General features: G+C 45.8%; 92 protein-coding genes and 1 riboswitch (2 of these 93 running past the window's edge). Of the genes, 27 read left to right on the top strand and 65 right to left on the bottom strand.

The genetic code is table 11. The features are described 5' to 3' along the window. A protein-coding gene (locus MH144_RS17490) for an AraC family transcriptional regulator (RefSeq protein WP_239302560.1) crosses the window boundary here: on the bottom strand, nucleotides 1-493 show its start. The gene continues 518 nt to the left of window position 1, outside the view; only the first 493 of its 1,011 coding nucleotides appear in the window; the start codon lies at nucleotides 491-493; the stop codon falls past the left edge of the window. A 179-nt stretch (nucleotides 494-672) separates the two neighbouring features. On the opposite strand from MH144_RS17490, the gene MH144_RS17485 reads away from it, so the two are divergent. Further along, nucleotides 673-1,281, top strand: coding sequence for a histidine phosphatase family protein (locus tag MH144_RS17485; protein WP_239302559.1), 609 nt, complete (start codon nucleotides 673-675; stop codon nucleotides 1,279-1,281). 178 nt (nucleotides 1,282-1,459) lie between these two features. Here the strand turns inward: MH144_RS17485 and MH144_RS17480 are convergent, their stop codons facing one another. Beyond that, nucleotides 1,460-3,802 (bottom strand): rhamnogalacturonan lyase, encoded by a 2,343-nt coding sequence (locus tag MH144_RS17480; RefSeq protein ID WP_239302731.1) that lies wholly within the window; start codon nucleotides 3,800-3,802, stop codon nucleotides 1,460-1,462. Nucleotides 3,803-4,382: 580 nt separating this feature from the next. Between MH144_RS17480 and MH144_RS17475 the strand changes: the two genes are divergently transcribed. Beyond that, on the top strand, nucleotides 4,383-4,859 hold the full coding sequence (locus MH144_RS17475; protein WP_239302558.1) for an RNA polymerase sigma factor: 477 nt from the start codon (nucleotides 4,383-4,385) through the stop codon (nucleotides 4,857-4,859). Nucleotides 4,860-5,064: 205 nt separating this feature from the next. Next, on the top strand, nucleotides 5,065-7,869 hold the full coding sequence (locus tag MH144_RS17470; protein ID WP_481857370.1) for a chitinase N-terminal domain-containing protein: 2,805 nt from the start codon (nucleotides 5,065-5,067) through the stop codon (nucleotides 7,867-7,869). 101 nt (nucleotides 7,870-7,970) lie between these two features. Here the strand turns inward: MH144_RS17470 and MH144_RS17465 are convergent, their stop codons facing one another. From MH144_RS17465 to MH144_RS17445, 5 genes are all read right to left on the bottom strand, one after another. Further along, nucleotides 7,971-8,387, bottom strand: a complete 417-nt coding sequence (locus MH144_RS17465; RefSeq protein WP_239302557.1) for a hypothetical protein — start codon at nucleotides 8,385-8,387, stop codon at nucleotides 7,971-7,973. 171 nt (nucleotides 8,388-8,558) lie between these two features. Further along, the gene (phnE, locus tag MH144_RS17460) at nucleotides 8,559-9,365 is read right to left on the bottom strand and encodes a phosphonate ABC transporter, permease protein PhnE (protein ID WP_183522458.1); all 807 of its coding nucleotides are present in this window, start codon (nucleotides 9,363-9,365) and stop codon (nucleotides 8,559-8,561) included. After that, complete coding sequence (phnE, locus tag MH144_RS17455) at nucleotides 9,362-10,216, bottom strand: phosphonate ABC transporter, permease protein PhnE (RefSeq protein ID WP_239302556.1); 855 nt, start codon at nucleotides 10,214-10,216, stop codon at nucleotides 9,362-9,364. The genes phnE (MH144_RS17460) and phnE (MH144_RS17455) overlap by 4 nt, the downstream gene beginning before the upstream one ends. Next, complete coding sequence (phnC, locus tag MH144_RS17450) at nucleotides 10,213-11,010, bottom strand: phosphonate ABC transporter ATP-binding protein (RefSeq protein WP_239302555.1); 798 nt, start codon at nucleotides 11,008-11,010, stop codon at nucleotides 10,213-10,215. The genes phnE (MH144_RS17455) and phnC overlap by 4 nt, the downstream gene beginning before the upstream one ends. A 177-nt stretch (nucleotides 11,011-11,187) precedes the next feature. Beyond that, nucleotides 11,188-12,174, bottom strand: a complete 987-nt coding sequence (locus MH144_RS17445; RefSeq protein ID WP_183522456.1) for a phosphate/phosphite/phosphonate ABC transporter substrate-binding protein — start codon at nucleotides 12,172-12,174, stop codon at nucleotides 11,188-11,190. 252 nt (nucleotides 12,175-12,426) lie between these two features. Between MH144_RS17445 and MH144_RS17440 the strand changes: the two genes are divergently transcribed. Then, entirely contained in the window at nucleotides 12,427-14,031 is a 1,605-nt protein-coding gene (locus tag MH144_RS17440; protein WP_239302554.1) for a bifunctional metallophosphatase/5'-nucleotidase, read from the top strand. Between the two features lie 52 nt (nucleotides 14,032-14,083). On the opposite strand, the gene MH144_RS17435 is transcribed toward MH144_RS17440, so the two are convergent. From MH144_RS17435 to MH144_RS17375, 13 genes are all read right to left on the bottom strand, one after another. Further along, nucleotides 14,084-14,395 (bottom strand): hypothetical protein, encoded by a 312-nt coding sequence (locus tag MH144_RS17435; RefSeq protein ID WP_239302553.1) that lies wholly within the window; start codon nucleotides 14,393-14,395, stop codon nucleotides 14,084-14,086. Between the two features lie 53 nt (nucleotides 14,396-14,448). Continuing rightward, nucleotides 14,449-14,763, bottom strand: a complete 315-nt coding sequence (locus MH144_RS17430; protein ID WP_239302552.1) for a hypothetical protein — start codon at nucleotides 14,761-14,763, stop codon at nucleotides 14,449-14,451. Between the two features lie 261 nt (nucleotides 14,764-15,024). After that, nucleotides 15,025-16,866 (bottom strand): ABC transporter ATP-binding protein, encoded by a 1,842-nt coding sequence (locus MH144_RS17425; RefSeq protein ID WP_239302551.1) that lies wholly within the window; start codon nucleotides 16,864-16,866, stop codon nucleotides 15,025-15,027. Continuing rightward, on the bottom strand, nucleotides 16,847-18,616 hold the full coding sequence (locus MH144_RS17420; RefSeq protein ID WP_239302550.1) for an ABC transporter ATP-binding protein: 1,770 nt from the start codon (nucleotides 18,614-18,616) through the stop codon (nucleotides 16,847-16,849). The genes MH144_RS17425 and MH144_RS17420 overlap by 20 nt, the downstream gene beginning before the upstream one ends. A 248-nt stretch (nucleotides 18,617-18,864) precedes the next feature. After that, nucleotides 18,865-19,674: a transglutaminase-like domain-containing protein gene (locus MH144_RS17415; protein WP_239302549.1), complete on the bottom strand. Its 810-nt coding sequence runs from the start codon at nucleotides 19,672-19,674 to the stop codon at nucleotides 18,865-18,867. Nucleotides 19,675-19,689: 15 nt separating this feature from the next. Further along, nucleotides 19,690-19,773: riboswitch (cyclic di-GMP riboswitch) on the bottom strand. A gap of 181 nt (nucleotides 19,774-19,954) precedes the next feature. After that, nucleotides 19,955-20,650: a class D sortase gene (locus tag MH144_RS17410; RefSeq protein WP_239302548.1), complete on the bottom strand. Its 696-nt coding sequence runs from the start codon at nucleotides 20,648-20,650 to the stop codon at nucleotides 19,955-19,957. 3 nt (nucleotides 20,651-20,653) lie between these two features. After that, the gene (locus MH144_RS17405) at nucleotides 20,654-24,532 is read right to left on the bottom strand and encodes a collagen binding domain-containing protein (protein ID WP_239302547.1); all 3,879 of its coding nucleotides are present in this window, start codon (nucleotides 24,530-24,532) and stop codon (nucleotides 20,654-20,656) included. A gap of 215 nt (nucleotides 24,533-24,747) precedes the next feature. Then, a complete protein-coding gene (locus MH144_RS17400; RefSeq protein ID WP_239302542.1) occupies nucleotides 24,748-26,403 on the bottom strand; it encodes an extracellular solute-binding protein in 1,656 nt (551 codons plus the stop codon). Between the two features lie 69 nt (nucleotides 26,404-26,472). Continuing rightward, entirely contained in the window at nucleotides 26,473-27,342 is an 870-nt protein-coding gene (locus tag MH144_RS17395) for a carbohydrate ABC transporter permease (RefSeq protein WP_095288726.1), read from the bottom strand. Nucleotides 27,343-27,356: 14 nt separating this feature from the next. Further along, on the bottom strand, nucleotides 27,357-28,274 hold the full coding sequence (locus MH144_RS17390) for an ABC transporter permease (RefSeq protein WP_239302729.1): 918 nt from the start codon (nucleotides 28,272-28,274) through the stop codon (nucleotides 27,357-27,359). Between the two features lie 260 nt (nucleotides 28,275-28,534). After that, a complete protein-coding gene (locus MH144_RS17385) occupies nucleotides 28,535-29,611 on the bottom strand; it encodes a response regulator transcription factor (RefSeq protein ID WP_239302532.1) in 1,077 nt (358 codons plus the stop codon). Continuing rightward, nucleotides 29,608-31,383, bottom strand: coding sequence for a cache domain-containing sensor histidine kinase (locus tag MH144_RS17380; RefSeq protein ID WP_239302530.1), 1,776 nt, complete (start codon nucleotides 31,381-31,383; stop codon nucleotides 29,608-29,610). Before MH144_RS17380 ends, MH144_RS17385 begins: the two co-directional genes overlap by 4 nt. A gap of 193 nt (nucleotides 31,384-31,576) precedes the next feature. Further along, complete coding sequence (locus tag MH144_RS17375; RefSeq protein WP_239302521.1) at nucleotides 31,577-32,629, bottom strand: CotH kinase family protein; 1,053 nt, start codon at nucleotides 32,627-32,629, stop codon at nucleotides 31,577-31,579. A 343-nt stretch (nucleotides 32,630-32,972) separates the two neighbouring features. Between MH144_RS17375 and MH144_RS17370 the strand changes: the two genes are divergently transcribed. From MH144_RS17370 to MH144_RS17355, 4 genes are read left to right on the top strand one after another with little or no spacing between them, the layout of a single operon-like run. Further along, nucleotides 32,973-33,737, top strand: a complete 765-nt coding sequence (locus MH144_RS17370) for a hypothetical protein (RefSeq protein WP_239302519.1) — start codon at nucleotides 32,973-32,975, stop codon at nucleotides 33,735-33,737. Between the two features lie 50 nt (nucleotides 33,738-33,787). Continuing rightward, a complete protein-coding gene (locus MH144_RS17365; protein WP_193723223.1) occupies nucleotides 33,788-33,925 on the top strand; it encodes a hypothetical protein in 138 nt (45 codons plus the stop codon). Continuing rightward, nucleotides 33,926-35,293: an arsenic transporter gene (locus tag MH144_RS17360; protein ID WP_239302517.1), complete on the top strand. Its 1,368-nt coding sequence runs from the start codon at nucleotides 33,926-33,928 to the stop codon at nucleotides 35,291-35,293. A gap of 13 nt (nucleotides 35,294-35,306) precedes the next feature. After that, complete coding sequence (locus MH144_RS17355) at nucleotides 35,307-35,975, top strand: DUF2642 domain-containing protein (RefSeq protein ID WP_239302515.1); 669 nt, start codon at nucleotides 35,307-35,309, stop codon at nucleotides 35,973-35,975. 102 nt (nucleotides 35,976-36,077) lie between these two features. Here MH144_RS17355 and MH144_RS17350 read toward each other — a convergent pair whose 3' ends face one another. From MH144_RS17350 to MH144_RS17310, 9 genes are all read right to left on the bottom strand, one after another. After that, complete coding sequence (locus MH144_RS17350; RefSeq protein WP_239302513.1) at nucleotides 36,078-36,932, bottom strand: hypothetical protein; 855 nt, start codon at nucleotides 36,930-36,932, stop codon at nucleotides 36,078-36,080. 274 nt (nucleotides 36,933-37,206) lie between these two features. After that, on the bottom strand, nucleotides 37,207-37,950 hold the full coding sequence (locus MH144_RS17345; protein WP_239302512.1) for a nuclease-related domain-containing protein: 744 nt from the start codon (nucleotides 37,948-37,950) through the stop codon (nucleotides 37,207-37,209). A gap of 294 nt (nucleotides 37,951-38,244) precedes the next feature. Then, entirely contained in the window at nucleotides 38,245-39,138 is an 894-nt protein-coding gene (locus MH144_RS17340) for an NAD(P)-dependent oxidoreductase (RefSeq protein WP_239302510.1), read from the bottom strand. A gap of 108 nt (nucleotides 39,139-39,246) precedes the next feature. Then, nucleotides 39,247-41,580, bottom strand: coding sequence for a helix-turn-helix domain-containing protein (locus MH144_RS17335; RefSeq protein ID WP_239302508.1), 2,334 nt, complete (start codon nucleotides 41,578-41,580; stop codon nucleotides 39,247-39,249). A gap of 56 nt (nucleotides 41,581-41,636) precedes the next feature. Next, complete coding sequence (locus tag MH144_RS17330) at nucleotides 41,637-43,715, bottom strand: alpha-amylase family protein (protein WP_239302498.1); 2,079 nt, start codon at nucleotides 43,713-43,715, stop codon at nucleotides 41,637-41,639. 18 nt (nucleotides 43,716-43,733) lie between these two features. Continuing rightward, nucleotides 43,734-45,266 (bottom strand): extracellular solute-binding protein, encoded by a 1,533-nt coding sequence (locus MH144_RS17325; protein ID WP_239302497.1) that lies wholly within the window; start codon nucleotides 45,264-45,266, stop codon nucleotides 43,734-43,736. A 79-nt stretch (nucleotides 45,267-45,345) separates the two neighbouring features. Further along, nucleotides 45,346-46,227, bottom strand: coding sequence for a carbohydrate ABC transporter permease (locus MH144_RS17320; protein ID WP_239302496.1), 882 nt, complete (start codon nucleotides 46,225-46,227; stop codon nucleotides 45,346-45,348). A 40-nt stretch (nucleotides 46,228-46,267) separates the two neighbouring features. After that, nucleotides 46,268-47,221 carry an ABC transporter permease gene (locus tag MH144_RS17315; RefSeq protein WP_239302495.1) on the bottom strand — a complete coding sequence of 318 codons (954 nt, stop codon included), beginning with the start codon at nucleotides 47,219-47,221 and terminating at the stop codon, nucleotides 46,268-46,270. After that, entirely contained in the window at nucleotides 47,218-49,242 is a 2,025-nt protein-coding gene (locus tag MH144_RS17310; protein ID WP_239302494.1) for an alpha-amylase family protein, read from the bottom strand. Before MH144_RS17310 ends, MH144_RS17315 begins: the two co-directional genes overlap by 4 nt. A 277-nt stretch (nucleotides 49,243-49,519) precedes the next feature. Between MH144_RS17310 and MH144_RS17305 the strand changes: the two genes are divergently transcribed. Genes MH144_RS17305 through MH144_RS17295 form a run of 3 tightly spaced genes read left to right on the top strand, consistent with a single transcriptional unit; the run spans nucleotide 49,520 to nucleotide 53,275 of the window. Beyond that, on the top strand, nucleotides 49,520-50,656 hold the full coding sequence (locus tag MH144_RS17305) for a GerAB/ArcD/ProY family transporter (RefSeq protein ID WP_239302493.1): 1,137 nt from the start codon (nucleotides 49,520-49,522) through the stop codon (nucleotides 50,654-50,656). After that, nucleotides 50,613-52,115, top strand: coding sequence for a spore germination protein (locus MH144_RS17300; protein ID WP_239302492.1), 1,503 nt, complete (start codon nucleotides 50,613-50,615; stop codon nucleotides 52,113-52,115). Before MH144_RS17305 ends, MH144_RS17300 begins: the two co-directional genes overlap by 44 nt. Beyond that, nucleotides 52,112-53,275 (top strand): Ger(x)C family spore germination protein, encoded by a 1,164-nt coding sequence (locus MH144_RS17295; protein ID WP_239302491.1) that lies wholly within the window; start codon nucleotides 52,112-52,114, stop codon nucleotides 53,273-53,275. The genes MH144_RS17300 and MH144_RS17295 overlap by 4 nt, the downstream gene beginning before the upstream one ends. Before the next feature lie 109 nt (nucleotides 53,276-53,384). Here MH144_RS17295 and MH144_RS17290 read toward each other — a convergent pair whose 3' ends face one another. From MH144_RS17290 to MH144_RS17280, 3 genes are all read right to left on the bottom strand, one after another. Then, nucleotides 53,385-53,885, bottom strand: coding sequence for a hypothetical protein (locus MH144_RS17290; RefSeq protein ID WP_239302490.1), 501 nt, complete (start codon nucleotides 53,883-53,885; stop codon nucleotides 53,385-53,387). Nucleotides 53,886-53,896: 11 nt separating this feature from the next. Continuing rightward, the gene (locus MH144_RS17285) at nucleotides 53,897-54,142 is read right to left on the bottom strand and encodes a hypothetical protein (protein WP_239302489.1); all 246 of its coding nucleotides are present in this window, start codon (nucleotides 54,140-54,142) and stop codon (nucleotides 53,897-53,899) included. A 157-nt stretch (nucleotides 54,143-54,299) separates the two neighbouring features. Beyond that, the gene (locus MH144_RS17280) at nucleotides 54,300-54,656 is read right to left on the bottom strand and encodes a hypothetical protein (RefSeq protein WP_239302488.1); all 357 of its coding nucleotides are present in this window, start codon (nucleotides 54,654-54,656) and stop codon (nucleotides 54,300-54,302) included. 167 nt (nucleotides 54,657-54,823) lie between these two features. On the opposite strand from MH144_RS17280, the gene MH144_RS17275 reads away from it, so the two are divergent. Next, nucleotides 54,824-55,366 (top strand): hypothetical protein, encoded by a 543-nt coding sequence (locus MH144_RS17275; RefSeq protein ID WP_239302487.1) that lies wholly within the window; start codon nucleotides 54,824-54,826, stop codon nucleotides 55,364-55,366. Between the two features lie 75 nt (nucleotides 55,367-55,441). Here MH144_RS17275 and MH144_RS17270 read toward each other — a convergent pair whose 3' ends face one another. Continuing rightward, nucleotides 55,442-55,738 (bottom strand): WXG100 family type VII secretion target, encoded by a 297-nt coding sequence (locus MH144_RS17270; RefSeq protein ID WP_239302486.1) that lies wholly within the window; start codon nucleotides 55,736-55,738, stop codon nucleotides 55,442-55,444. 36 nt (nucleotides 55,739-55,774) lie between these two features. After that, nucleotides 55,775-57,136, bottom strand: coding sequence for a lipase family protein (locus MH144_RS17265; protein ID WP_239302485.1), 1,362 nt, complete (start codon nucleotides 57,134-57,136; stop codon nucleotides 55,775-55,777). Nucleotides 57,137-57,290: 154 nt separating this feature from the next. Between MH144_RS17265 and MH144_RS17260 the strand changes: the two genes are divergently transcribed. Then, a complete protein-coding gene (locus MH144_RS17260) occupies nucleotides 57,291-57,542 on the top strand; it encodes a hypothetical protein (RefSeq protein WP_239302484.1) in 252 nt (83 codons plus the stop codon). Between the two features lie 337 nt (nucleotides 57,543-57,879). On the opposite strand, the gene MH144_RS17255 is transcribed toward MH144_RS17260, so the two are convergent. The 7 genes from MH144_RS17255 to MH144_RS17225 form a co-directional block, all read right to left on the bottom strand. After that, a complete protein-coding gene (locus MH144_RS17255; RefSeq protein ID WP_239302483.1) occupies nucleotides 57,880-58,161 on the bottom strand; it encodes a hypothetical protein in 282 nt (93 codons plus the stop codon). A 190-nt stretch (nucleotides 58,162-58,351) separates the two neighbouring features. Then, entirely contained in the window at nucleotides 58,352-59,392 is a 1,041-nt protein-coding gene (locus tag MH144_RS17250; protein WP_239302482.1) for an ABC transporter substrate-binding protein, read from the bottom strand. An 80-nt stretch (nucleotides 59,393-59,472) separates the two neighbouring features. Beyond that, nucleotides 59,473-61,113: a helix-turn-helix domain-containing protein gene (locus MH144_RS17245; RefSeq protein WP_239302481.1), complete on the bottom strand. Its 1,641-nt coding sequence runs from the start codon at nucleotides 61,111-61,113 to the stop codon at nucleotides 59,473-59,475. Nucleotides 61,114-61,319: 206 nt separating this feature from the next. After that, nucleotides 61,320-62,609: a galactokinase gene (locus tag MH144_RS17240; protein WP_239302480.1), complete on the bottom strand. Its 1,290-nt coding sequence runs from the start codon at nucleotides 62,607-62,609 to the stop codon at nucleotides 61,320-61,322. Nucleotides 62,610-62,787: 178 nt separating this feature from the next. After that, complete coding sequence (locus MH144_RS17235) at nucleotides 62,788-63,564, bottom strand: hypothetical protein (protein WP_239302479.1); 777 nt, start codon at nucleotides 63,562-63,564, stop codon at nucleotides 62,788-62,790. A 352-nt stretch (nucleotides 63,565-63,916) separates the two neighbouring features. Continuing rightward, complete coding sequence (locus MH144_RS17230) at nucleotides 63,917-64,795, bottom strand: hypothetical protein (RefSeq protein ID WP_239302478.1); 879 nt, start codon at nucleotides 64,793-64,795, stop codon at nucleotides 63,917-63,919. Nucleotides 64,796-64,833: 38 nt separating this feature from the next. Beyond that, entirely contained in the window at nucleotides 64,834-65,103 is a 270-nt protein-coding gene (locus MH144_RS17225) for a hypothetical protein (RefSeq protein ID WP_239302477.1), read from the bottom strand. A gap of 668 nt (nucleotides 65,104-65,771) precedes the next feature. Here MH144_RS17225 and dndB point away from each other — a divergent pair. The 5 genes from dndB to MH144_RS17200 are packed head-to-tail and all read left to right on the top strand — an operon-like array spanning nucleotide 65,772 to nucleotide 71,916. Continuing rightward, nucleotides 65,772-66,872, top strand: a complete 1,101-nt coding sequence (gene dndB, locus MH144_RS17220; protein ID WP_239302476.1) for a DNA sulfur modification protein DndB — start codon at nucleotides 65,772-65,774, stop codon at nucleotides 66,870-66,872. Further along, nucleotides 66,865-68,367, top strand: coding sequence for a DNA phosphorothioation system sulfurtransferase DndC (gene dndC, locus MH144_RS17215; protein ID WP_239302475.1), 1,503 nt, complete (start codon nucleotides 66,865-66,867; stop codon nucleotides 68,365-68,367). The genes dndB and dndC overlap by 8 nt, the downstream gene beginning before the upstream one ends. Before the next feature lie 17 nt (nucleotides 68,368-68,384). Beyond that, nucleotides 68,385-70,391, top strand: coding sequence for a DNA sulfur modification protein DndD (gene dndD / locus MH144_RS17210; RefSeq protein ID WP_239302474.1), 2,007 nt, complete (start codon nucleotides 68,385-68,387; stop codon nucleotides 70,389-70,391). After that, the gene (locus tag MH144_RS17205) at nucleotides 70,388-70,765 is read left to right on the top strand and encodes a DndE family protein (RefSeq protein ID WP_154892858.1); all 378 of its coding nucleotides are present in this window, start codon (nucleotides 70,388-70,390) and stop codon (nucleotides 70,763-70,765) included. Before dndD ends, MH144_RS17205 begins: the two co-directional genes overlap by 4 nt. A 17-nt stretch (nucleotides 70,766-70,782) precedes the next feature. After that, nucleotides 70,783-71,916: a cysteine desulfurase family protein gene (locus MH144_RS17200; protein WP_239302473.1), complete on the top strand. Its 1,134-nt coding sequence runs from the start codon at nucleotides 70,783-70,785 to the stop codon at nucleotides 71,914-71,916. Between the two features lie 67 nt (nucleotides 71,917-71,983). Here the strand turns inward: MH144_RS17200 and MH144_RS17195 are convergent, their stop codons facing one another. The 11 genes from MH144_RS17195 to MH144_RS17145 form a co-directional block, all read right to left on the bottom strand. Then, entirely contained in the window at nucleotides 71,984-72,928 is a 945-nt protein-coding gene (locus MH144_RS17195) for an O-methyltransferase (RefSeq protein WP_239302472.1), read from the bottom strand. Then, the gene (locus tag MH144_RS17190; RefSeq protein ID WP_239302471.1) at nucleotides 72,928-74,247 is read right to left on the bottom strand and encodes an ATP-binding protein; all 1,320 of its coding nucleotides are present in this window, start codon (nucleotides 74,245-74,247) and stop codon (nucleotides 72,928-72,930) included. Before MH144_RS17190 ends, MH144_RS17195 begins: the two co-directional genes overlap by 1 nt. Before the next feature lie 58 nt (nucleotides 74,248-74,305). Then, nucleotides 74,306-79,522: a DNA phosphorothioation-dependent restriction protein DptH gene (dptH, locus tag MH144_RS17185; RefSeq protein ID WP_239302470.1), complete on the bottom strand. Its 5,217-nt coding sequence runs from the start codon at nucleotides 79,520-79,522 to the stop codon at nucleotides 74,306-74,308. Then, on the bottom strand, nucleotides 79,503-80,891 hold the full coding sequence (dptG, locus tag MH144_RS17180; RefSeq protein WP_239302469.1) for a DNA phosphorothioation-dependent restriction protein DptG: 1,389 nt from the start codon (nucleotides 80,889-80,891) through the stop codon (nucleotides 79,503-79,505). The genes dptH and dptG overlap by 20 nt, the downstream gene beginning before the upstream one ends. Nucleotides 80,892-80,895: 4 nt before the next feature. Continuing rightward, complete coding sequence (dptF, locus tag MH144_RS17175) at nucleotides 80,896-82,677, bottom strand: DNA phosphorothioation-dependent restriction protein DptF (RefSeq protein WP_239302468.1); 1,782 nt, start codon at nucleotides 82,675-82,677, stop codon at nucleotides 80,896-80,898. A 624-nt stretch (nucleotides 82,678-83,301) separates the two neighbouring features. Beyond that, a complete protein-coding gene (locus MH144_RS17170) occupies nucleotides 83,302-83,784 on the bottom strand; it encodes a hypothetical protein (protein ID WP_239302467.1) in 483 nt (160 codons plus the stop codon). 16 nt (nucleotides 83,785-83,800) lie between these two features. After that, entirely contained in the window at nucleotides 83,801-84,268 is a 468-nt protein-coding gene (locus MH144_RS17165) for a SitI3 family protein (protein ID WP_239302466.1), read from the bottom strand. Between the two features lie 419 nt (nucleotides 84,269-84,687). Then, nucleotides 84,688-85,167 carry a hypothetical protein gene (locus MH144_RS17160; RefSeq protein ID WP_239302465.1) on the bottom strand — a complete coding sequence of 160 codons (480 nt, stop codon included), beginning with the start codon at nucleotides 85,165-85,167 and terminating at the stop codon, nucleotides 84,688-84,690. A gap of 15 nt (nucleotides 85,168-85,182) precedes the next feature. Next, on the bottom strand, nucleotides 85,183-86,367 hold the full coding sequence (locus tag MH144_RS17155; RefSeq protein ID WP_239302464.1) for a WXG100 family type VII secretion target: 1,185 nt from the start codon (nucleotides 86,365-86,367) through the stop codon (nucleotides 85,183-85,185). A gap of 306 nt (nucleotides 86,368-86,673) precedes the next feature. Next, entirely contained in the window at nucleotides 86,674-87,234 is a 561-nt protein-coding gene (locus tag MH144_RS17150) for a hypothetical protein (protein WP_239302463.1), read from the bottom strand. Nucleotides 87,235-87,301: 67 nt separating this feature from the next. Continuing rightward, nucleotides 87,302-87,517, bottom strand: coding sequence for a hypothetical protein (locus MH144_RS17145; RefSeq protein WP_239302462.1), 216 nt, complete (start codon nucleotides 87,515-87,517; stop codon nucleotides 87,302-87,304). Nucleotides 87,518-87,682: 165 nt separating this feature from the next. Between MH144_RS17145 and MH144_RS17140 the strand changes: the two genes are divergently transcribed. Further along, the gene (locus tag MH144_RS17140; protein ID WP_239302461.1) at nucleotides 87,683-87,838 is read left to right on the top strand and encodes a hypothetical protein; all 156 of its coding nucleotides are present in this window, start codon (nucleotides 87,683-87,685) and stop codon (nucleotides 87,836-87,838) included. 90 nt (nucleotides 87,839-87,928) lie between these two features. Here the strand turns inward: MH144_RS17140 and MH144_RS17135 are convergent, their stop codons facing one another. Further along, nucleotides 87,929-88,399 carry a DinB family protein gene (locus MH144_RS17135; RefSeq protein WP_239302460.1) on the bottom strand — a complete coding sequence of 157 codons (471 nt, stop codon included), beginning with the start codon at nucleotides 88,397-88,399 and terminating at the stop codon, nucleotides 87,929-87,931. Between the two features lie 176 nt (nucleotides 88,400-88,575). On the opposite strand from MH144_RS17135, the gene MH144_RS17130 reads away from it, so the two are divergent. Both MH144_RS17130 and MH144_RS17125 read left to right on the top strand, forming a co-directional pair. Continuing rightward, a complete protein-coding gene (locus MH144_RS17130; RefSeq protein WP_239302459.1) occupies nucleotides 88,576-90,117 on the top strand; it encodes a stalk domain-containing protein in 1,542 nt (513 codons plus the stop codon). 38 nt (nucleotides 90,118-90,155) lie between these two features. After that, on the top strand, nucleotides 90,156-90,602 hold the full coding sequence (locus tag MH144_RS17125; RefSeq protein ID WP_239302458.1) for a hypothetical protein: 447 nt from the start codon (nucleotides 90,156-90,158) through the stop codon (nucleotides 90,600-90,602). A 160-nt stretch (nucleotides 90,603-90,762) separates the two neighbouring features. Here the strand turns inward: MH144_RS17125 and MH144_RS17120 are convergent, their stop codons facing one another. Then, nucleotides 90,763-94,221, bottom strand: a complete 3,459-nt coding sequence (locus MH144_RS17120; protein ID WP_239302457.1) for a glycoside hydrolase family 2 TIM barrel-domain containing protein — start codon at nucleotides 94,219-94,221, stop codon at nucleotides 90,763-90,765. A gap of 412 nt (nucleotides 94,222-94,633) precedes the next feature. Here MH144_RS17120 and MH144_RS17115 point away from each other — a divergent pair, with 412 nt between their 5' ends. Next, entirely contained in the window at nucleotides 94,634-95,212 is a 579-nt protein-coding gene (locus MH144_RS17115) for a hypothetical protein (protein WP_239302456.1), read from the top strand. A 246-nt stretch (nucleotides 95,213-95,458) separates the two neighbouring features. Continuing rightward, a complete protein-coding gene (locus MH144_RS17110) occupies nucleotides 95,459-97,231 on the top strand; it encodes an alpha-glycosidase (RefSeq protein WP_239302455.1) in 1,773 nt (590 codons plus the stop codon). Nucleotides 97,232-97,509: 278 nt separating this feature from the next. Here MH144_RS17110 and MH144_RS17105 read toward each other — a convergent pair whose 3' ends face one another. From MH144_RS17105 to MH144_RS17095, 3 genes are read right to left on the bottom strand one after another with little or no spacing between them, the layout of a single operon-like run. Continuing rightward, entirely contained in the window at nucleotides 97,510-98,925 is a 1,416-nt protein-coding gene (locus MH144_RS17105; RefSeq protein WP_239302454.1) for a class I adenylate-forming enzyme family protein, read from the bottom strand. Further along, entirely contained in the window at nucleotides 98,922-100,334 is a 1,413-nt protein-coding gene (locus tag MH144_RS17100; RefSeq protein ID WP_239302453.1) for a cysteine peptidase family C39 domain-containing protein, read from the bottom strand. Before MH144_RS17100 ends, MH144_RS17105 begins: the two co-directional genes overlap by 4 nt. Before the next feature lie 2 nt (nucleotides 100,335-100,336). Then, nucleotides 100,337-101,713: an alpha/beta hydrolase gene (locus MH144_RS17095; protein ID WP_239302452.1), complete on the bottom strand. Its 1,377-nt coding sequence runs from the start codon at nucleotides 101,711-101,713 to the stop codon at nucleotides 100,337-100,339. A 499-nt stretch (nucleotides 101,714-102,212) separates the two neighbouring features. On the opposite strand from MH144_RS17095, the gene MH144_RS17090 reads away from it, so the two are divergent. Then, nucleotides 102,213-104,369 (top strand): alpha-amylase family glycosyl hydrolase, encoded by a 2,157-nt coding sequence (locus MH144_RS17090; protein WP_239302451.1) that lies wholly within the window; start codon nucleotides 102,213-102,215, stop codon nucleotides 104,367-104,369. 82 nt (nucleotides 104,370-104,451) lie between these two features. Here MH144_RS17090 and MH144_RS17085 read toward each other — a convergent pair whose 3' ends face one another. From MH144_RS17085 to MH144_RS17065, 5 genes are all read right to left on the bottom strand, one after another. Next, nucleotides 104,452-105,741 (bottom strand): MFS transporter, encoded by a 1,290-nt coding sequence (locus MH144_RS17085; protein WP_239302450.1) that lies wholly within the window; start codon nucleotides 105,739-105,741, stop codon nucleotides 104,452-104,454. Between the two features lie 149 nt (nucleotides 105,742-105,890). Further along, nucleotides 105,891-106,727, bottom strand: a complete 837-nt coding sequence (locus MH144_RS17080; RefSeq protein WP_127538467.1) for a sugar ABC transporter permease — start codon at nucleotides 106,725-106,727, stop codon at nucleotides 105,891-105,893. After that, nucleotides 106,724-108,079, bottom strand: a complete 1,356-nt coding sequence (locus tag MH144_RS17075) for a sugar ABC transporter permease (protein WP_110755789.1) — start codon at nucleotides 108,077-108,079, stop codon at nucleotides 106,724-106,726. Before MH144_RS17075 ends, MH144_RS17080 begins: the two co-directional genes overlap by 4 nt. A gap of 45 nt (nucleotides 108,080-108,124) precedes the next feature. Then, the gene (locus tag MH144_RS17070; RefSeq protein WP_239302449.1) at nucleotides 108,125-109,414 is read right to left on the bottom strand and encodes a sugar ABC transporter substrate-binding protein; all 1,290 of its coding nucleotides are present in this window, start codon (nucleotides 109,412-109,414) and stop codon (nucleotides 108,125-108,127) included. A gap of 184 nt (nucleotides 109,415-109,598) precedes the next feature. After that, the gene (locus MH144_RS17065; protein WP_239302448.1) at nucleotides 109,599-109,775 is read right to left on the bottom strand and encodes a hypothetical protein; all 177 of its coding nucleotides are present in this window, start codon (nucleotides 109,773-109,775) and stop codon (nucleotides 109,599-109,601) included. Nucleotides 109,776-109,858: 83 nt separating this feature from the next. On the opposite strand from MH144_RS17065, the gene MH144_RS17060 reads away from it, so the two are divergent. After that, nucleotides 109,859-110,893 carry a LacI family DNA-binding transcriptional regulator gene (locus tag MH144_RS17060; RefSeq protein ID WP_239302447.1) on the top strand — a complete coding sequence of 345 codons (1,035 nt, stop codon included), beginning with the start codon at nucleotides 109,859-109,861 and terminating at the stop codon, nucleotides 110,891-110,893. A gap of 150 nt (nucleotides 110,894-111,043) precedes the next feature. Here the strand turns inward: MH144_RS17060 and MH144_RS17055 are convergent, their stop codons facing one another. Then, nucleotides 111,044-111,802: an SDR family oxidoreductase gene (locus tag MH144_RS17055; protein WP_239302446.1), complete on the bottom strand. Its 759-nt coding sequence runs from the start codon at nucleotides 111,800-111,802 to the stop codon at nucleotides 111,044-111,046. Between the two features lie 192 nt (nucleotides 111,803-111,994). Here MH144_RS17055 and MH144_RS17050 point away from each other — a divergent pair, with 192 nt between their 5' ends. Next, nucleotides 111,995-112,588 (top strand): TetR/AcrR family transcriptional regulator, encoded by a 594-nt coding sequence (locus tag MH144_RS17050; protein ID WP_239302445.1) that lies wholly within the window; start codon nucleotides 111,995-111,997, stop codon nucleotides 112,586-112,588. Between the two features lie 180 nt (nucleotides 112,589-112,768). Then, nucleotides 112,769-113,278 carry a hypothetical protein gene (locus tag MH144_RS17045; protein WP_239302444.1) on the top strand — a complete coding sequence of 170 codons (510 nt, stop codon included), beginning with the start codon at nucleotides 112,769-112,771 and terminating at the stop codon, nucleotides 113,276-113,278. Nucleotides 113,279-113,397: 119 nt separating this feature from the next. On the opposite strand, the gene MH144_RS17040 is transcribed toward MH144_RS17045, so the two are convergent. Beyond that, nucleotides 113,398-114,537, bottom strand: a complete 1,140-nt coding sequence (locus MH144_RS17040) for a toxic anion resistance protein (protein WP_095288665.1) — start codon at nucleotides 114,535-114,537, stop codon at nucleotides 113,398-113,400. 224 nt (nucleotides 114,538-114,761) lie between these two features. Continuing rightward, a protein-coding gene (locus MH144_RS17035) for a vWA domain-containing protein (protein ID WP_239302443.1) crosses the window boundary here: on the bottom strand, nucleotides 114,762-115,343 show its end. 1,107 nt of this gene lie beyond the right edge of the window; the window shows 582 of its 1,689 coding nt (coding positions 1,108-1,689); its start codon lies beyond the right edge, outside the window — the gene reads right to left on this strand; its stop codon occupies nucleotides 114,762-114,764.

Raw genomic sequence — 115,343 nt, 5'->3', positions numbered from 1 at the left:
ACCCGCCGTGATCCATGAGGCCACGTTGATCCAGCTCCAGTACGAGGCTTTTCATAATGTGGTATACCTCTTCCGGGTCAGGCAGTACCATGTAAGGCGAACTCTGCGTTAAAAAGGTCTCGACTTCCTCTTCTTCGTGAGCCAGCTGGCGTATGGAGGGTTGTCCCGGCGCCGAGCCGGCAAATCCAAACTCCACATTTAACATCCGGCAAGGAACACCATCCTCAACCAGCAAACGGTGCGGCACATTGGCATCCAGCAGAATAAACTGTCCCTTTTTCAATACAGCCTGCTCCGAACCCCCATCCGGCTTCTGCACATCCACCCTGCACATCCCCGAAATGATATACATAATCTCAGTCGAATCATGATTGTGGTAGGCCATGCTGTAGTTGTCCCATTGCTTATAATAGTACGCATAGAATCGCGGCCCACAGTCCTCCGTTCGCAGCTCCTCCTGAAACAGGCTTCCCGTAAAGCGTTTCGTGCTCATGTCCATACCTCCATTGATGCAGCGATCCTCACTTTTCCCCATTGTAGCAATTCTGCAAGGTGGTTTTAAACTCCATTACTTCAAATAGATTTGCTTATTGTGATTAGATAATTATATAATTAGCTAACCATCTAATTGATTACACACCTATTTCCCATCATATAAGGAGGTCGAGTATGATGAGTACCATCTTCTATCTCGTGAGACACGGTTTAAAAGAAAGGCGTAGCGGTGATGTCTCCCTTACTCCTGAAGGGATCATACAAGCCGAGTCCACAGCAAGGCATATGGCCCGGGCTGCCTTTCCCATCTCCAAAATCGTTACCAGTCCCCTTCAAAGAGCAAAAGAAACCGCCGAAAGGATTGCCTTGTACACTCGTTGTCCTATAACCGAAGATTCCCGCTTGCGAGAGCGTGCCAATTGGGGCGATTGCCCTGATCAGACCTTTGAAGAATTTATTGCGATGTGGGAGCAATGTACGTCTGATCCGGATTACATCCCGCCTGTGGGTGACTCGGCCAAAAAAGCGGGTCAACGTCTGGCCTCCCTACTGGCCGAATTGCACAATGAAGAGCCGGCAAACCGTAACATCATCGTGGTTACCCATGGCGGACTTATTACTGATTTCCTGGTTCAAACGTTCAATGAGCGGGAGCTTGACGTCTGGCATCCTGATTTTAAATCTGTACAAAACCGTCTTATTCCCGAATGTTCCATAACCAAGCTAATCTTTGATAAAGGAAACTGCAGGATTGAAGCATTCGCGTCCATAGAACATTTGACATGAAGATAATGATATAGCGCTGCTATAGCGCCCCTCGATTGGATGAGTTTTCGATCCAGTTCTCATTCTTACTCTTATTCTTGCGTAAAAAAGCTCTGGAACCCTGCATGTGTTGAAACACATTGGGATATTCCAGAGCTATTTTATAATTAGAAACCTTTTTTCATTATCCTGAGCCTAATCATTTTCCACCCTTACCTGATTGGGGAGTAGAGAACTTGGGCAGCGTTACCTTCGACCAGTCGATATCCGATGCCATGTAGAAGGACGGGTAGGAAGGCTGGTTGTAACCGCTGTTCTGTCCGGCAATACCCAAGCGGTACATGGCGTCATGCATCAGCGTGTACAGCTTCCGGTCTGTCTTCTCCGTACTCAGATAGATGCGGATGGCCGAGCTGTCCTCAGTTCTCACCAACATCTCTTCCCGCCAATCCCCGAAGATATCGGCCACCAGAGAAGGCGTGCCTTTGGTGTAATTGTTGGTTAATGTGCCTGTAGCTGTCAGCAGTGTACCGCGATTCCAATCCTTGATGGTTGGGGTAACATCAATCGCCCCGTCCACGATCTGAGTCGTCATATCTGCTGCCCAGCGAATATTCATATTGGTGCCCGGCGCCTTATCACTTATTTTCTCCCCACTGGCTGTCCACAATCCTACAGCCCATGTCTCCAAGCCTCTACGAGTTGGATCTACATCTCCAACCATCCCGCGTCCGGTATCTTTCCCTGTATAGCCGCCATAGATCACTTCTCCCGTTTTGGCATCCCGCAAGGAATATCCATATGGAGCCCACGGACCGCCTTCATGTACCATGAAGATTTCAAGTCCTGGACGATCCGGATCAATATCTGCCACATGCAGTGCATCCCCATGACCCAGGCGGGCAATCGTTCCCGGTGCGGCACTTTCAGCAGGCATCAGATCCGTTGAGCTGTACAGCACACTGCCGTCATGATCAATCGTAGCTGAACCGTAGATAATCTCCTGCTTACCATCTCCATCAACATCAGCCACACTGAAATAATGAGCACCTTGAGTTGTAATGGAGCCGTACTCCGGATCTGTGCCATCTACACCGTGTGGTCCATCGTTGAACGGATTTTTCATCGGAGTCCAGCCACTGTCCACTTTCCATTCGCGTTTGAGCTTTTTGCCGTCCCAGTTATAAGCAACCATCGTCGAGCGTGTATAGTACCCACGTGCAAAGACAGCAGATGGCTTCTTGCCATCCAGATACGCCACTCCTGCCAGGAAACGATCCACCCGGTTACCCGGCTCGATCCGTGCCATGGCATAATCGCCCCACATCAGACCATCATCATGGCGCTCCGGCTCGTAAGGAATGGTCTCGAGCTCTTTGCCAGATTCTCCTTCAAACACGGTCACATACTCAGGTCCATCTACGATAAAACCTTCGAATTTGCGCAGCTCGTTCTTGTCACTGCGGCTTGGCGCATAGACATCGATGAAGTAATCAGCCAGGCTCTCGGCATCCTGCTGGGACAATGGATAGGCATACTTCTTCTCTATGCCAAAAGCCTCCTCCAGCGTAGCAGGCCAGTTCCCCTTCACAACTTCCTCGTGTTTGTGCCAGTTTTTGAACATGTCGACCACATGATCATAATAACCGTCAGCACTTAAACGATAGTCATCTTCGTTGGAGTACCCTGCTTTGCGGTCTTCTTTCGGCAGAGTGATGTACTTCTCAGACGTCACTTTTCCTTTTTTGTTATATTTGATAATCTTGGTTCCCGGAGCGGTCTTGAACATCAATTCTGCCTTGCCATCTCCATCAAAATCATAAACCAGCATCTGTGTATAGTGAGCACCCGCACGGATGTTGACCCCGAGATCAATCCGGTACAACAACTGGCCGTCCAAGGTGTAGCAATCGACGTACGTTTTACCGGTGTAGCCTTTTTGAGATACATCCTTGGCGTTGGAAGGGTCCCATTTGACGAAAAACTCATATTGGCCGTCTCCGTCCACATCACCTACGCTCATGTCATTCGCGGAGTACGTGTAGGCTTCGCCAGCAGGTGTAACCCCATCAGCGGGTTTTTGCAGTGGAATATCCATATAGCCATTCGCCCACGGCTTAACGGAGCTGCTGCGCTTGCTTTCCTTTCCCTTGCTGTTAACAGCGGCCACTTCATAGCGGGAAGACGATTTTCCTGCGGGATCGATATAGTTCGTACTGTCCGTAACGGTAGCAATCTTCTTGCCGTCGCGGTATACGTTGAAGTTCGTGCCTGTCAGCCCTTTGTCGCTGTACCCCGTTGCCTCATCCCCAAGTAACCTCCAGCTTAGAAAAACACCTTCGGACGTGGATGCTGCCACCAGCCCCCGATCCAAATATTCGAGCTGAATCTCTTTCAATGAACCGCCCCCCTTGTGTGATTGAAGGCTAGCCTCTGCTGCACTGCTGCCATTGGAAGCCGCTGCTCCGCTTGTCCCCGCGGTTCCCGCAATAAGCAAGGCTACGCTGAGTGCCGAGGATAACACCTTGGCCGCAAGCGGCATACGTACCTTCCGGCGATTGGTCTGTACACGTGGAAACTCTTCCTTATGTACCCTTACTGTTGTTTTGGAATTCATCAACCTTCACTCTCCTTGAGACAGAATAGGTGATGCTTATCTTAATTTTGAACAGAACAGGTCGCCACAACATAATGATTGCGCTTACATAAATAAAGTCGAACAACCACTTAATCGACTTCCAGAGCACTGTCCTCCTTCCATTCCTCATTCAATTCAGAGCAAGCATTCCCGCCCAACGGGTACTATTATAGACATCCTTTCCACTATGACATAGGCAAATATCCGTTCAAAACGATCAATATTCAGTGTTTTATTGAGACTCATTTCAAAAAAGTCCAGAATCGACTTCGTCTCCTCCACTACCTTTCACATGTCCATCGAAGTCTCATTTTAAGATTGGTGGTCTCAATCTTGATGCGGGCAGCGTAGGTCGCTAAGCTCCAATTGTTACAAGTTAGATACAAGTTTAGCGCGTTTGGAAACATCCTCTCGCTATACTGACAATCGAATAGCACAAACCGGAACGGATATGCAGACGGTAACCAAAGGAGACCCCCATCACATGAACAGCACAACCATTAACAACGCATATGTTAACTATAAATCGGATATCACTCGGTACTTATCCCATATCGTTAGACAGCCTCAAGATGCGGAAGATCTGACGCAGGAATGTTTCATTCGGCTCATGAACGTTCACGCAGACATCCCTGAAGATCGACTGCTCTACTATCTCAAAAAGATTGCATACAACCTCGCTCTGGACACCTTCCGCAAACGAACGAGAACCATGAAGCGGGATAGCAGGCTTGACGTGCCAACGTACCACTGTGACATATCCGAACTGGAGATCACCGAGAGTGTCAACGATCTCTTCTCTGTCGTCAGTAATCCAGAACATCGCAGAATTCTGGAGCTGCGCGTCGTTCATGGATACAGCATCAAGGAAACCGCTCAGCTCGTCAATCGCAGTGAAGGCATGATCAAATCTTCGGTATTCCATGCCGTGAATCGCATACGTGCCAAAGTCATCTCCTAAGAGATGGCTTTTTTCAGATTATGCAAGAGCAAAAATAAACAGAGGATGTAAGCTTTTATCGTATATTCTCATTTTGACGTATGACTTATGGATCAATTTTACAAAACTCGAGGAATTTTTTACAAATTGTTATGACTATGTGAGATTTTGGTGTGATAGAATATGGACGAACTTATGAATCAACTAATATTTGGGAGGGATTTGGTTGGGTAAATTGACAAGCATGCGTGGAGTATGGTTAAAATCACTCCTTGCATTGTCTATGGCTTTACCGCTTCAGGTCGGATTATGGAATGGGAATGCTGCTGTTCACGCAGAGGGACCAACGGATCCGGCACCGTTCATCCAGGCAAAAGTTGTGAACGAAAATGCCGGCAAAAAGGTATTGTTCGACAACTCGCATGGTCAGACAGCTGGAGCTGCAGACTGGGTTATTGATGGCGGATTCTCGGACTTCGGTAATGCACTCGCAAATGACGGGTACTACGTGAAGGAACTTCGAAAAACAACTCCATTTACCTATGATGATCTCAAGGAGTATAACGTATTTGTTATTGCAGAACCCCAAATTCCTTTCAAAACATCAGAACAAGCTGCGCTGAAGCAGTATGTTGAATCTGGCGGCAGTATCTTCTTCGTCGGAGATCACTATAATGCCGACCGCAACAAAAACCGCTGGGATGGCTCTGAAGTCATTAACGGCTACCGTCGTGGAGCATACGAAGACCCAGCTAAAGGTATGAGCACAGAGGAACGTAACTCTGCAGCCATGCAAAATGTAACCAGTACGGACTGGTTGTCCGATAACTTTGGCGTACGATTCCGCTATAACGCACTTGGCGATATCGATGCCAATATCATTGTACCGGCAGATCAAGCCTTCGGGATCACTGAAGGGGTATCGGCTGTAGCCATGCATGCCGGTTCCACCCTCGCTATTACCGATCCGGAAAAAGCAAAAGGTATCGTCTACCTGCCAAAAACCAATGCAAAATGGAATAATGCAGTCGATCAAGGCGTCTACAACGGCGGCGGAATCGAAGAAGGTCCTTACGTAGCTGTATCCAAGCTGGGTGCGGGTAAAGCAGCCTTCATCGGAGACTCCTCCCCAGTAGAAGATGCGTCACCTAAATATTTGCGTGAAGAGACGGGTGCACGCAAAACAACCTATGATGGTTTCAAAGAAGCCGATGATGCTGCGCTGCTCGTCAACACAGTAAACTGGCTCGCTACGCAAGAAAACTATACCGATTTTACCCAGGTAAACGGTTTGGAACTCGATAATCCAACTGCATTGCTGGCATTCGAAGAACCAGCCGCTTCCACCGAGCCACAGGCTGAACCTTGGGCTGCACCAGCTGCAGGATACAAATGGTATGACAGCTCCACCTTCAAACCAGGTTCTTATGGCGGACCTGCTTCCAGCGCTAATGCTTCCTACAGCTTCGTAAAACAGGATACACTGCCTAACGCAGAGGACTTCCAGGTCCGCGTTGTCGTGGAAAACATGCCTGCCAACACGACTGTATCCGGGTACAGTGCAGGAATTTATCTGACTGGCGGAACTCAAGTAGCGATGATTCAGAATGAGAACGGCACTTGGCCGACTTCCTATGGCTACAGCTCCACGTTCAGCGTAACTTCCGATAGCAAAGGCCGGGCAATCAAGGATCTGAACGTTCGCATCAAGCCAGGAACTTCCGGTGCCGCGAACTTGCGTCTTCGCCTGAACGGCAGCAACCTGATCACGAGTGCTGTCACGATCAGCAATGTTCCAGCCGAGCAGCTTCCGGAGGAAGAAGGACCGATTCCTGCAGCAATCACCATTGCTGAAGCACGTGCCAAAACAGCCGGAACAACGGTAACCGTTGAAGGCGTTGTGACTACAGAGCCAGGCGCATTTGGCGGACAATCCTTCTACTTGCAGGATGAAACAGGCGGACTGTATGTTTTCCAAAGCACAAGCGGTTTCCATGCCGGAGACATGGTTAAGGTTACAGCAGCTACGGCGCTGTATAACTCCGAGTTCGAACTGACTGATATTGTTGCCATCGAGAAAACAGGAACAGCTGATATCCCGGCTCCTGTTGAAGCATCGACAGTAACGGATAACAATCAGGGACAATTGATCCAACTGAAAGACGTAACGGTTGAAAACATTGTCAGCGCAACACCTGTTGGATCGTTTGAATTCGACGCAGTTGCAGCTGACGGGACAAGCACTCATGTACGTGTCGATACACGGACAGGGGTAACTGAATCGAGCTTCCCTTACGCAGCAGGTGACAAGATCAATGTTACCGGTGTGGCTGCCATCTTCAAGGATGTATATCAATTGAAACCAAGAAACCTGAATGATTTTGCTGCTGCCGAGGAAGAAGGCGGCGGTGAAGAGCCTTCGATTCCTTCGGCGGGTGCACCGGGTAAACCCGTGCTTTCCTCCAATAATGGCCATACCAATGGTCTCCTTGAAGGATCCTATACTGTTAGCATGAACCTCTGGTGGGGTGAAAACGCAACAAGCTACAAATTGTACGAAGACGGCGTGTTGATCGATTCGCAAACGCTGACCAGTGCTTCTCCGCAAGCACAATCGGCCAAAACCACGATTACTGGCAAAGCCAACGGTACTTATACGTATGTGGCTGAGTTGACGAACTCCAGCGGTTCCACTCGCAGTGAAGTATTGACGGTTCAAGTTGCCAATGCTGCTCCAGGCAAAGCAGTCCTCTCCCAGGACAACTGGGATGGAGATGGCAACTACAAAGTAACGATGAACCTCTGGTGGGGTACAAATGCAACAGAGTATCGCCTCTATGAAAATGATGTATTGATTGATACTCAAGCCTTGAAAGCTGCAACACCTTCTGCTCAAAGCGCGGCAACAGACCTGTCCGGTCGTGCCAACGGAACATACACGTACCGTGCTGAGCTGGTGAATTCAGCTGGTGTGACAAGCACCGAAACGATTACGGTTCAAGTTACCAAAGCACTGCCTTTGGCTAGCTAAGAGATTACAAAATAAACCGAAACCAACCGCTGCCTCAATGCCGGGCAACATGGTTTCGGTTTTTTATTTTATTTATGCATGTTGTGCTGACTTTTACTGAGCTAATCTGTATTTATCGCTTCATGAATATGAGAATCATACTTCCCCAAATTACCATCCAGTGCATAGTGAATAACGATTACATTATTTTTTTGGTATTTACCGATCTTTGTTAAAGAGGTTATTGTGAAGCTTGCTTGTTCAAGTGCCTGCTTCGTCTGATTGACCGAATTCAAGAAATAAACAAATACAGTATCACGATCCTCTCCGTTCTGAGAAATGCTCATCTGAAATGGAACTTTGCCCTGCATGTCTATACTCGTTGAAGGCTCCATCGGCTCAACTTTTAATCCCTGTTCTTCAAGTGAAGTTATAAAATGTTCCAGAAAATCATCCTCAACAATAAGCCTTTCATGCCCTCTACAGCCTATACATATGGCCAGCAAGACAACAACGCCTACGAAGATGGCCGATCTCATAGTTTCACCACTTTTTAAATATAGAAACGAGAATGAACTCCAAATGTTGCAAACCTAAAGGGATCATTGGAATCAAAGATTTAGTTAAAACAAAAAAAGACTACCCGTGCATTTATATTTCAACACGTGATAGCCTCTTATAGACCAATAAATCAAGAATTCTACGATTAGCTACACCAGCTTCTTCCGGATATACCCCGAGATCAGGTCAATGATTGTGATCATCACGATGATCCCCAGCAGGATAATCCCTACTCGCGGCCAGTTCCGCGTGCCGAGTGCGAAGATCAGCGGTGTACCAATTCCCCCTGCCCCAATGACACCCAGAATGGTCGCAGAACGAACGTTAATCTCGAAGCGATACAACGTATAGTTGAGGAATCCAGGCAATACTTGCGGCAGCACGGCAAACCACAGCTGCTGCATACGAGTTGCTCCCGAAGCGAGCAACGCTTCTGAAGGACCATAATCGATATTTTCCACTTCATCCGCGAACAGTTTACCCAGCATCCCGATGGAATGCAGTCCAAGTGCAAGTACACCCGCGAAGGAACCCGGTCCTACAGCCTTGATAAACAGCAATGCCATAATGATCTCGGGGAAGGTACGGATGAAGCTCAGCACCATTTTCCCTGCACCCGATATGCCGCGGAAGCGGCTCATGTTTCTGGCAGACCAGAAAGCAAACGGAATACACAGTACAGCCGAGATAACGGTTCCCAGGATCGAGATCGCTAGCGTATCCAACAATCCTCGCAGCAAATCTTCACCTTCCGGCAAATAGACAAAGTCCCAGTCAGGTGAGAAAATCCCGGCAATAATCGCCTTCATAATCTGTCCAGCTGTTTCCTTGAGGCCAGTAAACGGTACGCCTGCCAGTGCCCAGGCATACACCAGGATGAGCAGTAACACAATGACCCAGCGAAGCGGGTTCTTCCGAGGTTTGCGCCGGATGACGCTCGTTTCATTTTTCATCATAACAATTTCTCCCGCAGCTTAGTACTTACATAATCAATGATCAGAACAATAACAAGGGTAAAGAGAATGATCACGCTCGTTTTGTCGTACTCCAGGAATCCAAGTGTTGCTTCATAGTACAGACCAATACCGCCTGCACCTACCAATCCAAGGATAGCAGCCGCACGTACATTGATTTCAAAGGCATACAGAACATAGGACGTAAACTGGGCAGCCAGTTGTGGTACCACACCATATACGATCAATTGAATCCGGTTCATGCCAACAGCCGTCATCGCTTCCAGTGGTCCCTGATCAATCGTTTCCAGCGTTTCATAGGTCAGCTTAGCAATCAGTCCAACGGAGAATACGGCAAGTGCCAGAATACCCGGGATCGGGCCGAGACCGAATACAGCAACAAACAGTGCAGCGAGTAGCAGATCAGGCACAGTACGAATCAGATTCAGTACAAACCGGGCTGGATAGTAAATCCAGCGGCTTGGCATCAGGTTGCCTGCACAGATAATCGAAACCGGAATGGCAATAATTGCGCCGATGGTGGTGCCAATCAAAGCCATACGAATGGTCTCCAGCATGCCCTGAACAATGTTGTCAAAGTAAGTCCACCGAGGTGGAAACATTTCCTTTAGCAATTTCCACATTTCGGGGAATCCTCCAAACAGTTCGCCGAAGCTCGCATCGGTCTGTTTGGCACTGGCCCACAACAACAGCAAGATGATAACTAGCGTGAGCAGATGTTTGGTGCGGCCGGGTGGTTTGGGACGATTGACGACCTGTCCAGGTCCGGATCCAGGCTCCTTCCCTGCTCCCGTCAGTGGTGTATGAAGTGAAGCGCCAGACTGCCCCTTCATACCAGTACTTCTCCCTGCTCGGTTACAGCCTGTTTGTCCAACAACTCGTCTGCGAGAATCGGTCTGCCATAGATCTCCGCAAAACGCTCATCTGTCGCCTCTTCCACAGGACCGTCAAACACCACTTCACCTGCACGCAAACCGACAATACGTGTTGCATACTCCCTTGCCAGATCAATAAAGTGAAGGTTAACGATCGTGGTAATGCCAAGATCCTGATTAATGCGTTTCAAGTCATCCATCACTTGCTTGGTTGTAAGTGGATCCAGGGAGGCAACCGGTTCGTCTGCCAGAATGATTTTCGCTTCCTGTGCAAGTACGCGGGCAATGGCCACCCGCTGCTGCTGTCCGCCGGACAGCTGATCTGCACGGGAATAAGCCTTCTCCGCAATGTTCACGCGTTCGAGCGCTTCGAATGCAAGTTCCGTATCTTTTTTGGGAAAACGGCCCAATATGGTACGCATCGTGGAATGATAACCGACGCGGCCCGCCAGAACGTTACGGAGGACACTGGAGCGTTTAACCAGGTTAAAGCTCTGGAAGATCATGCCGATATCCCGGCGAATCATGCGTAATCTCTTGCCCTGTGCCTTCGTGATGGAACTGCCGTTAATCAAAATTTCTCCGTCGCTTATATCATGGAGACGATTAATGGAACGCAGCAGCGTGGATTTACCTGCACCGGACAAACCTACTACAGCAATAAATTCACCTTGTTCAAAGGTAAGGTTAATATTATCCAGGCCTTTGGTGCCGTTGGCGTACGTTTTGGTTACGTTGCGAAGCTCAATCATGACATTAATCCTTCTTTCATTAATAGAGTTCTATTTCGTTGCCTGGCAGTAACGGGACAAGCCAGCGCAGCGTATATCACGCTGAACTGGCCTGTCCGCACTGCGAATACATCTGTAACATCCATTAGAAACGAATGACACCATCTACATATTTCAAATGTCTACTTGTAACAAAGACTACTCGGTTTTTACTTTTTCGCCGTATTGACGAACGATTTCAAACTTGCTGTCATCGGACTCTACATAACCTTCATGCGTATAGATTTCTTTGATGATTTCATGACCTTCCGGATCTGTACCGATGTCGATGAACGCCTGTTTGATTTTGCTTGTCCAGTCAGCATTCATGTCTGTACGTACAGCGATCGTATCGTTAGGAATCGGCTCTGTGAACGCCAGTACACGTGTATCTTCGAATACCGTTGGGTAGTCTTTGGAAACTGTGTTACGTGCATCTTGGAAAATGGCTGCTGCATCAACGTCACCGTTCAGTACAGCAATAACACCTTGGTCATGACCTTTTACCGTTACAGGAGTTACATCTTTCAATGGATCAATGCCTCTATCGAGCAGCAAACCTGCAGGCCATACATAACCTGCGGAAGAAGTTACGTTTTGGTATGCAATCTTTTTGCCTTTCAGTTCTTCAATGGATTGAATCGGCGAATCTTTTTTCACGATAAACATGGATTTATAGGAATCAGCCAGTTCTTCCGTTGGAGCACCTGTCTCATCATTAACGCCAAAACGTTGTGCCTGCAGAATAACTTGTGCTGCACCTTTTTCTTTTGCCAGTACATAAGCCGTTGGTGGCAGGAAGCCCACGTCTACTTTATTGGAAGCCATCGCTTCGATAATTGTGTTGTAGTCAGTGGATACGCTGACTTTTACCGGAATACCCAGTTTGTCGCCCAGCAACTTCTCAAGCGGTTTTGCTTTGGCTTCAAGCGTGTCTGCATTCTGGGATGGAACGAACTGTACAGTCAACTCAGTTGGTACATACCCTTCGGCTTCTTTGTCTGTTTCTGCCGTTTCAGTAGATGCACCGGAAGCATTGGAACTCGAATTCGTCTCGTTAGCCGAACCCGTTGTACTGCTAGACCCACAAGCACTTAGAAACAGAACCAAAATCAACAATGGTAAAAATAAAGCGGACTTCTTCAAGCGAACACCCTCCAAAGAGTTTCTATTTTTCAATACTTGTCTACTATAATTGGCAAATATTTGCGCGATGTGAAACGAAATTTGGAGTTTTGTAAAGTTTCCTGTCAGGCTGTCAGACGAACTTTCATCTGTTAGAATAGGCTCATTATGGTTGAAGATATAGGTACAGAGGCTGATCTTCACTCATTAATCATTGGCAAAACAGCCTGTGATTCCATATATTCATATTTATATATTAGAGGAGATTGTAAAATGACATCCATAACCCGCACGTCTAATTTCGACATCCTGTTTACCAGTGATCTTCACGGGGCCATCCGTCCCATTCATTACAATACCAATGCATTCCGTCCGGCAGGATTAGCTCTGCTCGCTTCGCTGATTCGCAAGGAACGTGAACGGTCACCGGAATTAATGATGGTGGATAACGGAGATTTGCTGCAAGGCTCTCCTTTGGCCTCCTATGCAGCATCCTTGGATGCGGATAGCCATGTTCATCCCTTCATCACTGTTCTGAATGAACTGGGCTATGATGCTGCTGTAATGGGCAATCACGAGTTTAACTATGGTCAGGAATTGCTGCGCGGAGCCGTTGAAGCCTCCACATTCCCATGGTTATCCGCCAATATTGTAAGCAGCGAACAGCCGGATGTACCAGCGTATGGTCCTCCTTACCTCATCAAGACATTAGCTTCTGGTGTTAAAGTTGCCCTGCTTGGTGCAACCACTCACTATATTCCGAACTGGGAGCATCCGAAGAATATCGAAGGTTTACAGTTCCTTGACGCATTGGAGACCATTCGAAAATGGGTTGGTTACATTCGCGAGCACGAGCAACCAGACGTAATGGTGGTCAGTTATCATGGCGGATTCGAGTGTGATCTGGAGAGCGGCGAGCCTGCCGAACGGTTAACCGGAGAAAATCAGGGCTATGCCATCTGCCGTGACATCAAAGGCATTGATGTACTCCTCACGGGGCATCAGCATCGCCAGCTTACCGCCGAAATTCATGGCGTGACTGTTATACAGCCGGGCTTCAGCGGAAATGGTGCAGGACATGTATCCGTTCAGTTAGCACAGCATTCAGACGGAACGTGGAAGATTACAGGAAAAGAAGCACGTTTGCTGCTTCTGGATGAGCACAGCGATGTACAGCCGGATGCTGTTGTCATGGACCTTACGGAAGACCTGGAGGCCGCAGCTCAGGCATGGCTCGATCAGCCAATCGGCGAAGTAGCCGGGGACTTGACGATCCACGATGTTACGGCCCTGCGGCTCTCGGCACATCCCTTTATCGCCTTTGTACATCAGGTACAGATGGAAGCGACCGGAGCTGAGATTTCCAATACGGCACTGCTCAGTGAAGAATCTCGCGGCTTCGGGTCGAAAATTACAGTTCGGGATGTGTTATCCAATTTTATCTACCCCAACACATTGACTGTATTGGAGCTGAGCGGTCAGGACATTCGGGATGCGCTGGAGCAAACGGCACGTTATTTTGAATTGAACGCTTCCGGTGAAGTGGTGGTCAATCCGGTCTACATGACCCCGAAACCGCAGCATTACAACTATGATATGTGGGCAGGCCTCGAATACAAGCTGGATATATCGAAGCCTGTGGGGAGCCGAGTGGTTAGACTGGAACGTGAAGGTAAACCGCTTGAAATGGAGGATAAGTACTCTGTTGTGATGAACAGTTACCGTGCAGCAGGTGGTGGAGATTACGCCATGTATCCCGGCAAAAAGGTGCTGCATGAAGGCGCCACCGATATGGCGGCACTAGTGGAGGATTATATTCGCAGACATCAACCTCTAGAGGTGGAGCAAGCGAATAATTGGAGTGTAATCGGCGGATAGTCTAAAAAGGCAGAACCTTCGCGTATGAAGGTTCTGCCTTTTCTAATTGCTTTTAAACGATCAGGGTGGAAGCAAGCGCAGCAAGCAGCAGGACCGCCACCCAAACCAGTATCAAATTTGCCATCATTAATGCAGCTTTGAACTTATAGTTATTATAGAATGCCCAGCAAGTGAACGATGCAAGGACGGGAACTGGATACGTAGCCAGTACCCCTGCGGCAATGTACTCCAATATATAATCACCTGTATTGCTGCTGGCGAACATATAGAAACTGATGATTAACATATAAGGATAGGCTACCAGTGTAATTAAATTGATCGCATTAATGGATAAAAGCCAGTATGCCACGGTACGATTTTTCACGATTAGGGACCTCCCGGAAACACGATCTCATTCCATCGATTCTACTTTTCCATCTAAAACGAAACAAAACTGGAGGCAATACCGACTAATATGATTGCCGCAACCCAGAACAACAATAAATTACCGATAACCAGGGCCCATTTGAATTTGCGTACATGATAAAAAATCCAGCAGCTGAGTGACAAGAGAACAGCAACCGGATATGAGGCCATAATATAGACCGTTATATAGTTCGATACATAGTCATGTGAAGTCGGCGCATCAAACGTAAACACACAAAGCATCAGCACCACCGGGTATCCAAGCAAAGTGATTAGATAGACCGCATTGAAAAAGAAGAGCGAGTAAGCGACTTTTGCATTTTTCATCCAACAAGAACCTCCTGAAACACATCTCGTTCCAGTATATCCTTAAGATGACATATCGTCACGGTTATATTTTCCAGCAATTTCAATACAATCCTCACTACCAGGGTTCCATTCTCCTCCCTAAACTAGATAAGGACAAAGCACTTTCCACGCCATCATCAAATCGGAAAAGAGCAGGAAATAAAGGGCTTCATGCCCTCATCCCTGCTCTTTTGCTTAACAATAAAATCTAATAACAATGATCCCCTGACTCACAGACTACTATTGCGCTTTCTTGCGCAGCTGGCTGTAATACAGTTCACTGTAAAAGCCGCCCTGCTCCAACAGCACATCATGAGAGCCTTGTTCCAACAGCTGCCCATCCTTCAGCACCAGAATCCGGTCTGCCTGCCGGATGGTGTTCAGCCTGTGGGCAATGACGAAGCTGGTACGCCCCTGCATCAGCCGCTGTAAACCCTCCTGAATTTTGATCTCCGTAACGGTATCAATGCTGCTGGTCGCCTCATCCAATACCAGTATGGACGGATCAGCCAAAATGGCCCGGGCAATGGCAAGCAGCTGCTTCTGCCCCTGACTAATACCGCTTCCGTCAGCCTGCAGCACTTTATCATACCCATCCTTCATGCGCATAATGAATGAGTGAGCATTGGCCAGTCTCGAAGCTTCTTCCACTTCTTCGTCTGTTGCATCCAGACGGCCAAAACGAATATTTTCCCGAATGGTCCCTTGGAACAGAAATGAATCCTGAAGAACAAAAGCCATGTGGGAACGCAAGTTTTCACGCCGAATGGTCGTAATGTCTCGTCCATCCACCGTCAACATTCCTGCTGTCGGATCATAGAAGCGTGACAATAACTGAATCAAGGTTGTTTTCCCTGCCCCCGTGGGCCCTACCAGGGCAATCATCTCACCCGGTTTCGCCTCGAAGCTGATCTCATGCAAAATGTTGCGTCCCTCATCATATCCGAAGGAAACCCGATCAAAGCGCACGGCTCCTTCCACCTTGCTCAGAGAAACCGCAGCTCCTTCATCCTTCGCTTCTTCATCCTCGTCCAACACTTCGAACACCCGCTCCGCCCCTGCAATCGCGGACAATAGCGTATTCCACTGGTTCGCCAGGTCATTCAGCGGACGAGTGAACTGACGAGCGTATTCCACAAAGATGATAATGACCCCAACGGTAACCGTACCCTGGATGGCCAAAATACCTCCGATCCCTGCAACGATAGCAAAGCTCAGGTTGTTCAATCCATTCATCAGTTTGGGGATAAAACCCGAAATGGTCTGCGCCCAAAAACCGGATACCCGGATTCGGGTATTCCGCTCTTCGAATCCGCGAACGACTCGCTCCTCCTGGGAGAAGGCCTTAATGATTCGTTGTCCAGACAAAGTCTCCTCAATATAACCGTTAAGTTCACCCAGATTACGCTGACGTTCTTTGAAAAGCGGTCCGGTTCGGCGTGTAATCCAGCGCATGCCAATCGCCATCAGCGGTACAACGATAAATGTCAGCAAGGTCAGCAATGGACTTAACCAGAGCATCACGCCAAACGTTCCGAGCAGTGTCAACACACTGGAAAAAATCTGAATGGCCGAGCTGTTCAGCGTACCGCTGACATTCTCGATGTCATTGGTGACACGGCTCATAATCTCCCCCTGCTGACGTTTGCCGAAGAATGGAATCGGCAGCTTGTGCAGATGGGAGAACAGATCGTAACGCATCCGGAAAATGGTCTCCTGCGCGATTTCAATCATCCATATATTTTGCAGCCAGGATGTCAGCGAGAACAGCACATATACTGCTGCGAGTCCCAACAAAAACGTCATCCAGCTGGAGCTTGTCGCTTCTCCATCCATATAATTGTCCACAGCCACGCCGACCATGTAAGGACCAAGCAACGCCAGTGCGGAACTGGCAAACACCATTAGCAGTACCAGCGTCAGCTTCACTTTGCGGCGGGCCAGGTAAGTCCAGATCCGGCCCAGTGTACCAGACCAGTTCTTCGCCCGTGCCTTCGGCTTGCGACCTCCACCTGCTTTTAGCGTTTCGGGATCCAGTGGCGGCGGTGGCTGACGGAAAGGTTCAATGAACGCTTTGAACATGCGGCGTACCCTCCCCGTATTGTGATCCGTAGATTCGGCGATACAGCTCGGACGAATCCATCAGGTCTTCATGTTTTCCCTGCCCAATCAGGCGCCCATCGTCCAGCAGCAGAATCAGATCCGCAGAGGTCGTTGAGCTGATCTTCTGTGTAATTATAAAGGTTGTACATGATAGCTCTTCCAGTGCGTCCAGCAGCCTCGCTTCCGTTGCCACATCGAGTGCACTGGTGCTGTCATCCAAAATCAGAATACTCGGGCGTCTGATCAATGCGCGTGCAATGGACAGGCGCTGCTTCTGGCCACCGGACAAGTTAACCCCGCGCTGACCCAGCTGCGTATCATATCCATTCGGAAGCTTCTCAATCGTGTCGTGAATCTGAGCCCGCTTCGCGGCTTCCTTGATCTCTTCCAGCGTCGCGTCCTCCCGTCCCCAGGCTATGTTATCCCGCACAGAACCCGTGAAGAGAACCACTTCCTGCGGCACGTAACCGATTGCACCGCGCAATGTAGGTATTGGCAGTTGGTCTGCATCCCTACCATCAATGAACACTTTGCCCTGATCCTCGGTATACAACCTTGGAATCAGTTGGACGAGTGAGGATTTACCTGATCCTGTCGCACCCATAATGGCGATGCGCTCGCCTCGCTTGGCAGAGAACGTAATATCCTCCAGGACCGTAATATCACTATTCGGATAGCTGAAGCCTACATTTCGGAATTCAACTGCACCTTGAACAGCGTTAGCTCGCTCCTGCTTTCCAGCTGCCTGGTCTTGAACTACAACTGACTTCTGAGCAGCCTCCGATGGATCCTCTGTATCAAAAACTTCGTTGATTCGCTGCGCTGAAGCACTGGCTCTGGAGAAGGTCACCAGAATCCAGGACAAGGCAGACATGGCCCCTATGGTGCGGAGCAGATAATTGATGACCGCGACCACTTCACCGACGCTTGCACTGCCGGTCGAGATGTCACGCCGTCCAAACCAGAGCACGGCGATGATGCAGCCATTCATCATGAGCAGCATGAATGGCATTGTAGTTTCCGTCAGGCGCAGCGCGGAGATCGTACCCTTCATCAGCTTGCCGCTGAATCCGGCAAAGCGCTCGATCTCATGGCCCATCCGGACGAAGACACGGATCAGCCGAATGCCTGTCAGATTTTCCTGGATGACACCGTTGACGGCATCCAGTCTGCGCTGCACATTGCGGAACAGCAGCGCGGCCTTTTTGATCATCCAGATAACAAATACGAGCAGCACAGGCACCATCACCACGAGCAGCAATCCCAGCCTTAGATTCACGACAACGGCCATAATCATGCTTCCGATAACCACTAGTGGCACACGTGTCATGAACCGCAGACTCATGAATACCGTATCCTGTACCTGGGTCACATCCCCGGTTAATCGGGTAATCAGCGAGGACGTGGCAAAGCGGTTAAATACGGCGTAAGAGAACGCTTGCACTTTATCATACAGCTTCTCCCGCAAGTCGTATCCGAACCCCAGGCTCGCATGTGATGCAAAAAACGAACTGGCGATGCCGGCAACAAAGGCCACAATGGCACTGCCTACAAGCACGCCACCCCACAACCAAACCACAGACAGATCTCCTTGCTGTATTCCGTTGTCAATGATTTTGGAGATCAGGTAAGGCTGAGCAAGTTCCACCGCGAGTTCAATCAGCATCATGACCAGTGCAGCGATCGCGGCAACCCGATACTTCTTCAAGTAGTACAACAGCTTGATCATTACCATTCCTCCGGCACCGGAGCGCTAGATTACCGTGACTCATTTTTTTGTGTCTACGCAGCCAGCTCCGTTAGTCTCTTTCGTTAACTCTATGTAAAATTTCACGTACCCAATACGATTATTATATCTCATTTTGCAGGTTGGAATCGTTAATATCTTCTTTCCTTCTCATTATTAACCTGAAATGGACAAGAGGATATCTATCCAGGACAAAAAACCTGGGCAACGGCCCAGGCTTTGGAGTGTGACTAGTATACTTTAGCCACTTTATATTTGGAAGAATCCTTGATCATGGTATATGCCGTTTTGCTTTTATGCCAAGCTGCATCTACGGTAGTATCGATGGTCACCCATTTATGATTGAGATAGACTTCATTCCATGCATGGTAGGTGTTCACATATGCGCTGGTTCCCATATCGAGCTTGGCGGGAATGCCCACACTGCGCACCATCCCGGCAAATAGGGATGAGTAGCCATAACATATGGCTTTTCTTGAAGCGATTGTACCATCCATGTCTGGCAAATACCCGTCCCCAGGAAGGCTGACTGCCAGCTGTTTATCATAGCTCACGGTGCTGATTACATAATTATAGATAGCTTGAACTTTCTCGGTATCCGTTTTTTTGCCTTTGGTCAGCTCCTTGGCTTTGGCAGCTGCCTGTTTGGAGTTTGACCAGTTCACATTTTGAATGGAATTCAGATACACGCGATTGGAATCGGCCATCTGCAGTTTTACTGTTTCCTGCCTAATCACCTGATACTGCTTACCGCTGGTTTGCTCTAGCAAAGTAATGGTGTATGTGCCATCTCCCATCTGCAGCGGGAAACCTTCTCTATTTTGGCCTGAGTTCAGATTGTATGTATAACCATTCTGCCCTCTTTGTACCTGAAGCTTGGTTTTGATCTGCGGCTTCACTTCATAAGTTACATGAACAATTCCTTTATTTACATCCGATATATCCAACCAATTCTCCAGCTCTGCATAAGCACTGCCTGCACTCAAGAGATGTCCGGTGAAAACAACAATAATAATTAGCATCGTCATGAGCTTGCGCATGACTGGTTAACTCCCTTCGGTAGCCAGGCTGCCACGCATGATGCGGAAGGCCCTTTGGCTTTGCGTCGCTGCCTTTCGACAGGTTTGCCTTTATCGGTTGAAGTTCATGTCGGAGCATTCACTTCCTAATTGTATATATCGGATAATTCATTCCGACTGCTTAATAGATTTTTATATTTGAAAATGTATGAGTATCGTTATGCGTCTGCAAACTGCCCATGAGTTGCAAACGATATAAAAAAACAGCTGAACCCTAAGGTTCAGCTGTTGCTATCAAAAATTAATTCATGATTTTGGCCTGCACAATCAGGCGGTGTGTTGGATTGATTAATGGATCACAGGTAATGAGTGTAAGCAAGCAATCATCACCTTCGCCCTGAAGGACAGACAGATCGGTGGGCTCTACCATCTTAATCCGGATAATCTCATATCGGTATTGTTCACCCTGCGTACGAATCAGTACTTCATCGCCAAGCTTCACTTCATCCAGTCGGTTGAACAATCGGCCTTTTGCATGTGCCCTGTGGGCTGCAATGGCTGCATTTCCCGGCTGGCCCAGCGAGGCTGTCTCCGACATGTGTACGGCAGCGTGTTTCATATTCTGCTGGGTTGCCCCCTCAAGAATCGGTAGTTTCACCTCGATATCTTTAATCTCAATGATTCCAATGGCTTCCTCATTGGTGGTGGCAGCTTTTTTCTCAGAAGGATTAAAAACCTTGCGCTGCCGGGACGTTTGTTCACTCTCGGATGTATGTTCAAGCAATTTCGTTAGATTGGCATACTCGTTAGCGATTCCCTGATTCGCCTGACCCGTTGTCTTGGATTGTTCCGTGGTTGTGGTTCCCTTATCGGAAACCTGTTCTTCGGCTTCCATCAACAGCTGACTTGTTTGTCTAACTGCATTCCACTCACTAAGCTGGGGATACAGTATTACAACTACGCCCAACAATATAAGTACATATCCAAGTTTCCGCATTGCCTAGGCCTTTCTTCCGAACAACAAGCTGCTGCCAAGCAGCAATAGAATTGCGCCACCTACGTAAAATGGCAGTTTGCTGTTCTCTCCCGTTTGTGGCAGCATGGCCGGCTGTCCTCCATCGGGTTGATGAGGTTGAATTTCCACAGAAGGATTCCCCTGCGGGATTGGGTCATCCTCAATCACCACTGGTGGTTGCTGCGTAGGAACTTCAGGTGTTTCCGGTATACCCGGTTCTTCAATTCCTGGTGTCCCTTCATCAGATGGCACCGGATCTGGATCTATTCCACCCAGTGGAATCTCTTCATCTTCAATGATCACTGGAATCGGGTTTACAGGAACCGGTATGCCAGGCGTACCAGCCTCTGTTGGAGTCTGAGGAATTGGCTCCACTGGCGTGGCCGGTTCTACTGGTGACTGTGGATCTGGATCCACTGGCGTGCCCGGTTCTACTGGCGGCTGCGGATCTGGTTCCACTGGTGTGCCTGGTTCTACTGGTGGCTCCGGATCTGGATCCACTGGCGTGCCCGGTTCTACTGGCGGCTGCGGATCTGGTTCCACTGGTGTGCCTGGTTCTACTGGCGGCTCCGGATCTGGATCCACTGGCGTACCCGGTTCTACTGGTGGCTCCTCTTTCTTTTTATTGCTCACAATCATTTGCTTCACATGATCGGTTCTTCTAATACTGGAGTCAATCCGGACATCCATCCTGGCCTCGCCGATCTCGTAGCCTTCAGGAGCTGTAAGCTCCTCCAGCACATAATCATCATATAGCAGCTTGCTGAACACGATTTTTCCCTCTGCATCCGTCGTTTCGATCATCGGCGCACGTTTCTCCGCCTTGTCATACAGAGCAAATGTTGCACCTTCCAGCCTCCGTTCAGGGTTATCCTCATCTACCTTGGTTACGACAAGGCTTCCCGTTACCCCGTTCCCTGTACCGCTTCCCGAGGAAGTACGAACGGTGATCGCTTGTTCTGTTTCACGTTTTTCCGTTGTTAGACGTTCTCCATCCATACGTACTTTGTTGCTGACTTTCGACTTGTCTGCAGCAGAGATGAAGGTTTGATATTCCAAGACATATGCAGAAGAAATCCCTGATACAAATGTTAACTCGAAGCTCTGATTCCCCGCTTCGTCCTTATTCAACTTCAACGTATAATCCCGATCCTGGACTAACTCGTTATCTCTGGAAATTCCCCCTCCGGCTGTGACTTTCGTTGAATAGAGATGGAAGGAATCGCTCATCAGGATCTGATTGTTGCTTGGCTCATCGATAATTCGCGCATTGGAAACGGTCGACTGACCCTCGTTAATGTTCAGTTTCCAGTCTATTTTATTGCCATTCTGAGCTCCGCTTTTCGTGACATATACACCACCATGCGGAATAGTCAGGGTAGCAGCCCACTCGGCAACCTTGGTTCCATTACTGAACACGACCGCTTTATTTTTCACTTGCGATGTCAACAGCTGCCCTTCCATCGATGTTCTGAACGTAATCCAGTAAGGGCTGTTGACTGGTTCCGCGAATTGAATCCGCAGCTCATTGCCGTTATCCGCGGATGGGTGGATGATGGTATAACGATCGGCAGATATCTCAGTTCCCTTGCCTGCTCCATTCCAGCTGCCGGATAACGTCATCTCATAAACTTTTACTGATTCCGGAATAAGCGTCTGCCCCTGCTGCAGCACATCACGAACTTCAGCCTGGCTCCATGATTTTTGGTTATAATTCATCAGAATGTCCCAGGTGATCTCTTTCGTGCTGGCATTATACGATCCTCGTTTCGCTCCATTATCCTTGGTCAGATTATCGGGCCAGAATCTGGCGTCAGCCTCGGCGGTACGAGACTCATTATTCTGAATCCAATCCAGGTTGCCCTTGTTCCAGAATTCAGGCTTCGTCTTATTGACCTTCCAATCACTGTTGTACACTGTTTTGTATGTGATGACATACGTAGTGTTCAGCGTCTTGGACGGGTTCATGCGAAGCACAAACCCGCTTCTGTTGCCGTCCGTACCTGCAACTACAGTGAAGTCCTGAGGCGATTGCAGTTTGCTTTTGCCATCCAGACTTACCATCTTCACACTGTCTGGCAGCAATTCTAACCCACCATTCGGAAACGTATCTCGCAGCACGACTTGCTCCATCGGATATTTGTCACTATTTAGGGTCACCTTCCACGTGACCGTTTTATCCCTATAATTGGCTTCAGCCACTTCTTTCTTCATAACACCACTCCGCAGAACCTGCTCTGCTTGGGCAGAACCGCCATCCGTAGTGATTTGATTTATGATCTTTTCATTTTCATATACACGACTGGATGCCTTGGTTTGATATTTGATGGTGTAAGACGAATCCAGATCTGAATTGAACTGAAGATCGAACCCGTTCTTTTGATTTTCATCTTGCACACGCTTCACCGAGTATGCAGTTCCATCTACTGCCTCATTACCTGTTCCTTTGTATACTTTCAACGATTCGGGGATCAGTTCCTGGGATAGGTTGAATCGATCACTTACCTTGGCACTCGCCTGCGGTATATGTAGATTCCCCATATTGTATCCGATTGTCCATGAGATCGTCTGACTGACCGGGTCGTACTTCGCCACGCTTTTGGATAACAACGCTCCTCGTTGTACCTTAACGGTCGCGCTCGCTGATGTCTCTTCCATATCCTCGCCTGTCAGCACAGCCGTATTCGTATACTGCGACGATTGATCGTCTATTTGTGTGGCGTACTCTATTCGGTAGGCACTATTTATATTCACATCATTGAATCGGATCTGAAATCCCTTGTTTTCCTGCATCAATTCCACGGTGTACCGGCTAGGATCTAATAACTCTCCAATCGTTGTAGAACCGTCTCCGTTGACCCGCAGCTGAACTACCTGAATCGATTCATTCTGGAGCTGAAGGCCGGCAGGCATTGGATCTGTAATGACGGCACCGCTGAAAGACTCCAATCCTTTATTCATATCCAGAGTCCAGGTGATACGCTTGGAGTTGGTTGGTTCCACTCGTCCCTGCTTCTCCAGTGCTGGTGCTGCTGGCGGTGCAAGTTGAATGACGACCGTTTGCTCTCCACCTTTAACCGGTGTAACAACTGTAATTTCGGTACTCCCTTTTACAATTTCAGTGCTTAACTCTGTCTGAATCTGCAAGGTACCTGTCACATTCGAATGGTTTTCCACATAATCGTTAAAAGTAAGGACCACGTTTCCCTGTCTATCAACGGTAAAACGCCCCACTTCATCCTCTCCACCGTCCAGTGCCAAGGGCTCATCTATATCCGTATAGATGACAAATTGCTCCGGAAGCTTGAAGGTGAACGTGTCTCCTGCCTGGTACATATTGTTAGGAAGTGCCCATTCATACTTGAGCTGCAGCGCCTCATCTGCCTGTATGCGTTGACTTGGATTCGAAGCACTGTTAATGACTGCTCCAGCTGCATCCAATAGGGACATTTTCGTCAAAATATTGCCTTTGGGAGCAGGCTGCTTCTTCTCTTCATCTGTTATCGTCTCTTCTTCAATTGCAGCTGGAGTGCCTGCCTCAGGTTCAGTCTCAACGGGCTCCACTGGCTCCTCCGCTTGCTCTCCTACCTGCGTTCCCTCTTCTTGCTTCGGATCTGGATGCTGCCCATCTTGCTTTTCCTGATCCGTTATAGGATTCAATGACGGTATACCATCCTCAGTGCCAGCAGCTGCTTCCGATGTTTCCGAGGAAGTTTCATCGGTGTTAACTGCACGTTCTACATCAGGCATTCGTCCTGATTCTACTGAATCCACTGCCGCTTCAACCTGCGGAACAGTTACTCCAAAAAAGGTGTGCATAACGAGCAACAGCGCAATCATGATCATCGTTAATTTTCTTTTCATCGTTCGGCATGTCTCCTAATTATGTATTTTGTAACCAGCTGAAGTTCCAATTCTTTTTCTTAAACGCTTGAATAATTACTAAAACGCTTTTAAGACAAAAAATAGGAAAATTAATACACAAACCGATTTGTTTCCAAACGCAAAAAAGCTCTGATCACAAGACCAGAGCACAGTTTCTGCGAAATGCAATTTATTTTATTGTCCTAACTGCCCATTCACTCCGACTTCTTAAAATCAGCCTGCTGCTGTTCATAGATTTCATAGAAATCGTCCCATACCAGCACATTATCCTTTTCCTTGCTCCACCAGTCTTTGTACCACGTTTCGATCTCTGGCCCTCCACCTTGCTCCCACTTCTGCTGGGCTTCCGCCGCAGCCTGTTCAACCGTATACTTGCTGCCCCCGATGATGGACCGTGTGAAAATATCGTTGATGGCTGTCGTTACATTGGTCAGCTTCACCTGAAGCTCCTTCGGTAGCTGCGGCATATGTTCCGAGTGAGTCACGCCCTCTCCGACCGGAAGATCCGTCATGTATACTTCCCGTGCTTCCTTGAAGAGTCGCAGCCCTTCCTTCTGGGAGGGAATCTCCTCGCTGAACAGCATTTCGGTATACCCGCATTTGCCTTCCTCCAGGCGGCTGTACATCATGGCATAGTCCCCTGCCCAGCTGATCTCCTGCTTATATTTCTCCTGATCGGAGATACGCGGACAACCTTGATCGTTCAGGGTGTAATGCGTGCCCTCAAATCCATTTTTGAAGGTTCGACCGGACTCTGTTTTGGTTAAGAAATCAATATACTGCATGACCGCTTCCGGATTTTTGGCACGTGCATTCACGACCGCCGTCATCTGAACCGGGTTGTTCCATACCATCGTGTACTGTCCGACTGAAGTGGTTGGCAGAGCAATGACCTTTAGTTTAGCTTCCGGAACATTCTGCATCAGCGTATCCAGTTCTTTCGCCGCAAAGCCCGTATAGTCCGAAGTCATGGCAGCATACATGCCGATTTTGCCATTGAGGAAATCCTGCTTCGCCTTGGCACCGTCCTTATCGGTCAGAAAGTCCTTATCCACCACGCCTGCTTCAAACAAGGCACGTTTAAATGCGGTCGCTTCCTTCATGTGATTGGGACCCACAACGATCTCTCCATTGTCTACATTGACCCAGTTAGCGTTGAACATATAGCGGAACAGACCTGCTGTATCCCCAAATTGGAACCCGCCGATGCCATATGTATCATTCGCGCCGTTTCCATCGGGGTCATTTTCCGTGAAGGCTTTGGCGACAGCCAGCATCTCTTCCTCGTTCGTCGGCACCTCCAGATTCAGCTTCTCCAGCCAGTCTTCCCGGATGAAAAAGCTTGTCAGTGGAAATACCTCATTCATGCGTCCGACTTCGTACAACTTGCCATCACTTTTGATGCCGGCCTTCTTCAGCTGAGGATATTTCTCCATGAGTGCTTTATATTCCACGCTGGAGTTCTCAATCAAGTCATCCAGCGGCATAAGCTGTTTCTGATTAAACAGAGTATTTCGGATGGGCGTACCGAATTCAAAAATGACATCCGGCGCACTGCCTGAAGCAAATAATACGTTTAACTTGGACTGGGATTCCCAGCGGGGAACTGCCGTATATTTGACATTTGCCGGACCGTTCTCGTTAATCCACTTGGACCACATATTATCTTCAATCGTGCCCATACCGCTCGGAACCGCACCCCGATCATAGATCGTTGATGTGATATTCCCTCTGCTGCCTTCGCCTTCTGCCTGCTCACTGCCACCTCCCCCTGTGCAGCCAGCCAGTATTCCACCGATCAAGCCCAGAACGAGACCTGACTTCATCCATGCCTTCATCGTTAACGCCATAGATAAGACCCTCTTTCTCTTCTGTAATATGACACCCACACAATATGACCGACATCCCGCTTGCCTGTCTTACCCTTTGATCGAACCAAGCATAACCCCTTTGACAAAGTACTTCTGCAAGAACGGATATACCACCAAAATGGGAATGACCATCACAATAACGGCTGCTGCCCGAATACCTTCCGGCGTCAGATTCGAAATCATCGTTGGATCGGTAAAGTCCTGTACATTCAGATTGGACATAATCATATTCTGGACCAGTACAGTCATGTTGTATTTAGACGTATCGTTGATGTAGATCATCACGCTCATGAATGAATTCCAGTACCCTACACCGTAAAAGAGAGCAATGGTCGCCAGCAAAGGTTTGGATAGCGGAAGCACAATACGAAACAACAGTCCCAGCTCACCACAACCGTCAATGCGGGCAGCCTCATCTACTTCCCCTGGCAGATTTTCAAAATAAGAGCGCATGATCAGCATGTTATACGTGCTCACCAAGCCAGGCAGCCAGAGTGCACCGTAACTGTTCACCAGCCCCAGGTTTTGCACCACCAGGTAAGTCGGAATGAGCCCACCGTTAAAAATCATTGTGAACACCATCGCCATTGTAAAAAATCGCCGATGATAAAAATGCCTCCGTGACAGTGGATATGCCGCCATAATGGTCACGGCCATGCTAAGTCCTGTACCGATTAACGTTATCTCCACACTATTCCAGAACGCATTCAGAATTGGTGTCCCCGTAATCAGGCTGTGATAGGAGAACCAGGTGAAATCGACTGGCCATAACCCCACGTTACCGGACACGACGGCCCTTGCATCACTGAATGACAGTGCAATAATATTCAGAAGGGGCAGGATGCAGCTGATGGCAACCAATGATAACAATACATAATTGATCAGATAAAAGACTTTTTCTCCTCTGGTTTTTCTCATGCTGTTCTCCCTCCCTACCACAAACCTTCGTTGAATCGGCGTGCAATGTAGTTCGCACTAAAGATGAGAATAAAGGCCACCAGGGATTCGAACAATCCCATCGCCGTCGTCAGGCTGAACTGTGCCCCCTGAAGACCCGTGCGATAAATATACGTACTGATGACATCAGCAACCTCGTTGACATTGGAATTTTGGAGCATATAGACCTGGTCGAATCCGACCTCCATCACCCGTCCCATCGACAGAATGAGCAGAAGAATAATCGTCGAACGTATTCCCGGAAGGGTCACATGCCAGATCTGACGCATTTTGCTCGCCCCATCCATCTGTGCAGCCTCGTACTGGCTCGGATCAATGGTCGTTAGTGCCGCCAAAAAAATGATGGCATTGAAGCCCATGTCCTTCCATATCCCTGATCCGACGAACACCGCAATCCAGGAGCCCTTGTTGTACATAAACGGGTAAGGTTCACCTGTCCAAGCTTCCACCCAGCGGTTTACGATCCCGTTCTCCAAAGAGAAAACCGTCATGATCATCATCGCAATAATGACCCAGGAGAAGAAGTGCGGCATGTAGACCACGGTCTGCACCGTCCGCTTGAAGGCCATGTTTCTCACTTCATTCAGCATAATGGCCAGGATAATTGGAATGGGAAATCCTACGATGATGCTTAACAAACTGAGGAACAAGGTGTTCCGGATGATCTCCACCGTACGCGGATCGCTGAACAGCGTCTGGAAATGCTGAAAGCCTACCCACGGACTATGCCAGAGCCCGTCATAGAAGTTATAGTCCTTGAAGGCCATGACCAGTCCACCAATGGGTGCATAACGAAAGGTCAGGTAAAACAGGATCACCGGAATAAACATCAAGATTAACGGAATATTGGTTTTGAACCGTCTCAGCCGCTGCTGCCTGATTCGATGCTTCATTTCATTATCCGGCGGTTGTAATCCGGACGGCGTTCCAGCGGCCAGCTCCCCCTTCATATTCATCACTCCTCTCTGCTACTGATGTGCTATAGCTGTATTTTAGATAAAAATGTAAGCGTAAACATTTGTTATTTAACGATCCTTTTTAAAATTTCTACGCAAAATAACCCCACATGGTGGGGTTGTCCTTGGAAACGAGGCTGTATGCATACAGATTCCTTATGATCTGATCTTGGCTGTAAACACATCAAGAATAGGTGCTACTCGTTGTGATCTCCAGTTCCCTGCTTACGGTATTCGCGAGGAGACAATCCTGTCGCCTGTTTGAATACGGTTGTGAAATAGCTTGAGTTATCGAAGCCTGTCTGTTCTGCTATATCCGCCATGCTCTGCCGGGTGCTGTGCAGCAGCAGCTTCGCCTTCTCGATCCGGCGTTTGCTGACATACTGGCTGAAGCCCTGTCCGGTCTCCTTTTTGAACAAATGGCTCAAGTAGTTTGGCGTCACATGCACATGAACAGCAGCGGCCTGCAGCGTGCAGCTTCCGGCGTAATTCATCTCAATATACCGAATGACACGTGTGATCACATGATCCTGCTGTTCCCGGGTCAGGCGCATTATCATATCCATCCACTCTTCACTCTTCGAGCGTGCCCATGCAATGACTTCGGGCACGGTATGAATCCACAGCAGCGGATCTGAGCCAAATGCGTCCAGCCCCCCAGACTCCTGTGGCTGAAGCTGCTGTGCGAGCATGTCCGTCAAGACTTTCATGAGCAGATTGATCTCGGATTTGCATTGTGGCAGTGGCATCCTGGCGGCTTCTTCCAGTAGATCCTCCACCCAAATGACCATCTTCTCGAATTGCTGGTGGAGCAGCATTGAAGCCAGTTCTTCGCGCCTTCTCTCGGTGCGGTCCCCCTGGATGTATTGTTCCCTGATTCGGATGTCTGACTGTTTCTGGCGATACCTTTCATGTGCCTTGCGCAGCACTTTACATGCTTCATCGAGGGAGAACGGCTTGAGCAAAAATTCAATGGCTCCGTAGCGGATGGCACGCTGTGCATATTCAAATTCACGATACCCTGTCAAAATGATAATCATAATATCCCGCCCGCTGTCATGTATGCGTTCAGCCAAGTCCAGACCATCCATAACAGGCATGTTAATATCCGTAATAATCAGATCAGGCGTACAGCTGTGCACCGCCTGAATCGCTTCTTCTCCATCAGCAGCTTCCCCCACAACTTCCCATCCGAGAGGGTTGTTCCGAACCAGATGAATTAGCCCCTGACGGAATAACGCTTCGTCATCGACCACAAGCATACGTCCATTCACAGCACCTGCTCCTCTCTATCATCCGAATTTCCTGGCATGATTCCTACTCCGCTCTGATATGGTAAACGAAGGCGTACAAGCGTCCCTTCTCCCACAACAGACTCGATCTGTACGCCATAAGGCTCCCCGTGAATCAGCTCGATTCTACGGAGTACACTTCGGATGCCGATATGCTGACGTTCCTCCTCCGCATGCGGAACTGGCTTCATCATTCGTTCAATGACCGGTGCATCCATGCCGCAGCCGTTATCTACGATTTCAATAATGAGCATGTCCGTTTCCATCTCCATCTCATGCCCTAGTTGCTGTATACCACGGATCTGCAAACGGCGATTGTCCCTCTTGTCTGAGAAGGCATGTACAAACACATTCTCGACGATAGGCTGGAGCAGCAATCGGATCACCTGACAGCGGAGTAACTCCGCAGGAATAGAAATATCAATGGATAATGCTTCCTGATATCTGGCCTGTTGGATCTGCAGATAATGATCGATTTGCGTCATCTCATCCTGGAGAGTCGTTAATCGCTGCACGGGTTCCAGTGTATATTGCAGCATTTCAGAGAGGGCTGTAACGAGACGAGCGGATTTCTCATCGCCCAACATATAAAACTTCCAGAAAAACATGCTTAGTGTGTTATATAGAAAATGAGGGTTCAACTGCGCCTGAATGGCTTTGAGCTCGGCTTCCTTCTCACTGAGTTCCCGCTCGTACACTTCATGAATGAGCGTATCGATTCGGGAAGCCATCGCATTGAACCGTTCCCCGATGAAGCCCAGCTCATCCCGCGTCTCAATTCGGACCCTTGTATCGAACTGGCCATCGCGCACTCTTTTCATCGCATTGACCAGACTAGCCAGCGGACGCAGCAATCTGCCGCTAATGATAGTGATGATGAACCAGGAGCATAGTACGCTGGCTGCGGCAGAGAACACGGCGACTTGCAGGATGAGCTTCCCCTTGTTCTGAATCTGTGCGAGCGATACCTTGCTCACCAGTGTGAAGCGTGCCTTATCCGAGGTTTGTTTGGTATATAAGTGAGTTGATCCCTGCTCGTCCCTAATCTCGGTGGCCCCCAGGTTTAGCTGTGCAAGCGGCGGCGGGTCTGTATCCTGATTATGAAACGCATATAGCAGCTGCCCTTCCGCATCAAACAGATCAACGGCAACTTCCTCGTTCAATCGCAGGTCCTTGAGATACGACTCAAACAGCGAGGTGTTAAACAGGATCAACATCACTCCGTACGTTTCCAGATCAACCGAGCGCATTAATCGTCCAGCCAAAATCCAATTGGACTGCTCTTCCTGCAGGAAAGCATCCGCACCCAGACGATTCCATACATATTCGCCGCCCGTCCCTTCCAGCTTATGAACCATCTCGGCCAAATAGGAAGGATTCATCTGCTGAAACGAGCCGGCAAAGGCGCCCAGATTAAATATATTTCCCTTCAGATCATAAATGCGAAGTCCCATGATCTCCGGTGCATCCAGCCTTACCTGATACAGCTGGTCATCCAGTTCATCCTCAAGCTTCATCTGATCATAGGAAGAGATGCCTGCAGCTTGTGCCTTAATGGCATTTTTCACGGAAGGATTCAGCGTGATGTAATCTGTGACTTTGTACATGTCGTTGACCCGCGAATCCAGCCGTGCCAGAACCTGTTCTGCTGTAAGACTATACTGACGACTGACTTCTTCGTTAAAAAGGGCAATATGGATGTGATATGTGATCAGCCCTGTAATTCCCGAGATGAATACCGTTGCTGCCGACAAAAACAAGATTAATTTCGTTCTGAATTTAAAGCGTTTACAAAAGTTATCCCACCATATTCTGTACACGCACCTCACCCTTATCCCGTCCCCTTCTTATGCTTAAAAACATATCACACCCCTGTTCAAAAAAACAGAAAAACCCTGACCTGTCTGCAATGGTCAAAGTTTATCAGTTCACCATATATCAGTGCACCTACAATCGGTGTAGCTCCTTCTGCAGATACTCCCGGCGCTCTACCACATAAGTACGAATCTTCTCAGGTTCACCATAAAAAACATTAATAGGCCATTTCATGTAGGGGTCCTGCTCCACAGCTTCACGGATCTGACCATGCAGTCGATATACCACGGGCATAATCCGTTTCTCGGTGAAAACGTTCATCAGATGCTGCTGCATCATTCTCTTGTACTGCTGGCGGAAAAGGCGGAAGGCAAGCAGCCGTCCAGTCAGCTTGTTATATCCCTGAATTCGTACGAGGTTAGGATCTACTCTCGCACCATAGCAGTTTCTTCCCCAAGTCCCCTCATAATCCCAGGGCAGGATACCATACCTCCGAGTCTTGATCTTCTCATACCATGTGTAATTCTGATGGAATCCATCGAAGTTGCCTGTAAGTACAGCTCCACTCAGCCATCGCAAATAGTTATCCGTATCCATTCTCGTCTGCAAAAAGCGAAGCAGATCCAGCTTCGACTTCGTATTCAGCTGCTGGATAAAGATACGGAGCCTCGTGCGGTCCTCGTCCTTGCCGCGAATCAGTGTGTATCCGGATAGTAGATCCGTGTTTGTTTCGGTCGAATCCGAATTTAGTGCAAATCCCGCATGATCGTTCACCGCATAGAAGATGCTTCGAACAGGCATTTTTCGTTGCCGAAAAAAGAACGATTTAACTCCCTCAATACGCAAATAGACACCCTTCAGCTGTCCGTTTAGATACAGTATGCAGTGCTGCGTCGACGGAGCCGGAACACGAAGGGATTCGAAAAAACGGAACGAGAGTGCATTGCGCAGCAGTGAGGGATCATCGTACTCAGCATTGAAATGGAATGTTCTGCTGGACGTTCGAATTTCAAAAGACTTTTTGACATACCCACGTGTGTGCCCTCCCCGGTATCGAATTCGGATGGGAAGCTGTTTGCCGTCCATCTGCATCGTTCCGTTCACAAACGTATCTGACCAGATATTGGATGTTAACTGTTGATACTCGTTATCGGACACCGTGATGTGGTAGACAGGTAGAGCCATTTCCATCCGCCTTTCGAAGACCCCTGAGATTGCCCGTAGGCTGTTACACCATCCTATGCAGGAGCACAGCGAGCCGTAAGGGCAGATACACAGTTCCATTCATAGCACCAACAAGCCAACCTTCCGGGATGCGGAATAATCGTGCCATTAATCTATGATTACCATCATCTTCTCATAGATTATAGCCAAAATAGTATAGAAATGGTTGTCTGGCTAGTCCCTCTCAAAAGCATGTTTCATATGATTAAACTACAGACAGACACGAATGACGAATGCAAGGGATCAACAAAACATCCGCCATTTATGTCCATCTGAACTTATATCACGGAAGGGGCACAACACAATGTCTATGAACGGTCAAGGTATGAGAGGTTTGCTCGGAAGAGAGATCAAGATTAACCGGGGTGGCCCAGATTCCGTAACGGGCACGCTGATGGACGTACGGTGGGACTATATGGCGATGAGCTGCAAGGAAGGCATCGTCTATGTCAATGAGACTCATGTCAAAAGCATAACAGACACAGGCCGTTCCGGCGGTAACAGAACTGCAGCCTTAGGGAACCCAATTCCATCCAATACGTTTCTCGGGGTTATGCAGGCACTCCGCTTCCGGCGTGTTCAGATCAACCGGGGAGGACCTGAAAAAGTCGAAGGTATCCTGGCCGATGCCAATCAGAACCAATTAATTTTGGCTTTGAAAAATCAGGAGATCGTTCGTATTCCCCTGCAGCATGTGAAATCGGTATCCATTGTACGCGGTAGTAACAACAACAACAACAACAATAGCAATAACTCTAACAACAGCAACAATAATGGTAATAACACAAGCCAAGGAAACCAAGCTGCTCAAGGCAATCGTTCTCAAGGGAATCAGGCTGCTCAAGGCAACCAATCCCAGGGTAATCAAGCCGCTCAAGGCAACCAGTCCCGTGGCAATCGCTCCCAAGGCGCGCAACAAGGCGCTCAAGGCAATCAATCACGCGGTAACCGTTCACAAGGAGCTCAAGGTAACCGTTCGCGCGGCAACCAAGGCAACCAATCCAAAGGAAACAAATCTGGCGGGAATAAATCCGGTGGCAACAAGTCCGGCGGTAAAAAGAGATCATAATCGTTATCTGACAGCTTAGGTTATCAACCAGTTTAAAGGGGGGAATAATCATGTTGATATTCGTTGCCGTTGTCTTAATCGGTGTGCCTTTATACTGGGTTGTTGTGCCTGGAAGGCCCGCTCCAACCCACGAACATTCGATTCAATCTCCACCAGGACTTCTCCCCCTGGGAGGTGAATCACAGTAAATGCCTGATTACCAGTTGTGGTTAACCTTCGGGGTGTTTATCATCACTGTCATCTTCCTGATGTGGCGACCTGGCGGATTGAATGAATCCATTCCTACTTCGCTTGGCGCCCTTCTTCTTGTTATAACTGGCGTGAGCAGCTTCGCTCATATCGTTGGCATCTTCGGGATAGTTTCCGGCGCAGCCGTAACCATTCTCTCGACCATTGTCATGTCCATCATTCTCGAGAGCATCGGTTTTTTTCGCTGGATCGCCATCAATATGATTGAAAAGGCACGAGGCTCTGGCTTCCGATTATTCTGGCTGATTCTATTACTCTGTTTTCTCATGACAGTCTTCTTCAACAACGACGGCAGTATACTGATTACAACTCCGATCATTCTCCGGATCTGTTCCATCCTTCGCCTGAAAGTGCATCAGCAATTACCTTACCTGATCTCAGGTGCACTCATCGCTACAGCTTCCAGTGCCCCGATTGGACTTAGTAATCTCGCCAATCTCATCGCCTTGCAAATGGTCGGGTTGAACCTAAACACCTATACCCAGATGATGTTTGTGCCATCGATGCTGGGGATCATGGTGATGACCATACTGCTGTTCTATTATTTTCGCAAAAGTATTCCCAAGGTTATTCATCACTACCCCATGTCCATGCAATCCACATCCGGTTCCGCGTATCATCCGCTGCAAACAGGGGATCAGGAGGCACAACCAAATAATAGCGATAAAAACGTAGACTGGTGGTTGTTCCGTGTCTGTATCGGGATTGTTGTATTCATTCGTGCAGGATACTTTCTCGCTGAGCAGTGGGGCATTCGTATGGAGGTTGTCGCAATCACCGGTGTTGTCCTGATGCTGGCTGTGCGTTGGTATCGCACCCGGACTGGACTTAAGGATGTAGTTACCCAAACGCCTTGGCACATTCTGCTCTTCGCCTTCAGCATTTATATTATCGTGGATAGTCTTCACCGGGCGGGAATGACGGCTGTCATCGTTCAGTGGATGAAGCCCATGGTAGAAGGTGGTGACGCCAGTCTCATTGCCGTATCGGGTCTAATGCTCACTCTATTATCCAATCTGCTCAACAACCTGCCTTCCGTCATGATTGGTACATTCGCAGTAACCGATCTTCAATTAGGTGATACCCAGCTGCATCTGGCTTACCTTGCCAACATTCTGGGAAGTGATATTGGAGCCTTGCTGACACCCATAGGTACGTTAGCAACCTTGATCTGGATGTATATTTTAAAGACCCACCATGTTCGAGTCTCTTGGAAACAGTATATGAAAGTAACCTTCATAGTGATACCAATTAGTCTAATTGTCAGCCTATTATCCCTATATATTTGGACGTCTATTCTATATTGAGAGGAGGTATACTGTGAAATTCCCAACAATGTGGCTTGGAAAATCCATCGAATTGGAACTATCCGGCTGTAAACTTCCTATTCAGGGTGAGATTATTGATATGGGTCAGGACCTGATTGTCGTTTACGGAGATCAACGCTTTACCTATGTACCTCTTCATCACCTTCAATCCATGCACATGACCAAAGGGGGCGATGCCAGTTTCACTTCCAGCGTGCCTGCGCCTGATCCCGAGATGGATCACAACAATATATCGTATCGCAAAATATTAATGAATGCTCGTGGCAGATTCAGTGAAATTTCGATAGGCGGGCGTACGCTGCATGGTTATATTACGAACATTATGAACGATTACTTCATCTTCTTCTCTCCGCTGCATCATTCGGTCTACGTCTCCATCAATCATCTGAAATATATCATTCCTTCTCCAACAAACAGCACGCCCTATTCCCTAAGCCAGCAGCACTTCCCCATTCAGCCTGCGTCCATGCCTCTTTCACGGACAATGGAGCAACAGCTTCAGAAAATGGTTGGTGAACTTGTCATCCTGAATCTTGGTGACAAGCCATATCGGGCTGGATTGCTGAAGGCCGCAGACAATAAGCTGATTGAACTGGTAGAGGCAGAAGGTCAGACCTTAATTATGCATACCGATCATATTCAAACCATTCATCTGCCTTGAATATAGGAAATGACCGAAAAAGGTCCATCCGCTTATCGGATGGACCTTTCATTTATGTTGGCAGGTTATTGGGACCCATCCGTGAATGGACAAGCCATGCTTCTACTTTCCGTATGTCTGCTCCATACGCTCTTCCTCATTCGTAGACAGCAATATGTTAAGCAGCCCCATCGCATTATTGGCATCCGTTCTTGCCTTCTTGTACATCTCGGCAAACGCTGCCTCATCCTGCTCGGGGTCCATTGCTGCCAGCTCCCCCCATGACTTGCGGGCCTTGTCGTAGAGTTCGCTTAACGTAATGTCATATGGATGCTGTGCAACCGGAGCCATGGATTCGAATTTCGCGGTTACTCTGAAGAAATCCATGGAGTCCTGAAACGATTGACTGCTATAATCCTTGTTATTCATCGCATCCTCGGTAATCAGCAGACCTTCACGTGAAATAAACAGCGTCTTGACCATGGCCCGTTCCAGGTTCGTAGCTTCATCCCAAGTGATGTAGGTCACGTCAGGTGCCTGCACAGTTGTAAAGAAAGGAAAGGCGTCATCAATCAAACGCTGTGTATTGGCATGAATCGGAACCTCTGCATTCATATCCACGACAGCATCGCTGTAATTGGCAACGTTAATATTCTTGGAACCTTCCTCACTAACCCGGCGAACCGGATGGTCGTCCAGCGGAATACGGATATAGCCAAGCTTGTCAGCATATTGATCCTGCAGTTCTTTCAAAGTCTCCGTAGCATCTGAGGCTGGTTCAGCTGCGTTACCCTCACTATCCTCTGCCACCGTATCGGCACCTGACTGCTCTGTGCTGCTGCTTGCTGTCGCTTCAACACCTGCCTCCTGGGCAGGTTCTGGGCTGGCGGCTTCCTTGGCTCCGCCGCCGCATGCGGTTAGAACAGCAGCCAAGCTGAAGATCGTGGTAAACATCCGAATCGTTTGAGTCCATCTCATGATATAATCTTCCCCTTATCTTATGTATGCATCTAAACTACATTAACCATAGCATGTAAGATTGAATTCATAATGCCCATATGATCTATCTTCGGATAACATGCCGTATTCACAGGTAAGTATTGGTCTACATTCTAACATAAGTTAAATTCTGGGTGTATACGACGATGTACCTGTCTCCTTGAGCTGTCATGACTGGGTGCCCCCGACAAAAGTACAAAAAAACACTGTCATCCCGAAGGACAACAGTGTCTGCAAGAAACCTATTTATAAGCTATTTAATACCCTTAGCCTTCTCGATATGTTCCGCCCGAGTCTGAGGCTCTGTGCAATTAGCTGACGTCAGCAAGGAATAAATCGCCTGAATATCCTGCTCTTTAAACAACGTTTCAGGCACTTCTGTTTCAAGCCTTTCCGTTTTGCGCAGAATGGTTTCAACCAATTCATGATCATATATCACCAGTTCATCGGAATTCACATACCGCACCGCAGGATCGACACTGATCCGGCAGCGATTGGTGAAGGTCACCATGGAAATCATGCGGATCCGCTTATAATCTCCAAGGTGTGCATGAACCGCCTCAACATGGCCCCGATGCTGCATCAGAGGATTATACATCTTGATCCGACTGGTACTGACTGTCCAGTTGGCTTCTCTGCGACCACCCCGAATTTCGCCTGTTGTCAGGTTACGGGTTTCGATGACGAAGATTCCCCTTGGACCAATAACCACATGATCAATCTGTGAATAGCCTGAACGCGATTTGGGGTTGGCAACGAGCAGGTCATTCAGGACTTTATATTGTCCCGGGAGACTATGCAGCCGTTCTGCTGTGGTCGGTTCTTCCGGCTCGCTGATCCAGGCTGATTCGTGCTTGGATTTTGATTTGGATTTGCGCCTGCTTCGCATCATTCTTGCAGGTGCGGGGCCGGTATCCGGCATCGCCGGAGCCGAAGCCGTAATTGAACTCGCAAGCTCTGGCTGTGTCTTGAACAGAGACAGGATTTTTTTGAACATGGGCAAGCTCCGTTCTAAATATAGTGTGAGTTACAGGTGATCGGTTACGACAATTGAACAACATAACAACATCTTGGGACTTCCATTATGTAAACTTCTATTACTTATGTCGGATGAAGACGGGTAAAAATAAAGGTCATCAGGCCTAATTCCCTTGCACAAATCAAAGTATACGTAAATATTTAACCAATATTGTGACTTTAGACACATGCGATCCATTGGGAATTCTAAAAAAACAGCGTATCCCTTTCCACTTAAGAAAAAGAACACGCTGCCGCTTACCACAAACGCTATTTATGCTTGAAGATAGTACGTATAGAGCACCTGCGTGCCCTTCTCATCCAGACCGTTTCTGGATATTTCCTGGTAGAGGGATTCAGCCAGTGCCAACCCTGGCGTCTGCATGCCCATGGCCTTGGCCGATTCGAGGGCAATTCCCATGTCTTTGATAAAATGCTTCACATAGAATCCAGGCTCGAAATCGCCTGCGATCATGCGCGGACCGAGATTGCTAAGTGACCAGCTTCCGGCTGCTCCGGTAGCAATGCTCTTCAACACGTTCTCCGCGTCAAGCCCTGAACTCTTGGCATAGGCGAGTGCTTCGCATACGCCCATCATGCCGGATGCAATGGCAATCTGGTTGCACATTTTGGTATGCTGACCGGAACCGGCCTTGCCCTGCAATACAATGTTGGTGCCCATACACTCGAACAGCGGCCGTACCGCTTCGAATGCTTCCGAGGTACCACCAACCATGATGGACAACTTGCCATCCCGTGCGCCAATATCTCCACCCGATACGGGTGCATCCAAGGCATGCAGCCCCTTGGCTTCCGCTGCCTCGAAGATGCGAGCAGCCAGCATGGGACTGGATGTTGTCATATCAATCAGGGTTGAACCCGGTTTGGCATTGGCCACAAGACCGTCCTCGCCAAGATAAATCTCCTCTACATCCTTCGGATACCCTACCATCGTGATGATGACATCACACTCAGCCGCAAGTTTGCCTGGTGTATCGTGCCAAACGGCCCCTTCATTCACCAATGCTTCCGCTTTGGCAGCTGTGCGGGTATACACATGCAGCGGGTAGCCCGCTTTCTGGATGTGACCTGCCATGCTTTTCCCCATAACGCCTGTACCGATAAAGCCAACTTTCGTCTCTCCAGGTGCCTTCGTCGTATTTGTCATCGTAGGTTTCCTCCTTGTTTCTCTATCGTTTGGTGAGGTGCTTGTCTTGGATCGCTATATCTGTATGTTATAGCTTTCGCACGCCGCCGTCTATCATTTACATGAAATCTAGCGGACCGATATTCGATATTGATTGGGCGACATCTGAACAAAGCGCTGAAAAGCCCTGTTCAGGTTGCGTTCCGAATATCCCACTTGTTCGGCAATTTCCGTGATGGTGCAATCCGTTTCCTTCAACAATTGCTTCGCTTTTTGCACCTTCAGATTCATCAGGTATTCGATAAAGGACACTCCCATTTCCTTCTTGAAGAGCCTGCTTAGATAGGAAGGACTGACATTCACGAGTTCTGCACAATCCGATAGTGATTGCATTCCTTCGGGATGGCTGCTCAGATGCTCGCAGACCCGCTGAACAATCAGGCGGGATGAATTGGTACGAAGATCCTGGCTGGCCTCAATGCATCGAGGAAACAGCACACCGATAAACCAGTCATGCATCTCCTTCGATGTCTGATTTTCCTGCAGCTGATCGAACAAATTGCTGCCTAGTCGTTCAAGCATGCCGGGACCCTTCGTCTCCATGAATTGAATAATGGCCGACAGCAGCATGTGATACCCCTGAATCATGACCGTATAGGATTCGGATGCACGCACTTTCTTGGAGAACCGATGGAGGGCATCCTCCGCATGCGTAAGCGTTCCGTTCCATAAGGATTCAAGAATCTCCCCTTCCATCTCCCGTGGATACATGAAGACCGGATTACGCTGGGTGGCCAGAATATCTTCATAGAACAGAACATTCTCGGCATCATCAAATAGTCGATACTGCAGGGCGAGCTGCGCTTCCCGAAAGGATTCTGCAATCCCATGAAGTTGACCCGGACGTCCTACGCCCACTGTCGCCGAGAAAGACAGATACTGATCCAGGGCGCGATGAATCTCCTCTGCATAGCTGCATACCCTGTCCCTTGCTTCACAGGGAGAAATCTCCGAATCAAAGTGCAGGATCGCGACAGAATCACTATCATTTTTGTCCACAACATATCCGGTCAGATCGTTTTTTTGGCTGAGCAGTTCATCCATGACATTTCTCAGGGCAAATACAATGACGGGGCCTTCACTGGGTAAAAACCGTTTCTTCTTGACCAGATTTTCCACTTTCACGACCAGCACCAAAAATTGTCCCTCCGTCCGGAACTCATGTCTGGCACATTCTTCTTCCAGTCTGCTGCTGGTCCACAAACCGCTAGATTGCAGTAATTTCTGCAGAAAACGATCGCGGAGATCTGGCTGTATGCCCTCTATATACCGATTCAAGGTTTCGGTCTGTTCATTGAGATAGCTGAGCGAAGACCGAATATATTCGATTTCATTCCCTTGCGGAGCTGTTTCCTGCCCGTTCCTGCGCAAGTGTTCTCCATACCGCAGCAGCTGCTGAATAGGGTTGTAGGCCAGCCGTGAGCTGAACCAGGTGAGCAGCATACCGACCAACACAAAGATGGACACCGAGATCAGGATGAGCACCTTGATCCAATTCAACTGGGCAATCATCTCCTGCTCAGGGAGCTGGGATATATAGGTCCTTCCCATGGATGCCGAGGCATATGCCACAAGTTCATTCCCATCCTCGCTCTTCAGTACCTCATGGCCGGAACGTTCTCTGCCTTCTGCATATGCAATCTGCTGCAGCACATCGTACTCCGATGCCCTTTTGCCTATCTCTCCAGGGCCGTCCGTGTGCAAAATAATACGCTGATCTGCATTAAGAATGGCGAGGGATTGATCTTTCAGACTGACGGAATAGCTGCGCAGCAAACTCCGCAGCTCCTGTTCCTTCACTTGGAGAATGACCACTCCCCGCGGTTCTCCCTGGCCCATGACGGGCACTTGCCTAACATAGGAAATATAACCCGCTTCTCCGGATTGAGGGAGATAACTCCAACCTGCAGCTGCTTGGCCTTCCAGAGCAGTCTCCATATCCTGCTTCTCCTTGTAATCCGCCAGCGGGACCAATCCGTAATAGTGGGACAGAACCATATCTGTTTTGGCATCATAATAAATCATTTCTTCAATTAAGTTATTGGTGTTTTTGTGGAGCTGAAACAGATCGAGCAGATCAAGATGGAGAAAGTAATCGCTCTCATAATGAGCACTGCCTAATGCATTTCGCATCAACGGGCCACTCGCGAGCTGCATGGATTCATGCTCAATATTGGTCAGAATATTCTCCACCCTGTCTTTGAGCAAGTTCAATGAGGCCATATTGTTATCCTGGAATTGTTCAGTCAGTTTGATCATCGAGAAATGATAGTACGCGCTTCCGGCAAGCACCACCGGGATGACCACCGACATGCAGCCCAACCAGATCAGTCTTTTCAGATAACCATTCGTTGCGAACCAGCGGTCAAGCGCTGATTGGATGGTATGCATTGCCCGCCTCATGGAATCACCCCCGTATGCTGCCTTAGCTCGTTTTCGCATGCCTCTGTTCGGGTTCATTATATCAAGAGAGGTACCCGGATACACTCCCAAACGTCCAGCGTAGGAACGCAAATTTTGATTTTATCTCCAAGCCGTTCTGTCTTCAGCTGCGTCCCTGCGATTAACGCTTCAGCTTCTGCAGGAGTATCCTCCCCTGAACGAACTGTGATCTCAATACCATGTATGGGGAGTACAGATGACAGCGGCCTGCGGCCTGCCCCGTTCACTAGATGAATCAACAAGTCGTTATCCTTGCGGAAAACAGTCAGCTGTAAACCTGGCGCTTCCGTGATCGATACCAGAGCTTTATTGTTCAGCTGCAAATGAACGGCATTGGAAAACAACCGGAAATGTTCCTCTAATTTGAATTCCTGTATGAGACCGCTAAGCGAAAACGGGAAATATAAGGTCCGCCCTGTGCCAAAGGTTCGCAACAGCGCCAGCGGAAGATCCGTTTGTTTAACAGCCAGCGAGGCCCGTTCCGGAGGAGCCCCTACACTTTCCAACGGAGAGAACGGAGGGACTAACGTTGCCAATACCTGCACATCCGCATCCTTGGGCTGACAGTACATCACCTTGCCTCGATGCGGTATGAGTTCCGTTTCCTCCAGCTTCCTCTGCAGTGGATTCCCTTCATTGTCTATGCTAGATATCTGTTCAAACCGCAGATAGGATGCAACCAAATACTCGCTCTCCTGCATTTCCCCGGAAATACCAAACAGGTCCAATAGCATCGAATCGGTCTCATTTTCAACGTTCGACAGCACTCCCTCTGCGATAAGGCTGCCTCCCTGACTCACATAATCGCGAAGCAAATCTGTAAAATTGGATGAATGTGCAAATCCTTCAGGCAAAATAACGACCGGATAGTGGTTCAGGTTCACGCTGGCCACCTGTTCAGGCAGAATCACATCGAATGGAATGTGCTTATGGATGAGTGCCTCCGCCAAGCCTTCTGCTGAACGATTGGCACTCCACATGAGCGCTACCTGGTTCACTGGTTGTGCGCCGTCCATATGGGAAGCAATCTTCGCTGTATCCCTGTTGACCTCTGTAACGGTTCGCAAAATTCGCTTATCCATGATCGTATCCGGGATTCCGGTTAATGAATGCCAGAGCTGACCGCCATTGGCCGGGATCTGCGAGAGCCAGAAGCGGTATTCGGCAGGCGGAAGCCCGGTATGTCGCCAGTCCATGCCGGGGCAAGAATGTACGATGCCGAAGGGGTCAGGGCGACCCGGAACGGAACGCCCCACCTTGATACTGAGTGCAGGCTGCCAGAACTCCGGGATACGGGTGTGACCCAGCGACAACACATCCTGCGGTTCAGTACAGAGCATGTCGGTGATGGATACCCGTTTCTCCAGATTATCCCGATGCAGATTGTAGTACAGGATCATCGGCACATCGGACCGAACAGCCTTAATCTCCTGATACATCCGGCCCAGATTATCATCGAAGCAGCGAGCCGCAAAATCAGACGCCATCTCTGCTGAAGTACTCGGCAGCTCTGTTCCATATATCCCCTTGTATTTCTTCTGACAATTGGAGCATTGGCAAAATACATATCCGGGTGCGTTGAAGAAGACACCATCAATCTCATACCGTTCCAGTGCTTCCCGGATTACAGGAACCGCCAGTTCTTCGTTGCGGTAGCCCCCGTTAATGCAGGTCGACATCAACAGAGGCCAGGCCCCCGGCCTAGTGGCACCGATAATATCGGGCTGCCCCCCTTCCTTGCGGACAAACCACTGGGGCTTCTGCAAATAAACGGAGTCCTCTGCCTTGCTGAAATCGAAGCGGGCAATGAAGCGAATCCCCCGCTGATGACAGCTCTGGATCATATCCCGCAGCAGATCACTGCCGCGGGGCAAGTATTCATTTTGAACATGAAATGCGACACTGGAGCGGTACCAGGCATAGATTCCACCCATATTAAACACCATGGCATTGGCACCCATCTCGAGCATTTGGTTCGCAAGCCGTTCGGGATCAATCTTATCGGTATCCTTCACCTGCATGTTAGGTTGAATGATGCGCAGCGGCTGCTGCCACCAGGGATGTTGTTCCTTATCACTCAGTATGGAAGTCTTCATCGCTTCTCCTTTACCTCGTTATTGTTGATTAAATTGCTCATAAGCTTTGGCCATTTCCTGATAAGCCTGCTTAATGTCCGGCTGGCTGTTCAACTTGTCAACATAGGCTCTGAACTCTTCTACACTGATCTGCCCTACAATCGTTCGGGTCATCATAGAACTGTATTCGTCTCCATATTTGGGCCATGTCTCTCTCCAGGCCTCTGAGGTAATCACCCGGTAGAAGTCGATCTTCCCAATTTCGTCGAAATTCTCGACTTCCTTGATTTTGGCGTCATTATAGGCTTTGTCTCCGGAAGCACTAATCACTTTGCCCCACTTGGCATAGGCAAGTACCCCTGCCCCTTTGCTGGTTGTGTTCACTTCCTTAACGCCTTGCTCCGTCAGCACTTTCTGACCATCCTGTTCCGTATAGTGCGTACCCTCGATGCCATAGTAGGCAAAGTCCGTCATCTCCTGGGAAGCGGTCATATCAAAATACTTCAGGAGCTGCTTCACCTTCTCTTCAGGCACCTTCTTGGAAATGTAGAATCCACCCGCGACTCCGGTCTCCAGACCGACCGCTGCATCTCCATGAGGACCTGTCAGAGACAAGTTCAGAATTTTGGCGTCAGGCTGCCCTGATTTTTTCATAGCCTGCTCCCACTCATGATCCCACCAGATTGGACGTCCGTAAGAAGCCGCCCGGTTGGTCTTGAATAGTTCTTCGGCCTGACTCTCCTTCATGACTGCATATTCCTTGGACAACAGCCCATCGGCGTACAATTCCCGGAACCACTCGACCATCTCCACATATTGCGGTGTCAAACCAGGGCTCATTAGCCCGCCATCGTTATCATAGGTTGGGTTATATGCCCCGAATCCGGCTTGGAACATGGCAGGTGGATTGTTGACGAATAACAGGCCGACTGTGTCCTTCTTGCCGTTGCCATCCATATCACTGTCCACGATTTTCTTCAGGGTTTCTCTATATTCTTCGAACGTCTTGGGAATCGGCAGATTCAGCTGTTTCAGCCAATCTTCCCGAATTTTCAGTCCACCATCAACCCGGGAACGGGAGCGTGGTACGGCATAAATGCCTCCATCCACCGACAGGTATTTGAGCGCATCCGGCGCCAGATTCTCCTTCAGGTTCGGATATTCGCTGAGATCTCCTAGGAATGGAGTCAGATCCCAGAACGCACCGTTCTTGATCGCGGTAATCAGCGTGGGGCGAATCTGGTTCTGATAGGCCACTACTTCTGGCAGATCACCGGAAGCGAGCAGCAAATCCAGCTTCGTATCCAGATCGCCTGAAGGCACCCATTCAATATCGAGTTTGGCATTGGTGCGCTTCTCCCATTCGGTCCAGTATTCGTTGTCCATATCGGGAATCTCATTGTACAATCCGGCAAACATCTTGATGTCCAGCGGCTGATCTCCACCTGACTCTCCGCTCTTCGAGCTGCCTGCTGTCTCACCTGAACCACTGTTCCCCGTACACGCCGCCAGCATGGTTACTGCCAGAATCATGCAGAGCCATGTCGTCCATCGTTTATTTCCCTTGTTCATTCGATCCATCTCCCTTATCGCCAGAAATATGGTAAGCGTTTGCATTTATACATAAGGCACGATTCTATCTCAGCAGCGTTCAACCTTTGACGGAGCCAATCATGACACCTTTGGCAAAATGCTTCTGCAAAAATGGATACACGATCAGGATCGGCACCATGGCGAGTACAATCGACGCCATTCGAATCGTCTCCTGCGGCACGACACTTTCATCACTTGCCCCGGCCTGAGCTACGGCGACGGAATTCGAATCGATAACCAGCGTCTTGATGAGCAGCTGCAGCGTCCATTTGCTTGAATCGGATAAATAGATCAATGCATTGAAATATGCATTCCAGTGTCCTACCGCGAAAAATAGTGTAAACGTGGCGATCGCTGGCATGGATAACGGTACTATAATCCGGAAAAATGCCGTGAGATCACTGCATCCATCGATCTGTGCCGCGTCCTCCAGCTCCGAAGGAAGCGATTCCAGAAAGCTTTTGATCACAATCAGGCTCCAGGCATTCGTCAGTCCAGGCAAAATCATGGACCAATAGGAGTTCAGCAGTCCCAGCTCCTTCACGAGCAAGTAATTCGGGATAATTCCGGCACTGAACACCAGTGTGAAAATAACCAATCCCATAATCCACTTATGCCCGGGCAGAGAGCGTTTGGTTAACCCATAAGCCATGGTGAAGGATACAATAATATTCAGTATGGTGCCTACAACCGTAATAAACAACGTGCTTTTAAACGCATTGATAAAACTGTTAGTTGATAAAATATACCGGTAGGATTCCAGCGACCACTTCTCCGGGAACAGATAAAACTTGAGCGGCACATACACCTTCGGATCGGTAAACGAAACGCTGAAGACATATAAGAACGGGAATATACATGCCAGCGAGATCAAAGCAACCAGACTGTAATTGATCCAGTCGAAGAGCGTAAGCCCTTTTTTCCGCACAACAAAGCTCATAACCTATCCTCCTTTCTGACAGACAACCAACACTAGGGAATTAATAGATGCCTTCATGTCCAAGTTTTCTTACAATTTTGTTGGCCGCCACAATCAGGAACAATCCGACCAGTCCCTTGAACAGCCCCACAGTAACCCCAATGCTGATCTTGCCTTGCAATATCCCGTACGTATAGGAATACGTATCAAATACCTCTCCAACCGAACGAACGAGCGGATTCATCATCAGCAAAATTTGTTCGAATCCCGTATCGGCCATGCTGCCGAGGCGCAGGATCAGCAAAATGATAATGGTCGGCCGGATGGCAGGCAGCGTAATATGCCAGATTTGCCGAAACCGTCCGGCTCCGTCGACGACAGCAGCCTCATATCGCTGAGGGTCCACTCCCGCCATGGCCGCGAGGAAAATGATCGTTCCCCAGCCGGCTTCCTTCCACATGCTCTGAGCTGTAAGCAGCCCCCAGAAATAGTTCGGTTCCGATAGAAACGAAATCGTATCTTTGCCGCTCTGTGCAATCAGCTTGTTTACAATGCCGACGTCCGTCGAGAGCAGAAAAAACGTCATACTGGCAACGACGACCCATGAGAGAAAGTGCGGTAAGTACACAATCGACTGGTTGATGCGTTTAAACGTCTCATGCCGAATTTCATTCAACATGAGAGCCAGCAGAATCGGCAGCGGGAAATGGAATACCAGTGCGATCAGATTAATGGCGAGCGTATTTCGCAGCATGATGTAGAAGTTGGAGCTGGCAAACAGCTCATTAAAATGCTTGAATCCCACCCATTCACTTCCCGTAAACCCGAGGAACGGATTGTAATCCTGAAAAGCCAGCAGCAGTCCCCAGAGAGGCACAATCTTGAACAGCAGGAAATACAGCAGCCCCGGCAAAATAAGCAAATAGATCATTCGGTGTTTGTACATGCGAGACAGAAGGCTGCCCGATTGCAGCTTGCCCGCGGCACGGTTCACCGTCGTTATCTGAGGTTTCATTCGGTTAACGACACCTCTTTCTTCGGGACATGTTCCATCTCAAGTACAATGGCTTCATACCGCTTCAGTTCGGTAATGGTTAATCTGACTTTGTTCCCTTCGATATTCATGGGAATGTTATTCGACGAACATAATGAGTACGCTTGAACAGGTACTCCTATATCGCAAAACTCAATCGTGCGGTTATATAGCGGTATCGCTTCCAGATATGTCGTTCCGTTAAAACCGGACAAGTTCAGGAGCTGGAGAAGTACATCTCCTTGTTCCGTCCGATTCAGAAATAGCTCCGTGCTGGCAGGCAGATCATTCTTTAACACGTTCTCCCCGATCAGCCGGGCCAGAATATCCACCACGGCATGCTTGTGATCTTCAAAACCGTGCCTGTAATACAGAACACCCGGATTCCACGTGTAATAGGCTGCTGTACCGCCGGTTGGCGGATTGGAGATTCCCAGCCCGTAACTGTCCCCCACCCGGTGTCCATACGCCCGTTCAGGCGGACCGAATGATGCAGGTTCAATATACGGCATGCAGCATTCGGTATTCGATGGGTCAAATTCTACGTGATCAAAATTACCGCTAACCGTGATCCACTCCCGGGCCTTCAGACTGGGAAAACGCTCTTCATCTCCCACGTGAAGATAGGCAGAGGGAAGCAAGTTGGTATTCCCTGTATGCACGGCTCCGAACCAGTCTGATAATGCTTCTGAATCCTCTCTTAAGGCATTTCCAGTAGCAAGCAGCGCTGCGCCTTGGCTGAGCAATTTGCTCAACGTTTCCTTGGTATCGATGTGAGGCCTTTGCAAACCAGGCAGGATGACTGCTTTCACTGCGGCCAGCTTATGTGCCATGGCGGTAATCTGATCTTCGACGATGACATCGAACAGGACATGGGCTTCTTTTAACATTTTGAACAGACCCAAATATTCAGTCCCTGCCTCTGGTGCCTTTGGTTTAATCAAAATGACTTCAGCCATGGAAGCAAGACCTCCATAGATATGTTCATGCGCTGCATGATACCGAAAAATGTCCCGGGCTGCTTCAAAATTCTTCCGATCCGGATATCCCTCGAACGCTCCTATAATACAGAAATCAAGTCCGGAGCCGCTGGCAATGTTCTGATATAACCTTACTTCCGTCTCATAGGGAGACACTCCCGTGAATCGATAGGTCAAATCTATGGCATTGATACTGCAATTGCTGACCAGTTTATCGTCCCAACTGCTCACTACGGAGGCCACATTCTCTGAGGCGGAATACTGCCATAAAGGCAAGCTTCGGGTTAGCGATGTATTCGATTCCTTGCGAATGATGTCAACCCGGTGCGGGTGGTAGGTGCTTATGGCCACATCCGGCCAACGGGATTTTACCCGGTCTGCAATGTTCTCCAGGATCGCCCTGGATGTAATCTCCTGAAAATGAAGATACGCTCTATGCAGTTCATGCTCCGGCCCCGTGTAGTTCAGCAGTTCAGCCCCGCAGATCTCCTGAAAACGACGCCTGCAGTTGTCGCAATAACAAGGTCCATAATGGTTGCCGCTGTAATCCCAATGCTGGTATCCAAACATATTGAAGAAAATGCCGTCCACCGGATACTTCTCAAGCACCTCCGTAATCGTCTCGATCGACTTTTCCTGCTGATACGCCCCATTCAGACACGTATGCACGATTCCATAATAGTTCACTTCCTGTCCGTTACGGTCACGATAAAACCATTCCGGATGTGCCTCAAAGAGCGATTCATGCGCCTTGCTGAAATCGAAGCGGGCAATAAACTTCATTCCTTGCTCATGGGTCTTCGATACAGCTTCTTGCAGTAAATCGGTATGAAGATAAGGTGTGACATATTGATGCTCCAGTGCAGAAGGGTAAAAGGCGAAGATTCCTCCCGCATTCATCATCAGCACATTAGCTTGGAACTCCTGCAGCTCCTGGATCAGCAGGTCCACATTCATATCCGCATCAATCTCGCGGAGATTATTTTGAATCAGGCGAAGACGGTTTGAAGACCACCATTTCATTCGCATCATCCTCCTCTTGTCTGCGATGTACCTTAACGGTATACCTTGAGTAGCAGGCACAGTAGGGACATATTTTGCAGATAAAGAACATGAAATTTATGTCCGTTCTATTGGGGAAGATGTGCAGTACTATGGCAAATGCTTCGGAAAAGGGGACAAAAATTGTCCGACCGTTATGCAATGGAACGTTTTGCTTCAAAAAGAAGATTAGAGGAATCGAATCACCATATGCTGTACAAGCTAACGGAAACTTCCTCGTACGGAAAGGAGGATTTCCATGAGCCGTGAAAAGGGAGAAATCACGATATGGCTTTCCTTTTCCATCATCTTGCTCAGCGCCGGACTGGTATGCCATGTTCTATCCATTCCGGCCATTCTCGATCAGGCCGGTAGAGACGGCTGGCTATCTGTAGTAGCTGCTGCGCCTTTCTTCATGCTTTTTCTATGTATGATGTTCATTATTATTCGAAGGGTAAGGGGACAGCGTCTAACCGACTGGATTACGCGGGAGTTCGGTGCGGTCTTTTCCTGGATCTTTCGTATTTCGGCCTCTCTTTTACTGCTCGCACTTGGCACACATACCTTATATGAGACAACGAACTGGACGGTATCCACGTATCTGCAATTCACACCGCCATACGTGCTCGCCGGATGCGGAGCGCTGGTTGCTGCCTGGGCGGCTGCCAAAGGGATCCGTTCCATTGCCATGACTTCGAGCATTCTGCTGCCTTTCGTGGTCCTACTCGGCTATTTTGTCATGTCAGCCAACATGAAATACAAGGACTATGGCCAGTTATTCCCGATCATGGAATATGGTGCCGGACCCGTTATGAATGGCATGATCTATTCGCTTGCAGGACTAATGGAGATCTGGATCTTGATGCTGTTTCAGCACGATGTTAAAGGCAAAATTCGTTGGTGGCATGTTCTGCTCCTTGGTCTATTTATGCTTAGTATGGCCATCGGCCCTACCCTGGGAGCCATTGTTGAATTTGGCCCGGAGGAGGCAGCCAAGCAGCGGAGCAGTCCTTATGAGCAATGGAAGCTGGTGAATATCGGGAAGCTGCTCCAGCACGTAGACTTCCTATCCATTTATCAATGGCTGAGCGGTTCTTTTGCCAGAGTAGCGATTTCCATCTACCTCATTGTAGATCTGCTGGATATTCGCAGGCCCAAAAAGCGATACATTGCTGTATTGTCCGTCACATTCATCATGTGCTTGATAGCTGTACATTGGTGGCGGATTGATTATGTTGAATATTATGTGAAACACATTCAATTTCCGGCAATGCTCATCTATGTATCCATTGTTACCGTCCTATTAACGCTGGCCGCGTTCATACACAAAAAAGACAAGGAGGCTCCTACCCATGCCGATCAAAACAACACCCAAGAAGGGCCATCAACCGGCTGAACCTTTTCGAATGAATGAGCATAACCTGACGACATTTTTTGACGGATCTGATGATGTCATCATCAGCAGCCATATGATCGGGGAGTCTCCCGTACAGATCATCCTTGTGTATTGCAGCGGCATGGTCGATAGCAAATCCATATACGATATTATTCTGCCTGAATTGACTCGTGCTTACGAGCGTACTCTCTTTCTGCGTACATCCGATATCGAGAGAGCCATCACCCTGCAGTGGACACGTATGGATTTGCAGGCTGAACTGGGGAAGGAACTGATATCCCTCCGGGTGTTTGAGGGGCATATGCTGGTCTGCATCCCTTCCCTGCAGACCATGTGGAGCATGGATATATCCAATATTCCTACCCGCACACCGGAAGAATCCACAACGGAAGTATCTATCCGCGGTCCAAGGGATGGCTTCATCGAACGAATGTCAGTGAATATCACGTTGATTCGTACACGTCTGCGTACAGCCGAATTAGCCTGCAATATCGAACTAATCGGTTCACGTACGGTGACCAAAGTCGCTCTGATGTACATCAAAGATATTGCCAACCCCGACTTAATTGACGATGTCAAGGATCGGCTGCGCAAGATTGATACGGAACGCATTATGGCAGCCAACGAGCTGGAGGAATTGTTATCGCCATCGAAGCTCACATTGTTTCCGGTAACTCATTACACGGGCAGACCCGATTTTGCAGCAGAGTGCCTGCTCAATGGTCGCTTCATTATTATCGTAGATGGCAATCCCAGTGTTATCATTGGTCCGGTGAATCTGTTTCTGCTTCTCAAATCCCCGGAGGATGCAAACTTCCCTTTCCTCCCGGTAAACATGGGCCGCATGCTCCGCTTTATCGGTCTTTTGGTGACCATATTCCTGCCCGGATTTTATATCGCCCTGACTTCCTTTCATATGGATCAGCTGCCTTTTCCACTCGTAGCCACGATCTCGGTTGGACGGATGGGTCTGCCGATGGAATCGGGTGTGGAGATGTTTCTCATTATGCTTCTGATGGAGTTGTTCCGGGAAGCAGGAGTACGTCTTCCCAGCGCTATTGGTCAAACGCTGACCGTCGTTGGTGGTTTGATTATCGGGGATTCAGCCATTCGTGCAGGCATGGTCTCCCCGCTCATGATTGTCGTCATTGCCGTCACAGTGGTCGCAGGCGCTACAATCGTAAATCAGGTGATGACCAGTTCCGTGCTGATTCTCCGTTTCTTTTGTTTTGTCCTTAGCGCATCCCTGGGTATATACGGCTTCATCCTGTCCATCATCCTGTTCCTGATCTATCTGACCGATCTGAAGTCGTTCGGCATTCCTTACCTGACCCCGCTGACTCCACTTAATTTCAAGCAGGCCATGGCATCCCTGTTCAAGCTGCCGAAGGGATGGATGAAGCGCAGACCGGTCTATCTTGAAACACAAAAGCCACGCAAAGAAGGTAACGATCGATGAAACGGCAGATGCGAAGGTGGTCGCTCGGGCTGCTTAGCCTTGCTCTGTGTCTCGTGACCAGCGGATGCTGGAGTGCCTATGAGATTCAGCAGGTCGATTATGCCAAAGCGATCGGCATTGAATACAAGGACGGTTTGTATCACATGTATGTTCAAACGATGGACTTTGCCAGTGTAGCCAAAAGCGAAAGCTCTGCCAAAACAGCGGATACCCCTCCCGTATGGGTGGGACATGCGGCTGGGAAAACATTGAATCTGGCTGTAAATGAACTGTTCCGGAGCGCTCAGCTTCATATCGCCTGGGGCCATGTGACCGCTATCGTCATGGACGAAAGCGTTCTGACAAGCAATCACATCAAGGATGTGTTCGATATGCTCGGACGCTTTCCGGAATCGCGATATACCACTTGGGTGTATGGTACTCGTGAGCCACTGGAGGATATTCTGAGTGCGACATCCATCTACAATATGTCGCCGCTGGACAGCATTCTTCATAACCCACTCCCCACATTTTTGGAGGAGTCGCTCTTTCCTCCAGTGCTTAGTTTCAAGCTGATTGCCACGCATAACAATACGTCTACGACAACGTACCTGCCAAGTATTGCCCTGAACAAGGAGCATTGGTCTCAAAACAAAAAGAAACACGAACTGTTTGTCATTGAGGGTGCTTTTTTCGAACGAACCGGAGATAATTTCGAATATTTGCCTCGCAGTAAGCTTCCGGGATACCACTGGCTGCTCAAGGATATGCGGCGCGCACCACTGATGATTGAAAATGAGGGAACCATCTATGGGGTCCTCAGTGTGGGTCTGCCCAATCTTAAGATCAAGCCTGTTGTTAAGGGGAATGAGGTTCACTTCAATATCGATGCCAAATACCTAACCGCCTTGTACGAATATCTCACCCCCATTTCCTATGATAAAATGGTCAAATATAGCGAGAAAACGTTACGGGATCAAATCTTGCAAACGTACCGTGAGGGACTGCGGCGCGGAGTCGATGTGTATGGCCTTCAGGAGAAGCTGTACCGCAAAAATCCAGGCCTGTGGCGTAAGCTATCCAATAATGGCTCGAAGATGATTCTGACCGAAGACTCCATTCAGAACCTGAACATCAAGATCACCATTCCCTATACGGGAAAATTCCAGAGGAGAGTATAGCAAAGGTGAAACAGTAAGCCCCCTTGTTTGGTCGAAACCGGACAAGGGGGCTTACTTGGTGTTAGGTTTGGATCGTTTTCAGGTAGGCGAAGGAAGATGAGAAAGAGTTTTATGAACTGCTTTTCCGTATACTCCATTCCATTAGCCACCCAATCAATATAGACAACGATAGCCCAAACAGCAGGATGGGAAAATTGTAATAAAGAGTATTCGTGTATTGGTTCAACCAGCCAAAACGGTACACCGCCGAGCTCGGATCATTCGTGAAACCACCTAGCTGTGTTCTCAGGTTTTCAATCATGTGCAGCTCCAAAAAGACAGACAACACACACAGCAGAACAGCAGCCAGGGGCACTATGACATGCACTTTCTCGTCCCAGCGCTGATGCTGATCATATAGCCACCATTTGGACAGTGACATCGTCCAGATACACAGGATCAGCAATGTCAGAAGGGACGGAAACAGGATGAGTATCCCCGGGTTACCATTGCCGGAGATTCCTCTGCCGGCTTCATGCTGAAATGTTAAGCCATGTACGGCAAAGATCATAAGTATATTCCAGAGCAGAAAGATGAAGTAGGGTTTGTTTATTCTTTTTACATGATTCAAGAACATTCCTCCTAATCTTCGTTCTCCTGCGATGAGTAGATCACTTGGCCTCCATTGTCCAACCCCTGTATCTCGAGCTGTATCCCCGTTGTCGGCTGCTGAATTATGGCGTACCATAACCTCTCTGGCTCTTGCTCAATCAATCCGGATGCTAAGCCATCAGCAGTGGTATTCTGATATAAAACCAGATGAGTTCGTGAATCTATGGGGGTTACAACCATTACCTGGTCTGAATGAATGTCATTCTCGCTTAGCATGGAATCGATGTCCTATGGAGCGCATGAACGGATCAAAAGCAGGAGCCCTGCGAGTACCAAAGCATACAACGCGACATATGCTCCCCGTTTCTTTTTACGTTCCATATGTCCCCCTCCTCCCTTAAGTTGAAACGCGATGTAACTTTCCCATCACTTCTTAATAATAATCCATGATCCGCAGACGAGTGGTAAGGATCAGCGCCTGAGGAATGAGCACGAAAACGATATATATCATGACAATTAACCATAAATGTGCCGCAAAATTCTCCGCACCGAAAGACGGCTTCGGACGCTCAATAAAATACCACCAGCACGGGATTGCCACAAACCAGGTCAGCCCTGTCGAGATGAACATCTCCTCAATCCCGCTCCACAGAAAGCAAAATAAAGCAACAAAGATAATGGGACCCGCCCATGATTCCAATATGGGTCCCCAGCTCTGAAAGATGAAAATAATGGCGGGATACAGCAGCGTAAAGGTCCAGCGCCAAATCGGATTGTTATAGATGTGCATCGCAGTTAAATTTCACCTTCATTCATTATTAGTATTCGGAATATGCAACATTAGGTTAATGTCGTGATCTTCATTAAACACTAATCCGACTTCCTACTTGATTCCATGCATAATTACCAGAAATCGACTCATACTACCAAATGGAAATTTATATAAGGAGTGAAACAATGAATTTAAAGCGTATCCTTGCCTTTGGTACCATTTTTGCTTGCTCTGCCCTCATCTGGGGTTGTGGAAATAACAATACCAATTCTGCTTCTCCACAGCAAAACAACGACGTTCAAACGGAAAGCTGGTCTGATCCGAAGAGACTGGAAGCTTCACATCTGGAAGCATTGGAGCGAATGGAGAAAGATCACATACACCGAATGGTATCGCTAAGCGCAACAACAGATAGCGATAAGGTTATGACAACTCTGGAGCGCTCAAGTCAAAAGCTTGAAGAGATGAGACCTCTCGCGGAAATGCTTCAACACGAAGGCCATCCTGCATTATTACAACGAATCCAGGAAATGTCCGGTGATATTCAAGGTTCCAAAAGCGTGGTGGCACAGATGAAAGACAACCAGGGAAGTGAGAAAATTAAAATCCAGTCTTCCAAAACTGATGCTCTCCAACATATCAGCAGCTTCCGTGATTATCATGATTATGTTCAAAATCAGATCCAAAACATGAACAGGAATACCCCAGACACCATGATTGGGAAGTAAAACAACAATAGTTAGATTCGGAAGAATATGATCTTTCCGACTCTAACTATTCCTTGTGTTACCTTTTGTTTCTCCTTAGTGAGACATTCGCCGTTCTCTTCTTTCTTCCCGATCTGCTTCTTCCATCTTGCGAATATAGCGCTTCAGTTCCTCTTTATGTGCTTCAAGCTCAGACAGTTTTGCAGATGCCCCTTCAACAAAAGACTGCATTTTATAGGTCAACTCCGTTGCGGAGGTCCCTACCCAGTCCTGCTGCAATCGCCCATGAATAGAGCGCATTTTCTGCTCTTGTTGCATGAGCCGCTGTTGTAACTGTTCACATTGCTGAACAGCTCTTCTTAAATCCGACAAGGATACGGATATTCTCCCCATTCCCGTTGCCTCCTGTTATCCCTTATATATTCTGAATTACTGTTGGTCTGCAATTACAAAATCCTCTCTTTTCCGTTCAATATAATCTGCAATTTCACTGATCGATTCCTGATACCATCGATTGATTCGTTGTAGCGTAGCTGTTGCATTATAGGCGATAGGTGTGAAAGATTGGCTTTCGCTCGTTGAAATATGTGTCTGAAACATCTGAATGGAAGCCTGAGCATCATTAGAGAAACCACTTAAACTCAGCCTCATTTCCCGGGCAGATTGCGCTAACTCTTCCGGTGTTAATTGAATCTTGCCGCCGCCTTTTCCACCAACATTTCCGATAGCAGCCGACACAAAAGGTGCCACTACACCAGACATCAAATTGGAGAGTGCAGACAACGCTTCCTGATGAGCAGTCCATCTTGGAGAAATACCGAGCGTCTCTCCTGTACTTCGGTCTATAAGAGGGCCAACAAGGTTTCCGTTCTCATCAAATTCATACTGCTTCATGGAATGGTATCCCTTGCCTTCATCCTTCGAGAACGAATCAATTAGTCTATAGATATTTCCAATCTGTAGCTTGTCTAGATCCACATCTATTCCCACATCATGGACTAACATTGGTGAGCCCGCACCCAGAGGTTGAAAGGGTATCTTTAACTGAAGATGAAACTTCCAGTTCTGATACATCGCATTCGCGGTGTCAAAATCCTGCCCTTTATACACTGTAAGCCCTACATGCCTCTCATATTCACTTATACCTCCTGCCCCCACAGAATCGTTGGGATGGACAACATTAACCATTTTGTTATCGAATTGGCCTTCATTCACCTTAGCCAAACTTACATCATCCAGTAAATTCATTACACTTGGAGCACTATAAGTCATGCCAGAAACATCATGACGAGCAGCCACATACTGAGCTAAACCACCACCCAAGGAATGACCAGTTAATGAAATATCTGAATTAGGATATGCCAACTGTACGGTCTCATACAATTCTTCAGCCTGGTGAAACTGATTATTTTCCCAATCCATGTTATCTTTGATGAGTTTAAAGGGGCTATTTTTAAAGATATTATGGCGCTCCGGATCCGTTATAGCATCTTCGAGTTTCCTAGTTCTACCACCTACAACATCGAAGGCATCTGTCTTCCAATCAGCAAATTTATCCTTAAACTTCCCTTCTGGTTCAGTTCCTCGGTAACCGATAACAATCTGATCAGTTATATCATTTTTTAGAACAACTGCGTCAAATCCAGACCTTCGATGAAGTTTTGCTCCTTCTGGTTCAATCACCTTCCAATTAGCCGAGTCCAGAGTATCCGGATAATCACCTTCTTTTAAATCAAGATAGGCTAATTCAGAAATTTCCTTATAAGTTTTGTCAGTAATATAAGTATCCATAATGCCTCCTCGTATTTACTGATTTTAAAAGTTAAAGTATATTATAATGTGTCAAGTTCACATATATAGGAGGTTGAAGAATATTTTTAAAAAAATTCAATTAATATCTATTAATTTCATATTAATAGCCCTTATATTGGGAGGATGTGGTACTATGCCAAATGAAGACAAAATTATAGAAGAAGCGACTCAAATCGGCCATCAATATTTTATAGATCAATACAATACAGAAGTAGAGTTTACTGACCATAAGTTTATGCCGAAAGATCTTAGCCGCAATGTAAGTTTAAGCGGATACGTAAAAGACAGTAAAGATACCGAAATCACAATCCTAATAGATTATGAAACTTTTGAAGTCCAAACAGCTGTTGTGCCGAAAGAACTACTTGATAAGAAAAATAACTAAAGTATATGTAGATTTTAGACTGTCCCTGAGGGCCTTGTAGAAATACATGGCTCTTTTTTTATGTATTACAGGACCTAATAGATTGACGATCATCCTCTTTTTACCAAAGAAGTAGAATCATTATAGTGCATCTTTTGTGTATCGTGTATACGACATGTAATAAATGAGTAAAAAGTCTTTATAAATTTTAGGTATTAAACATGCCATTTTATAAATCATAGGACGTTGTTACCAGAAGAATTTTAGTTTTTTGCATGAATATGTTTAGGCTACTGCGCTAATTTCAAGGATTGTTGCGGCAGTAGCCTACAAGGTAATTAACCTCTATGATTCAATCTCATTCCAACCACAGCGACACCCATATGAACATGCTAAATAACAGTACTGGCGTAAGTGCCCCCGTCGCTAAAACCACCCAAAGTGTTACCGGTTTTACATTTTGGAAGTAGGTATCGAACTTGTGCATTCGTTCTTTTCGCCATTTGGCGAACTTGAGCTGTCTAATCATGCGATTCAGGACTCTTTGCCTCTGCTCGCTGTCCTCTACATCTTCCAGTTCACGCCTCAACTCTTCATATAATTGTTCCTCTTTAGGCTCTATCACTGTGGTTGTAGTCATCCTTCATACCCTCCCCATATCAAAGCATACTGAAATAGCTCGTTGTTACACGTTAAATCTCCTCTCAGTATCGGCCCGTCGTTTCTAACCCTCTATCTAATCAACACGCAAACCACCTTCAATGTTTGGACTTAGTCGAAAATAGAATAACTCAAAAAGCCCGGGTTCGCCCGGACTTGGTTTAACGTACTTATTTATTCTTCTGATTCGATTGCTCACGTTCCACAATCATCTTCGCAATCTCTTGAATCTGAAGTTTCAGCGAGATCGGATCGTTCCCCCAGAACAAGTCCGGATCAAGCTGGAACACCCGATTGTTTTTTACCGCATCCAGCGTCTTCCATACGCCCTCATTACTGCCCCATACTTCCGGAAGCATCTCGCCCTGATCCAGGAAAATGTAATCTCCCGCATACTCGCCAACGACTTCGTATGAAATCTGCCTGTTCGTTTCCTTGCCGATGATCTCGTTGCGCTGCTTCTCCGGTGGATTCAGCTGCAGATGTGTATAGATCGCTTCCCCTCCCCGGTATCCTCCATTGCCGTAAACATAGAAGTTTTTGTCAGCAACGAACACGCCCATCAAGGCAAACGTATCCTCTGGAGTGATATAAGGTTTAATCTGTTCACGTGCATCCGCAGCAACCTGATCCAGATCAGCAAGCCATGCTTCGGCCTCCGCCTCTTTACCAAATACACTTCCGAAATAACGCATGTTCTCATGAATATCCGGGAAATGGTTATACGGAATAACGAGTGTTGGTGCAATTTTCTCATATTGTTCAATAATCTGTGCATCCGCTGCGGGATTAACCCACGTAATAATGAGGTCTGGCTCCAGTGACAAGATGGCCTCAAGGGAACGTTCACCAATGTCAGCAATGCCGTCAATCTGGTCCTGAATGACTTTGTTCTCCAGTTCCCACTTCGTTGCGCCTACCGGCTTTACCCCAAGTGACAACAGATTGGGCAGGTAACCATCCACCACAATACGCTTAGGATTGACGGGGAGCTCCAATTCACCGTTAGGCGTATCAATCACATGAGTTGCAGATTCTGTGTCCTCTGCTTCCACACTTGCTGCTTGTTCTTCATTATTTCCACTGGACACCGTCTCTGTCTCTGTCCCCGTGCCAGTTGTTGCCGTATTGGTTGTACCACAAGCTGCGAGCATCGCAACCAATAAGATGAGGAACAACATTTTTACCATGGATAACCCTTTTCTCTGCATAACACCCTCCGATTAATAATGATTATCATTCGCGATTACAATCATTATTATAGCGATGCCGCAGAATCCATGTCGATGTGTTATGGTTGGGTTTGTCCCATGTATAATGGTTGGCTTGCAGCTTCATTCGTCAGTCGTTCAACCAGAACTTCCAGCTGCTTCTCCAGTGATACTCCCTCATCCATCCAAAATTCATTCAATATCAGCGGATACACCCGGCATCCACGTTCCATGACGAGCTGTCGCCAGACCTGACGAGATAACAGCTTCTCCAGATCATATCCATAATGCAGCTCCGGCAAAATCACAAACATATGGTCCGCAGCATACTCAGGCATGTCCTCTTCCTGAATAAATATCGGCCTGTTCTGGTCCAGCACCTCAGTCTGGATTCGGGCCGGCGGAGTAACTTCCAAGGCACGGTAGAGATTGTACGCAGAGCGAACCTTGTCATGCGGCATTAGCCAGCGCTGATCATAATTCAGTTCATAGATCCCAACCGTCTGTCCAGGCAAAAGGTAGTGCTCGAGCAAGCTGCGGGCTGCACTCACCCTCTCCTTGTAATGGGCGATCCATAACCTGGCTTCCTGTTCTCGGCCGAACAAACTGCCTACCTGCAGCACTTCCTCCAGCTTGTCCATTTTGCCCCATTCCAGCATGATGACGGGAGCAATTTGCTCCAGCTCTCTGATGACATCGGGAAAATGGTAGAAATACGTGGGTGCAAGAATGAGATCCGGCCCCACTTCTCTTAATTGATCCAACATTTCCGGATTGTCCGTGATGACGCTCTCCTGCAGATCTTCTTCGAGCAGCCGTGATGAACCTGCAACCTCCTGTGTGGTGATGACCGGAGTTAATCCAATAGACAGCAAAGCCCCGACAAATTGCAAGGCAGCAATTCGGTTCGTCTCCTTCAGGTTTCGAAACGCCGTCGGCGTAATGTGGACATGCCTTTTGAACGTTTTACTCAGATATGAACTGTCCGAGAAGCCTGCCCTAAAGGCAATATCCTGTAAGGAACCCGTCGTTGTAAGCAGAAGACGCTTGGCTTCGTCAAGACGAAGACGGTTCAGATAATCTCCGAAGCTCCAACCGGTTTCTTTGCGAAACAGTGAAGAAAAATAACTGGGATTGAATCCCGTCATGCGGGCAAGATCAGACCGATTCAGATCCTTATTAAGATGTTGCTGCATATATGTACAGATTTGCTTGATGGTCATGTCCTCGATGTATTGCCCTTCCGCGTCGCTCCAGTGAGCGAAAAGGCCATGGAGCAGCTCATTCAATAACGTGCTTACACGCCAGTGTCGTTCAGGGACAGCGGCATTCATCGCCCGTTCCACTAGCTCCTGCAGCTGCCCAAGCCATTGACGTGAAAATTTAAATATACCCCCTTCTTCCGGCAATTGCTCATTGCTCAGCTCATACCGAATGAAGGTTGCCTTCTGTTCTACAAGCTGATATCTATCGAATGTCACCATATAGATGGTTTTCGCGTCTTCAGGTACGGTTGGTTCAAGACACAGTTCAGCTTGTGTAGGATGTAAAAAGAGGCATTTTCCACTCCCCACATGATACTCACGCTCGTTCAAACGAATTACCGTTTCCGACATCGGGAAGATCAGCGTTGGATGTTCCACGTTCATGCGGACCGGATAGATCGTCCCCGAATCGGCGGCGATGCAGGCATGATGCAATTCGTACATGGTTGGAATCATTACACGTTCCTCCGAGATTTTCATTATACCCGAGCATATCACATGTCCTTTACCCCGGCTATCTCGCCTATTCATGAAAAGCAAAAAAGCGGTCCCTTTACCATGACCAAAAGTCAAGGTTGAGAACCGCTCACTGTAGGAATAGCTGTTATATGTTCGAAGCCTTGCATGCTGCCATAGCTTAAAGCAAGAATGACTTTACACGCCTAGCTGATCAGTTCGTTCAGGCATACTGCACCCTGTGCACGCACGTTAACGACAATAATTGGCGTTTCCAGCATGCCATGCATCCAGGACATGTACTCCTCGACTTTGTCGTTTGGAAGAATCGTCAGGATAACTCCTGCGAATCCACCACCGTGTATACGGCAGGCACCATCGCCCAGGTTTTGCAGATAGTTTTCGGTCAGTGCCAGCGCAATCCCAATCTCCTGCTCCTTCACGGAACCACTCTGATATACATTCTGGAGCCACTTCCAGGACGAGTTTCCTGACGCTGTAATCAAATTCAGGAAGTCTGCAAAGCGTCCATCCCGCAGTGCCTGCACCTGGCCATCTACCCGGTTATTCTCCTCCAGGAAGTGAAGTGCACGCAGCACCGCACGATCTCCCGCAGCTTCACGGACCTGCTTGAGGTTCGCGTAGATGTTCTCGGCTGTAATCTCTCGAACATACTCTTGGCCCAGCGCCTGAGCAACCGCTCTCATCTCATACGGAACAGCAGCGTAATCTTCGGTCAGATCGGCATGGTTTCCGCCTGTATTTACAATCACCAAGGAGTAGCCATTCTGTTGGAAATCCCATTGCACAGGTTCAATGACAGGCTCAGCCGGGTTCGCAAAATCAATCGCGATCAGACCACCATAAGCACAAGCCATCTGATCCAGCAGACCGGACGGTTTATTCCAATATTGGTTTTCCGCATACTGACCAATCTTGGACATCACTACAACATCCAGTGATCCTTCGTTGTAGAAATGATTCAGAATCGTACAGATCAGCATCTCGAATGAAGCCGACGAGCTTAGACCCGATGCCGAGAACACGTTACTGGAGATGTACGCCTGGAAGCCGCCTACCTTGTATCCAAACTCTCCGAATCCTGCAGCCATACCGCGAATCAACGCCGTCGTACCGTCGTCTTCTGCCTTCGGCGTCAGATCTGTGAGATCGATTACATATTTCTTGTCATAACCTTCCGAATAAAAGGTAATCACAGATTCCGTGGTTGGTGCCGCCACTGCAATCGTATCCAGTGTAATGCTGCCTGCCAGTACCTTGCCATGGTTATGGTCTGTATGGTTACCACCAATCTCACTGCGTCCTGCCGCGCTAAACAATTTGCTGCCCTCTTGTACACCAAAGTACTCTTCAAAGGTAGCATTTAGCTTCGTGTAACGTGCAGTCTGTTCCTCGACCTGCTGCTGTCCGTACATTTGAGCAAGCAATGCTTGGCCTTCTGCGGACTGGATCAGTTGTAATGGTTGTGTCGTCATCTCTACTCCTCCTATGGGTATGTAGCGTTTATTTATGCTGTGGGTGAAGACTGTTTTGCCTTTTGTTTCTTTATCTTATTCCTCTCCCATTATCTCAGCTTCGCCCCTGAAAAGGTAGGGTAGAATTGAAAGTTTGTAAACGTTTTATGAAATGTATTGGATGTGTCGTGCAATAGGGTTAACCTTTTCCATTTTCAATAGGTTCAACTTCAATCTGATCAACGATGAACTCCTTCTTGGCCTTGTCATATGCGTAGGTCACATTAAAATCACATACATATGTGGGTGATATGCCGACAGAACCGGAGAGATACAATTGGATTTTCTCATTCTCCAGCCTGTAAATTGTTACACCACCGAATCCAAGCTCATCTTGCTCGTAATCTGGAGCGGGATCAAAGTCATAATTGAAGTTATAGGCTTGTCCTTGTGCTTCTACTGCAATCGCTAACGTGCCATCCCCGTTCTTTGCAACATGCGATTCAATGTAATTCGCTACGATGTCTTCATAACCCTGTACTTTAATTTCGGAGAAATCATCTGCGTTCACGACATGAATATCATAATTATTTAATCCGGTTCCTCGTCCAGTTTGAATAATTACTACAGCTTCTTCCTTACCGTCCCCCGTAAGATCCGTATAATGTACCTGCGGGTCCGTTCCCATATCCCCAAGATAGTACCAATCAAAGTCTTTGGTATTTCCATTTATCTCTAGAGTGAATATATGGTGTGAATTTTCTTTTGCTTCCCGATTATCATAGAGTTTTACTTGTTCACCTTCGGACGATCCGAGCCAATGTAATGTTGGATTCATTTCTTGCTTTGGCTCAATTGTTGCTTGCTTGGTTGTGGACTCAACCTGTTTTTGCGGATTAGATCCTGTAGAGTTTGCGTCACATCCTGCAAGCAAAACTGCACCCAATAGTAACCATACTGCCATTCCCTTTTTCACTGATTAAATCTCCTTTCATCTTTTGACACTGGGTTCAGTACCAAGGCCAAAATTTCTCCTTCATTCTAATCTGTAATTCATGATTGTATCAAAAAGACCCGCCACCTGCACGCAGGCAACGGGTAACTTATTGGATAATCAGTACCCTTGAAAATTCCTTAATATGCATTTCTACCGCTATGTCCTGATGCTGTCGATCTCCTTGACATATCATATGCAGGTTCAATCGGCTTCCAAATCCTAACCAAGGATATCACAAACAGCGGCTCTATCGACCCTAGAATGGTCAAAGAACCGCTGCCTGCATAATTATTGCTGTTTAATCGTTCATTTATACATGATTTGATTCTAATTATAGATTTTGGAGATATACATTGTAGGCTCCTATAATACATAAATCATCCCAACTTCTTCCGTCCCCTTCAGTTCGTAAATACACCCACGAAGATCCACCTGTTCGATAATTATTAACCTTTGCATTAACAATTGTCTGTTTAGATACTAAACCAACTTTACCCTGGGAACGAACCTCAAGGTTATAGTCTTTAAACTGAGCAAACACATCCCCACTAATAAGCGATGTAATAGCATTTGCTACAACTGTAGAGCCGAGTGCCGTTATTATAGCCACAACTAATGCAGTACCGGTTACGATACTAGCCAGTGCTCCGACGATAATAGATATAGAAGTACCCACGCCAAAATTTAACGTATAAGTATCGCCATATCTAGTTGTGAAATCACCATACAAATATCCATACTGCCCTATACCAGAATTATATGCAGATCTTAAGAGATTTTGAGATTGAGCAGACTGAATGGATTGTTCATTTTCATTTATACTATTACTCTCAGTTGATTTAATGGTTACATGATCTTCAATTTTGTACTCCGCTACAACTACTTCATTTTTTAATTGCTTAATCGTTCCAGTTCTTTTATCAGTTATGGCTCTGTCTAGCTCAACTCCATTTTGTGTAGCGATTACAGTTACTGTATCTTTATTATCTGTTACGTCATAAATTACCGGAGACTCTCCGTTTTCTGGATTTAATTGAAATGTACTTACTTCTGATCCGTCACTTAATAAAGTTTGATTTTCTAAAGTGAAATTTTGTACACCATTCACTTCAGTACCAGAATCTTTTGCGCTACTTGTACCGACAAAAATCAAATTAAAAACAAGAACAAGGGGAAGTACTGCTGTAATAAACTTTACTATTCTTTTCATGAGTCCTCCTACTTATAACTAGATAGTTTTGCGTAATTTCAAGTTACAAACCATAGACAAACTAACGGTCCAATTGCTAAACATGCTGTGATAAAACAAATTTGCAGTCCTACGATACGTTCTTCAAGTTTTTGTTTGGAGAAAAACATCCATAAAGAAAGAAAACAAGCTGCTAACGGAAGAGATATAATTCCTGTGAACGTATCTGGTTGAATGATATGATTGATAATGGACTTACCAACAATAATCAATACGATTAATTCAAGAAAGGATAATAGAACAAATATAGTTGCAATTTTTTTTTTCATCATGAGGACCTTCTTTCTAGATGTGATTGCTGACATGAATCTTTTGTAATTACACTCAACTCCTCAATTGGAATTTGTTTACTATTAAAGCCTAACACACAAAATTTAGTATGTTAACATGATATTCAAGATTCATTATAATTAAGCCATATGTCTTAGGTATTATTTCATATTTCGACAAATTACTTACAAATTGGAATTACCGGTTATGTTGTATCACAGTTTACAGTCCACCCATTGGCAATCTTCTTCAGCTTCTACTCCTGCCAGCGAGTTTGCTCCTTGCTTTGTTAAAGATGGGCCCCAACATGAAAAAATGTAGCTCCTGATCATATGGTACTTCATTCTTAAGAAAATCTAAAAATGATGAAAATGTAAAACGTCTGATATTTTTACTCAGGAAACATGATTCTGATATCTCTATGGCGCTCAACGTAATTACAGAAATATTTAAAACATATGACCGGAAATAAAACAGGCAGCTTAAGAAGCTTATATGAGTCTTGAGCTGCTTTTTATAATATTCTTCATCTCTTCATCTCTTCATCAAATATTCACGTGATTACGTAATTTCCCTTTACATTTTCGAGTGATAATCATTGAACATTTGTTCGTCTTACGATAAAATCATATTACATTCTACAATATTACGTACGTAAAACAGGAGGATGTTTATGAACTTTAGTTATAGTTTTCCTGCCATACGTGGATTGCAAGCAGGTAGAGAGTTTTATACTATCATGTGTCCACTGAGGTTAATACCTAAGATTTTCCTTTTTGATGAGGAAGAAATCCCTGCCGAACACCGAGCTCAACGGTTAATGAATAAATCAAGGGTCCCTGATATTACGAATTACATTCTTGAGAATCCTAGAGATTACATATTCTCTTCATTAACTGCATCGGTTGACGGTGAGTTGATTTTTCAGCCCCAATCGAAAGAATTCAAGGACCTAGGCTACTTAAACATTTCTTTGGATTCCAAGTTTCTCATTAATGACGGTCAGCACCGACGTGCAGCGATTGAAGAAGCTCTCAAAATTTCTCCAGAGCTTGGAGATGAAACGATCTCCGTGGTGTTCTTTCATGACCTGGGCTTAGTCCGCTCTCAACAAATGTTTTCAGACCTAAATCGTCACGCTGTTAATACGACATCTTCTATTGGAATTTTGTATGATCACCGTGACCAACTTTCTTTAATTACTAAGAGTTTGATCAACGAAATTCCGCTGTTAGAACGGTACACAGATCGTGAGAAAGTGTCTTTGTCCAAAAATTCGCCTAAATTGTTTGCTTTAAATCACATCTTTAATACAATCTGCAGACTACTAGGCAAACGTAAAGGTGAGCTAATCTCAGAACCCGAGAAAAAATTCGTGTCTGAGTTTTGGGCACTTCTTTGTGTTTCTATCCCTGAGTGGCAGGACGTTTTAGATAAGCAAACCTCTCCAAGAGATCTTCGAGTAGGATCTGTAGTAGCACATGGTGTCTTTCTGGAGGCCATCGGCATAGTAGGTCACTACCTATACCGCTATCATTCAGATGAATGGGAATCATACGTAAAAAAACTATCAAAGCTCGACTGGAGTCGCGATAATAAAGCAGATTGGTTGGGCCGTGCTTATGGACAAACTGGACGGATCAATAAGACCAACGAGACAATTCAATTAACTGCTAACCATATTAAAGTCAAACTCGGACTTCCTCTTACTGAGGCTGAGCAGAAGATTGAAAATAAAATAAAAGAAGGTACACCTATCAATGTTTAATATATTTGAAACTGGAAGCAAATTTGTCGAAGCCAAAGAGCTAGTCAAAGAAGTGTATCAAGCAGATGCACGTCCTTGGGTTGTTGGTTTCAGTGGAGGTAAAGATTCTACTGCTGTTGTACAGCTAGTCTTTCAAGCTTTATCCGAACTGGAACCTTCCGCTCTGAAGAAAAAAGTATACGTTATTTCATCAGATACTCAGGTAGAAACTCCTTTAATCATAGATAAAATAACGCGTACTCTTGGCCGCATACAAGATCAAGCGCTCGCTACAGGGCTACCCATTGAAACTCATAAAGTTCGACCTAAAGTAGAGCAAACATTTTGGGCGTCCATTATTGGTAAAGGGTATCCTACGCCTCGCCAAAAATTTAGATGGTGTACGGATCGCCTTAAAATTGAGCCAGCTAACCGTTTTATCCTTGATAAGGTCGATCAGTTTGGTGAGGTTGTCATGCTATTAGGCGTTCGCGACTCCGAAAGTTCTACAAGAGCAGGAGTAATGCAATCTCATACAATTGAAGGTACAAATTTAATGCGTCACTCTACGCTTCGAAATGCGTTTGTTTTTGCTCCAATTCGCTCATTTAATCTTGATGACGTGTGGGAGTTTTTACTGCAGTATGAGTCGCCATGGGGTGACGATAACAATGAATTACTTCAACTATATCAAGATTCAAGTAGCGAATGTCCGCTCGTAGTAGATAAAGAAGTTAAAGAAAGTGCCGGTTCTTGTGGAAATAGCCGTTTTGGTTGTTGGACATGTACAGTTGTGAATGAAGATAAGGCCTTAAGTGGATTCATTAATAACGGTGTAGACTGGTTGCGCCCATTATATGATTTTAGGAACTTTCTTGTTCAAATTCGAGAAGATCGTACTAAAAGACAAAAACATCGCATGAATGGCGAGGTTTATCTGACAACTAATTTAGGTGGTATTGACCCTAATGATTTGAGTCACCCAAGGATTTATAAATCCGAAATTAAAGATTATATCGAACAAAACAGAATTGACCTTGCTTCTGTTGAAGAATTAGATGTTCTGATTTTTGATGATGAGGATTCTGATGCGGCTCCTAAACGTTTTGGTGTTGGTCCGTTCACAATGAAAGCCCGTGAAGAGATTCTGCGAAAATTGTTACAGACTCAAGAGGAAATTCGTAGAATGCACGATCCTAATGTAGAACTAATTACAGTTGAAGAGCTTAAAGCAATTCGGAAATACTGGCATGATGATCTGCAATGGGAAGATCGACTTCCACTTATTGTAGAAGAAGAAACAGGAATAGTTTATGATTGGCATCAAAATGACCGTCCTGTCTTCAAAGAAGATCAGGTTACAGATTTAGAATCTCTCTGCAAAGAAGAAGGAGTCAACCTGAATCTTCTCAAAGAACTGATATCTGTGGAAAAGGAATACTCCGGAGTTAAAGTAAGAAGAGGACTATTCCAAGCTTTCGATAAAACACTTAGACAAGACTTCTTACATTTATAAAGGTGGATTAATAATCAATGCACATTCAAAAATTGGCTCTCCGTAACATAGGTGCTTATCATGGAGACCTAAATAAATTTGACTTCCGCACCGCAGCCAACCGTAATGTCATATTACTTGGTGGAAAAAATGGTGCTGGTAAAACCACAATATTAGAATCTTTAAGGATCGTTTTATTCGGCTCCATGGCATATGGTTTTGTTACAGAAAACGAACCCTATTTTCGTAAAATCAAAACGCTACTAAATCGCAAAGCGATTAACGAGAATGTAACCGACAATTTTCAAATTACTCTTGATTATAGTTCTACAGAAGATTTTGAATTACACGAATATTCATTAGTGAGAAGTTGGCGTATAAAGGGCGATCGTGTTCGTGAAAGTTTTTCTGTCAAACGAGATAATCACTTCTTATCTGCTCAACAAACTTCAGATTTTCAGAGTCGCTTACGTGAAGAAATGCCTCCCAGACTTTTTGAGCTGTGCCTTTTCGATGGTGAGGATATCTCGCGTATTGTATCTGAAGAAAAAATCCCTGAATATTTAAAAGAATCAGGCAAAATTCTTTTTAACCTTGATCTCTTTGTAAATTTGGAGAAAGATCTGAACACGTATAGAGCACAATATGCTCAGCAAAATGCTAGTGCAGCAGAAGAAGTGGCTCAACATGAAAAACTTCAATTAGAAATTAGTCAACTAAACGCTGATATAAGTGAAAAAGAACAGCTTCTAGAAATGCATGACGAAGAAATGATTCATCTAAATGATTCCATTAAACAAGATAAAAGAGATTTCGAGATCCATGGCGGATTACTTCAAGAAAAACGACAAGAATTAGTTTCAAGAATAAACGTGATCGAGAATAAACGTAAATCCAATTCCGATCAAATACGCCAATTCATTTCATCTCTTCTGCCCTTCTTTATTGCCAGAAAACAACTGGAAGATGTGGCTAATCAGTTGAATGCCGAAAAACAATTTGAGTCTTTCGACTATGTAGCAACATCCCTAGAAAAAGAAACAGTAGGTTTACTTCTAAGTGAAGTACTTGGCTCAAACAAGGAGATTGAGGAAGTCAAAGTAACATCGATCTTTAATGGAATCCTAGATCTAATCAGACCGAACCAAACAAACTTGCTTCATAGAGCTTCATTTGAACAGCGTAGTGAAATTCATAATCTTTACAAGCAAATTCAGGCACTGGATGCTTCGGAATTTATCAGCCGATTTGATGAAAATGCTACGTTACTGAAAGAATCACAGGAATTAAGGTTACAAGTGGAAATAAACGATCAATCTAGCGAGTTCAGAGAACTTTTGGGACACATTGAGGAAAAAACTAAACAAGTTGAACAAAACAAATTGATGATGGAACAACTTGGAATAGAACTTCAGACAATGTCTGAAAGTCTAAACTCCAAAATCCTTTTAAAAGAGAAAGTTGAAGAAAAAATCAGAGATTATCATAAATCGGAAAAATCCTATGCAATGACTGAGAAATTACTTAAGGTCAGCGAACGTTTTAGAGATCGTCAGTGGCGTAAAAAACTTGATGATGTTGCCAATGAAACCGTGCGTATGGTGGATATGCTTTTCCGCAAGAAAGACTTTATTAAACGGATTCATATTGATCACACCACATTTGAATTAAAACTCTATAATCAAACATATCAAGAGATTTCGAAAGAGCGTTTGTCTGCCGGGGAAAAAGAAATGTTGATGCTTACTGTGATTTTGGCCATGTTTAGAGTATCGGGATGGAAATTACCATTTGTATTCGACACTCTTATGGGAAGATTAGATCAAGATCACAAAAAAGCTTTGATGAAGCATTTTATACCACGTTGCGGTGAGCAAGTTCTTATGTTTACAACAGATTCTGAAATAACACCGGAACAGTTCCATTTTATTGAGGAAAACACCGCCCGCTGCTATACATTGGAATACAATGCTACTGACGAGAGTGCAGTGATTGTTAAAGATCACTACTTTGATATCGTTAGAGAGGCGGTACAGTATTCATGAATTTCACATTAAAAACTTCCAAATATGCTAAAGAGATTCTTACACAAATTCATTCATCATCTGGCATTACACCAAATATATTAATTCGATATGCAGTTGCTCTATCATTAAAAAAGAATGACCCTAACAATCCCATTGAACCGATTATGAAGGACTTTCCAGATGGGCTTGTATTGAATCGAAGCACCGTCACAGGTGAATATGACTACGTTTTTCGTGCTATGATTACTCAGGCTGCTGGACAAGAACTGACAGATGAAGAGTACTTTCCCTCTTATTTTAATGCTCACTTGGAGCGGGGAATTCGTGCATTATCTTCAGAGTACAAAGCTGCAGGGAATTACGAGAAATTCATTCGTAATTTGTTAATTTAACGAAAGTAGTGATTCTTATGTTGTATCTAGATAATAGTGCTACTACAAAAATTCACTCAGAAGTTTTGGAAGCAATGCTTCCCTATCTTCAAGAGGAATATGGTAATCCATCAAGCAAGTTCTATTCCCTAGCAGAGAACGCTAAAAAAGCTGTATCTATGGCACGTGAACAAGTGGCTCACCTTTTAGGATGTGATCCGGATGAAGTTGTCTTCACCAGCGGAGCAACTGAGAGCAACAATATGATTATAAAAGGTGTCGCCGATTATTATGGGTACAATGAAGATGCTTCTAAGTATTTGTTAACTTCTGCTGCCGAACACCCGTCAGTTCTCGAAACATTTGAGTTTTTAGGAGAACGTGGATACACTGCGCACTTCCTTGATGTTGATTCTTTTGCAAGAGTAAATGTACAAAACGTCGCAACAGTTGTTAATCAAGAACAACCACTTCTTACCTCCATAATGTGGGGAAACAATGAAGTTGGCTCCTTAAATCCAATTGATGAGCTTTCCAGATTATTCGCGACCAATGGGTTGTTTTTCCACACAGACGCAACACAAGTTATTGGAAAGGTTCCGGTAGATTTGCGTAAACTCAGTGGAATTCGTTTTCTCTCTATGTCAGGACATAAAATTGGCGGCCCCAAGGGAGTCGGAGCCGCCATCATACGTAAACAATCCAAAGAGATATATACTCGTCTTACCCCTCTTCTTCACGGGGGAGGACAAGAAAATAACTACCGTAGCGGAACTTTGGCTGTCCACAACATCGTGGGATTAGGTAAAGCTGCTGAACTAGCGTCGCAGAATTTAGAAAATAACACCCAACGACTAACTCAATTGGAGAATTATCTAATTAATATCCTTAAGACTAATCTTGGAGACAAGATTACCTTTAATAGTGATACACATGATAAAATACCAGGATTAATCAGTCTTCAATTTATCGGTGTAAACAATGAGTTATTACTTAAAAAATTGTCTAGCTTCATCGCATTATCATCTGGATCAGCTTGTAGTTCAAGCAAACCAAGTCATGTGTTGAGTGCTTCCGGTAAATCTCTAGAAGAGGTGCGACAGACTATTAGGATTACATTAAGTGCTGATTTAAATGAAAGAGAGCTGGATTTGTTTAGAGAGATTAAGTAATAAATTAATATGCTCAACAAACTTTACAACCTAACGTGGCTATTATACTATGCTATTCCACGTTAGGTTAAATTTCAGTTTCCGAAAATGAAGGAAACAATTTATAAAGTTTAGAATATTTCTCAACATCTTCTCTTTTTACACCTGGTGCAGCAATCTCTGATAACACTTCATGGGGCAGTTGTGAGTCTAAGTGCCTAACTTCTTTATACGTAAGACTTGGCACATCAATAATATTAATAATGTTGCTTTTATTTATAAATCGAAGATCATTAAAATTGCAGGATTCAAATAAATGCTTTTCACTTTCTTGGAATATAACACCTCCATAAGTAAGCATTTTTGCTCCATCAGCGTAACCTAAATAATATAATTGTTCAAAATTAAACTTGTCAGACTCGGTCTTATTCCTAGACTCAAGTACTTCTTTAATATGGTTATTAATTATGTCTTTAAATACTTCAGCAGATTTCCAAAACTCAAGATCAGAATTAGTCAGCCCTTCAGGAGTTTTATCCTCTAAACATTTTTTTAATAATGAAACCTCTTGCCCTTTTCTTAAATGTACATTAATAGAGATGATAAAAACAGAGCCTGATGGTGTATTAAAAAGAACTGTTTGGATATCTTCAAAAGTATTCTTTGTCATATGTCCATCATAGTCCAACCAAACTATATTCCTGCTCTCATCCCAATTCACCTCAGGTAGTTGCTCATGAGAATCTCCAAACATCATATCAATGCATTTATAAGGCTTATTAAAAGTGAATCTTGGTTCATTTTCAATATCTTTCTCTATACTTATCATTTTATTTATTCCTAACTGCTTATGGAACAGTGTAAAATCTGCAAAAAATGGAGATCCAAATCCAATATATCTATAGTTATAAATAGGAGTAAAAAAAGTTAGCTTATGAAACGACTCACACAACATTTTTCTCTCAATAGATTTTGCCGGTCTTATTTTATAATTTATTTTCTCATAGCTTGATCTTTCTTGCGAAGTTGCCACTATCTACACTCCATTCTATAGAAGTACTCAAAGGTCTTCTCTCCCACTTCTTTTAAAGATGTTACACCTAGAGCTTCTTTAACTTCATCTACTTTAGTAACTGGCATGTTATACTGTATTCGTTGTGTAGAAGGCTTACGAATCAATTTCACTTCAGGAGCTACGAACTTCTTGCTTAACTCAATTTTTTCAATCTTCGATACGTTTGTTAACGAGGCTTCATTTACAAAATCGTATAATCCCATTTCAGCCTCATACTCTTCATTTTCAAATTGCTCATCAGTTCCAAAAGGCTCTGATTTTAATTTTTTCAAGAAGTTAGTAACAGGCTTCATCATATTAATAAGATGGGGCCTTATTGCTTGGTATACATTTGAATCTTGGTCTATTCCATTTTTTGTAGTATTCCACGGTAAATTTTTGGAATCATTTGAATCGAAATAAACATATCCTCTAAACATTGCAAATGTAGGATGAAACATAGGGTGGCCGTCCCCCCAACCAGTTAGTTGCGACCTATCTGCAAATACAATAAGGCGCCCATTACAATAAATGTACCAACCAGCCTCTCGTGGATTTCCGGTTTTTGAAATACCAGCCACTACCTCTACACTTACTCCCTCAACCTCTGTTCTGAAATATGCGGGTTTAATTTTATCAGACACATACAACTGAGATGGTTCATGATTTATTTCTATTTCATTAATAGTAATTTTCAATCCTTTTTCGATAACCTTCTCATGTGATAAACGTATCTCTTTTATTAAGGCATCAGTAAAAGTAGATTTAGAGAGTACGTTCGAGACCTCAGGATATAAACTCCCAACCTTAATTTTAGTACCTAAAGTGCCTTCTTGCTCATTAGAATTCAAATTCCCGAATTCCCAAATCCAGTTTTCGGCGTCCTCTTTCCATTTCTGTACATCAATATCCATATCAAAATAAGTTTCTTTTGTCTTAGAACTGATTTTGATATTATTCCCCATTTTGAACAATGCTCTTTTCATTCCGACTCCGAATCTCCCGATAGATTTCTCAATATTAGGAGCATTTTCAGGCCTTCCGAAACGAAATGCATAATTTTTTGCCGTTTCCGTATCAAAACCACCACAATTATCAATAATTTCAAAATAATTTTCATCAAACTTCAAGTCTACTTGTAGTCCCTCAAAGTTATCCTGATTTCTACGAATATTGATTGCTGCATCTACACTATTATCAACTAAATCGGCTATAGCATCAATTAAAGGTATGTCCTTTATTAACATATCAATAAAGAATGTCTTTGTGGGAGCTGCATTAATTTCATTATTATTCATTTTCAATACCTCCTAGTATAAATAAAATTATTCATGATTTAACCTGTACTAACAGGCTTCATAATTCCCAAAACGCCTTATCCCGCATCCATATTGGCTGCCCTGAACCAGCTTTAACGATACTATAATGCTTCTGCAACGACTTAATGCGGTTCATAATATTATCTTCCTCTAACTTGCTTTGGGTGCCAAATACCATTCGAATCTCCTTGGCGGACATTTCAGACACGTTATGCACAATCCAAGTTAAGATATAGTTAGCATAATCATTATCGGAAGTAGAGAAATGACTTAGGAACTGTGTAGATAGAATCGTTCCTACTCCATACTCCCGTCCCTCTTTCAAAATTTTCTTGATGGAATTGAAATCTTTACTGAGGAAGTTATCTGCCTCATCGACCAAGATCATTCGTGTAATCTCACGATATGGCCCATCAATAGCACTATGTCCAAACATCTGCATTTGACTATAGAAGACGTCGAGCGTGATCGAAACTACCAGGTTCTGAATGCTCTCACTATAACCGGACAAGTTAATAACTGTGATTCCATCAATCATGTCGAACAGTGAGATCGTTTTGGTCGAGTCTGTTTCGAACACTTCCGTTTCATACAACTCCTTGAGGGCCGCGTACAAGGAATCTACCTTTGCATTTTCTCGCCCAGCATACAGTTCATACACATCACTCATCGTAGGAGCAGGCAAGTTCCAAGTTGTGGAATCACCTTTCACAATGCCTTTCTTAGCATAGGCCTCCATCATCAGATCCTTCAGAGTAATTGCTTGAACCTGTCCAAGATTGAAAGATCGAACAATTGTATCTGTTAGAGAGTTACTTGTATGAAGAGGCAACAAAGGTTTAATGGGTTCGGCCATGTACAAAGACAACGGATTAAACGGTAAATGATGCAAATTATATACTTTAGCATTTGTTTTCTCGGTAAAGTCAGCCTTAATATAATCTCCTTTATAATCAAAGATTAATATCCCTATTGGCGTATGGTTGACATTATCATGGCTGTTTCGACTAAGCTGGGTAATGAGGGATTTCGTAAACTGTGTTTTCCCTGTACCCATCGTTCCAATGATTCCGGTATTGGTGTGCATGATTTTATCCGTAGAGGTTGGGAACCATTTTATTTCTTCATCAGACGTTGCTTTGTGTCCAAATAATACTTCTAAAGGTTTACTTTGTTTTTCTTGGACTTCGCTGTAAGTGCCATCAGTCAATTCAACTGATTCTGTAATCTCCTCAACTGGAGTCGTTGCTGCCACTTCACTTTTCCCTGTATCATAGAATTTGCTATCCTCGGCAACTAGCAGACCCTTCTCTCCGGTAGAGGATACGGATTCATAAGCAGTTTTTGAATAGCTGTAGCGATTACTTAACAATTGCTCAGGAGAAAAATCCCCTTGATTGCTCTGAATATGCTCCTTCATCTCTTCAACACTTTTGAGTATAAATTCATATCCGCTCTGTTCAGGAAAATCAAAGATCATCACATCATCGCTGACTTTAACATCGGTAAACACAACATCTTTCTTAAATGAGATCACTGCACCTTGTCCAATATATTGATCCAACGTATTTACAATAGTGTAATTATCACTAAGAAGACGTTCGCGAACATTTGAATCCGTAATCTGATTCCACATCTGTTCTGGCCAGACCGAATAGAGTTTCATTTTTTCTGCACTTGCGATCGCCAGTTGCATAAAGAAATTCCGGTAAAGAACAGCTTGAAAGCTTTCGTCATCGCTTAAGAATTCCACTAATAACCGTTTTGTTTCTTTAACCTGTTCCATTGCCTTATCTTGCACTTTAGCTCCATTATGGCCGATCTTCACTTCAATCGGATAGAAATGGACAAACAGTTCTTCATTTTGTAGCTCGATTCCAATTAATAATAAGTCATCACTGTAGGAACCAAACCTCCCCAGTTTTCTCGCAGAAAATAGTCCTTCAGATTGTCGAAGTCCTGTTCCGCCTGAAATCCTAAGAATTTCTTCCATGGATATTGGAATCCAGATAATTTCTCGATGTGCATAAGCAGCGAGAGCGAGTTTTACCGCAGAAAGAATACTGATCTTTTCTTTTGGGAAATAATTTTTCTGTGCCAACAACCTAAGCAACCAATTACCATTAATGGCGTTGAAGAAATTTATAATCGGAGGCAACATTTGGTCTTCTACGTATATTCTTTGATGACCAAGGAACTCTTTGATCAAACGCTGATATTGTTGAGAACGTCTTGTCACCGTAATCGCGTCAAATCCGCTTGATGACGTATATTGGTCACTATAATGAATAACGAGCAAATCCTTCTGTGTATCACTGTTCTTAAAGAAACTTAAATCTACTTTTGGCTCAATAAATGTAACCCAATGGGCAGAGTCATATACTTGATCGAGTTGTTGTTTATGATTAGCAGATATCGCTGTAACAATATTGATATCTTCCTGGTAATTATCCAGAGTTCTAGCTACTCTCAATAGAGAGTTCAGCTTAGGCACCATCTTTAAAAGCGGTGCTTCTTCTGTAGGATAATATCTAGTTCCAAATCCTGTCTTATAATCCTCGTTAATAAATACAGAAGGAATCCCCGATACAAGACCAAATAACGATACTCCTGTTATGATCTCAGAAGCGTTACTTGTAGCAATTTGCTCAATTTTATTCATTTGATAAAAAGTAATATGGCTGTATTCATAAGTAGACGTATCCGTACTTTTAGAATAGAATCTTACCTTTTCTCGAAAAATATTCAACAATTCTTCAGGATGGTAACCTTCCAATTCTAATTTAAGATTAAAATGCTTAGCTATTTCTTCAGCATCTGAATATTGAGACATCTCTTCAAATACATTGTTAATTCCTTTTTCAGCATAGATGTAGATCTCGATTGGCAATAGATTTGATTTCTCCAGGTTATCTTTCAATTGTTTCTTGTAATATTCAAATAGGCCCTGAAGTATTTCCTGACAATCACCCATATTAATCGTATTAATCTTTAATGGGGCACGACGATCTAATTCAAATAGATATCCAAAATGCCCAGTGAACTCCTCAATTTTCTCCTGTACCAGTTTGTTCACAAAGATTTTAGATGATTCGAACCTAGGTAAACTTTGATCAATATATGAAGCCCACTCATATGAATCCATCATCTCAATCGCCTTATACAGTTTGGAATTAAAATTTACATAAGGCAGTAGGTTCGTTGGTCTCATGGAGTGCAACAATTCTTCATTAATTGGTTCCTCCCCGACCAATTGGTTTAATTGTATTTGGTATGCCAAATTCAGAGGATGCAATGGTGTGAACAACCATTCGGGATTTCCGTGTCCCTTTTGAATTGTTCCAACCAATACAAGATCTCGTTGTGTCTGATTGAGTGAATGTCCATTTTGTAATTGCTCAAGTTCATGCATGTATGCATCAATATAATTTTTGGCTAGTGAGATATAGTCTTCATCGAAATATGCTAAGCTAGGAAGTAAACTATTGGTTCTAAAATATCGGAGAAGATCACAATATGCTTCTTTTAAGGATTCTGAAACCGATATAGACTCCGGTACGATCTCTCCCAAATTATCTTCAGAGAAATATAAATGATTGGTCTCTAGTAATTTCCGTTCTCTTTCTAAATTACGTTTAAACTCTCCCTGAGCAAAGGTTTCTCTTGTTCCTTGAACAATTTTCATTTTTTCATTCTCGATACGGTACGTGAAATGTTCTTGTTTTTCACGTTTCAATTTCCATACACTGAATCCACCAATTGGAACGGGACGTTCAACTTGATCCTGTACGGCAAAAGGTATATTTGTGTGCGGTAATTGAATATTAAAGTAGATAAGTTCTTCGTCACTATTGTTCTCTTCGCTACGAGAAACAACCAGCTCTTGATCTTCAGTAATATCAAACGTACTTTGTGATTCGACAAGATTAACTTTTATGATCTCAGCGGCATCTTTGTTGAAGAACCAATGTTCTTCATCTGAATTAATTAACAGACAAGAACCTTTGGACTTAGATATGTGAATAGCATATGAAGTTTGAATCGTTTGAAGAAGCTTCGCTTGTGTCTCCACAACTGTGATCTTGAACTCATAAGCAGGAGATACCTCCGTTTTGTATTTCAACCCATAAAACGTTGTCTGACCAATTTCATGTTTCAAATGTACACGTATCTTTTTACCTGCTTGTTCGACTTGTATCGGATGTTTGATTTTTGTTTCATTAATGTGTTGGTTTTTAATAAAATCATTAAATGCAAATTCAATGGTAATCTGCTCTTTTTGTTCAGGGTTAAATATGATAATGTTTCTTTTACGTTGTTTGCTTTTTGTCTCTCCATCCGCTCTCTCCCAGTATTCCAACCCTTCAACTGTAAGTTTTTTACTTGTCTCTACGTATTCTAGTCCTTTTCCTTCTAATTTCTTCTGATTGGATCTTCTTACCGATCCGAAATCAACATTGTGCCATGTATCAGGTTCAGATAGTGCTTTGACTCCCTGATCGTCGAAATGGCGCTCTAAACTTGTTTCAACAGATCCATGTTGGTGGGCAAGTTCTACATCACTAAATAAAGAATGGTTTTCCTTCAACCTCTCTTTTATTTCTTTAGGCGTTCTAGGTGTGTTAAACAATTCAGCATCGTAAAACAGGCCAAAATGCTTATATTCTTTTGATTCAAGTTTTTCATTGTTTAAAACAGTAAGTATATTTTCATAATCAAATAAAGTTACCTTCTCATGCAGCCCTTGTTGTGCCTTCATTGACTCTATAGAAAAATTAAGCACCTGTTTCTCTTCCAAAGATAAATTAGATTGCTTCATCATTTTTTGAAGGTCTTTTTCAATCGAATCTATATGGAAAGGCATACCTTCTTTTGAGAATGAAGTCATTCCTTGAACTAAACTATCCAAGTTAGAATTGTGGATCAATAACATTGCCAAATCTTCAAAGGGCTCTTCTCGAATTCCGACTTTATTACGTAATGTCGTCAAAAAGTCAGGAGTGATATCTTCAATATTCGATGCAATTAGTACTTTTGTTTGGGTATAATTTAAAGTTTGAGACTGATAAAATCCATCTTCTGTAGACATCGAAAACGGACTAATACCTTCTACATTCTTAATCTCGTTAACTAGGTCTAAGACTTGTTCATCACGTTCAAATTGTATATGATACTTTTCTCCTGGCTGAATGTTGACTCCTTTCAAAAAACGGTCGATGAGGTGTGTAAGATAACTATAAAAATGCTTTGACATAAATGGCATCCCCACTATCACTTTTTTTCTCTAACAGATTTAACTTTTCAAAGTATTCAATAATGGCCACCTGAGTGTCTCGATCATAAATAATCCCTCTTGTTTCGAATTCTTCAAATAGTTTTTTCAATCTAATTTTAGGCTCGTCCTTAATGATGACTTTGGTAAGGAATAATAAATAGTCCGTATCTAGAATCAACATTTTCCCTGATCTTCCCCTGGACTTAAGAAATGATTTCTGACAAAAATGAATAAACCAAGCTTTATATTCGTTATACGGCTTTGAGCGAAATGAATTAATAAATTGATAATCGATCATCTGGAACAACGAAGATAATTTATTCAGTATGGGTATTTCGTATTGTTCTGAATTTAGATTCAATTCGGACCATTTAACATCGGATAATCCTTCCTGATACTGTTCTATTACATCATCAATTACTTGCTCAATTGCAACGATTTCTTCAGCACTATGGTTACGAATAATTTCTGCAATCTCATGATAGGAATAAACTCTCTCTTCTTCTTCCACAGAAATATTGAGCATTTTGAGAAAATTAACGTGAGAAAACATCCGATTAATAGATCTTTCGATATTCTTCCAACCGTATTCATAACTAACCCGTGTTTTCGACAGCCGCTCTTCTTCTTCGAATGTAAAATAGATCGGTATTATTCCTTTTTCAGATTTGGTGAACAGGGTCTCATTTCTTCTAGACATCTGAGTAATATAGAAAAAGTAATAGTACGACAACAATTTTTCGAATTGTTGTGTAAATAAATCCTGTTTTGTTGTCAGCCATTCAAAATCAGTAGAAAATAAAGCTGATACTTCTGGCAATAATACTGCATATTTTTTAGATTGGCCGTTAGAATCTTGTAGTTCAGGCAATGCACTAAATATCAATGAACTCATCAGATCCTCAATTTGCATTTTCTTATCACTAATATTCCAGCTTTCCTTACCACTCCACAGTACCGCATAAAGAAACTCGGCTAACTTTTTGTTTTCATTTTCAACAGTGTTGATGTAGTAAAGCGTCTGAGGATGGAATAAAAAAAGCTGATTATTCTCGTCAATGAATAACGTCTTGATCATTTGCTTAAATTCATTTTTCTGACTTACATTTTCGAATTCAATCGTACTTAGCACAGCTTCAACTAATTGTTCAGGGTTAGCCTCTGAAGACATTTTCTTTTGTCCCACTAGACGCAAAAATTCACCTATAACTTCTCGGAAATTAAACTGAGTGTCCTTAAACTTCGTATTGTATGGTAAAATTTCAACAGGCAATTTAGGATTATGTCTAATGGACGTTTCAAACTTAAACTTATCTTTGATCTCCTGTAGATCCAACTTATACGCCATATTTTCACATCTCCGTAAATGAATATTGGTTAAACAAATCATCATAGGTCAAACGATAACGTTGCGACTTTCCAAACTTCTTACTCTCAAAAATGAGCTCATTTTTGTCGTTACCTTTACTACTGAGTTGATCAATAAATTCAACAAATTTAATAAATTGAAACTTATCTTTTTTGTTTGGTCGGTAACCATTCTTGATTCGAATCAGCAAAGAATACAATGAAAAGTCAATATCAATTTCAACAGGTTCTCCCCCTTTTGGCCTAAAAGCAATCGTAAGCATAGGAAGGAACTTCATCAATGTCTCTTCTTGACGTGGATCAACACGCTCTAGGGCAGGTTCAATTTCTAACTTTCGTAACGCATAGTAGTGAGTTTGCGGTTGTCCAATTTGTACATATATTAATCCTCCATGACCCTCACCATTCCATTTATATATAGCATCACGAACGTCTTCCCGATAAAGCTTGGATAACTTACTCCATGACTTTCTATTCCAGTGAAATAAATAATTCATATATTGATTGTAAACTTGATCTTCAAATGAATTATGGGGCTCTCTAGGAATTAAGTAGTATAAATAAACAAATAATTTAATCAAATCATTCTTAAAAAGGTTATTTTTTTTGTCCTCACTCTTCCAAGGGGAGTTTGGAACCAGTGACTTCGCAAAATAAGGAGCACGATTAACATCAATGTATTGACTAAATAAATAAGCACCATCTTTTCGAGATTTGAAATCGATCAGGTGTTGGTCAAGCATCTCTGTACGATATTGTGTTGGATTAATATGGTTAATTGCTTGATGAATCGTAGAAGCATCTTCTCGGTCAAATAATTGAAAAGGTAACAAGCACGCTGTGTACGATTGAAAGTCTTGATCCTCAATCAATTCCATTAACTTTTCATGTTCTACATTATCCATGGAGGAAGGAACGAGTATATTGTAAATAAAATCGAGTAAGGCTCTAGTCGAAATGATCAGTTTTTCTTTGACCATGGATTGAATCAATAAATCTATAATTTTTTCTTGAATATCATCATGTTGTAACAACTCATAATTTTGAATAATCGGATTTTTTTGAGTAATCTCAGAATAATCATTCTTTTCTCTAAGATAAGCTTGGTAAAATGGATTATAATCAGACTTTTGAGTAATTTTCTGAAGAATCCCTTTTATGTAACTCGACTTGGGCCCATTTTCCGTCAATTCATACATATGATAATCACTAAAATTAACATATTTAAAAATATGATCATCCACAGATTCCTCTTCGATTAATACGGAATCCATAATTTTCTTTGCATGAACATAGTCTTTCAGTCTTGTGAACTTCTTTCCCTCATCAGCATCTATGAAGTTATTCAATGCACCAAGATTAATGGCTAGAACAATATTCATCTTCTGCTCTTTCCCAATTTCCTCATCAGAAAATGGCTTCAAAACCTCGGCCAAAGTTTCAATCGAAGTTTTCCGCGGGGAAAAACTCTCTGTTGCGTCATTATGTAAATAAAAACGATCAGAATCCGTTAAAAAAGCATACTTATCTTTCAAAAAAGATAGAATATGCGATTTACCATCACCAACGCCACCACACACCAAGATTAATTGAGCTTGATTGGATTGATTAGCATCATTTATATGATGCTCGAGTTCTTTCTCCACTGGTCTCTGTACATGCATGTATTTTTTGAATTCGCTGAAGCCTTCCAGATTTTCAACAGCTTCTTTCGAAGATTGTTTACAGCGTTTTAGAACATCAATGAAATGAATATTGGTAGACATAAAAATCCTCCAAAACACTTATTTTTTAAAACAACAAAAAAAGACACAGCTCTCCCATAGGAACCATGTCTCTCACAATACTTTGTTACACGTGTAATAGACCATGCTTTGGCCCCGCATACATGAAGTTCAGATGATATATCAAAAGAGTTTGCAACTTTGCGAATCATTAACCTACCCTAAATAACATTTATAGGATAAATATACCACACTTATGGTTCTTAAGATACAAAATTAAGATTTATAGGTATTATTTCCACATGTTTTTTCGTTAAATTCAAACTTGAGTAACAAATAATAATGCGTCCTCTTTCCTGTACGCTTCTCAGTCCCAATGTTATACACATCCGTATCTAGTGCGGAAATCTCCTGCCTGGTGATTGTGTTGATAAGCTGTTCATATATGCCTTGTTTCATGGAAATACCTCGTGTGGGTGTAGGATGGTTGTGGATATTCGGTATGTACAGGTTAGAGCTATATAATGTTTCTACTATATTATCGTCCAACATGTGGAAGATTTCATTAGTTGTTTTGAATCCATAGCAAAAAGCACCTCTACTCTTTTTTTTGGTAGAAGTGCTTACTTAATTCACTGAATTTCTGTAGTAAGTAGATAACATATCTCAGACAATCTTTTCACTACACCATCTAGGGTCATAAGGCAATTGGCTTAATTTCAGTATATCGTCAGCATTGTAATACCAATCAGCATCATCGAACCATAGATAATCGTCGACATTAACCTTAAAATATTCGATTACAAATTTATAAATGAATTCGTACTCGTGGTTGATATTTTCAATGTCCATCGCCCAAAAATAGTTTCCATGTTGTGTTAACCACGTAAAACTGTCATATGAGTCTTCTTCAATCTGGCTAACGTTAAACGTAAAGTACTTCAGGTTCTCCTTATCCTCTATACTTTTAAAAGTAGATTCATCCACTTCTGAAAGTGTCCCTTCGGCAGATATAATTCGATCGCTACTATATTTTGTTTTCATTAGAATACAGAACATATCTGCTCTCTGAGCTGCCTGCTTGAATGAATCTATCGCTGATTCAGGGGAATAGTTATCTATATTCTTCAAAAAAATTAAAGAACTCACTCCTTCAGAACCACCCTTACATTTCTTGATAAACCCTATTTTCAATAAATCGTCTATAGACTTCCCGATCCCAGAACCCATCTTCATTGTTTATTTTTAAAGTGCCATTGATATGATACATACATTCATTATCATTTAATAGAAACAAAACGTTACCTCTCGTCGTGTCAATAATTCCGAAGACCAGTCTAAGAATGTTAGTAATTGCATTAACGCTATCCCAATCATTATCTATTCGAAAATTCAAGCTTTGCTTATAGTTAAAATCGTCCATAAGGAACTCGGATTCGTATCCAAATGGACTACTTGACGTATCAATTAAAGATATTGAAAAACCTAGTTTATTTATTGTTTCGTCAATTCGAAATCCTTTTTCTAAATAAGTTACTTCATCACAAGTAATGTCTATGTTTGCTAGTTGCTTGATAACTATTTCTTTTGTCAAAAATACTTCTTCACATTTTAAAGAACAGTCAATCGCCAATATGAGTCCTCCAAAAACAAATTCTTTTATCAGCTTTAGTTTCTCAAATTCGCAAAAATTGTTTAGCGATTACACCAATATTCTCTTTAGTATCACCAAGACCAATAGATTCAGGATTTCTCCTCAGATATCTTCTGTACGTTTTTAAATGATGTATATTCACACTTACTAATAGATCTAATCACTAGTGAACAAAGTAAACAAAAACAGGTCAACTATGGTAATTTCAGACCATAATGTACCTGTTCAAAAATGCCCTTGAACCACAACTCAATTAATTTCATCTTTCCTCAAATTACACGATTTATTCCGTATTAGGAAACTGTCAATTCATCAACAAATCACGTTAGGAAACTTAGAATAATCTTGCGTTGTGGAGCTATACTTTTATTGACTATTATATTACTTAGTTAGTGCTGTTACGTTACAATTAAAGAGATTGTCCTACCGTTGATATGAACTGAGAGGGAATCACTTGTTTTACTAGTTAGAATATGAACGTTTGTGTTTGTCATATCCTTCTCAACTGCAGCAAATGATGCTAAATCAACATAAATACTCATTTTTTTTATAGCTAAACTCTCATCTTCAGTTTCTATCTCGATTTTTTTTATATCTTCATCAGAACGTAAAATTTGACTTACACTATAGACATTTTCTTCTTCTCGAACTTCCTTAACTATTTTCTCACCAAATAAACCTAAGAGAACTTGGTAATTCGGCTCTCCTTCTTTAAATATATTTATCAACTCAATAATTAGGTCATTAAGAGAGCTGCTTCTTACTTTCTCTTCCATTCTCTCTCTTGAATCATCTAGAAACCAAGATTCCAAATCGACTGGAGTATCATCTATTATTCCTGGAACATATGGCTTGGTATAAAGAAAATCTTTATTCATTGTTTAACCTACCTTTTAGGATTTTGTGTATTCCCCACCTATTTTTTTTGATACTCTGTCAAATAGCATATCCCATACCGCATCCTTATTACCATTTTTAAAATATTCTTGTGCTTTGGGATCATTTCTTAACTCTTTTTGAACATTAGCGAATATACTCCCTAGGTCTTCTGCATTTTCTTTCCAACCTTCCGGTCCTCTTTTCATACTCAAGTTAGCTCCGTTTGGTAATACAGCTCTTATCTCCTCCATATTAAAATCCATTGCTGTGGCTATATCCTCAAGACTAAAGGGACCATTGGTTGGATGATTGTGAGTAAACACTGTATCTTTAGCCAATTCTTTATGGTTACTTAAGTTTATAGATTTTTCAGTTCCAACAATTGTTTCACCAATTAAATTACCATTCTGATCAAAAAACTGTCCATGTTCCAAAGGTTCATTTCGAATTTGGTCTTCAAATTTGTTAACAGATACTAAATAATGAGTTTTACTTGTACCCCCATTTTCCTTCCCTGACTCCGGCTTACTTCCACCCGATCCGCCCAGATCGCTATGCTTGTTCTCAACAGCCCGAAACGCTTTGCCAAAGAAAGCATAGGCCAGTACCTGACCCGCCATAGATCCGCTGTAATAACCAAGTCCATCCTGGTCGATCTGTTTTTTCTGATCTTCTACAAATTGCTCCACATCAGATCTTGCTGTTCCATTTCCCCAATATGCATCCCAAGCGAACTTAATGCCTCGCCCTGCATCAACCGCCCTACCCAGAGTGAAGGCATAAGCCAGACTTCCCGCCGTACTTAACGGACTATAGATAAAAGCTTCCAGCGTCTGCCCAAATCCTGTTACCGTTTCTCCAACTGAACCATCCGCAAGCCCCTTAGCAAAAGTTGGTTTAAGCTCTTCAGGAATATAAAGGGCAACCTCACCTGAGCCATCTGTTGTCCTGAAATTTTTGGCTACAAAGGTAAACTCATTCTGGATTTTATCCAAGATTCCCAATGTCGTAGGGAAAACTTCTTTTACTTGCATGAAGTCCCAAAAGAATCGTTCTCCTGTTACACCTGACCAATCAGATTGCAATAGGTAGATCGATTTTTCCAGTTCCCAGACCATCCGCTCCAGTTCCTGTTTCTTTTGCTGGACGAACCTCGCCTTTTCATCTAATACATCAGGGTGAACCTCAATTCGCTGCATTCATCTTCACCGCCAACCTGACCGTAGTATATATACCTAAATTTTAACAAGTCAAAAGGAGGATTGGAATCAAACGAGGGATTCATTTTCTCTAAGGTTATACAGTAGTTGAGCAACATTCTATACAATGTAATTTCGCATTAATGCACACTTACTTCAGTACTGCTATCTAATCTTGTTGCTTGAAGCATCACCACAACAACAATTTCTAAGAATATCTCTTATACATAACAAATCAAATCTTTATATTGAATTCTATCTGTCTTTACGCTGGCGGGTGTAATTCAGACAATCATTTATTAAATCTTAGTGAGATGTTGATTCATGAATTCCTCGAATTGAAATGATCTTAGACGAATCCATTGTGGGAACAAAGACGACAGCCCCATCACAGTCTTCACCTGATATTATCATGCCAATGACCACCATCTCTTGATTTAATATTTTTATCCAAGATAACAACTCCTGTTCTTGTCCCACGTAAATATTCCCTGGTATCCACATTGATGTTGTTATCTCGTCGTACGTTTGGTTCATATCTTCCGTATGTATGACAGAAAAAGAATACTCTCGCACTGCAGGCAACTCCTCCTCCCTCACAAACAACTCGGAGGCATGGCAATGAACTACTTCCTCACTCAATGTAGCAGGGATCAAATTTCCAAGTTTGTACGCATATTTAGCTTCAGGTGCAGCCAGAATCATTCCTCCATAGTTAATCAGTTTAACTTGAAGTCCACTTCTGAAGCCCACATAGTCTCCTAAAATGAGACCATCTTTGTTATGAACCGTTATTGTTGACGGGATCACTCGGTTTCCACGCAATCGAACAGGCTTATCTTCTCTTTCAATTAATATAAATGACATGTTCTTTCTCCATTTCTCTTGTAGATATCTTCTGTTCTGAGCACCACCCTGCAATCGCTCACCGATACTATTTTTCCTTGCTATTTAAACCTAGTCTATCTAGCAGATTTCCACTGGTAATATTTATTTTCAGATGATAGTCACCTTTGGGGCAAATCACTGCCGGAGGTAGTCCCTGCTCTACTGTTTGATAAAATAATATTTCTCCACAAAGAGGACAACGCACTACCTCTCCTTTAATTACTCGATTTAATATCTCTACATCTGTCATCTTACTATCCAAAGTTCTCCCTCCCTTCCTAACGATGCATATCTGGATAGAGTGTTTTTACATCATAAATATTTGCACGTACTTCATATGATTAATCTTATGTCTTTTACATTGGTTAAATATGTTACAGTTCCAAAAAAAATCTAAAACCTTATTTCTAGAAAGGAGCCTGTCCACTTGAACAAAAAAAGTATCATCATAGCAATATTCATCGGCCTTATTATATTCATTCTCCCCATCATACTGTACTTTGCAGTTGAAGTGTCTGACGAATCAGCACCGCTGGAACATAGCACTTACTCTCCATATACACTGGAACTGAAAAAGAGTTAATTCATGATCACCATGAGTTAACTCTTTCTTATTTTCTATTCCAAGGCTTTTTCCCAATCCACAATTTTAATATATCAAGGCATCAACCCGCTAAGATACACTCAGACATCTGCGAATAGATTGAATGTATCCCAGATGGTACCACTCATGATAGAGCGTACGCGGAATCACTTCGCCGATTGTACTCATGCCTAACTCGCTCTCCCGGAGCAGCGGCTCTTCCAGACGACCTGCAAATTTGTTTTTTAATTGATCTGGTTGCGCCCTTAGACGCACCATCAATTCGGTCCAGGATGGGGGTGCGGCATCCCACGTTGCCGGGCTTGTCCCATAACCGAAGAACTTCGCATAGTCCGCGGGAACTTTCGAGTCATCAGCAATAAGATAATGAAACCACATATCCTGGTCCAGAATGATGTGTCCGACATTCCACAGGATGGAGTTATTGAATCCCTTCGGTACATCATGAACCTGTCCTTCATCCACAGAGTCGCACACGTGCAGCGTAAATCCCCTCACATCCTGCAGTTGATTCCATAGTACATCTTCACTAAACTTCATGGTTCATCCTCCTTTTCTCCCTTACCTGAATGGTCCATCGATTCACATAGTTAGATCTAAAACATTTTCAATATATAGGCATTTTATCATTTCTCTGTAACTTCATCACTATTAAGAACGTTTAGAAATATAGAAAAACCGCATTCTCCTAACCCACTCGAAAAAGAGGCGATTCCATGAGTTGGCCGAAGCCATCTGATCATAGAACGAACCCAAACCAAACTTCCTTCATACGACCCGATCCCCCTGTAAAAAGTAAACCTGCGCGTAGTTGGCGCCTGGCGGTCGCTTCTACTTGGTTATCCACAACCCTATTAACGGGGCTGGGCCATGCCCCCATATCATACGCAGCAGCAACTCCGCTGCCACCCAGCGGTACATCTACGGTCCATACCACCGCAGCAATCACTGAAAATAAACTTCACTATACCGCTGTGGAAGCGGCTCATTATTATACGATCGCACTGCGAAGTGACGGTTCCGTCTGGGCTTGGGGTCGCAATATGTTCGGAGAGCTTGGTGTCAGTGAAGACATCCGCTACCGCCATACGTCCAGTCCCATTCGCATTCCAGGAATTTCGAATGTTATAGCTATTTCAGCTGCAGAAAGTGGGATTAACGTAGCCGTTCAGGCAGATGGAACCGTGTGGGAATGGGGCGCTGGTACACTTCCCTACCAAGTCGAAGGCATCTCCTCTGCGAAGGATATAGTGACTGGTTCTTTCAACATCGCTCTTCTCCGGAACGGTACAGTTATGTCATGGCAGCGCCAAGGGACTCAAGGAAACGATTCTGAAGTTCACCGCCCACACGCAATAAGTGGATTGAAGGACATCATTCAGGTAGGATCATCCGGCCAACAAGGATATGCCTTGAAGAAGGATGGCTCTCTGTGGACATGGGATGAACCAAACCAACCAGACAAAACCCCGTCCAAACCAGCCAAGTTAAAGGGCCTGTCCAACATATCATCGATCACAAGCACAGATACGTCCCTGCTTGTACTGGACCAAAACGGGAAAGTGTGGGACCTGGACGAAAAGGGCAAACCAGTTGCTCTGCATCACCACCTCAAGGTGAAGCAGATGGACGGGAATTCGCAATATATTCTACTGTTAACCACTTCGGGTGAGGTGTACAGCTACGGAAGTTCTGTTACAGGAAAAGAAGGCAGAATTAAGCATCTGTCGGGTATTACCGATATTTCGGCAGGGTATCACCACAGTCTTGCCTTATCCTCCGAAGGAACTGTCTGGGGTTGGGGAAGTGACAAGTATCAGGAGGCTGGAGCACCTGCAACATCATCTGGAGGCATGGTTTACCAACCCGTTCAGGCCAAGCTGGGCATTGATGTGTATATCAACGATGATCTGTTTCAGTCCACGTATTCGGCAGTCCAAACCCAACATACCGTTCAACTTCCAGTCCGAGCCGTAGCCGCAGCGATTGGGGCAACATTTGAAATGAACAAGGCAAACGGAATAATCGAAGATTATTCATTGCAATATGAAGATCGTACCGTCACAATCCGTCCCAACGAGACGGAGGCCAAGGTGAATTTCACCTCTACCTCTACAGGTCAATCCATTTCATTACCAGAACCAATAGGTAATTACTCAGGTGCGACCACTGTTCCCTTTGAAGTATTCGAGGCCCTGGGGCTTACTGTGAACTGGGATGAAGAGACAAGCAAGCTAGCTATCCAAAGTGATACGTAGCAACGAGAATATTCATTATGTACAGGAGGATTATTACAATGTGGTTAAAAAAGATCATGGGTGCAGGTATCGTTTGCTCAGTCCTGCTCATGCCCGTTAGTACATTGAATGCGGAAGGGAAATCCCCTACTGAACCGTCATCCAAGGCGGTCAATGCTGCAGAAGATTCAGTAAAGCCCGATCCGAATTCCCTTCTCATCCTTGAGACTCATCATCAAGGCCGTACAGCATACACCGGCAGCTTCACGATGGCTGCTGACAATGGAACACTTGCCGACATCATCATTGAAAATCATAGTAATCATCCCATGTATATGAACCTGTATATCGACGACTACAGTGAACCTATGGAGACCACGATCAGCAAAAACAGTGAAAAGACAGTGAATCTCCTTGCCTTGCAAGATACTAGTGTCAAAGTGTACATCTACAGCAGAATAGGGCATGACATGGACCTTTCTATACGTGCGGAACAATTCCGTTAAACATTCGCACGCGAATAGGTTACATACCAAAATCCCCTTCACGCATGCGGTTTAGGTTCATCTGAACTTAAATCACACAGCTTGAAGGGGATTTAATTTATTTAATTATTTTATTTGAAAAATTTACTCTACTATAAGGCCGTGTTTCTCTTAAAACCACTTACTTCTCAAACCGGAACCATCCGAAGTCAAACTGACTTCCCGGCAGGAAGATAAAAGTCACTTTTTGCACACCTGATACCTGTTCAAGCTCAAATACCCGTTCCTCATACCCTTCCGAGTGCGTAAACTCGACCAGCTGATTGCTCTGTCCATCTTCGCCAGCGAAGCGGATATGGATCGTGTTTTTATCAATCGGCGAACGGCCATAGATGACGAGCTTCGACGTGCCTTCTGCCGTAAAGTCCATATTTTCGAACTCCAGTGATACGTTGTTACCGATCCCCTCTACATACTCATCCTGGATCGAGAACGTATCGCCGTAGAGATGGTCGCATGAAGCGGCTGTATTTTGCTCAAATGCACGACTCTGACGCTCGAACGAGAAGCCCTTGATATGAATCTTCTGCTTCAGTACAAAACAGATCGATGTAATGCCGCTCAGCCGCTTGGACAACTTGTACGTCTCTTCCTGATACACATTCCATCTGGATTCCTTCTGGTAGACCACGTCAGCCAGAAGCGTACTGCCCTCTTCATCCGGCATGCCTTCCCAGATCTGCAGGAAATAATCCTCACTCGACAGTGCAAAGATCGGAATCGTAATGGTATCGGAGCCGTAAGGTCCGAAGTCAATATTGCGGAATCCAACATGCGTCTCCCCATCACGACTTGTCGCTACACCGCGTTCGTTGCCGTTACCGACATCACCTTTGGTGTAATCGTACAATCCACCAGTAATGAAGCTGTACGGATCTTTGTAGGCTGTACCCAGACCCGTTGCTTTGAATTCAAGCTGCGAGATCAGCTTTGTTTTATCCGTACCATTGCTGCTCGTTGCACGAAGGCGGAATTCACCATCGCCCAGCGCTGACACGCGTACTTCCAGACCATTCGCTTCGACCTTCGCAATGTTGGACTCAATACCGGCATCGTTGACAACAGCCCACTCAATGTCACGGTACGACGTGTTCTCAGGATACAGCTTGGCGGTAACCACCATCTCCTGGATCGACGGATCGAAGGCTTGTCCGGCTTCACTGATAATCTCAATTTTACGCAAAGGAATTTCCTGCGCACGTCCGGTGAGGACTGGACGTTCTTCGTTCTCGGTTAACACGGTTTGTCCCTGAGTTGCAACGGATGCGGACGTACTCATGACTTCGCCTTCCACTGCCTTCGATTCGAACTCGGCTGCTGCACCCTGGAGTCCTTCGGAGGTCACTTCGATCCGGATGCTGCCCGGTTCATGTGTTGCCCCGATGATCGCCATCAGCTTGCCGCTGAACAATCTTCTGCTCAGACCTTTGTACGGATCATAGTCCGTACTGTCCCCGTTATCCAGACCAAGCAGTCGTCCTGCACCTGTCACCTTAACTTGTACACGGTTGTTTGCATTTTGCACGGGATTGCCCGCTTCATCTTCCACTTGAATTTCCACGAAAATAAGATCCGTTCCATTCGCTTGCAGCTGCTCTTTATCTGCTTGCAGACGAACCTTTTGTGCGTCCGTATAGGATCGCTGTACATCCGTTGCGATAATCTCCCCGTTCTCGTCATAAGCGATCGCTTTCAGTTCGCCCTCTTCATACGGCACTTTCCACCAGCCAACCAGCTGGGTTCCGTTGGCATGATCAATATCATATGTCCCGATCGTCTTGCCGTTCAGCTGCAATTCGATCTTCGGCGCATTACTGCACACGCGTACATCGATCAGCTGACCAGGGCTGAAATCCCAGTAAGGGAACAGGTGCACCATCGGGCTTTTTTTGTAATCGGTCCAGGCTGCTTGATAGATATAGTAGGAATCTTTCGGGAACGTCGCCGTGTCCAGCTGTCCAAAGTATGAATTCTTCGTATGGTATGGCGTCGGCTCTCCGATATAATCGAACCCGGTCCACAGGAATTGCCCCAGTGAATATGGCCGATCCCGTTCAGCCAGAATGCAGTATTCTGCAGACTTCGCGCCCCAGCTTGTTGTACTGTTGCCCAGTGCGGAACACTGCTCGTCATCATCTGCCAGGATGGATTGCTCGAACGGGAAGTGATAGATCCCGCGGCTCTGCACCACAGATGATGTTTCACTACCGTAGATGATCCAGTCCGGGTGCTCCTCGTGGTGCTTGTCGTAATACTTCTCCGCATAGTTGTAGCCTGCCAGCTTCACGATATCCGCGCATTTTTGCGCATTTTCCCAAGGCATGTAGTTGGAACCGATGGTTATGCCTGCGTTGCCTTTTGGATCGAATTCCAGTACATACTCCATCAGCATTCGCGTTACTTCCTGTCCCCGCTCATCCGCATGGGTATCATAGATTTCATTCCCGATACTCCACATGACCAGACTTGGATGGTTGCGGTCCCTCTTCACCCAGCTCTTCACGTCCGTGTGTGCCCATTCCGGGAAAAATCTCGCGTAGTCATAAGGCGTTTTGGATCTTTCCCACATGTCGAAGGCTTCCGAGACGATCAGCATGCCCATCTCATCTGCGAGCTCCATGAACTCCTTGGCAGGCATATTGTGCGCGGTTCGGATCGCATTGACGCCCATCTCCCGCAGCAGATTGAACCTTCTGCGAAGTGCCGTCAGGTTGAAAGCCGCCCCGAGTGCGCCCAGATCGTGGTGCTCGCACACACCATTCATTTTCATTTTGACCCCATTCAGATGGAAGCCTTCGTTCGGATCCAGCTGGACGTCCCTGAAGCCAATTCGCTGCGATACCGACTCAATTGTCTGTACATGCTGGTCCGCATCCGTCACTTGCAGTTCAGTCACCAGTTCGTACAGATTCGGTTCATCGGTGCTCCACAGTTTCGGGTTCTCCACCACAATCTGCTGACGGTCCGTTACTTCTGTATCTCCACCTGCAGCAGCCGTAACCGCCGCTGTATTAGTCGCAATAACCTGACCCGCATATCGGATCGTATGCACAAGCTGTGCGTTCTGATCGATATTCAGCTCCGTGTCCAGTTCAACCTGCCAGCCCTCTGGCTGCTGCTTAATGGATACGTAGATGCCATCCGTCACGATATGATTGCGATCTCTCGTTTTGAGCCATACATTGCGGTAAATTCCGGCCCCGGAATACCATCTGCTGTTCGGACTCTGATGCACCACTTTGACGATGATTTCATTATCGCCTTCCACCAGCGCATCCGTGATCTCGTGTTCAAACGCGGAATAGCCGTATTTCCATTCCCCAACCAGCTGGCCGTTCACATACACGGAAGAATCCATGTAAACGCCGTCAAAACAAAGCAGAAGTTGATGATCATCCTTCGTGTACGCGAATGTCTTGCGGTACCATCCAATGCTGTCTTCGTACAGGTCGAGCGTATTGTAGATCAGCCAGTCATGGGGAAGCTCTACAGGCTCGAATGCCAGTCCCGCAGGTTCTGTAACATCCAGTTTAGTTTTCGCAAATTGCCATCCATCATTAAAAAGCTTTTTCTGGTTCATCGCTATTCTCACTTTCTGTGTGATTTATGATTGCGGTTACATAAGAATGATGATTTTCGCCGATAACCTTTTCGAAAAACGGTTCGACATGACATGGATACTCCAACCGATTATATCATCTGATGGTTTCGATGTATGTTAATTTCATGCATATTTTGGTGAGATTATATGAACAATCCACATTACAAATTGTATGTTGCCTGTTGACCTCTACTTATGTTCAGCTGAGCGTTCATATTTGAACATATGGATATTCCTTTATACCTATATAAAGTATCAGTCTAACGATTCAAATTTAAGGAAACAACGGAGATCTCCGAATATTTGTAAAACTATTCCTGTAATTTCTTGTAGTCCTATGTTAGATTATCCCTTGGAATAAAATCACATCTATAGATAGGGGACATGTAAGGTGAAGAAGAGGTCTTGGGTATTATCCATTATTATGAGTTTTGTTTTGCTGGGCGGGGTATTCGCTCCTGCTGGCTCCTATGCGGCTGCAGCGGAAGACACCACCACTACATATTCGGAAGATAACTATACGGAAGTGGACACGTCGGAACAAGAGCCGATTCCTAGCGCTGAAGAGGAAGATTTCCTGAACTACCTGGGTGCACTTGATCTGACAACTGTTTATGAAAAGAAAGCCTTGGATTCCATTGGCAGCACATATGTCACATCCGCCAACCGCAAATCCATCTTCCTGAAATTGAACAATACTGCGGTTCCCAATTATACCAAGTATGTGTCCATGCTGAAGCAGATTAAACCGGAGAACGCGGAACTGCAAAAAATCCATAACAAACTGATCAGAGGAAGCTACGCACAGCTTGAAGGTTATCTGCTGTTCAAGAAATCCGTATCCAAAACAAAAGTAAACAGCGCCCTTCTGAAGCAAGGCAATGCCAAAATTGACGCAGGCATCAAAATTTTGGAACAATACAAAAAAGAAATCCAAGCTTACTCCAATAACTTAGGCTACGATTTTTAATAGAATAATCTTCAGACGAACAGCACTAACGGAGGCATGCACATCCATCTGTCTTTCCATTTAAATAAAATGAGATTTCAGGAAAAAAAAGTGTTTTCTTTTGCCGGGATAATTCGTATAATAGCCGTATAATCAAAAGGCTATGCTGCCGAAAGGTACAACCTCGTGAACAATGGAGGTTGTGCCTTTTTTGCGTTTTCATGGCCGAATATCATCTGAATTTCATCGTATAAGGAGTGATTCAACATGATTCTTGAAGCCATTTACCATCGTCCCAAATTAAACTGGTCCTATGCCTACGATCAGTCGACCATGCACCTGCGGCTGCGTTCCAAACGCGGAGATCTGGATGCTGTCATTGCCATTACCGGGGATAAGTACGCCTGGGAGCAGACCATCACCCACACACCCATGCGAATTTTTGCCCGGGATGAGCTGTTCGATTATTGGGAAGTTGAGGCCCAGCCTCCCTACCGAAGATTGCGTTACGGCTTCCAGCTGGTCGAGGGCGAGAAAAACGTCTGGATGACCGAACGTGGATTCGAGGAAGCCCTGCCGGAACATCCGCTGGAATTCTTTGATTTCCCGTTTATGAATCCGGTCGATATTTTTGAGCCGCCTGCCTGGGTTAAGGACGCGGTATTTTATCAGATTTTCCCTGAACGCTATGCGAACGGTGACCCTTCCATTAGTCCGAAGAACGCCGAGCCTTGGGGTGGGGAGCCTACACCGACGAATTTCTTTGGAGGAGATCTGCAGGGTGTGCTTGATCATCTGGATCATCTAAGTCAACTTGGCGTGAATGCGGTCTACTTCTGCCCCCTGTTCGAGGCTACAACCAACCACAAGTACAATACAGCCGACTATATGAAGGTGGATCCTCATTTCGGGACCAATGAACAACTGAAAGAGCTCGTGGATGCCTGTCATCAGCGCGGCATTCGGGTTGTGCTTGATGCGGTCTTCAATCATTCAGGCAGAGAGTTCCCTCCTTTTGCTGACGTATTGGCAAACGGGGCAGCTTCCCCCTATGCGGACTGGTTCTACGTCAGGGATTGGCCACCACGCATTGAAGATGGCATACCGACCTACGATACCTTTGCCTTTGAACCGCTTATGCCAAAGCTGAATACGGAGCATCCCGAGGTCAAGGCCTATCTGCTGGAGGTGGCGCGGTACTGGATTGAGGAAATGGACATTGATGGATGGAGACTGGACGTTGCCAACGAGGTGGATCATCAGTTCTGGCGTGAATTCCGACAAACGGTAAAAGCCATCAAGCCTGACGCTTATTTGCTCGGCGAGATCTGGCATGATTCGCTGATGTGGCTGCAGGGAGATCAGTTCGATGCGGTGATGAACTACCCATTCACCAATTCGGTGCTGGACTATGCAGTTCTCGGCAAGCTCGATGGACTCGGCTTCGCGAATGAGATCGGCAAGCTGCTCGCAGCCTACTCCCAGCCTGTGACCGAAGTTGCCTTCAATCTGCTGGGCAGCCATGATACACCGAGACTGCTCACCCTGTGCGACGGGGATATCCGCAAGATGAAGCTTGCCGTTACAATGCTTCTCACGTACCCAGGGGTACCCTGCATCTATTATGGGGACGAAATTGGCCTGGATGGCGGATATGATCCCGGCTGTCGTAAATGTATGGAGTGGGATGAAACCAAGCAAAATCTTGAGCTTCTCGACTTCTTTAAGCAGACGATTGCCCTGCGCAAAGAGCACCCTGCACTGCGCAGCACCGAGTTAAAGATTCTCCATGCCGCTGCTGACGATCCCGTTATTGCGATGGAACGAGTGGATTCAGCGACGGGCGAACGTTTCCTCATCGTGCTGAACGCTGGTGACGAAGCTTGCAGTGTAGACCTGCCGCTGACGGATCGAAGCGTCTGGCGAGACCTGTTGACGACCACTTCTATAGAAGCGAAACAAAATAAACTGTCTCTGAAACTGGAAGCTTACGGCTTCTCCCTGCTGCAGCTCGAAGTGAAACAACCTGCAGAAGCCTGATCACCTGACCAGCAGTCTAAGACTCAGACATTTTCACCATCCGTGCACCCTATTTTTAGATAACCGAAAGAACGGGACGACATGCCATTATCGCAATATATCAATTCATAAAAAAAATGCATTGAAATTCATTAATCACCTTATACTTTCGGGCATAAAAAGGGCTGAACGTTGAATAACGTCCAGCCCTTTCTCTTACGCGTCACCATTAAGCGTTCCAATAGCCTAATGAATAATTAAACATCAAACATACCTCTTATTATGATATAAGCTTACAACTACTCCAAGTCCAGATCTGATGAAGTCTCTTCCCTCGCTGCCGCAACTTCATCCATGGGCGAACCAGCTGTTGCGGGTTTTCTAACTTTCTTCATTCTCGAGCTCACAAGCCCCTCTTCCGTAATGACAATTTTCTGTGGAATCTTGTACGGAGGTAGCTTGTCCTGGCAGTACGACCAGACCGATCGCCGCAGCTCGGCAAGCGTGCAGTCTGATGCAAGCTTAACGGTGGCCTTCACCTTCTGCCCTGTGATGCTGCTCGGTTCTCCTGTAACCACTGCTGCCTGAACGCAGTCCATCTGCTCCAGGATGCTCTCCACTTCAGCCGGATACACCTTACGCCCGCCTACATTAATAATCTCGGAGCGGCGGCCGAGGATGCGGATGTAACCCTGTTCCAGTACCGCTTCGTCTCCTGTGCGCAGCCATCCGTCGTCCGTAAATGGCGACGGGGCGTTCAGATAACCGATCATGGCTGTTTCTGTCCGGATCTGAAGTTCCCCTTCGACCACCCTGAACTTGACGTGATCATCATGAATGGCAAACAACAGCGAGCCTGGTTCCTTGGAACGTGTCGGCAGGATGCCGAGTTCAGACATACCATAAGCCTGTATTGTTCGTATCCCAGGGAACCGTTGATTCCAGGCTGCCAGCACCGCTTCGGGCATGACCTCTGACCCGTAGGATACCACTTCAAGACTCGATAGATCGTATGCCTCATCATTTCGGCTGAGCAGCAGCAGATTCATGAAAGTTGGGGAAACGGGGAGAGCCTGTACTCGATGCTTCTCAACCGTCCGGCATACTTCCTCGGGTGAACGATCCGCAATCATGCACAGGCAGCCTCCACTGGACAACGATTGCAACATTGTATTTACCCCGCCGATATGGTCAAACATCATAAACGGAATCGTCCGCAATGGCCGTACCTGCCGCCAGAAACGCTGTAACAGCCGATCTGCACGATGAACCGTAGCCTTGCTCACACCTGTCGATCCGGATGAGAAGAGCACGAGTCCCCCCACAGCTTCCTGCTCAAGCGCAGCCAGTATAGCGGGACGTGAACCGGCATTAGACTTATGCCGGATCAATAACCTGTCATTTTCAATGCCAAGACGCCACTTCACCTGTGCCAGCTGAATATATTCCTGCCGCTTGGCTTCAACCAGATGAAGGTCCATGGGCAGCACAATGCATCCCTTTCCAAGAAGCGCAATGAACGCTGCGGCCGCATAGGGAGAGTAATCTTCCTCCAACGTTACGAGCTGTCCACGCAGTCCATCTGCCTCAATCCATTCATCCATCATCACGATCTGATCGAGCAGCCATGCGTAGCTATACTCCCGATCTTCCCAGATGAATGCAGGACGCGCGCCTTGTTCTACGAATCGCTCCAGCAGGAATTGAACGCTCATCCCGCATCCTCCTCCCGTTCAGACAGCCACTGCCGTTCAAGATAGTCCACCAGCGAACCAACCGTTTGATACGGGCTCTCCGGCAATGAGGCTGCGGCCATCTCTGAAAGCGCAACTCCTGCTCCAGTTCCCCATTCGTCTGCAAGCCCCTGTTCGACGACAGCAAGCAAGGACACCAGCTCCAGTGAATCCAGTTGTCCATCCCGGCCATATAGCGGTGCATTCCCACCCTTGTCGAGGGGTATGGTCGTATTATGGTACGCATTCAGTTCCCGGCAGCTATCCAGCACAATGCGGAGCAGAGCATCTCTGTAGCTATTTTCGGTTCGCGGGACCATCTGCCGATTGAAGCACTCCTCCTGCGGCACAGCACTTCGGAGAGCTTCGTACCAGCGCCATTCATCGGTTATCAACTGATGCATTACTCTTGTTAGCTGCACCTTCCAGTCCTCCCGCTGCTTAATCCGACTGACCTGAAACAATTGGTATGCTTTCTCCCAACGTTCAATGATTGCCTCAAACGCTACGGAATGCTGATCCAGCGGAGAACCGAGCCATAAAGCGGCCTCCTGAAGCAGATCTCGGAGAAAATAGCGGCTCCAGCGCATATCAAACAACAGATTCGATACCAGCGTGTCATTGGCTTGCTTTCCTTCGTTCGTCTCCTGCAGTGCCTTCATCAAGTGAAGGGATACGCCCTGTCCAAAATGATATCTGCGCTCCCCTTGGGTAATGGTCCTGCCTGTCATAAATTCGCTGATCTGTGTCGCCAGTGCCTGGATCAACATGTCACGATAACCGGAAGAATCAAGCTTTCCGGTTGCACGGACGTCCATGGTGCCATAGGTTCGCAGCTTCTCCTTACGTTTGGCAGGAGCTAGTTCGGGTATGCTCTGGTTTCCTTTCCAGAATTCATGAAACGCTTCATGTGAAACCTTCCCCATATATTTTGAGGGTACCGGATCATAAACGTGAAAATGCTCATCATCGATGCCATACACTGCAATCCAATGATCAACCAGATGAAGACGAGAGCCTGGTTTGACATGCTTGCGGATGTACTCAGGGTTTTGATAATCTTCGCAATATGGCAGGTGATAACTGGTTCCGGTAGCGATTAAGAGTCCCCCTTCGCTTATATGCTGCTGCATATGCACCTTCCCCTCCTCGAAGCTGCCCAGCTCCCGCTGCCCATACATCTCCCAGATCGGTTCTTCATAGTCCAGCTTGTGAAAATAAGGCTTGACCAACCCGTTATCCGCGCACGAAGGGAGGCAGTACAATCGGCTTGCGGCGAGCAGAGCTAGGCTGCTAATCGACCCTTGCCGCTGAAGCACCTCATGAATCAGTGGAAAGTTGCACGGATAGTAGTAGGGGATGTCCATGACTGGAGCGAACGATTGGATCATCATCATAGGCCTCCTGTTCCCGCTTTGGCAGTCGAACTGCCCCAAGACTGGATGTGGTAATATACTGACATATTATCTGTTGCCCGAATGACCCGATTGGCTATGGGCTTGCCATTCATGTCCGTCTCAAAACGCCGAAAACCACGTGTGAACCGGAAGGAAAAACCGCTGTCGCGCGGAACAAGGTAACACCCTTCATATCGCCCCGCTGCCGTGCGAACCAGCTTCATGCCCATACCTCCATATATGGATTCAGCAGGCTCCTCTTCATGTTCCACTTCGGCACAGACACATACCTCAACGCGAGCAGACAGTTCAGGAACAACCGTATACTGACGAGTCGTTGATAACTCTCCTACGGTCAGGGTGATGAGCGCACTGCCTGGGCCGACAGGCACCAATTCACCATTCGAACGTACCTGAAGCACATCCGGGTGGCTTGACGTATAACTCCCTTCGAGCAGGCTCTGTACCCAGCCGCTATCATAGTGAAGCCGTGTATTAATGCACGTGTTCATTCCACCGGATAAACCGATAACCTCTCTGCCATGCAATTCCAATGCCACAGGCCGGCCTACTTCGCCGAACATGTACAGTAACGGAAGGTAGACGCGTGCGCCCCAATCGGATTCCTGATGACAGGCCTCCGGCTGCTCCAGAAAAGCCATGCTATCCCGGGTTCCGGTCCCTCTCTCAAGTAATTCATGAGCAACCTTTCTTACCTGGGAGGGCAGGAAGAGTCCTTCTGCATCCCCAATGTCCATCCACATCTGCACGTCTGGCACCTCATCCGGCAAGCGATACATGGCTTCTTCCAACAGACCGCTTTCCGACCATTCATCCAGCTGCACATCTACCAAAAACGGCGACATCATGACCAGTTTTCCGAAGATATCCGGATTTCGCATGCCCATATGAAATGTACAGAGTGCCGCCGCTGATGAACCAAGCAGCCCTGTATTGGACTTGTCCGGAAGCGTACGGTATCGATGGTCGATCATGGGCTTCAATTCATGAATGATGAAATGCTCGTATGCGATCCCTGAACAACCCACACTTATCGCTTCCCTCTCGGGTGCAATGAAATGGTAGAACTCGTTGTGCGTAATCGGGCGAACGTGCGCAATGCCAACCATAATCAGTGGCTCGATCCGCCCGGCGGTAATTAGCTCGTCCACCGTTCGATCCATATGCCACGTTTCATTGCCAGGTCCGGATGGACCAAAAGCCCGCTGACCAGCATGAATATACAGAACAGGATAATGGCGATCCGTCTGCTCCTGATAACCTGGCGGGAGGTAAACATAAATATTGCGGACATTGCCCAGCCGTGACGCACGAATACCTTCCAGACATTCAATGACCGAATGCGTGCTCAATGGATCATCAACCGCCTCTCATCTCCGAAATGCTCTGAATCATACATGATTCAGGTTCCCAACGCTCCCCTATTCCATCCCCGCCATGGCTGCATGCACAAACAACCCCGCCTCAGTAGAGACGGGGTTGTTTCAAGACACATCAATGTCCTAAAATACATGGCCCTCATATTGGTGGATCTGCGAATAGTTTAAGTCTCGAATCGTCATTTGTAAATATGAAAATAGAAAAAAAGTTCTCTTGAGAAAGTTATTGACATAACTGTAATTTTTTCTTACGATAACGATGTGATCATAACTCGAGGGCCATGCTTTTAAACCCAAGCGGTTTAGGACAACCCCGGTAACTCCCCAGGAGATACCGGGGTTGTTGGCGTGTCGAAGGAGGGAAGTCTGTAAGCCACTGAATGTCTCCTCGTACATTTGTAAGCGCTATTATTCGAGAGCCAGGTTAGTTGTTTCTGTTGAAAACTACTACATTCATGAAGGGTGGATTACCATGTTTCAAATGGCCAAACGCGTTCTCCTCAGTACCACGCTAACTCTCAGCCTGCTAGCCGGCAGTGCGTTGCCTTTCCTGCCTGCTTCCGCGATTTATGCCGATGCGGATACAGCTGTCACCAACAAGCAGAATTTCAGTACCGATGTCATCTATCAAGTTTTTACGGACCGGTTTCTGGATGGTAACCCGTCCAACAACCCTACCGGGGCTGCCTTTGATGGCACGTGCAGCAACCTGAAGCTGTATTGCGGTGGCGACTGGCAGGGATTGGTCAACAAAATCAATGACAACTATTTCAGTGACTTAGGTGTTACGGCCCTCTGGATCTCTCAGCCTGTCGAAAATATCTTCGCAACCATCAACTACAGTGGTGTAACCAATACAGCCTATCACGGCTATTGGGCAAGAGATTTCAAGAAGACCAATCCGTATTTCGGGACCATGACCGATTTTCAGAATCTGGTAACCACAGCACATGCTAAAGGCATCAAAATCATTATTGATTTTGCACCAAACCATACGTCCCCTGCCATGGAAACCGATACCTCCTTCGCTGAGAATGGCAAACTGTACGATAACGGCAACCTGGTTGGCGGGTACACCAATGATACGAACGGATATTTCCACCACAATGGCGGCTCCGATTTCTCCACTCTTGAGAATGGCATTTACAAAAACCTCTATGATCTGGCCGATCTGAATCACAATAACAGCACGATTGATACATATTTCAAAGACGCCATCAAGCTGTGGCTGGATATGGGCGTAGACGGCATCCGTGTCGATGCGGTGAAGCACATGCCTCAGGGCTGGCAGAAGAACTGGATGTCATCCATCTATGCACACCAACCGGTATTTACCTTCGGTGAATGGTTCCTGGGATCTGCTGCACCTGATGCGGATAACACGGATTTTGCCAATGAATCTGGTATGAGTCTGCTTGATTTCCGTTTCAATTCGGCTGTCCGCAATGTGTTCCGGGATAACACATCCAACATGTACGCGCTGGATTCCATGATTACGGCTACTGCAGCAGATTACAATCAGGTGAGTGACCAAGTCACTTTCATTGACAACCATGATATGGATCGTTTCAAAACGAGTGCGGTGAACAACCGCCGTCTGGAGCAGGCTCTGGCCTTCACACTGACCTCACGCGGCGTACCTGCCATCTACTATGGTACCGAGCAGTATCTGACCGGGAACGGCGACCCGGATAACCGGGGCAAAATGCCTTCCTTCTCCAAATCGACTACAGCGTTCAACGTGATCAGCAAGCTGGCGCCTCTGCGTAAAACGAACCCGGCCATCGCTTACGGTTCCACACAGCAGCGCTGGATCAACAATGATGTATATATCTATGAGCGCAAATTCGGCAATAGCGTAGCCGTCGTTGCCGTTAACCGCAATCTCACGACGCCAACTAATATCACGAACCTGAGTACGTCGCTTCCATCCGGAACATACACCGATGTACTGGCCGGTGTGCTGAACGGAAACAATGTTACTTCCAGCGGAGGCAATATTTCTTCCTTCACGCTCGCAGCAGGAGCTACCGCTGTGTGGCAGTATACGGCAAGTGAAACGACGCCGACCATCGGTCACGTTGGCCCTGTAATGGGCAAACCAGGTAACGTCGTTACCATCGACGGACGCGGGTTCGGTTCTGCCAAAGGTACCGTTTACTTCGGTACAACAGCCGTTACGGGCTCAGCCATCACTTCATGGGAAGATACTCAGATTAAAGTCACTATTCCACCAGTAGCAGGCGGTGACTATGCAGTGAAAGTAGCTGCCAATGGTGTGAACAGCAATGCTTATAACGATTTCACCATCCTTAGCGGCGATCAGGTATCGGTTCGATTCGTCATCAACAATGCCACAACTGCGCTGGGTGAGAATATCTACCTGACAGGCAACGTGTCCGAACTCGGTAACTGGACCACAGGTGCAGCTTCCATTGGACCGGCTTTCAATCAGGTCATTCACGCCTACCCGACTTGGTATTATGACGTAAGTGTTCCAGCCGGGAAACAGCTGGAATTCAAGTTCTTCAAGAAGAATGGCGCTACCATTACGTGGGAAGGTGGATCCAATCACACCTTTACAACACCGACGAGTGGTACAGCCACAGTAACAGTAAACTGGCAATAACTAGCCAGGATCCATTAATGAAGCCCGGAGCAGCGCTTATGCAGCGCACGCTCCGGGTTTTGACGTTTAATCTGTTTCTGGTTTATCGGTAAGTTCGAATGGATTTCAATGTGGTTGCCGCAAGGATTCCGGTTGCGAGCAGCAGCATGCCTAGTCCCTCCAGCACCGCCGCTGCCCCCCACTGATCAGCCATCACCGAGACAACTGTCAATCCCAGGATGGGCGCCGTGCTTGTAATTGTACCAACAACACCGTAGATTCTCCCCTGCAGCTCATCGGGTACCGCTGTTCTTAGCATGATCTGGGTGAGCATCGTACAGCAGGCAAACATCGCTCCCCCTCCCATGATGAGCGGAAGTGCCATCATGGGAGAAGTTACTTGGGACAGGAGAATATAGAGCGGCCCCAATACCAGTAGACCGATGAATACCCATCGTCCTCTTCGCTTCATTCGTTTCCCCGATGCGATCAACACTCCCGATCCAATCATATAACCAAGCGGATTACACGTTTCAATCAGTCCAAACTGCACGGGGTCTGCCTCCCATACCTTGACTGCCATCACCTGAACTAGCATCATGGCCGACATGAAAAACAAAATCAGCAGTGGATTAAGCAATACAATCGACCGAATTAGAGGACTGCGATAGATATAGGAGAATGATCCACGCCATTCCTGAACGAACGTGGTCTGCTTATCGCCCGATCGTCGGACCTCCGGGAAACGGCCGGCCATCAGCACACATACCGCCGACAGAAGAAAGGTAGCTCCTGTAATCAATATGGCGACAAACCCGCCAAAGGCGGCTACGGCGATTCCGGCTGCCGCGAGTCCGCTAATTCGGGCCAGGTTATCCACCAGATGAATGGCCCCCGTAGCTTGCTGAATATGCTCCCTGCCCACCATGCTCGCCACAGACGCGTGGAATGCAGGCGCCTGAAACAGGCTGGAGAACATGGAAAGCGAGAGCATCAGCAGCAGCACAGGAAATGGTACATGCAGCCCAAACAAACTAACCGCGATGAATATGGCCATCACGCCCCGAAATACATCCGAGGTCAGCATCAGCTTCCGGCGATCCAACCGATCAGCAACGGTACCTGCGAATGATCCAAATAAAAAACTGACCGCCATGTTGCAGATCTGTACGGCAGCCATGCTCTTGGCACTTCCAGTTGTCTGGAGCACCCATAGACTGATGGCAATACCGTTAAAGCAGTCTCCGAACACGGAGATGCCGTAACCATATAAAATCCTGCGGAAAGTGACATGCTGCCAGAGCTTTGGCGGAACCTTGTTTTCTTCGCGCAGTACGGCTTGTCCATCTTGATATCCAATCGCCTCGGGCTCAGTGGACGGTATTATTCCCATACTTCCTATCCTCCCCTGATTATGATGGAGCCCTATGCAAAATCAGGCACTCCCGTTGTCATGTCCGTCGAAAAGAGACATGACATGGCGGAAGTGCCTGGATGTGCGGCCGCGTCAAGGCGGCCATCTATGCTGTTAATGGCACGGCATTATCCTTTGGAAGCACCTGTTGTGAGCCCCTGAACCAGGAAGCGCTGCAGAAACACAAACAGCAGCGTAATCGGAATGGCGATCAGCACGGCCCCTGCAGCAAACATGGTGAAGTTGCTGTCCTGGTACCGGTTGACCAGATCCCACATGCCTACCGCAAGTGTCCAGTTTTCCTTCGTCCGAAGAACCAGGCGGGCGAAGATGAAATCCATCCATGCGCCAGTGAAGCTGGTTAATGCCACATAGGTCAGCATCGGTTTGGATAACGGCAGGATGATGCTGGTGAACACCCTCAGATGACTCGCACCATCAATGCGTGCTGCCTCATCCAGACTGCGCGGAATCGTATCGAAGAATCCTTTGACGATAAATCCGCCCAGGACAGCCCCGGAAGAATACACCAGAATTAACGCGGCATGTGTATCGAGCAGTTTGATCTGCAGCAGAATGATATAGATCGCGATCATACTCATAAAGCTCGGGAACATGCCGAGGATCAGCATGGTGGAGAGAATCGTCTGCCGCCCGCGAAACCGGAAACGGGATAGGGCATACATCCCGAGCGTCACCATGAGCGTGGAGAAGATCATGGTGAAAAAGGCAATTTTCAGCGTGTTCAGATACCACCTGCCATACATGAAGGACGGATTGTTGAACAATTCGCCATAGTGGGACAAGGTAAAGGCTTCAGGCCATAAGCGCTCGCTGAACAGTGCCGCACCAGGTCGCAGGGAAGAGAGAAAGATCCACAACACCGGATAGACGGAGACCACGGCAATGATGATCAGCAGCACATAACTAAGCGTTAGCCGCAGCGGATTATTGCGTTTCTTCATTGAATCATGTCCTCCTCCTTAAACGATTTGGAGCGACGGAAATTCCAGATGGAAAACGACGCGATAATAATGAAGATGATGATGCCCACCGCTGAAGCCATGTTGTATTTGTTGTTGTCCAGCGTAAGCTTGTAGAGCCAGGTCACCAGCAGGTCTGTTGCTCCCGCATACTGGTAGTCGCCTCGTAACGGATTACCGTTGGTCAGCAGGAAGATGACATTGAAATTGTTGAAGTTTCCGGCAAATTGCATGATAAGCACCGGAGTTGTTGCAAAAAGGATGAATGGCATGGTGATGATCCGGAATTTCTGGAATGCGGATGCTCCATCCACTTCAGCGGCCTCATACAGATCACGTGGAATCGCCGTCAGAACGCCAAGGATGAGCACCATGCTGACCGGAATACCAATCCACATGTTAACAACAATGACCGTGACCTTGGCCCAGAACGGATCGGTCAGCCAGGGCAGTCCCTCTAGCCCAAAAGCTCTCATATACGTATTGATTGGACCGAATTGGCCATTGAACAGGTTCCGCATGAGCAGCAAGGAAATGATCTGTGGTATGGCATAAGGAAGAATGAAGATCGTCCGCCACAGCTTTTTGAACCGGATGCCACGCTGCTCAATCAGCAGCGCTACAAGTACCCCGCCAAAATAAGTGGTCACGGTTGCGAGTATCGCCCAAATAACCGTCCATGTTAATACGCCATAAAAGGTGTGACTCCATGATTTGAGCTGAATCAGGTCGCTAAATGTCTTGAACCCTACCCAATCCACGAGCTTGGCAGGCGGAATATGATCCGGTGCCGAGTAGTTGGTAAACGCGAGGGTGATCGTAAACAGGATCGGCATGATCGTGAAGAACAGCACCCCCAGAGCCGGAATGGACAAAAACAGATACGGAAAATTTTTGTCCATCATGTTACGGAGTGAAGCTGCCGCTCCCAGTGTTTTCTTTCCTTCCTCCCTCGCAAGTCCCGTAAGGTACGCATCACGGATGTTCAGGATGTAGACAATGATAAACACAAAAAACACGAGCAGCACAATAATTCCCTCTAACAGTAAAAAGATTGAATGGTCGCCCCGCTGAAGCACCGTAGACCCATTCACTTTGACAAAACGCTGCGTATTTTCCCCCAGTGTCCATATTCCCCATACGGCCTGCGACAGGCGGGGAAGCAGGTAAGCAAGACCTGCCCCCTCCAGTAACAGTAGGCAAATTCCCTTGATCCATTGCCGGTTGTACAGCTGTCCTAGACCCTGCAGTATGATGGATAATATGGCCGCTGTCATCCGGTGCTGCTTTTCCCTGCTTGGCGGAGCAGACACCGGGACATGCTGCTGTTTCATTCGCTCTCTCCTCTCCACCTTCTCCTTACCAGGTACTCCGTCCGATTATTGAACCGTTGCAAGACTCTCCTGGATCTGCTTCACGGCGTTATCCAGTGACGCCTTCACATCCTTGCCGCCATCCCAGATATCGGTCATGGCTGAAGTGATCGGGCCCCAGACGCTATCCATAGCGGGAAGCGAAGGCATCGGCGTTGAATTGTTGAACTGCTCAAGGAACGCCTTGTTGATTGGATCCTCCTGTACCTTCGGATCAGCTGCCACGTTGGCGTTGGCAGGAAGCGTGCCGTTCATCTCAAAGTTGGTCATCTGGGCCTCTTCGTTGGAGAGGAAAGCCGCAAAGAGTTTAGCTGCATTCGGATATTGTGTGAATGCATTGACGTAATAGGCTTTTACGCCAGAAAAGGATGTCATTGGTTTGCCATCGATCGCTGGGAGTGGTGCAACACCGAAATCAATACCTGCATTGCGATAATCGGCAATCGTCCAAGGACCGTTAATGTCCATAGCCAGTTTCCCACTGGAGAACAATCCTTTTTTGATATCATAGTTCACGTCACCCATCTTGAGCGGCAGCACTTCCGACTTCAGTGTCTTCAGGAACTCCCCACCCTTCTGGGCTCCTTCATTATTCAGGCCAAGATCTTCGCTGTTCATTCCGTTATCCCCGAAAATATAGCCACCTTGGGAAGCCAGGAACGCATAATTGTAATAAAACTGCTGCAGCTCCCACATGAGGGCATATTGGTTGGATTTCACATCATTAAAGGTTTTGGCGAAGCTGACAATATCCTCAAAATTCTTCGGTGCTTCCGGATACAGTGCCTTGTTATAGAAGAGAGCGTACGTTTCCACGCTGTACGGATATCCGTATAAAATGTCCTTAAACGTTACCGCCTTCAGCGCATTTTCACTGGTGTTCGCTGTTGTCTCCGCCTCAAATATATCGTTTGGCAAAATGAGGCCTGCTTCTGAAGCGCTTCCAATCTTGTCATGCGGGAATACAACAACATCTGCTGCAAGTCCTGCCGGACCGTCCGTTGTCAGTTTGGTTACCTGATCGGTAGGAGGCAGCTCCTCCATCTTCACGGTTACACCATACTTTTCCTCAAACAGCCTGGCTCTCTCTTCCACAAAACTCTGTTGGTTCTTATCTTCCCAAATAACCAGTGTTGCGCCTTCTTCCGGCTGAAGATTTTCGGCTGTCAGCTCGACAACTTCCTCCGTATTCTCAGTCCCCCCCGCTACCGGAGAGGTTGTTCCACCTCCAGCCGAGCATGCGGCGAGTGTAAAGGCCATGATGACGGACAATGTTGCCCCTTGCCATTTTCTCATGTAAATGTCCCCTTCCCTCTGTTTGGTTCAACCAGTCTCGCGCTTTTCACCCTTGATTGGTACGAATGATGCAGGTTTTGCAATCCATGTTCGCTTTTGCACAAACGTTTGCTCAAATGGAAGACAAGGATACTTCTGAGTATGTATTCAGGGAGAAATATTCTAAGATGTAGGCTAAATTCATTTATGTAAGCGCTACAACAACAATAAAATCATACAATACAAGGCTTTCTTTGCACAAACGTTTGCACAAGCTATATTCGTTCAATTTCATCCATTTTTCTTGTTCTAGCGCCAGTAATTTCCTGTTTGCTTGATCTGTCTTATTCTTCCTTATTTTTACTTCTCCTATATCCTCCATGCTGCAGTTTGCAATTGATTTATCGAATCTGTTGCATTACCATAGGAGAATGTTGAAATGATGGATCAGAAGGGATTTTTTACATGATTACGATCAAAGATATTGCCAAAATGGCGGGTGTCTCCCCTTCTACGGTTTCACGGGTGATTTCCAACCATCCCAGAATCAGCACCGAGACGTCTCTCAAAGTGAAGCAAATCATGAAAGAACTGAATTACCATCCCAATATCATGGCCAAGAGCCTTGTATCCAAGACGACCCAAACCCTTGGCATCATGCTTCCGCGTCCTGCAGAAGAGCTGTTTCAGAACTACTTTTTCGGAGAGCTGCTGCGAGGAATTATTACGCATGCCACCCGCATGAATTATGAACTGCTGCTGACCACCGAAACGTCATCAGACAATGAATTGCACGCAATTTCCCGCCTGGTTCATGGGCGAAGAGTGGATGGCATTCTGCTGCTAGGCTCCAAACGGGATGATCCAATCATCTCCTTTTTGGAAGAGGAAAAGTTCCCTTTCGTACTGATCGGACGCAGCGAGGCTCACCCCGACGCGCCCATGGTTGATAACGACAACGTACAGACCGCTTATGATGCGACCCAGCATTTAATTGCTCAAGGGCATACACGGATTGGATTTGTTAGCGGCCCGCCGGACATTACGTTATCGCATGACCGCATGCAAGGATACCAAAAGGCACTTGCCGAAGCGGAACTTCATACCAATAATGACTGGATTGTGGAAGGTGAATTCCTACAAGAGAGTGGATTCCGAGCCATGTCATTGTTTATGGCCCTGCCGGACAGACCTACTGCTATCGTTGTGATTGATGACAATGTTGCTTTTGGCGTACTGAGAGCTCTTGCCGAACTTGGTTACCGTGTACCTGAAGATATCAGTGTGGTCAGCTTTAACAACATCGCCTTATCGGAACTGGCCTCTCCGCCCCTAAGCTCCATCGATATTGGAACCTACCAGCTTGGTTATACTGCCGTTCAAGTGTTGTTGAAAATTCTGAACAGGGAAACGCTTCCTCAGAATCCGGTCATTATTCCGCATCGTTTAATTGTGCGTGAATCTTCTCTCTTTTCGAAGTCTAAACCGGCCTCGATTTAAAAGATTCTTGAGATTCATTCCAGCAATGCAAACGTTTGTCCTATTTCTAGAAATTCCTATCGATTGCAGTGATGGATGGCAGTAAAAAAAGAAGCCGCAGCATGCGGCTTCTCGTTTACATATCATTATTCGATTTATTCTATGGACGGATTAATAGGAATTCCAGCCTGAGTCCGCTTCAATCACGGTTCCGTTCACGAAGCTGGACTCGTCCGAGCCGAGGAACAGGGCTACCTTGGCAATCTCTTCACTTGTTCCTATGCGCGGGTTGATCGCCATGCCCAGTTGTTGTCTCGATGCGCCGAATTGGCTGATTCCTGCCATGGAGGAACCAATATTGGTTGCTACCCCTCCCGGAGCGATGGCGTTGCAGCGAATACCTTGCTCTGCATACATGAACCCTGTATTTTTGGTAAGGCCGACTACAGCATGCTTCGATGCCGTATATGCTGCTCCCGCACGTCCACCGTGCAATCCGCCTGCCGAAGCAACGTTAACGATGACGCCGTTTTGCTTCTCCTGGAAGATCGGCAGCACTTTGCGCGTTGTACGCATGACACTCGTGGTATTCACCGCAAAGAGTCGCTCCCACTTCTCATCCGTTACTTCAGCAGCTGGCTCCATGCCATCCATAATTCCTGCATTGTTCACCAGAATATCTACTGTACCGTACGTGCTAACTGTCGTATCGATCAGGTTTTGCACATCCTCTTCTTTGGCCACATTGGCCAGAATCACGATGGCTTCTCCGCCTTGGGCTTTGATCTCATTTACAACCGCCTGTGCGGCTTCCTCATTGATGTCCGATACAACCACTTTGGCTCCCTCTTGCGCATATAGCGCGGCAATCGCCTTTCCCATACCGGAACCTGCGCCTGTAACAATAGCTACTTTATCTTGAAGTTTCATCTCATGTATCCTCCTTTGTGTATTCGTTTACAATAAGTTAACAAACAAATGTTCATTAACTCTTATCCTTAGTATAATAAGTCATAGCATTCTGATTCAATCAGTAAAAGCTTGCCCTTTTGTACGTTAATGAACACTATAGAGCCTAAATGTACTTTTACTTTAAATAGGCCTTTCTCAGGAGGATTCCACATGTCTGATACTTCCAATTCAATGGATAGAAGAATCAAAAAGTCAAAGGCTGCACTGAAGGATGCACTTATCCATTTAATGCAAAAGCATCCTTTCAAGGAGATATCCATTACGGATATTGTGCAGCGAGCTGATCTCAATCGGGGTACTTTCTACAGACATTATCAGTACAAGGAAGACCTGTTCAACGAAATCATCGATGATGTGATACAGGATCTGGTGACTTCTTTTCGCAAACCCTACCAGGGGATCAAAGAGTTCGAGGTAGGTCTGATGCCCTCTTCGGCAATCACCATATTTGAGCATGTGCACCAGCACGCACAATTCTACACGCTGGTTGTAAAATCAGAGGCTTCTTCCAACTTTCAGCACATGATCTGTGATGTTCTTCGGGATCTCTCCTTAAAAGATCTGAATCAAATCTTCCCGCAGCACATCAACCCTGAACTGCTGGCAAGCTATCAGTCTCATGCGATATTCGGCATGATCTTGGAGTGGATCAGACAGGATTTCAAGCACACCCCCGCCTACATGGCCGAGGAGTTGTTCAAGATCATTCATTACAGGCCTGACAATGTCGTGTTGAAAGACTGAAGATTAATATCGCTATACTTCCCTATAGTATGGGGATCGAGAAGAATTTCGAGGAAGCTTCACAACCAAAATGATGTAAATGCATTCCTGTAATTTCTGGTATTTATATGATAAGTTATCCAATGGAATACAAACAAAAGGAGGATGATATTACATTTGAAGAAGTCGTGGATTATATCATTGATTACCAGTTTTGTTTTGCTTGGCGGAGTGCTTCTCTCTCCAGCCACTTCTGCCAATGCAGCCAAAGAAGCAACATCTACATATTCAGATCAGAGTTATGAAAAATTTAAAGAGTACACTACTCAGTTATTTGCTCTTGAAACTTATGAGGCCAAAGCCTTTACCGCTTTGGAAAGCATCGACACCCAGGTAACTTCAACGAATCGCAAGTCCATGTATCTTAAACTTACAAATACGGTAATCCCCAATTATACAAAATTGGTATCCAAGGCAAAACAAATCAAGCCTACCAACCCACAACTCAAGAAAATCCACGCCACATTTATCAAGGCAAGCTACACTCAGCTTGAAGGGTACCTATTGTACCAAAAGGCAGTATCCAAGAAAAAAGTAAATTACACGTTACTAAAACAGGGTAATGCCAAAATAAACACCGCTGGTGTTCTAATGGAGCAATGCGAAGAACAGTTATACGCTTATGCAAGAAGTTTGGGCTATGGCAGCTAGTACCTATCTTCATAGCAACCCAGAAAAGCGACCACTCCCATGCTTAATGGAGAACGGTCGCCTTTTCTAATTATAAATAAAGATAACAATCTAATACGTTTTTATTTTCTCTCCTTTGATCACAACCCCAGCTTCTGCCCTTTCTCCAAACGCTGGATCTGCTGCTCTCCGGTATCCGCGAGTTCACGGAACTGGTTGATCGTCTCCCGCATGCGCGGTAGTGCCTCCTGCTTATATACACTGATGGAATCCAGTGCGGACAGCACATCCGTGAAGGCCTGCTTCATCGTATCGACGGATATGCTGGCATCATATGCCTGCTTCTGAATGGCGATACCCTGGTCCTTCAGCATTTTGGATGTGCCTGCAATCAGGTCATTGGTCGTCTGATTCAGCAACTCGATCTTCTGCAAAACAATCTTCTGATTGTACAGCGCACTAGCAACGGTAACGGCAATTTTCAATGCCGAGATCGTCACATTCTTGGCCCGGTCGACTCCGCGGATCAATTCCTTGTTGTTGCGGATGACCACCTCAATCGCCATGATGCCCTGTTGGTTCACGACCAACATCTGCTGCAGATCCATGACCCGCTGACGCAGCGGGAATAACACTTCTTCCGTAATAAACCGGACTTTCTCCGGGTCCTCATTCCGAACCTTCGCGGCTTCAATCTGTCCGTCGATCGACTCATCCATAAGCACGCCGAGCTGGATTTCCTTTTGCAATCGTTTGGTCAGTTCCCTAAGTGTATGCTGTTCGATCTCCAGTGTCGTATTATCATTGCGCAACGTTGCCCTGCCTTTGTCCAGCGAGGTCACGATATCGGCGATGACTGCATCGGCCTTCTGGTATTTGAGAAAATAAGCCCGCAGCGGATTGAACAATTTGCCGAGGAATCCGGTTTTGGCGAAATCGACCACGCTGGGGTCGAGATCCTTCAATTGCATGTGCAGCTCGGTCAAGCCTTTGGCGACCTGACCTCCCTCGTCTCCCGTCTTGGACAGATGTCCAACAGAGACTTGAAGCAGCGCGTTTTTCTCCGAAGAGGATCTCATCGTGTTCATGCCAAAGCCTTCAATGGATTGCAAAATTTCCTTCCGCTTATCCAGTGATTCCAGATCCAGTGACATGATCATCTCCACATTGGCGTTTGCCACCTGCTGCAGCTCCGCGACCTCGGCTGGAACGGGCTTCACCTCTTCCTCTATAACCTTCTGAATTTCCTTCTGGCTGGGTATTTCCATCGAAAACGACATCCAAACTCCCCCTTTAAATTAAGAGCTATATAATATAAATAACTTAACTTACACTAGTTCACTTCGAGTGCAGCACCATCTTCCAATCGCTGTTATCCCCGGATTTCTTTATCTTTCTTATGAAGGTATAAATCCAGGGATAAAGGCGAACGCTCCGCTTTTCCAGATTGGTTCTGCTCTCTCCGTTCTCGTGCAAATTTGAAATTCATTTTTAATAGAACTATTTACATCTGGACGTTAAACAGGTTTCCGATCTTGTACACAACATCGTCGGTATCGGCATTGATACTCGCCGCTTCGTTAATACTGGAAATGCTCTCCAAGGCCTTGATGTCGGCGTTGTATCCGATCGTATAGATCGGCACTTGGTACGTCTCTACCAGCTCACGTATATCTTTCAGTGTATGTCCCTCATTGGTCTCTCCATCACTCAGGACGAAAATCAGCGGTTTCACGTTCGGGTCAGCCGCCATATAGTCTTCCAGCATCTTCATGGCTACCACGATCCCATCAAAGGTCGCTGTACCGCCGCCTGCTTGCAAACTATCCACAGACCCGACGAACATGGACTGCTGGTTGGTATCATACTTCGCAATCGGCAGGTTCACGGTTACACTGCTGGAATAGGAAACGAGGCCAATGCTATTGTCGGTACCGAGATATTTCTGACCTTTGCGAAGGGATTCCTTCAACCGATTCAGCGGTTCTCCATCCATGCTTCCGGATACGTCCGTTACGAATACGGCAGCGATCGGTTTACTTCCGTTCTTTTTCTCTTTCCATACTTTTTGCGCGGATAATAAAGT

The sequence above is a fragment of the Paenibacillus sp. ACRRY genome (assembly GCF_022346995.1).
In the GTDB taxonomy this organism is placed as follows: domain Bacteria; phylum Bacillota; class Bacilli; order Paenibacillales; family Paenibacillaceae; genus Paenibacillus.
Note: the sequence above shows the minus strand (reverse complement) of the source record. Positions and strands in the feature narration are given on the sequence as shown.

Excerpts from the sequence above, each read along its gene's own strand:
- MH144_RS17485 (WP_239302559.1), top strand. The coding sequence starts at position 673 with ATGAGTACCATCTTCTATCTCGTGAGACACGGTTTAAAAGAAAGGCGT.
- MH144_RS17480 (WP_239302731.1), bottom strand. The coding sequence starts at position 3,802 with ATGCCGCTTGCGGCCAAGGTGTTATCCTCGGCACTCAGCGTAGCCTTG.
- MH144_RS17475 (WP_239302558.1), top strand. The coding sequence starts at position 4,383 with ATGAACAGCACAACCATTAACAACGCATATGTTAACTATAAATCGGAT.
- MH144_RS17465 (WP_239302557.1), bottom strand. The coding sequence starts at position 8,387 with ATGAGATCGGCCATCTTCGTAGGCGTTGTTGTCTTGCTGGCCATATGT.
- phnE (WP_183522458.1), bottom strand. The coding sequence starts at position 9,365 with ATGATGAAAAATGAAACGAGCGTCATCCGGCGCAAACCTCGGAAGAAC.
- phnE (WP_239302556.1), bottom strand. The coding sequence starts at position 10,216 with ATGAAGGGGCAGTCTGGCGCTTCACTTCATACACCACTGACGGGAGCA.
- phnC (WP_239302555.1), bottom strand. The coding sequence starts at position 11,010 with ATGATTGAGCTTCGCAACGTAACCAAAACGTACGCCAACGGCACCAAA.
- MH144_RS17440 (WP_239302554.1), top strand. The coding sequence starts at position 12,427 with ATGACATCCATAACCCGCACGTCTAATTTCGACATCCTGTTTACCAGT.
- MH144_RS17430 (WP_239302552.1), bottom strand. The coding sequence starts at position 14,763 with ATGAAAAATGCAAAAGTCGCTTACTCGCTCTTCTTTTTCAATGCGGTC.
- MH144_RS17425 (WP_239302551.1), bottom strand. The coding sequence starts at position 16,866 with ATGTTCAAAGCGTTCATTGAACCTTTCCGTCAGCCACCGCCGCCACTG.
- MH144_RS17420 (WP_239302550.1), bottom strand. The coding sequence starts at position 18,616 with ATGATCAAGCTGTTGTACTACTTGAAGAAGTATCGGGTTGCCGCGATC.
- MH144_RS17415 (WP_239302549.1), bottom strand. The coding sequence starts at position 19,674 with ATGCGCAAGCTCATGACGATGCTAATTATTATTGTTGTTTTCACCGGA.
- MH144_RS17410 (WP_239302548.1), bottom strand. The coding sequence starts at position 20,650 with ATGCGGAAACTTGGATATGTACTTATATTGTTGGGCGTAGTTGTAATA.
- MH144_RS17405 (WP_239302547.1), bottom strand. The coding sequence starts at position 24,532 with ATGAAAAGAAAATTAACGATGATCATGATTGCGCTGTTGCTCGTTATG.
- MH144_RS17400 (WP_239302542.1), bottom strand. The coding sequence starts at position 26,403 with ATGGCGTTAACGATGAAGGCATGGATGAAGTCAGGTCTCGTTCTGGGC.
- MH144_RS17395 (WP_095288726.1), bottom strand. The coding sequence starts at position 27,342 with ATGAGAAAAACCAGAGGAGAAAAAGTCTTTTATCTGATCAATTATGTA.
- MH144_RS17390 (WP_239302729.1), bottom strand. The coding sequence starts at position 28,274 with ATGAAGCATCGAATCAGGCAGCAGCGGCTGAGACGGTTCAAAACCAAT.
- MH144_RS17375 (WP_239302521.1), bottom strand. The coding sequence starts at position 32,629 with ATGGCTCTACCTGTCTACCACATCACGGTGTCCGATAACGAGTATCAA.
- MH144_RS17370 (WP_239302519.1), top strand. The coding sequence starts at position 32,973 with ATGTCTATGAACGGTCAAGGTATGAGAGGTTTGCTCGGAAGAGAGATC.
- MH144_RS17365 (WP_193723223.1), top strand. The coding sequence starts at position 33,788 with ATGTTGATATTCGTTGCCGTTGTCTTAATCGGTGTGCCTTTATACTGG.
- MH144_RS17360 (WP_239302517.1), top strand. The coding sequence starts at position 33,926 with ATGCCTGATTACCAGTTGTGGTTAACCTTCGGGGTGTTTATCATCACT.
- MH144_RS17350 (WP_239302513.1), bottom strand. The coding sequence starts at position 36,932 with ATGAGATGGACTCAAACGATTCGGATGTTTACCACGATCTTCAGCTTG.
- MH144_RS17345 (WP_239302512.1), bottom strand. The coding sequence starts at position 37,950 with ATGTTCAAAAAAATCCTGTCTCTGTTCAAGACACAGCCAGAGCTTGCG.
- MH144_RS17340 (WP_239302510.1), bottom strand. The coding sequence starts at position 39,138 with ATGACAAATACGACGAAGGCACCTGGAGAGACGAAAGTTGGCTTTATC.
- MH144_RS17335 (WP_239302508.1), bottom strand. The coding sequence starts at position 41,580 with ATGAGGCGGGCAATGCATACCATCCAATCAGCGCTTGACCGCTGGTTC.
- MH144_RS17330 (WP_239302498.1), bottom strand. The coding sequence starts at position 43,715 with ATGAAGACTTCCATACTGAGTGATAAGGAACAACATCCCTGGTGGCAG.
- MH144_RS17325 (WP_239302497.1), bottom strand. The coding sequence starts at position 45,266 with ATGAACAAGGGAAATAAACGATGGACGACATGGCTCTGCATGATTCTG.
- MH144_RS17320 (WP_239302496.1), bottom strand. The coding sequence starts at position 46,227 with ATGAGCTTTGTTGTGCGGAAAAAAGGGCTTACGCTCTTCGACTGGATC.
- MH144_RS17315 (WP_239302495.1), bottom strand. The coding sequence starts at position 47,221 with ATGAAACCTCAGATAACGACGGTGAACCGTGCCGCGGGCAAGCTGCAA.
- MH144_RS17310 (WP_239302494.1), bottom strand. The coding sequence starts at position 49,242 with ATGAAATGGTGGTCTTCAAACCGTCTTCGCCTGATTCAAAATAATCTC.
- MH144_RS17305 (WP_239302493.1), top strand. The coding sequence starts at position 49,520 with ATGAGCCGTGAAAAGGGAGAAATCACGATATGGCTTTCCTTTTCCATC.
- MH144_RS17300 (WP_239302492.1), top strand. The coding sequence starts at position 50,613 with ATGCCGATCAAAACAACACCCAAGAAGGGCCATCAACCGGCTGAACCT.
- MH144_RS17295 (WP_239302491.1), top strand. The coding sequence starts at position 52,112 with ATGAAACGGCAGATGCGAAGGTGGTCGCTCGGGCTGCTTAGCCTTGCT.
- MH144_RS17285 (WP_239302489.1), bottom strand. The coding sequence starts at position 54,142 with ATGCTAAGCGAGAATGACATTCATTCAGACCAGGTAATGGTTGTAACC.
- MH144_RS17280 (WP_239302488.1), bottom strand. The coding sequence starts at position 54,656 with ATGCACATCTATAACAATCCGATTTGGCGCTGGACCTTTACGCTGCTG.
- MH144_RS17275 (WP_239302487.1), top strand. The coding sequence starts at position 54,824 with ATGAATTTAAAGCGTATCCTTGCCTTTGGTACCATTTTTGCTTGCTCT.
- MH144_RS17270 (WP_239302486.1), bottom strand. The coding sequence starts at position 55,738 with ATGGGGAGAATATCCGTATCCTTGTCGGATTTAAGAAGAGCTGTTCAG.
- MH144_RS17265 (WP_239302485.1), bottom strand. The coding sequence starts at position 57,136 with ATGGATACTTATATTACTGACAAAACTTATAAGGAAATTTCTGAATTA.
- MH144_RS17260 (WP_239302484.1), top strand. The coding sequence starts at position 57,291 with ATGCCAAATGAAGACAAAATTATAGAAGAAGCGACTCAAATCGGCCAT.
- MH144_RS17255 (WP_239302483.1), bottom strand. The coding sequence starts at position 58,161 with ATGACTACAACCACAGTGATAGAGCCTAAAGAGGAACAATTATATGAA.
- MH144_RS17250 (WP_239302482.1), bottom strand. The coding sequence starts at position 59,392 with ATGCAGAGAAAAGGGTTATCCATGGTAAAAATGTTGTTCCTCATCTTA.
- MH144_RS17245 (WP_239302481.1), bottom strand. The coding sequence starts at position 61,113 with ATGATTCCAACCATGTACGAATTGCATCATGCCTGCATCGCCGCCGAT.
- MH144_RS17240 (WP_239302480.1), bottom strand. The coding sequence starts at position 62,609 with ATGACGACACAACCATTACAACTGATCCAGTCCGCAGAAGGCCAAGCA.
- MH144_RS17230 (WP_239302478.1), bottom strand. The coding sequence starts at position 64,795 with ATGAAAAGAATAGTAAAGTTTATTACAGCAGTACTTCCCCTTGTTCTT.
- MH144_RS17225 (WP_239302477.1), bottom strand. The coding sequence starts at position 65,103 with ATGAAAAAAAAAATTGCAACTATATTTGTTCTATTATCCTTTCTTGAA.
- dndB (WP_239302476.1), top strand. The coding sequence starts at position 65,772 with ATGTTTATGAACTTTAGTTATAGTTTTCCTGCCATACGTGGATTGCAA.
- dndC (WP_239302475.1), top strand. The coding sequence starts at position 66,865 with ATGTTTAATATATTTGAAACTGGAAGCAAATTTGTCGAAGCCAAAGAG.
- dndD (WP_239302474.1), top strand. The coding sequence starts at position 68,385 with ATGCACATTCAAAAATTGGCTCTCCGTAACATAGGTGCTTATCATGGA.
- MH144_RS17205 (WP_154892858.1), top strand. The coding sequence starts at position 70,388 with ATGAATTTCACATTAAAAACTTCCAAATATGCTAAAGAGATTCTTACA.
- MH144_RS17200 (WP_239302473.1), top strand. The coding sequence starts at position 70,783 with ATGTTGTATCTAGATAATAGTGCTACTACAAAAATTCACTCAGAAGTT.
- MH144_RS17190 (WP_239302471.1), bottom strand. The coding sequence starts at position 74,247 with ATGAATAATAATGAAATTAATGCAGCTCCCACAAAGACATTCTTTATT.
- dptH (WP_239302470.1), bottom strand. The coding sequence starts at position 79,522 with ATGTCAAAGCATTTTTATAGTTATCTTACACACCTCATCGACCGTTTT.
- dptG (WP_239302469.1), bottom strand. The coding sequence starts at position 80,891 with ATGGCGTATAAGTTGGATCTACAGGAGATCAAAGATAAGTTTAAGTTT.
- dptF (WP_239302468.1), bottom strand. The coding sequence starts at position 82,677 with ATGTCTACCAATATTCATTTCATTGATGTTCTAAAACGCTGTAAACAA.
- MH144_RS17160 (WP_239302465.1), bottom strand. The coding sequence starts at position 85,167 with ATGAATAAAGATTTTCTTTATACCAAGCCATATGTTCCAGGAATAATA.
- MH144_RS17155 (WP_239302464.1), bottom strand. The coding sequence starts at position 86,367 with ATGCAGCGAATTGAGGTTCACCCTGATGTATTAGATGAAAAGGCGAGG.
- MH144_RS17150 (WP_239302463.1), bottom strand. The coding sequence starts at position 87,234 with ATGTCATTTATATTAATTGAAAGAGAAGATAAGCCTGTTCGATTGCGT.
- MH144_RS17135 (WP_239302460.1), bottom strand. The coding sequence starts at position 88,399 with ATGAAGTTTAGTGAAGATGTACTATGGAATCAACTGCAGGATGTGAGG.
- MH144_RS17130 (WP_239302459.1), top strand. The coding sequence starts at position 88,576 with ATGAGTTGGCCGAAGCCATCTGATCATAGAACGAACCCAAACCAAACT.
- MH144_RS17125 (WP_239302458.1), top strand. The coding sequence starts at position 90,156 with ATGTGGTTAAAAAAGATCATGGGTGCAGGTATCGTTTGCTCAGTCCTG.
- MH144_RS17120 (WP_239302457.1), bottom strand. The coding sequence starts at position 94,221 with ATGAACCAGAAAAAGCTTTTTAATGATGGATGGCAATTTGCGAAAACT.
- MH144_RS17110 (WP_239302455.1), top strand. The coding sequence starts at position 95,459 with ATGATTCTTGAAGCCATTTACCATCGTCCCAAATTAAACTGGTCCTAT.
- MH144_RS17105 (WP_239302454.1), bottom strand. The coding sequence starts at position 98,925 with ATGAGCGTTCAATTCCTGCTGGAGCGATTCGTAGAACAAGGCGCGCGT.
- MH144_RS17100 (WP_239302453.1), bottom strand. The coding sequence starts at position 100,334 with ATGATCCAATCGTTCGCTCCAGTCATGGACATCCCCTACTACTATCCG.
- MH144_RS17090 (WP_239302451.1), top strand. The coding sequence starts at position 102,213 with ATGTTTCAAATGGCCAAACGCGTTCTCCTCAGTACCACGCTAACTCTC.
- MH144_RS17085 (WP_239302450.1), bottom strand. The coding sequence starts at position 105,741 with ATGGGAATAATACCGTCCACTGAGCCCGAGGCGATTGGATATCAAGAT.
- MH144_RS17080 (WP_127538467.1), bottom strand. The coding sequence starts at position 106,727 with ATGAAGAAACGCAATAATCCGCTGCGGCTAACGCTTAGTTATGTGCTG.
- MH144_RS17075 (WP_110755789.1), bottom strand. The coding sequence starts at position 108,079 with ATGAAACAGCAGCATGTCCCGGTGTCTGCTCCGCCAAGCAGGGAAAAG.
- MH144_RS17070 (WP_239302449.1), bottom strand. The coding sequence starts at position 109,414 with ATGAGAAAATGGCAAGGGGCAACATTGTCCGTCATCATGGCCTTTACA.
- MH144_RS17065 (WP_239302448.1), bottom strand. The coding sequence starts at position 109,775 with ATGGAGGATATAGGAGAAGTAAAAATAAGGAAGAATAAGACAGATCAA.
- MH144_RS17060 (WP_239302447.1), top strand. The coding sequence starts at position 109,859 with ATGATTACGATCAAAGATATTGCCAAAATGGCGGGTGTCTCCCCTTCT.
- MH144_RS17055 (WP_239302446.1), bottom strand. The coding sequence starts at position 111,802 with ATGAAACTTCAAGATAAAGTAGCTATTGTTACAGGCGCAGGTTCCGGT.
- MH144_RS17050 (WP_239302445.1), top strand. The coding sequence starts at position 111,995 with ATGTCTGATACTTCCAATTCAATGGATAGAAGAATCAAAAAGTCAAAG.
- MH144_RS17040 (WP_095288665.1), bottom strand. The coding sequence starts at position 114,537 with ATGTCGTTTTCGATGGAAATACCCAGCCAGAAGGAAATTCAGAAGGTT.